Here is a 101,011-nt window from a genome sequence, read left to right as displayed (position 1 = left end):
GGGTTCTTTCGCGCCCCCCTCTGCCCTGCCGGGCATCTCCCCCACGAGGGGGGAGATTGGCTGTCATCGGCGCTCGCTCATCACCACTCCGCCGTCACAGGCGCATGGCCTTCGCACCTGCTCTTTCACAACGCTGCCGGGCTCTAACTTTTATCCTTTTACCCGGCAGCACCTCGCGGTATAATTAGACTTCGCTAAAATAAAGGAAGGGCCGTGAAAACGGAAAACCCTCCGTCTTTGGGCGGGGCAACCTATGGGAGGCTTGCATGCTTAGCGGTTTTGGCAAGGCCTGTGCGGTAATCCTTTTTTCAGGGAACTGCGCTTTCGCCCAATCGGATTTGATAGAACCAGAGGCTGGAACGTGGAAGACGTGGGTAATCACGTCTGGCGAGGACTTCCGAGTCCCGCCGCCGCCTGACGCCTCCGCCGCAGCAGCCGAATTGGCACAGATGCGAGATCTCTTGGCGCAAAAGGATCCGGCTGCCGCCGACAAAATCACCTTCTGGGACGCCGGCTCGCCTGGATACCGATGGATCGATCTGGTCAACAATCGCCTTCTCGAGAACCAGCAGATTCCAAATGCGCACCGCGTCTACACCTATTTGACGATGGCGATGTACGACGCCACCATCGCTGCCTGGGACGCGAAGTACTTCTACAATCGGCCGCGCCCGAGCGAGGCGGATGCGACACTGGCGACTGCGCTGCCGCCGCCGCGGAGTCCCTCCTATCCATCCGAGCATGCCGCAGCCGCCGGAGCTGCCGCGACCGTTCTTTCTCATTTCTTTCCCGAAGAGACATCGTCGTTCAAGGCAATGGCCGAAGAAGCGGCACAGTCGCGTGTCCTTGCCGGTGTCCAGTTCCCAAGCGATTCTTCCGCCGGCCTGGAGTTGGGGCGGAGGGTCGCAGAGCAGGTGATTGCGCGGGCAAAGGCCGATGGCTCCGATGCAAAGTGGAGCGGCGCAGTTCCGACCGGGCCGTGCATGTGGGTCGGGAACAAACCCGCCAATGTAACCATGCCAAACTGGAAGCCGATCGTGCTGGCCGCACCCGATGAATTCAGGCCGCCGGCGCCGCCCGACTGCCAGTCCCCGGCCGTAAAGGCCGAGATGGATGCAATCCGACAGTTTGAACGAAAATTCCCTAACAGCTACAAAGCGTTCTACTGGCAAAGCCCATCCGGGCTGTTCACCGACTGGTATGACTATGCCAGCAAGTGGATGTTCGAGGACAAGACGGATACGAACCCGCCGCGTGCCGCGCGGGCTTACGCGATGCTCGCAACGGTCTATTACGACGCCTTCATTGCAAGCAACGACGGGAAGTACGCCTATTGGTATCTGCGGCCCAACATGCTTGACGCGAGCATCACTCCCCTGTTCGCGGTGCCGGCCCATCCCAGTTATCCGTCGAACCACTCCACGCTCTCGACTGCCCGATGCGAGGTCCTGGCGTACCTGTTTCCCGGCCATGAGGAGTTCATCCGCGCGGTTGGTAAAGAGGCGGGTGATTCCCGCGTCTGGGCAGGCATCCACTATGAAATGGACAACCGGGCCGGCGCCGCGCTCGGTAAAGCGGTCGCGGGGAAATTTATCGAGCGGGCAAAAACAGATGGGGCGGACTAGCGGAAGGAAGGAGGCCCTCTTTTGATGCCATCTCGACCATTTGCGAATAGCACCCATGGCAGTTGGCCGAGCAATTCCTTCAGATCGACGAGATCGCTAGCATCGAGACCCTCGGTGAATGAGACATAAACATTGTGAACGCGAGCCGCTCCGTCGTTCCCGTGCTCGTGATGTAGCCGCGCGAGGCTGAGAGCGGCTCACACCGAAAGTCCGGAAATGGCGCAAGCGGTCGTAGATCACGGCACCTAGCAAAAAATCTTAGACACGCCCAAAACCAAATCTTGCCATCCCCGCATCCTTCCCCTAATCTCCTCTGAGAAAACCTTTTCCCAAATTGCCCCGCATCCGCTGACCGCACCAGTCAGCACCTGCGGGACGCTAAGGGAAAACCTTTTCCCAACCAAGGAATCCGCTGCACAAAATGGCCTCCGACGCCCAGCCTGTCTCCGCCAAGACCCCGGTCACTCTCCGCGAGGTGGCAGCGCTTGCCGGTGTCAGTGTCGCCACCGCCTCGAAAGCGCTGAACGGGCAGGGGCGGATGACCGCCGAGACGCGCGAGCGTATTCGCGAGACGGCGCAGCGGCTCGGCTTTCGCCCGAACAGCCTGGCGCAGAGCCTGTTGCGCCGGCGCTCCTTTACCGTCGGGCTGTTGACCAACGACACCTATGGCCGCTTTTCGCTGCCGGTCATGTCGGGCATTTCTGATGCGCTGGTCGACAAGGGCGTCTCGGTGTTTTTGTGCAATGTCGAGGACGACCAGCGCCTCGGGCAGCTCCATGTCGATGCGATGCTCGACAAGCGCGTTGACGGCATCATCGCCACCGGCAAGCGCATCGATCGCCATCTGCCGGTTGACCTGTCCAATCTCGGCGTTCCCGTGATCTACGCCTTCACCCAGCCCGATCCCGGCGCCATCGCTTTTGTCTCTGACGACGCCGGCGGCGCGCGCCTGGCGGTCGAGCATTTTTGCCGGCTTGGCCGGCGGCGCATCGCCCATGTCAGCGGGCCGGCGAGTTTCGCGGTGGTGCATGCGCGGGCACAGGCCTATCGTGACGTGCTGACCGAGAAAGGCTTGCCGGTCATGGAACCATTGCTCGGATCGTGGTCGGAAGCATGGGGTCACGAGGCGGTGAAGCAGCTCTTCGACGGTAAGCTGTCGAAGAGTCGCGGCGAAAAACCCGATGCCGTGTTTTGCGGCAACGACCAGATCGCGCGCGGCGTCATCGACGCGCTGCGCGAGCGCGGGCTTGATGTGCCGGACGATGTCGGCGTCATCGGGTTCGACAATTGGCAGATCGTCGCCGAGGCAACCCGCCCGCCGCTGACCTCCGTCGACATGAACCTGGCGGCACTCGGGCGCGAGGCCGGTCTTACGCTTCTTTCGCTCGTCGGCGGCGAACCCGCCGAGCCGGGCATAAGAAAACTGCCGTGCCGGCTGGTGGTGCGTCAGTCATGCGGCCGTCCGCCGGACGGTTGAACCAATGCATGTCGCCCAAAAGTGCGCAGCGGTTTTGGGACAACGACATGCATGAAACAGAAAATGCATGTCGCCCAAAAGTGCGCAGCGGTTTTGGGATAACGACATGCATCAAAGCAAAAGCCGCTGCGCGGGGAGCGCGGCCGCAGGAAAGAAACCATGAGGAGGAGAACCATGAAAACTACGATTACCGGGCTCGCCTTTGCCGCGAGCATCTTTTCCACGCTCGCAACAATCGGGCCGGCCGCCGCCGCCGAGACCGCCAACATCTGGGTCCGCGCCGACGGCTCGAACTTCATGCCGCGCATCGTCGATGCCTTCAACAAGGGGCATGAGAACCAGATCAAGCTGGACATCATCCCCAATGCCGAGATCATCCCGAAATATGGCGCTGCCGCTGCCGGCGGCACAGCGCCTGACGCGCTGTCGCTCGACCTGATCTACACGCCGTCCTTCGCTGCCGCCGGCCAGCTGGAAGACATCACCGACTGGGCGAAATCGCTGCCTTATTTCGACAGCCTGTCGCCGGCGCACGTCAAGACCGGCACCTACAAGGACCGCATCTACGGGCTGCCGTTCTCCGCCGATAGCTCGGTGCTGATCTGGAACAAAAAACTGTTCAAGCAGGCCGGCCTCGACCCTGAAAAAGGCCCGACCAACTGGGCCGAGATCGAAGCCTATGCCGAAAAGGTCAATGCGCTCGGCGGCGATATAAAAGGCTTCTATTTCTCCGGCAATTGTGGCGGCTGCAACATCTTCACCTTCACGCCGCTGATCTGGGCCTCGGGTGGCGACATCCTCACAGAGGACGGCTCGAAGGCGACGCTGGACAGCCCGCAGTTGCGCGGCGCCATCGATCTCTACCGCTCGATGGTCAAGAAGGATCTGGTGCCGGCCGGCGCGCAGACCGACACCGGCTCCAACTTCTTTGCCGCGTTTGCCGCCGGCAATATCGGCATCTCGCCGTCCGGCGCCTTCGCCATCGGCGCGCTGAACACGCAGTACCCCGATATCGACTACGGCGTCACATTCCTGCCCGGCAAGGATGGCGGCTGGTCGTCCTTTGCCGGCGGCGACAATTTCGTCGTCACCAAGGGCACCACCAAAATCGCGGTGGTGAAGGAGTTCCTCGATTTCGCCTATTCGCTGGAGGGCCAGACCATCCTGGCGAAATACGGCAGCCTGCCGGTGCGCGGCGACATCGCCAATGAGGCGCTGAAAGACCTCGACCCGCGCTACAAGATCGCCGCCGAGGCCATGGCCAAGGGCCGCACGCCCTATTCGGTGGTGTTCAACGACCTGATCAACTCCGCCAACGGCCCCTGGAACCAGATGATCAACGAGGTCTTCTTCGGCGAGGACGTCAATGGCGCCATCGCCAATGCGCAGGAAACCATGCAGTCGATCATCGACTCGGCGCCGCAGCAGTAAGGCGCCGGCTTACCTCCCCCTTGAGGGGAGGTCGGACCGCAGGTCCGGGTGGGGTCGTTGCGCAGTGCTCGACGTTCTTTTGATGTCGGCGCGCGTCAGACGCGACCCCACCCCGCAGCACCCTTACCTCCCGCTTGAGGGGAGGTCGGACCGTAGGTCCGGGGGGTCGTCGCGGCAGTGCTCGACGTTCTCTTTGCGTCGGCGCGCGTCAGAGGCGACCCCACCCCCGGCCATTCGGCCGGACCCTCCCCTCAAGGGGGAGGGGGACGTAGCGCTAACGGAAGAACAGCCATGACTTCGATCGCGGCCATCTCCTCCCCAGCCCGCCGACGCAAACTGGTCGGCGCCGGCCGCCGGCAGTGGATAGGCCTGCTTTATGTCGCGCCGGCCGTCGCCCTGGTCGTCGTCTTCTTCATCATCCCGCTTTGCATGACGGCGTGGATGTCGCTGCACAACTGGCCGCTGATGGGCGCGCATTCGTTCATTGGCCTCGACAATTACTGGGCGATCCTGCGCGATACCAGGTTCTGGAACGCGCTTAAATTCACCGGCTATTACACGGTGGTGGTGACGATCGCGATTTTCGTCGTCGCCTTTCCGCTGGCGCTGTTCATCGAAAGGCCGCGGCCGCTGACCGGCTTCTACCGGACGTCGTTCTTCATGCCGGCCGTCATCGGTTTTGCCTCGGCCAGCCTGCTGTGGTCGTGGCTCCTCAATGTCGATTCCGGCCTGTTCAGCCCGGCCGCCTTCGAGCTCGGCCTGACCGAGAAGAAGGTCAATCTGCTGGCGACGTTCCAGCCGGCGTTCTGGTCGATCATCGCCATGGTCGTCTGGAAGGTGGCGGGTTTTACCATGATCATCCTGATGACCGGCCTGCAGTCGATCCCGCCGGATCTGCAGGAGGCGGCGATGATCGACGGGGCAGGGCCGCTGGCGCGGTTTCGCGCCATCACCCTGCCGCTGATGCGCCGCACGCTGGCGCTGGCGCTGATCCTGTCGGTTGCCGGCTCGGTGCTCGCCTTCGACCAGTTCTACATCATCCTGCGCGGCGGACCGCGCAACCAGACGCTGACTGCCGTCTACTGGATTTTCAACCAGTCGTTCGTGTCGTTCAAGCTCGGCTACGGCGCCGCCCTGTCGATGGTCCTGCTGGTCATCCTGGTCGCGCTCAGCCTGATCCAGCTGCGGCTGCTGCGCCAACCGGAGGGCGTCGACTGATGGCGCAGGCAAGGAGCCGCAAACGCCGCATCGGCATGCAGATCGCCGAGCACGCGACAGGCATCGTCGCCTCGCTGCTGTTCCTGGCGCCGATCGTCTGGACCGTGCTTTCGGCGTTCAAGCCGGCGCAGGAATCGCGCCAGCCGCCGCTGCCGCCCTGGCCGACGACCGGTTTTTCGGTCGAGAATTACGCCACGCTCAACACCTTCGGCGACGGTCTCTGGCTGCCGGCGCAAAACAGCATCTATGTCTCGGTCATGACGGTGGTGCTGTCGGTGATCGTCAGCGTGCTGGCCGGCTACGGCTTCTCGCGCTTCCGCTTTCCGCTGAAGAACCTGCTCTTCGTCCTCATCCTGTCGACGATCATGATCCCGTTCCAGTCGATCCTGACGCCGATCTTCCTGGTGCTGACCAAGATCGGCCTGCACAACACGCTGACCGGGCTGGTTTGCGTGTATGTCACGCTGCAACTGCCGTTCTCGATCTTCATGATGCGCAACGCCTTCGACGCGGTGCCGCGCGAGATCGAGGAAGCCGCCCGCATGGACGGCGCCAACAATGTCACCATGCTGCTGCGGGTGATGCTGCCGCTGGTCTGGCCGGGCATTGTGACCATCGCGCTGTTCGCATTCCTCGGCGCCTGGAACGAATTTCTGGCGGCGCTGGTGCTGATGACCGACCAGTCCAAATTCACGCTGCCGATCATGATGACGGCGCTGCAGTCGGGCCGCTTCGGCGCCATCGACTGGGGCGCGGTGCAGGCCGGCGTCACCGTGATGATGGTGCCATGCCTGGTGCTGTTCCTGCTGCTGCAGCGCTTCTACATCCGCGGCCTCATGGCAGGGGCCGTGAAGTGACCAATCGAACCGAACCGGAGTAAGTTGATGACCGCATCGCAATCCGCCAAGCCGGCTGCTGAGCTGGACAAGCCAAAACGCGCCTTCCGTCCGCTGCCGGTGCCGCAGGTCGATGTGCGCGGCTTCTGGGGCGACCGTGTCGATGCCGTCGCCACCAGGACCGCTGGCATCCTCTACGACCGCTGCGTCGAGGCGCGCATGCTCGAGCAGATCGATCCGGACCGGCCATCGCCGGGCGTCGTCATTCCGTTCCACTCACCCTCGCCCGACGAGGCCGCCACCGCCGGCAACGAATTCACCGGCTCGACCGTCACCACCCAGATGTTCTGGGACTCTGACTGGGGCAAGACCATCGAGACCGCCGCCTATTCGCTGTACCGCCGCCGCAACGACGCGCTGGAGAAGAAGATCGACGCCGTCATCGACATGTACGGCAGACTGCAGCAGCCGGACGGTTATCTCTCCAGCTGGTACCAGCGCATCCAGCCCGGCCTGCGCTGGACCAATCTGCGCGATTGCCACGAGCTCTACTGCGCCGGCCATCTGATCGAGGGCGCGGTCGCCTACTACCAGGCGACGGGAAAACGCAAGCTGCTCGATATCATGTGCTGCTATGCCGACCATATCGCCGAGACCTTCGGCCCCGAGCCCGGCAAGAAGAAAGGCTATTGCGGCCATGAGGAGATCGAGCTGGCGCTGGTCAAGCTCGCGCGTGTCACCGGCGAGCAGAAGTATATGGACCTGGCAAAATACTTCATCGACCAGCGCGGCCAACAGCCGCATTATTTCGACGAGGAGGCGCGCGCCCGCGGCGCCGACCCAAAAGCCTATCATTTCAAGACCTACGAATACAGCCAGTCGCACCAGCCGGTGCGCGAGCAGGACAAGGTGGTCGGCCATGCGGTGAGGGCGATGTATCTCTATTCCGGCATGGCCGATATCGCCACCGAATATGGCGACGACACGCTGCGCGTGGCGCTCGACCGGCTGTGGGAGGATCTCACCACCAAGAACCTCTACATCACCGGCGGCCTCGGACCGTCGTCGCACAATGAGGGCTTTACATCAGACTACGATCTGCCCAACGAAACCGCCTATGCCGAGACCTGCGCTTCGGTCGGACTGGTGTTCTGGGCGAGCCGCATGCTCGGCATGGGCCCAAATGCGCGTTACGCCGACATGATGGAGCGGGCGCTCTACAACGGCTCGATTTCGGGCCTGTCGCTCGATGGCTCGCTGTTCTTCTATGAAAATCCGCTGGAAAGCCGGGGTAAGCACAACCGCTGGAAATGGCATCGCTGCCCGTGCTGCCCGCCCAATATCGGCCGCATGGTCGCCTCGATCGGCAGTTACTTTTATGGCCTGTCGGACGATGCATTGGCGGTCCATCTCTATGGAAACAGCACGGCTCGTTTCGATATCGCAGGAACGCAAATAGAGCTGCGCCAGACCAGCAACTATCCATGGGACGGCGCGGTCTCGATCACGATCGAGCCCGAGGCGCCGACGACATTCACCTTGCACCTGCGCCTGCCGGCCTGGTGCCGCAAGGCGGCGCTCAAGGTGAACGGGGAGGCGGTCGATCTGGATGCGGTAACCAGCGACGGCTATGCCGCGATCCGGCGCGAATGGCGCAAGGACGACCAGGTCGAGCTCGCACTCGAAATGGCCATCGACCGGCTCTATGCCAATCCGCAGGTGCGGCAGGATATCGGCCGCGTCGCGCTTGCCCGTGGCCCGCTGATCTATTGTGTCGAGGAGACCGACAATGCCGGCCAGCTGCACCGCATCGCCTTGCCACGGACGGCAATCATCGAGGCGCGTGAGGAGCCGAACCTGTTGGGCGGCGTCGTGACGCTTTCGGCTCTTGCCAGGAAAGAGGTGGTTGAGAGCTGGGACGACGGCCTCTACCGCACCGAACCGCCGGCGGTTGAGGAAGCAAAAGTCACCGCCGTTCCCTATTTCGCCTGGGACAACCGCGATCCTGGCGAGATGCTGGTCTGGCTGAGAGACTCGTGATCCGGAGACGGAGTTGATGCCGCCGACGAGAGGGATGTCTTGAATTTGCCCCGGCGGCGCTAATTTAGAGGGGAGAGTGGCGCCAGTCACTCGAATGGGTGGAGGCAGAGTTGGCGCTCGAAGATATCGCGCGTCCGAGCGCTGGCGCTCGCGCCATGGTCCTGACCGTCGCGGCGGTGCCGTTGCTGTTCGTGATCGGCGGATTGGCCATTCGCTATGCGGCTTTTGCTTCGGTGTCGGAGGAACCAGGTTTCGCGGCCTATGCCCGCGCGCTCTGCCGGTGGGATTGCGCCTGGTACATTGGCATCAGCGAACAGGGTTATGAGCGCTTTCCCATTCCAGACCACAGCAATGTCGGTCGCTGGGGCTTCTTCCCGCTCTATCCGATGCTGGTGGCGGCGATCCGGTCTGTTTTTCCTTTTCCTACGATACTGATCGCGACGATCACCTCGATTGCGTGCAGCTACGCCGCCTGTCTGGTGGCGTGGCCGCTGCTCGAGAAGAACATGCGCGCCTATGTGCTGTATTGCGCGTTTCTGCTCAGTGGCCCGTTCTCCTTTCACTTCACGACCTTCCTGAGCGAACCGCTTTTCGTGCTCCTGACTTCGTGCGTCTTTCTGGCGCTCAAACGCTCCAGCTATCTTGCCGCGGGCGTTTCATCCGCGCTGCTGTCTGCGACGAGGCTGGTCGGGGTCCTCGTCGTATTTGCGATCATCTTTCAAATGTTCAGGGAGCACCGCCAGCAGGGCGGATCGGCTCTGTCTTTCCCACGCTGGCTGCTTGGCCGACCGGATCTGCTGGTCTCTGTCCTCATCTCGCCGGCCGGCTTGTTCGCTTACATCCTGTTTCTTTATCTTACGGTCGGAGACGGCTTTGCATTCCTGCACATCCAGCGCGCGTTCGGACGGGTGGCCGGCAATCCACTGGTCTTCCTATGGGACGGGCTCTCCGTTGTTCCGAAGACGGGCTGGCTGCCTACGGCGCCGCAATGGAGCGCGCTCGCCGCGATCGCCGGACTGGCGCTGTCGGCCGTCCTGGCGGTACGCAGGCAATATGGCGCGGCACTGTTCTGCGCGCTCTGCATCATCCTGCCGCTGATCACCAACCTGGCCTCGATGGTCAGATATGTCATTGGGCTTGCGCCCCTGACAATGTTGCTTGCCATCCTGTTGTCGGCGTCGAAGCTGATTTGGCTCGCAGCTTTGGTTCTCTTCCTTGGCGCCTGCTATTTCATGACTGTGGCGTGGATCGGAGGCTACCTTGCCCTGGTCTGACGTTCCGGACCCGTATCGGCGCGCTGCCTGGCTCGGTGGCTACGCGCTCGCGGCGGTTCTGGCCGGGTCGGAGATCGTCATCCTTGCGCTTGCTCTCAATCCGGACGTCAACACCGACTATCGCGCCTATTACATCGATCGGACGACGACCTGTCTCAATCGCGATGCCGTCGGCAGCTACACGCTTGGCCAGGCGGTATCGTTCCGGAACGACGGCGCCAAGCAGGCAGCCAGCATAAAGGTCTGCGGCTGGTCGGGACCCGTCGCCGACGGCACCCATTCCGTGGGCGAGACCTCGCGGCTTCGCCTGAAGATACCGCCGCTCCGCGACAGCCTGACGGCCACGCTGCAAATGGCCGCCGTCATTCGTCCGCCGCAGATCACGCAGAGGGTTGTGATCTCGGTGAACGGTGTTCGGGCGCATGCGGTGACGCTGTCCGGCAAAGAACCACGAACGGTCTCGTTCGTCATTCCACCGGCGGCGCTCGGCAAGGCCGATACACTCGAGATCGCCTTCGACTATCTCGACGGCATCCCGCCAACGCCGGCCGCCAGCAGCATCTACAAGCGCTCCATCAAGCTGGTGTCGTTCCGGCTGGATGTCATTTGAGATCACGCTCAACGTCCTGCAGTCCATGCGTTTCATCACGCGCGAGCATTGCCGTCCGCTGGCGACCAGTACAGGACCGCACGGTATCAACCGCGCCTGAGCGCGCTTTAGCGAAAGGTCTCCGGCCCGGGGCGCGCCATGGCCTGCTCGCGAGGCGTTTTGTCTCCGGTCGCCATGATCAAGCTGGCGAAGCGCGTTAGATCCACATTGCCGCCACTGACGATGACACCGATGCGCTGGCCGCGCAGGCTTCGCGATTCACTGCGAACCGCCGCCGCTGCAAGGCAACCGGTGGGTTCGACCACGATTTTCATACGCTCGGCGAAAAAATGCATCATTTCGACGAGCGCGTCGTCGCTGACCGTGGTGATAGCGGCAACCTTGTCGCGGATGATCGGAAAATTATGCGCGCCCAGATGGGTGACGACCGCGCCATCGGCGATGGATTTCGGCACCTCGATGGTGACGACCTCACCCCGGGCGAGGGATTGCTGACCATCATTGCCGGCCTCGGGTTCAACCCCGACGACCCTGCAGGCGGGCGCGCATTCCGCTGCCGCCAGTGCGGCGCCGGCGAGCAGGCCGCCACCGCCAAGGCAGACATAAAGGGCATCGAGCGGGCCGGCCTCCTCGATAAGTTCAAGTGTCGCCGTGCCTTGCCCGGCAATCACATCGGGGTGGTCGTAGGGTGGAATGAGGGCGGCTCCCCGCTCGGCGGCGATCCTGCCGCCAATCTTTTCGCGGTTCTCCGTGTAGCGGTCGTAGAATATCACTTCGGCGCCATAGCCGCGGGTGGCACGCACCTTCAGCTCGGGCGCATCCCTGGGCATTATGATGACTGCCTTCACGCCCTTGATCGCCGCCGCATAGGCCAGCGCCTGCGCATGATTGCCCGAAGAATAGGCCACCACTCCGCGCGCCCGTACCGAAATATCCAAGGCCAGAAGCGCGTTCATGGCGCCGCGGAACTTGAACGCGCCGCCACGCTGGAAGTTCTCGCACTTGAAGAACACCTCGGCGCCGGTCAGCTCGTTGAAGCTGCGCGAGGTCAGCACCGGCGTCCGGTGGGCCAATCCGGCGAGGCGCGCCGCGGCGGTCAGAACATCGTCGAATGTCGGGATATTGAGGGGCATTGCGGGTCGCCTCCTACACTTGCCGATGGCGGGCTGGCCGATGGCGGGCTGGCTTGTCTGCGAGGATATGTGTTTGCGCGAACCGGCGATCGCATTCGATGGGAAGGTCGGCGCAACATTCGCCCGAATGACGGGCGACAAACCGTAGGAAATGCCGCTCGTTAGCCAACACCGCTGTCTTCCCCTGAGAACCGCTGGCTAGAATGAGGGAAAGCCGGGGAGATGTCATGTCCGTCACCGCAGACGAGTCGCAGCTGGTGCTGCTTGCGGGCGATCAGGTCGCGCCGCTGTTGGAGCCGGATGCCGTCCTCGATGCCGTGCGGTGGGCCTTCGAGCTTCACAGTGCGCGCGAAGGCAGGGTCTTTCCGCTTGTGCGCGAGAAGCTCCATACCGGCGGCATTTTCGGTATCAAGTCGGGCGACGTGCCGAAAGCCGATCTTCTGGGCTTCAAGGCAGCGGGCTTCTGGCCAGCCAACCGCGAGGTCGGCAAGGAGCCGCATCAGGCGACCATCGTGCTTTTCGACCCGCATACCGGGCGTCCCTTGTGCATCATCGACGGGAACGCCATCACCACCTTGCGCACAGGGGCGGCTGGCGCCATTGGCCTGACCCTGCTGGCCCGCCCCGAAAGCCGGTCGATCTGCGTTTTCGGCACCGGCACCCAGGGCCGGATCCAGCTGCGACTGGCACTGCGTGCGATTCCAGGTCTGGACACCATCCATTACCTGACGGCGGACGGCCGGCCCGACGCGGCGTTCGAGGCGGCCTTCGAGGATTTCGCGCCGGCCCATACGAACCAAGCCGCCAAAGCTGTCGGCTCGAGCGATATCATTATCACCGCGACCCCTGGCAGCGGGCCGCTGTTTCCGGCAGAAGCGGTGCGGCCCGGCACGCACATCAACGCCGTGGGCGCCGATACGCAAGGCAAGCGGGAACTACCCGACGGCCTGCTGCGCCGGGTACGGCTCTTTGCCGACGACTGCGAGCAATCGGCCGCTGTCGGCGAAGGCCAGTGGGACACCGGCTGCCGGGCAACCGAAATCGGCGATCTTCTGACCGGAAAAATGCCGTTCACGCGCGATGCCGCCGACATCACGGTCTTCGATATGACCGGGCTCGCGCTGCAGGATCTGACGGTCGCGGAAATGCTCTGGCGACAGGCCAGGAGCCGGGGCACGGGAACGCGTGTGCCATGGCGCTGGTAACGCGGGACAAACAGCCAATGACGACCAGGACCGTCCATTTGTTCAATGGGCGGAGCGGTCATCGACCTGTGAGAGCGGTCGAGCGCCATGGCGCAGGCACGGTTTCCGGGTCGTCGGGCCGGAGCAAGCACGCCCGGGGCAGGTGCGACCAGAGCGCATAGAACCAATGCGACCGCATCGGCCAGAGCGGTCACCAAACGGTCCAGATCGCCCCTGAGCCCGTAGGTAACGATCGCTCAGCGCCCTTTGCTGTCGCCAGCGGCCAATTGCATCAGAAGGCGCCGACTTCAATTTTGGATCTGTCGGTGAAGCGCGACAGGCGGAATGGCGTCGGATCGACGCTTGCCGCGTCACCTGCGACCAGATCCGCAGCCAGATGGCCAATGCCAGGGCCGGCGCCGAAGCCGTGGCCGGAACAGCCTGCGGCGACGAACGCTCCGCCGATGCTGTCCACCGCCGAAATCACCGGTACTGCGTCCGGTGTGAAGTCGATATACCCGCCCCAGGAAGACACGATGCCGGCATCGGCAACGGCGGGGAACAGGGCCTTTACCTGCGTCATGATGGTTGCCACCATCCGCTTGTCCGGAGCGGGATCGAGGACGCGGATGCGCTCAAAGGGGGTCGGCCTGTCGAGATGCCAGCGACCGAGTGTTTCCGGGCCTGCGAAGAACGAGCGACTTATGCCGATCTCGACCGCCTTCAGCCGTTTGATGAACATCGGCAGAAACGGGCGGGCATAGCGGATCCCCTGCGGCGTGATCTCGAGCGTCGCCCTGCCGCTGGCGGCTATCGTGTAGCTGCCATCGATCCGGCGTGTCAGGGCACCGTCAGAGGTAAAGATCGCCCCGCCAAGATCCGGTGCAGGACCGGTCCGCAAGGTGGTCTGACGGACGCTGGCCTGCGGCAGCGAAACTGCATGCATGCGCAGGAAGGCAGATGCCCAGGCGCCGGCGGCGCATAGCACCGCGCTGGTGTGGATAAACCCTTTCTCGGTGACGACGCCGCTCACTTGGCCATTGGTGATATCCAGGCCGCGTGCCGCGCAGTTCTGATGAATGGTCGCGCCATGCTTGCGGGCGCCCTCGGCGATCCGCGGGGCGGCCAGCCAGGGCTCGGCCTTGCCATCGTCTGCCGCGTGGACACCGCCCAGCCATTTGCGGCCGCCAGCCGCAGGAACGGCGGCAGTGGCCTCGTCGGCCGTAAGCATCCGCGTCTTGACGTCGAACCGCCGCGCAACCGCGCGCCACTTGTCCCATTCTGCGAGCTGCCTTGGATCGTCCGTCGCATAGATGAGCCCGCAACGGCGGAAGCCAAGGTCGTGCCCGATCTCTTCGGTCAGCTCTTGCCACAGCCGCAGCGCCAGATTGGCAAGCGGCAATTCACGTGCATCGCGGTTCTGCCGGCGGCACCAGCCCCAGTTCCGGCTCGACTGTTCGCAGCCGACATAGCCCTTTTCGATCAGCGCCACCGACAGGCCGCGCCGCGCCAGGGACTAGGCCGCGCTGGCGCCGACAATCCCACCGCCGATCACCACGACGTCCGCTGACTTGGGCAGCGTTTCATCGCTGCTGATGTGGTGGATTAAGGGGGACATGGCGGCCTCGGCAATCAATGATAGCTCGCAGTATCGGCGACCGGCGCCGCAGAACTGCAGCGGCACTTCGGTATTTTGCACCGAATCTCGCCGGCATTCGGCGAGTGGCGCGGAAGAGGCGGTTCTATCGTCCTGTCAGCTTTCCCCCTCCAACAGTCCTGGTGCCCCATGAACACCCAGTCCGTCACATTCGCACCTTTTGAAGCGCACCATCTTGAGGAAGCGACGGCCCTGTCGCGAGCGGCCGGCTGGCCGCACCGGAAGGAAGACTGGGCCATGATCTGGTCCCTGAGCGAAGGTCAGGTCGCGTTGGAAGGCGGCAGGGTGGTGGGAACCGCCTTCATGACGCAAGCAATATCCCGGGTTCCACGAACGCACGCATCTTTGCCCTGGCCAGCCAGGCCCTCGGCTGAGGCCGACTAGTCAGAAGGCCATGGATCAGGTGGGGGGTCGCCTTGCTGGCCGGATCCTCGCTGCGCAAACACCCATCGGTCGAGCATGAGAAGATTGACCGCCGGAACAAGCAGGCATGTAACCAGAATGGCAATGATCGGCGGCAGGCCGAGTTTCGCCGTCAAAAGCGCCGGCGCCGCGTAAGCCACCGCAAAGCCTGTCGCCGTCAGCAGGAGAAAACGCGCAGCTTCCGATCGATGCGATCCGCTCGACATGAAGGTTACCGATTTATGGGCGAGATATGAAAACACGGCAGCCGCCGCGTAAGCCGCGAGCGACGCCTGGACCGGCGAAAGGTCGATCCATTTCGATTCGACCAACCCGATAGCCAAGGCAGCATACAGGACCGTCGCGGCGATGCCGACCAACCCGAAGCGCGCCAGTAGCTTCAGCGCGGCGCCGGCGGTCGAACGGTCCTCAGACATGCGCGCTGCACGCATACTGGGCCCCGAGCGGCAGAGGCGCGAGCCGGCGCTCGAGTCGTCTGGCGAAGGACCTGGCCGACGGCAGCAGCAGGAAGTGCTCGGATCGGATATCCTGAAAACCCGTCTCCTGAAAAAGCAACCTTGCCTTGGCGGCGTTGAGTAGGACCGCGTCCTGGTCGAAAGGACACCGGAACACCGCAAGACGCGTCAGCGGATTATAGGGGTTATGCTCGATGATGCAGGCGACGCCGCCCGCCCGCACGACGCGCCGCATTTCCCGGAAGAAGTCGAGCCAGGAGGCGGGCGGAACGTGATGGACGACGCAACTGGCGAAAGCCAGATCGAACGCGCCGTCGCCATAAGGCAGGCGCGGCGTCGTGCAGGCCCGGTAGCTCACACGCGGATTGTCCTGGCTGGCGCGCAGGATCGATTGTTCCGAGACGTCGCAGCCATCCAGGCTCTCGAACGCGCCTTCGAGATAAGGGTGGAGCGACCCGACGCCGCAGCCGATATCCAGCGCCCGCACCACGCCCTGTCGAAGCCCTCGCTCGACAACGAGACGCCGCAGCAGGTCGGCCTTGGCAATCAGAAAAAAGTCGTGCCCGAGTCCGGAAAACCGGATGGATCCTGCGACCGCCTCGCCATAATTCGATTTATAGCTGTCGAAGAGTTCGGCCATCAGCCGAGGCTCCGTTCCTGGGTTTTCGAAACGGTCGACGGCTGTCACTGGCGGCACGCATCGCCTTGTCGAAGCCGGCGACCCGATCGATCACGTAAAGCGGACGGCGTTTCACCTCGGCGTGGATACCGCCGACATAGAGCCCGACCACGCCGGTCATGAACAGATTGATGCCGCAAAGGAGCGACACGATCACCACGATGGATGTCCAGCCGGCAATGACGCCGGTTTCAAATATCCAGGCGAAGATGGCGTAAGTACCGAACACCACCGCAAGCGCGGAGATCGCCAATCCGCCCCACAGCGCCACGCGCAATGGCTTCTCGGAGAAGCTGACGATGCCGTGAACGGCAAGGTGCATCATCTTCCAGAATGGGTATTTGGTCTGGCCAAGGTTCCGCGCCGGGCGTTCGAAAGGCACCGCCGTCTGCTTGAACCCCATCCAGGCGAACATGCCCCTGACAAAACGGTCGTGTTCGGGCATTTGCTTGAAGGTTTCCAGAGCCTTGCGCCCGACCAGGCGAAAATCGCCGACGTCGCGGGGGATGTCGACCGACGTCATCTTCTCCAGCAGGCGGTAGAAGAGACTCGCCGTAATGCGCTTGAACCAGGATTCGCCCTCACGCTTGACACGGCGGGCATAGACGATCTCGAAGCCTTCCTTCCACTTCGCCACCAGATCGAGGACCACCTCCGGCGGGTCTTGCAGGTCGGCATCCATGACGATGACGGCATCACCCGCAGCCGCATCCATGCCGGCCGTGATCGCGACCTGATGGCCGAAATTGCGGGAAAGCTCGATCAGCCGGAAGCGCGGCTCGACGGCGACGACGTTGCGAAGGTATTCGACGCTCCCATCGAGGCTTCCGTCATCGACGAAGATCGCCTCGGTCTCGCCGTCCAGCCGGCCGATCAGCGAACTGATCCGCTCGATCAGTCGCGGCAGCACCTGTTCTTCATTGTATATGGGAAGGACCAGCGAGTACCGCGGCGGCGACACGTTCACCGCAGTCCTGATGCTTTGGATCACAGGGTCTCGCATGCGATTGAAAATGGAACGCAAGCTACAAAGTTCCAAGGACACACAAGAAATCGCTAAATTTAGCGGTTTCGGGCAGGTGCTGATCATGCGTGGAAAGGAACCTAGGCGTTACCGCAATCGAAGTCCCAAACCGCCGCGAAGCAACTTTTGAGGATCCGCTTCGATCATGCCGCCCAAAACCGGGTGCCTGCTGGCCGATCTACCCCGCTTGCCACTTCTGCCATTGCACAAGACACATCAGAACAATAGATGGTGCGGAGCGGCCGCCCCTTATGTCAGGCGGAAAAACAGGACTATGCACATGACCGATACGCTGGACTCAGCGAAATTGACCGACCGGGTCGCGGCCCTGGTCGAGGCTGCCAAACGGGCCGGCGCCGACGCCGCCGACGCGGTTGCGGTGCGCGGCCGTTCGACCGGGGTGTCGGTGCGGCTTGGCAAGGTCGAGGGCACCGAGGCGTCCGAGAGCGAGGATGTCTCGCTACGCGTCTTCGTCGGCAAGCGGGTGGCGAGCGTTTCGGCAACCGCTGCCTCCGACCCGAAAGCGCTAGCCGAGCGCGCCGTGGCGATGGCGAAAGTCTCGCCGGAAGATCCCTACCAGGGCCTCGCCGATCCGGCCTTGCTGGTCAAGAAGCCGCGCGACCTCGATCTGTTCGATCCGACGGAAGTCTCGGCCGACCAGTTGAAGGAAGCGGCGCTGGCCGCGGAAGCGGCGGCCCTTGCCGTCAAGGGCGTTACCAATTCGGCCGGCAGCGGCGCCAGCGCCGGGCTTGGCGGGCTGGTGCTCGCCACTTCGCACGGCTTTGTCGGCCACTATGTCGCCTCGCGCTTTTCGCGCTCGACCAGCGTCATCGCCGGCGAGGGCACCGGCATGGAGCGCGATTATGAATTCTCCTCGCGCCAACATTTCTCCGATCTCGACGCAGCCGAAGACATCGGCCGCAAGGCCGGCGAACGCGCCGCGCGGCGCGTCGGCGCGCGCAAGGCGGCGACCGGGCCGGTCGATGTGGTGTTCGACCCGCGCGTCGCCCGCGGCATCGCCGGCCATCTCGCTGGCGCCATCAATGGCGCCTCCGTCGCGCGCAAGACCAGCTTTCTGCGCGACATGATGGGCAAGCAGGTGGCGGCGGCCGCGATCACCGTCACCGACGAGCCGCTCCGGCTCCGTGGCCAGGCGTCGCGTCCGTTCGACGGCGAAGGCATCGAGGGCGAAAAGCTGCTCATGGTGGAGAAGGGCGTTTTGAACCACTGGTTCCTGTCGACCTCGGCGGCGCGGGAATTGGGGCTGACCACCAACGGGCGCGGCTCGCGCAACGGCTCCTCGGTCTCGCCGTCATCGACCAATCTTGCCATCGAGCCGGGCGAGCGGACGCCCGAGGACCTCATCAAGTCGCTCAAATCAGGCTTTTACGTCACCGAGGTGTTCGGCCAGGGCGTCGACATGGTGACTGGCGAGTACAGCCGCGGCGCTTCCGGCTTCTGGATCGAGAATGGCGAGCTCGCCTATCCAGTTGCGGAAGTGACCATTGCCTCGAACCTGAGGACCATGTTCCTCAACATGGTTCCGGCGAGCGATCTCGATCGCAATTTCGGCACCGCCGCACCAACGCTGCTGATCGAAGGCATGACCCTTGCCGGAGCTTGACCAGGTCGCCTCCGCCGCCGGGGCTCGCGAGGATCTGCCGCTGCTGCGCGACGCTGCCCGCGAGGCGGGCGCCATCGCCATGCGCTATTTCGGCAACAATCCGCAAGTGTGGATGAAGGGCGGCACCTCGCCGGTAAGCGAGGCCGATCATGCCGCCGACGCCTATCTGCGCCAAACCTTGCTTGCAGCGCGGCCGGACTATGGCTGGCTGTCGGAGGAGACGGCCGACAATCCGGCAAGGCTTGCCGCCCGCCGCACCTTCGTCGTCGATCCGATCGACGGCACGCGCGGCTTCCTCGAGGGCCTGCGCTCCTGGTGTGTCAGCATCGCGGTGGTCGAGGACGGCCGCACGCTTGCCGGCGTGCTCGAATGTCCCGCCACAGAGGAGACCTATTGGGCGCTGCCCGGTGAGGGGGCGTTCCTGAATGGCCGTCGCATTGCCGTGCGCCGCCCGGCAGCGATGGTCGAAATTGGCGGGCCGAAGCCATTGATCGCCCTGATGCCGGCGGAATGGCAGGGCCGGCTGAGCCGCGTGCCCTATATTCCCTCGCTCGCCTACCGGCTGGCGATGGTCGCCAATGGCAGGCTCGACGCGACCTTCGTCAAACCCAATGCACATGACTGGGACATCGCCGCGGCGGATCTCATCCTGCGCGAGGCCGGCGGCGCATTGCTCGACCAGAAGGGCCGCGCACCGCGCTATGCCGGTGAAGTGATCCACCACGGCGCGCTGGTCGCCGGCAGCGGCGAACTGCTCGCCGTGCTCTCCGGCATCATCGCAGGGCTGGACGGTTGAACATAGCATCAATGGTTCCAAAGTCGGCGGCTTTGGTCTAGACCTGTCACAAACTCACGATATGTGAAGGACCGACATGACCGCGGAAGACGGCAAGAAGCAGCTTTTGCACCTGGTGTTCGGCGGCGAACTGAAGACGCTGGGCGGGACAGAATTCCGTGATCTCGACGCGCTCGACATCGTCGGCATCTATCCGGATTATCAATCCGCGCAAACGGCGTGGAAAGCCAAGGCCCAAGCCAGCGTGGACAACGCCCACATGCGTTATTTCGTCGTTCACCTGCACCGGTTGCTCGACCCCGACAACAAGCCTGCCGGTTGACATGGATGGATCATGAAGGCGTGAAAGGGCCGGCCACGAGGTCCGCGGCAAGTCGGCGCCGCGGTGGCACCTCGAAGACATTCTGGCGCAAGATACGCGAACCGCTGGCGCAATCGCGATTCGTCAAGAACGCTATCGCCAGCCTGTTTGCGCAGTTCGTTCGCCTTGTCCGCCTGACCAACCGTGCTGTCGACGGATCAGCGCAGATGTCGGGCGGCGACTATTCGCAGTTCGAACCCGTCATCATCGCGCTGTGGCATGGCCAGCATCTTCTGACACCGGCCTACTATCCCGGCGGACGGCCGCTGGTCGCCATGGTGTCGCGTAGCGCCGACGCCGAGCTCAACGCACTGATGATCGAGAAATTCGGGATCGAGGCGGTGCGCGGCTCGGGCGGACGCGAAAGCTCGAAGCGCCGCGACAAGGGCGGCGCCAAAGCGCTGATTGCCCTGAAAAAGTCACTCGCCACCGGCAAGAACGTCGCCATGATCGCTGACATTCCGCATGGCACGCCGCGCGACGCGGGGCTTGGCATCGTTCTCTTGGCGCGGCTTTCGGGCCGCGCGATTCTGCCCCTCGCCATCGCTACCAGCCGCCGCAAGGTGCTGGAGCGCAGCTGGGACAAGACCACGATCAATCTGCCGTTCGGCCGCTCCTCGATCGTGCTTGGAGCGCCGGTGTTCGTTCCGGCCAATGCGGACGAGGCTGAAATGGAACGCAAGCGCCAGGAGGTCACGGCCGCGCTCGACGCCGCGACCGCCGAGGCCTACCGCCTCGTGGATGGCTCAAAATGAGCGAGCGCTGGGCGCGCACTTTCCTGACGGCGTATCGTTTCGCAGGCGCAGCCGCCTATCCCCTGGTCGGACCCTATGTCGCCTGGCGCACCTCCAGAGGCAAGGAGGACCGAATTCGCCGGCGCGAGCGCTATGGCATCGCCGGGCGCGAGCGCCCCGAAGGGCCGGTGATCTGGATCCATGCGGCGAGCGTCGGCGAGACGATCGCCGTCGTGCCGCTGGTCGAGAGCATCCTCGACTACGGCGTCAACATCGTGCTGACGACGGGGACCGTCACCTCCGCTCAGGTTGCCGAGGAACGGCTCGGCGACCGCATCATCCACCAATATGTGCCGCTCGACCTCAAGCCGGCGGTCAGCCGCTTCCTCGACCATTGGCGGCCGGATCTGGCGATCATCGCCGAATCGGAGATCTGGCCGATGACCATCCTCGAGCTCGGCGCACGCCGTGTGCCGCAGGTGCTGGTCAATGGCAGGCTGTCGGACCGTTCGTACAAATCCTGGAAGAAGCGCGCCAACATCGCCGAAGCGCTGTTCGAGAATCTCGCCCATGTTGTCGCCCAGTCGGATGTCGACGGCAAGCGCTTCCTTTCGCTCGGCGCCCGGCCGGTCACCGTATCCGGCAATCTCAAGGTCGACACCACGCCGCCGCCGGCCGATGAAAGGGCGCTGTACACGCTGAAGCGCCAGATTGGCGCCCGCCCGACCTGGGCGGCGATCTCGACCCATGACGGCGAGGAGGCGGTCGCCGCCGAGGTTCACGCGATGCTGCACAAGCGTCACCACGGTCTTTTGACGATCGTCGTGCCGCGCCATCCCGATCGCGCCGAAGCGCTTGCCGCGCAGATTTCCGGCATGGGCCTGAAAGTCGTTCGGCGCAGCAAGGGCGACCGGATCATCGCCGATACGGACATTCTGCTCGGCGACACGATGGGCGAGATGGGGCTTTATCTCCGGCTGACAGAGATCGCCTTCGTTGGCCGTTCGCTCACCTCGGAGGGTGGCCAGAACCCGCTGGAGCCGGCCATGCTCGACACGGCGGTGCTGGCCGGCCGCAATGTCCAGAATTTTCGCGAGACCTATCAGCGCTTGCTCGACAGCGGCGGCGCCAAGCTGGTGCGGGACCGCGACATGCTGGCCGGCGCCGTCAATTTCCTCTTGACCAACGAGGTGGCCCGCCACGAGATGATGGCGGCGGGTGCGGCGACAGTCGAAGAGATGCGCGGCGCGCTGGCGCTCACCTTGAAGTCGCTCGAACCCTACATTCAACCTTTGGTCGTCAAATCGCGCCTCAAGGGCGCCAACGGCCGTTAAGATGGCCAGCGAAGCGCCCCCGTTCTGGTGGGAAGAACCGGACTGGCGGGCGCTGGCGCTGGCGCCGCTGTCGGCGGTCTATGCGCTCGTCGCCGGCCGCCGCATGCGCTCAGCGGCGCGCGAAAAGGTCGCGGCGCCGGTGCTTTGCGTCGGCAACTTCACCGTCGGCGGCACCGGCAAGACGCCGGTGGCGATCGCACTGGCCCGGCAAGCCAGGCGCATGCAGCTCAATCCAGGTTTCCTGTCGCGCGGCCATGGCGGTTCCTTTGCGCGGCCGCATGTCGTCGATCCGCACCATGACGCAGCCAAGCATGTCGGCGATGAGCCGCTGCTTATGGCTGCGCACGCGCCGGTCGCAGTGACGCCGAACCGTGCCGCCGGCGCCCGCCTCCTGCTGGAAAAGCATGGCTGTGATTTCCTGATCATGGACGACGGTTTCCAGAGCGCGCGCATCCACATCGACTATGCGCTGGTCGTCGTCGACGCACGCTACGGCGTCGGCAACGGCCGCGTCATTCCTGGCGGTCCGCTTAGGGCTGGCATCGTCGACCAACTGGTTTTCACCAGCGCGCTGCTGAAGATGGGCGGGGGCCTTGCTGCCGATGCCGTCGTTCGCCAGGCGGCGCGTGCCGGCCGGCCGATCTTCGAGGCGCATACGCGGCCAAGCAGCAAGGTGGGGCTGGCCGGCAAGCGATATCTGGCCTTTGCCGGGATCGGCCATCCCGAGAAATTCTTCGACACGGTCCGTGAGGCCGGCGGCGAGGTTGCGCTGACCCGGTCGTTTCCGGACCATCATTTCTATGGCAAGGACGAGCTTGCCGAACTGGCGACGACAGCGCGAGGTGCCGGACTTGGCCTCATCACCACCGCCAAGGACGCCGCCCGGCTGCGCCATGATGCCGCGTCGGCCGATTTCCTCGGACAGCTCGATGTGCTGGAGATCGACACCGTGTTCGATCCCGACCACGTGCCCGAACGCATCATCGACGAGACGCTGGATGCCTGGCGGCAGCGCAAGCTGCAGGGTTGATCCAGGGACTTTCGAGAGTCGCGACGGCACAACCTTTTTGCGGAATGCTGGCGCGAAGGATCGCTATAAAACGGCTTTCATCTGCGTCAGACTAACGCCGACTGCGCAGTTCGGGACGGGCCTCGATCTCGCGGCGCAGCGAGGCCGCAGCGCTCACATAGGGCTCCTGCCTGGCGACGCTCCAGTATTTGAGCTCATCGAGCGGGATGCTTTCGCCGGTGACCGCACAGCGCACGAAGGCGCCGGGGCTGGTCACCTGGAAGTCGCCGTCCAGATAGCGGATACGGGCTTCCTTGCCGCCCGGGCCTTCAAAGCGGTTCATCATGACGTGGAGCCAAGGTTCATGACGATGTCATCGCCACAAAATTCCGGCAAGGTCAAGCTCGGAGCGAGGCAAGATCGGCTTCAGTCGGCTTCGTTTCGGGCGGCAACCAGCCGAGCAGGCCGGCAAAGTGGATGCCCCGCATACTACTGCTCGGCTGCGATGAAATCCTCGATCTTTTCCGCCGCCAGTCCGGCTTGGGCCGCGATGCGCCGGGCAAGCTCGGCTGCGGCGGCGCGCGGGCGCCCGATAGGCCGGTCGAGCCAGTAGGATATCGGGCTGAGGACGACGCGCTCGTCGGCGGCGATGATACGGCCAGACTTCAGTTGATCCTCGGTCATCGGCGGCCGCGCCAGCGCGATGCCGAGACCATGGGTTGCGGCGCCGAGCACCAGATTGTAGTCCTCGAAACGGCGGTCCTGCGGACGCGGGCGATAGTCGATGTCCTGTGCGGCAAACCAGGCACGCCAGGCCGAGGCGTCGGAATCGTTGATCAGCGGGAATTTGAGCAGCCGGGCAGGGTCGCCTCGGCCGATCTCGCGGGCGAGGTCCGGCGAGGCGACCGGAAACACATGTTCCTCGAACAGCTGCACCGAGACGCGGCCGGGGATGCGGCCGCGGCCGCAGCGGATCGACAGATCGATGCCCTCGTCGGCAAGGTCTGCCTGGCGGATATCGACGTCGAGCACGATGCGCAGCCTGGACGGATTGTTTTCCAGCGCCGCCATGCGCGGCATCAGCCACAGCCCGCTGACCGAAGGGATCGAGGTCAGCCGCACCACGGCGGTGCCGCGCGGCTCGATCCAGCGGTCCGAATTGCTCGATATCAGCGCGAAGGCCTCAGTGGTGCGCAGATGCAGGCGGTTGCCTTCGATCGTCAGCGAGACACCTCGCGCGCCGCGATCGAACACTTTCAGCCCGAGCCAGTCCTCTAGCTTGGCGATCTGCCGGCTGACGGCGCCATGGGTGAGGTTGAGTTTTTCGGCAGCGGCCGAAAAGCTGCCCGTCCGTGCCGCGGCGTCGAAGGCGCGCAGGGTTTCGAGCGGCAGCATCGCGTCTGAGCTGTGATTCATAGTCACAGCTGACCCTCGATTTGGTCGTTTGTCAACCGATCGGGAAAGGCGCTTTGTATGTTTGAGGACATGAAACGCGGGAATAATGAAATGAACGCCTGTACCGGCACGTTGAACACGACACAGCGGATCGACACCACGGCGGCCATTGCGGTGGCGTTGACAGTGGTCGGCTGGGCCTCCGCCTTTCCGGCGATCCGTGCCGGCCTCGTCGCTTTCGGGCCGCTGGAACTTGGGGCGCTGCGCTTCGCCATCGCGGCGGTGCCGGCGGCGATCTTCCTCGCCGTCAAGCGGCCGGCGCTGCCCCGGCTCGATGAATTATGGCGCTTTGCCTTCGGCGGCGCCGTCTTCGTTGCGCTGTACACGGTAATGCTCAATTTCGGCGAGCTGACCGTCTCGGCGGGTGCCGCCGGCTTCATCATTAATGTCAGCCCGATCTTCACCGCGATCATGGCGATGGCGCTGCTTGGCGAACGCTTCTCGGGCCTGGCCTGGGCCGGCACATTCCTGTCCTTCGCCGGCATCGGCATCATCGCCATGGGCGAGGGGCAAGGGTTGCATTTCAACAATGGCGCGCTGCTGGTCCTCGGCTCGGCGCTGTGCTCGGCGGTCAACACCATCGTGCAAAAGCCGCTGTTTGCCCGCCATCATCCACTGACCATTTCGGCCTCGAACATGCTGCTCGGCGCGCTCTGTCTGCTGCCCTTCCTGCCGAACGGCCTGGCGCAGGCGGCAGTTGCCGATGCCGCCGGTCTCGGCGCCGTCGTCTTTCTCGGCATCGTGCCAAGCCTCATCGCCTACGCCGCCTGGGCGACAGCACTTTCCCGGCTGCCGGCGGCGCGCGCCTCGAACTTCCTTTATCTGGTTTCCCCGGTGGCGACGCTGATCGGCTTCTTCTGGCTGGGCGAGGTGCCGACGCTGCTCGGCATTCTCGGTGGCGCGCTGGCGCTCGGCGGCGTGGTCGTGGTGAATTTGAAGCGGTGAATCAGAGGGTTGGAGGTTTGCTTGAATCATAGACAGCTGTTTCGAACGGCTCTTTATGATTTCCCCTCTCCGGTTTGCTTCGCAAACCACCTCTCCCCACTTCGTGGGGCGAGGAACCCAAGTTTTCTGGGGTCGCGGCCTTGGCGATTGGTGTTTCCTCGCCCCCATTTTAATGGGGGAGGTGGCCGCGAAGCGGCCGGAGAGGGGGCTGCGCCGTCAGAACTGAAAAGCTCAGTCCCTTCACCGCCGCCCGAACAGTCTCTCAATGTCGGCGAGCCTGAGCTCGATATAGGTCGGGCGGCCGTGGTTGCAGGTGCCGGCCCCGGGCGTCGCCTCCATCTGGCGCAGCAGTGCGTTCATCTCTTCCGGCTTGAGCAGGCGGCCGGAACGCACCGAGCCGTGGCAGGCCATGGTCGCGGCTATTTTGTCCAGCCGCTCTTTCAGCGTGTCGACGGTGTCGTTGTCGGCGATCTCGTCGGCAAGGTCGCGCACCAGCTGCTGGACATTGGTTTCGCCGAGCATCGACGGCGTCTCGCGCACCGCGACCGCACCCGGGCCGAAGCGTTCGACGGCGAGGCCGAAGCGGGCCAGTGTTTCGGAATGCAAGGCGAGCCGCTCTGCATCCTCTTCCGGCAGATCGACGATCTCGGGCAAAAGCAGCATCTGCGACGGCACGGCGCGCGAATGCAATGCGTTCTTCAGTGCCTCGTAGACCAGCCGCTCATGCGCCGCATGCTGGTCGACGATAACGAGCGAATCCCTGGTCTGCGCGACGATGTAGTTCTCGTGTACTTGCGCGCGTGCGGCACCCAGCGCCATGCCGAGCAGCGTCTCCGCCGCTTCGTCTTGTCCGGCGCGCGCGTCGGCGCTGTGAGGCGAACCGGCAGCGAACGCCGCCTGATCGTTTTCGCCGAAGCCGCCATTTGCAGATCCTGCATCCAGCGGCCGTTGCGGCGAGCGGGCCGGATCGAAACCGGCGAAGCCGGAGGCCCGGTAGGCCGCTTCGTAGCTGCGATGGCCGTTGGCCAGTCCTGGATACGCATAGGATGCTGCGCCTGGCCGGAATGCCGCCATCATGCCGGCCGCTCCTGATGTGGCGGCACGGATGCCGGCATTGGCCAGCGCCTCGCGAATGGCGCCGACGATCAGCCCGCGCACCAGCCCCGGATCGCGGAAGCGGACGTCGGCCTTGGCCGGGTGGACATTGACGTCGACGATGGCCGGATCGAGCGTCAGGAACAGCACCGTCACCGCATGGCGGTCGCGCGGCAGCACGTCGGCGAAGGCGCCGCGGATGGCGCCGGCAATCAGCTTGTCGCGCACCGGCCGGCCGTTGACATAGGCATATTGCTGCAGCGCATTGGCGCGGCTGAAGGATGGTATCGACACGTGGCCGGCAAGATGCACACCGTCGCGCATGGCGTCGATGGCGATCGCGTTGGCCGGAAAGTCGGCGCCCATCACTTGCGCGACGCGGCGCAGCCGGCCTTCCGGGCTGTCGTCGGTCGCCGGCAGCTCCAGCGTCGAGCGGTCGGAACCGGCCAGCGTGAAGCGCACGGTCGGGAAAGCGATGGCGATACGCTTGATCACGTCGCTGGTCGCCGAGCTTTCGGCGCGCTCGCCCTTCATGAATTTGAGCCGCGCCGGCGTGGCGAAGAACAGGTCGCGCACCTCGACCGTGGTGCCGCGATTGGCGGCCGCCGGCTTGACGGCAGATACGCGGCCGCCTTCGATGCCGATCTCGGCGGCGCTGTCGCCGTTGGCGGTGCGCGAGCGGATCGACAGCCGTGCCACCGAGCCGATCGACGGCAGCGCTTCGCCGCGAAAGCCGAGCGAGCGGATGTCGTGAATGTCATCGGCGAGCTTCGAGGTGCAATGGCGTGCGATCGCCAGCGGCAGTTCCTTTTCCGGGATGCCCGAGCCGTCGTCGGTGACGCGGATCAGGTTCAGCCCACCACCGGCGGTGACGATCTCTATTCTGGCTGCGCCGGCATCGAGTGCGTTCTCGACCAGTTCCTTGACCACGCTTGCCGGACGCTCGATGACTTCGCCGGCGGCGATCTGGTTGATCATCGTTTCGGAAAGCTGGCGGATGGGCATGGGGGTACTATACGCGGATTCGTCGCCCAAGCGGGAGGGGCGAATTCAGGAATCCGCGCCGCTCACCGTGCTCCTGCATTTCACGTCATCAGCCTGGGCAGTGCCGCTGCCAGCGCGTCGACGGCAAGGCGGACCTTCAGCGGCAAGTGAGGTGTCTGCAGCCAGAGCGCATAGGCGTCGTAAAGAAATCCCGGCTGGTCCGATAACAGCGGGACAAGTGCGCCGGCCTGAATGCGCTCACGGGCCAGCCAGTATGGCAGCCAGGCAAGCCCCATGCCGGCTGCCGCAGCATCGGCGATTGCAGCGAGGTCGTCGAACCGCAGCCGGCCGACCGGCATGACCTCCAGCGCAGGCTGGCCATTACGCGGAAACAGCCACGGTTGGACGACACGGCCCGAACGGCGGTAGATGATGGCCTGGTGGCTACCGAGATCCTCTACCCGCCGTGGCTGCCCGTGCATCTCGAGATAGGATGGCGACGCGCAGACGACCATGCGCTGGCGCGCAACGCGCCGCGCCATCACGCCGGCCTGGTCCTCCAGATTGCCGGTCCGGATGGCAAGATCGCAGCCATCCTCTGCAAGGTCGGCGATGGGATCGCTGAAAGACAGGTCGAGTTCCAGAGCGGGATATCGCTGCGCAAGCTCCAGCAGGATCGGGGCAACGCAGCGCCGGCCGAAGTGCACGGGCATGATGACGCGCAGCTTTCCGCGTGGTTCGGAAAGTTGATCGGCCGCGAGTGCATCCGCAGCTTCGGCTTCAGCGAGTACCATCCGGCAGCGCTCATAGTAGGCGCGCCCGAAGTCGGTCAGGCTCTGGCGGCGTGTGGTCCGGTTGATGAGGCGCACGCCCAGACGCTCCTCGAGAAACCGGACATGCTTGCCGACCATCGGTCCGGACAGATCGAGAGCGGCAGCAGTCGCCGCGAACGAGCCGAGATCGACGGTTTTGACGAACACGGCCATGCTCGTAAGGCGATCCATATTAAAAACTCCGAGTTTCTACTGTCTTGCCCAAGCAACCGTTTATCTGCCGGATGGCCGCTGGCATAGCGTATTCAGTTCAAATATTTTGGAGTTATGACCGCATGGCACGTGTTGTTCGCTTTCATGAGCATGGTGGTCCCGAGGTTCTGCGCATCGAGAATCTCGATATTCCCGCGCTCGGTCGGGGCGAGATTCAGATCCGGGTCAAGGCATTGGGTCTCAACCGGGCCGAGGCGCTGCTGCGTTCGGGCACTTATATCCAGACGCCGCCGTTGCCTTCCGGTCTTGGTCTTGAGGCAGCGGGTGTCGTCGAAGCGGTCGGCGAAGCCGTGCACGGTTTTGCGCCAGGTGACGCCGTCAGCGTCGTGCCACCATTATCGATGGCCCGCTGGCCCGCCTATGGTGAGACTGCCACATATCCCGCCCATCTCGTGGCCAAGCACCCGCCATCGCTTACCTGGGAAGAGGCTGCAGCCGTCTGGATGCAATATCTCACCGCCTATGGCGCGCTGATCGACATTGCCAAGCTCGGCAGAGACGACTTTGTCGTCATTACCGCGGCATCGAGCAGTGTCGGACTTGCCGCGATCCAGATTGCCAACATCGTTGGTGCGACCGCGATCGCGGTCACGCGGACATCTGCCAAGAGAGAGGCCCTGCTCAAATTCGGCGCGGCCCATGTTGTCGCTTCAGCGGACGAAGATCTGGAAGCCCGGCTGAAGGAAATCGCCAGTCCGGACAACATCCGAGTGGTGTTCGACGCGGTCGGCGGCCCGATTTTCGCGCCTCTGACGGCGGCGATGGCACGGGGTGGCATTCTCATCGAATATGGCGGTTTGAGTCCCGAGCCGACGCCGTTCCCGCTGTTCGCTGTGCTGGCCAAGACGCTGACGCTGCGCGGCTATCTCGTCCACGAGATCATTGGCGATCCGGTGAAGTTGGAAGCTGCCAAGGCGTTCATCCTCGACGGATTGATGTCAGGTTCGCTAAAGCCGGCAATCGCCAAAACCTTTTCATTCGAGCAGATCGTCGAAGCGCATCGCTTTCTCGAGTCGAACGAGCAATTCGGCAAGATCGTCGTGACGGTTGATTGAGCATTAATGGGAGCCTCACGCCTGCGCAGCCAGCCAGTCCCGCACCTTGCGGGCATTGTCGCTGAGGTCGCGGGTTCTCGACCAGATGACATGAAAGCCCTTGCCGGTCGTCATCGTGTGGCCGGTCGCACGCACCAGCAGTCCTGACGCCAGCAGGCGCTCCGCGAGGTGGCCCCAGCCGAGCGCAATGCCTTGCCCTTCCATGACCGCCTGGATCACCAGCGCATAATCGTTGATGCGCAAGCCGCGCCCGGCATCGGTGATGGTGACCCCGGCCGAGGCGAACCACTCGTCCCAACTCGCGGCCTCGCGAAACGGCTCTTCGAGATGGATGAGCCGGTGCGATGGCAGATCCTCGACGGTTTTCGGCAGCCCGAACCGTGCCACATAGCTCACGCCGGCAACCGGGAATATCTCCTCATCGGCCAGTGGCAGTGAATGATAGTCCGGCCATTCCCGGGGCTCGCCACCGCGCACAGCGAGCGGGATGCCCTCGGCGATGATGTCGAGATCGCGGTCGGCGGTCTGGATGCGCAGGTCGATGCCCGGCAGTTCGTCGCGGAACTGTTGCAGGCGCGGCATCATCCAGAACGAGCCGAAAGCGGTCGAGGCAGCGAGCGTCACATGGCCGCCGGTCGCCTGTAGGCGCAAATCCTCCGCCGACTTGCGGATGTGCGACAGGCCGAGCGAGACGTCGGCGTGGAAACGCTCGCCGGCTTCGGTAAGGCTGACCTGACGATGGCGGCGCTGGAAGAGTTTCGCGCCGAGCTGCTCTTCAAGCCCGCGGATCGCATAGGACACGGCAGCCTGCGTCATGCCGAGCTCCCGCCCGGCGGCGGTAAAGCTCGACAGCCGGCCGGCGGCCTCGAAAACGATCAGGCTGCCGGCCGAGGGCAGCAGATGGCGCAAGCTTCGCATAAGCTGAGCTTATACAAGTGATCAGGATTTTCCAGCGTCACAGCCGTATTTCCTCTCGCTAGGCTGGTCGTCATTGGGAGGATAGAGTTGCCATGAATGCACCGGCCGCCGAAGTCACCGAACACGCCAGCCGCCGAGGTGGCGGCCGCCTGGGCCGCAAGGCGCTGCGGGGAACTCCCATGGCGTCGTTTCCGACGCTGGTTCGCAACATACCCGCATACCAAATGGTCCCGGACGAGGCTGTCGAGCTGATCCACCAGGAGTCGCTCTCGATCCTCGAAGAGGTTGGCTGCGAGTTCCGCGACGACGAGGCCATAGCACTGTGGAAGGCGGCGGGAGCCGATGTCTCCGAGACGCGCGTCCGCATTGACCGCGCGCTCTTGATGGAGCTGGTCTCGAAAGTCCCGCCGGAGTTCATGCTCAATGCGCGCAACCCTGAGCGCTCGGTCCGTGTCGGCGGCAAGAATTCCATCTTCGTGCCGATGTATGGCGCGCCTTACGTGCGCGACCTCGACAACGTCAGGCGCTATGGCACGCTTGCCGACCTTCAGAATTTCCATAAGCTCGCTTACATGGCGCCGGCGCTGCACTCGTCGAGCTCGATCATCTGCGAGCCGATGGAAATTGCGGTGCCGAAGCGCCACCTCCACATCATCCATTCGGCGCTGAAGCACTCCGACAAGCCGTTCATGGGCATTGTAACGTCCAAGGATCGAGCGGAAGATACGATGGCGATGGCGGGCATCGTGTTCGGCGAGGATTTTGTCCGCGACAACCCTGTGTTGGTCGCGATCACCAATTGCAACTCGCCACTGGTATGGGACGCCACCATGCTGGACGCGATGAAGGTCTATGCGCGTCACAACCAGCCGTTGATCCTGGCGCCGTTCGCGCTGTGCGGCGCCTCGACTTCGGCCTCGGCGGTGGGAGCGGTGGCGCAGGTCAATGCCGAAGCGCTGGCGGGCGTCGCCTTCACGCAGCTGCTGCGTCCGGGTTCACCGCAGATCTACGGACAATTCATGGTCACGGTCGACATGAAGACCGGCGCGCCGATGGGTGGCACGCCCGAGGCCGCCCAGATGATGTATTTGATGGGAGCACTGGCGCGGAAATACCGGCTGCCATGGCGCACGTCGGGCTTCCATGTCGGGTCGAAACTGAACGACGCCCAGGCGGGCTACGAGGCGAACATGCTGATGCATGCCGCCATCCTTGCCGGCGCCAACTACATCTGGCACTCCGCCGGATGGCTCGAGGCCGGCCTGACCTGCGGTTATTCAAAATTCGCGACGGACTGCGAACAGCTTGTTGGCTGGTACAAATATGCCGGCGGGCTGCCGTTCGACGATTTCAAGGAAGCGATGGCGGCGATCCGCGAGGTCGGGCCGCAGGGCCATTTCCTCGGCACCCAGCACACGCTCGAGCATTTCCAGTCCGCCTTCTTCATGCCCAGCATCATGGACTTCAATTCGTACGAACAGTGGAAGGCTGAAGGGGCAAAGGACCACGACACGCGCGGCCGCGAGAAAGCGCGCAACATGCTCGCAGATTATGAGGAGCCGAAGCTCGATGAGGGCATCGCCGATGGTCTCAAAGATTTGATCGCGCTGCGCGAGGAGAAGCTGCCGGACAGCGTTAGTTAATCCAACGGGCGAAGACCCAAAGGGAACCATAAGGGAGGAAATAATGGCACTCTTCAGAAACAACGGTGATCGTGTCCCCAGCGTTATCGAGGCGATGGCTGAAGAAGCCCGCTCAGGCCGGATGGACCGGCGCGAATTCCTGGCATTGGCAAGCGCCTTCGGCGCCTCGACGGCTTTCGCTTATGGCATGATCGGCCTCGCCGCACCGACAAGAGCCCTGGCCGATGAACCGAAAAAGGGCGGAACGCTGCACGTCGCGATGTCGGTCAAGGCGCAGAAGGATCCACGCACCTATGACTGGACCGAGATGGCAAACGTCACCCGGACTTGGCTGGAGCCGCTCGTCCGCTATACGCACCAGTTCACGTTCGAGCCGGTCCTGCTCGAAAGCTGGGACGTCAATGACGACGCCACCGAATACACACTGCATCTGCGCAAAGGCATCACCTGGAACAATGGCGATGCCTTCAACGCCGACGACGTGGTCTACAATCTGACGCGCTGGTGCGAGAAGGATGCCGCCGGCAATTCAATGGCCGCGCGTGTCGGTGCGCTGATCGACGCAAAAACCGGCAAGGCCAGGGATGGCGCCATCACCAAGGTCGACGACCACACGGTCAAGCTGAAGCTGTCCGAACCCGACATCGCGATCATACCGGGCTTCACCGACTATCCGGCTCTGGTCGTGCATCGCGACTTCGACAAGGATGGCGCCGACCCGATCAAGAAGCCAATCGGTACCGGGCCCTTCGAACTGGTGTCCTATGAAGTAGGTACGAAGGCGGTCGTCAAGCGGCGCGAGAACGGCAAGTGGTGGGGCGGTGAAGCGCCTCTCGATAGCGTCGAATTCATCGACTACGGAACTGACTTCAATGCCACGCTGAATGCCTTCGAATCCGGCGAGATCGACCTCGATTTCGAGACGCCGGCCGACTTCATCGATGCCCTTGATAAGATGGACCTGGTGAAGTCGGAGGTTGCGACGGCGACCACGCTCGTTGCCCGCACCAACATCACCCACAAGCCCTATGACGACCAGCGAGTGCGCAATGCGCTGCAGATGGCTGTCGACAACAATGCCGTCATGCAGCTCGGCTACGCCGGGCTCGGCACCGTCGGCGAGAACCACCACGTCGCCCCGATCCATCCCGAATACTATCCGCTGCCCAAGAAGACACGCGATGCCGCCGCCGCCAAGAAGCTGATGGCGGATGCCGGGCAGGCCGACTTCGAGCACGAGCTGATCACCGTCGAGGACGAATGGCAGAAGAACACCGGCGATGCGATCGCCGGCCAATTGCGCGATGCCGGCATCAAGGTGAAGCGTACGGTGCTGCCGGGCTCGACCTTCTGGAATGACTGGACGAAGTATCCGTACTCGATGACCATCTGGTACATGCGGCCGCTGGGCGTCCAGGTGCTGGCGCTCGGCTATCGCTCGGGCGAGGCCTGGAACGAAACGGCCTATGCCAACCCGGATTTCGACGCCAAGCTGAAACAGGCGCTCTCGCTGGCTGATCCTGCCAAGCGCAAGGAGGTGATGAAAGACGTGGAGCAGATCCTGCAGGATTCCGGCGTCATCATCCAGCCGTTCTGGCAGAAGCTCTACTGCCACATGAGCAAGACGGTGAAGAACTACGGAATGCACCAGACCTACCAAATGGACTTCCAGAACGTCTGGCTGGACGCCTGAGTTAGCTCCCAAGGCTGGCAATGACCCGCCGGCACCTGTTGCAGAAACAGGTGCCGGCGGACCGCAAACCTTTGAAATCGGCGAGTGCGTCAAACATGGCCGACGACGAGATCATCCTTTCCGAGCTTTCCGACGAAGAACTCGTGCAACAGATGCACGACGATCTTTATGACGGGCTGAAAGAAGAGATCGAGGAAGGCACCAACATCCTTCTCGAGCGCGGCTGGGCGCCTTACAAGGTGCTGACCGAGGCACTGGTCGAAGGCATGCGCATCGTCGGCGAGGATTTTCGCGACGGCATCCTGTTCGTGCCGGAAGTGCTGTTGTCGGCCAACGCGATGAAGGCGGGCATGTTCATCCTGCGTCCGCTGCTTGTAGCCACCGGCGCGCCGAAGCAGGGCAAGATGGTGATCGGCACCGTCAAGGGCGACATCCACGATATCGGCAAGAACCTTGTCGGCATGATGATGGAGGGCGCCGGCTTCGACGTCATCGACCTCGGCATCAACAATGCGGTGGAAAAATATCTCGACGCCATCGAACAGCACCAGCCTGACATCATCGGCATGTCGGCGCTGTTGACGACGACCATGCCCTACATGAAGGTCGTCATCGACACGATGAAGGAAAAGGGCATCCGCGACGACTACGTCGTGCTGGTCGGCGGCGCGCCGCTCAACCAGGAATTCGGCAAGGCCGTCGGCGCCGACGCCTATTGCCGCGACGCAGCCGTGGCAGTCGAGACCGCCAAGGACTTCATGAAGCGCAAGCACAACGTCCGCGTATCATAGCCGCAAGGCAACTTTCCGTCCTTCGTGGAAGGCGTAGGGCGCCTGACGCGGAGCGACGGCGTCGCCGACCTCCATGAAAGGCTGGGACGTGCTTTCCAACTCTTTCGCCAGCCAATTCGCTGCTACATTGGTGGTTGCGAGAACAAGGCAATCGCCCGGCACAAAGCTCTCTTGAAGGGTGTTGTGGTCAACGATGGTCACGCCGTCCCCGTGCCATTCCAGCACGCTGACATCCAACAACCATGTGACGCCAAGCTGGCGCAATGTCCGCCGCAGCGGGAAATCGGCAGCCGTCCGCTGCAGTTCCTTGCCGACCAGCGGGTCGGGTGTGAGAATGGTCACTTTATGGCCATCCTCGGCAAGTTTCCAGGCAGTGCCACCGCCTCGCCAACCGCCGCCCTCGTCGAGCAAAAGCACGTGCTTACCCGGCCGCACAACGCGGGCCATGACGGATTCGATCGAGAAGACATTGCCCCTTTCGATGCCGGGCAGGCTCGGCACTGCCGGCAAAGCCTTCTGAAAGCCGGTTTCGGGAGACACCGACCCCGTGGCCAGGATGACGGTGTCAGCTTGGAAAGAGGCGATGTCCGACGCCTCGACGTAGGTGTTCAGTCGTACGTCGACATTCAGTTTGCTGAGCTGGCGCTCATACCACCCAAGAAGGTCGAGGATTTGCCCGCGGCGCGGCTGCAGCCCGGCGAGCAGAAAGTTCCCGCCCAGCCTACTGGAGGCTTCAGCCAGCACCACGTCGTGCCCTCGCTCGGCGGCAACCCGGGCCGTCTCGAGGCCGGCGGGACCGCCGCCGACGACAAGCACCCGTTTCTTGATGGCAGCGGCCGTGAACCGGTCACCACCCCATTCAAACTCGCGCCCCGCAGAGGGATTGATAAGGCAGCTGATCCAGTAGTCGCGCGAACGACGGCCCCAGCACATCTGGTTGCAGGATATGCATCCGCGCACATCCTCGGGCCGGTCTGCCGCGGCTTTGCGTGCCAGATGCGGATCGGCGATCTGGCCCCGGACGATCGAGACCAGATCTGCAGCTTTCTCGCCGAGCACCGTTTCGGCGTTTTCAGGCGTCCTGATATGGCTTTCGGCGACCACGAGGGCCGTCTTGACCACGGCCTTGAGGGTCATTGCGAGATCAGTGCCAAGCTTCTCCGGATAGAGAAAGGTCGGCATTATTTTGTAGAAATCGAGGTAGCTGCCAGTGCCGCAGGTCACGTAATCGATCAGCCCCTGCTCATCATGCAGCCGAATGATTTCCGCCAGCTCCTGGCGACCGAGCGCGACTATGTAGTCAGGTTCGTCGCTGACCGAGAGGCCAACTATAAAATCTCGGCCGCATGTTTCGCGGATGCGGGTCAGGATCTCGCTGGAGATCCGCGTGCGGTTGTCGAGCGACCCTCCCCATTGGTCCTCGCGTCGGTTTGTCCAGGGCGTCCAGAACTGATCGACCAGTCCGAGATAAGCAGCCCAGACTTCGACGCCGTCGAAACCGGCTTCCTGGCAGCGGCGCGCCGCCTGAACGAAGCTGTCGATGGTTTCCCAAATCTCACCCTCGGACATGGCGTGGGAACCGTCGCTGTCATGATAGCTTGGCAGGCCCGAGGGCGACCAATGCGCGTGAAATGAGTTGTCCGAATCCCCGTGCGCTCCGACGTGATAGAGCTGCTGGATGGCGATCGCCCCGTGGTCCTTGATCGCGCGCGTGACCTGTTGGAAATGAGGAATGACGCTATCGTCGCCAGGTCGAAAATTGCCGCGTGTCAGGACGGCGGCCTGATGGACGGGCATGGGTTCGACAACAATCATGCCGGCCCCACCGAGCGCTCGCTCGGCATAGTAGGCAACGTGTCGTTCAGTCGGCACGCCATTTTCGGCCATGTTGGCGGTATGAGCCCCGAACACGATCCGGTTTCGGAGCGTGCGGCTGCCTAGCTTTGCAGGTGAAAACAGATGCGGAAAGAGTTTTGACATAATATCACACCAGCGGTCGGAGGAAGGCCTCGTGCGGCAGTCAGGTGGCTTGTCCCATAGTCACGGATTTCTGGAGCGCTGCGGCAAGGCCGTCTGCCACGGCAGATTCAAACCCGGCTGCGCGCATGGCCTCGATCGCTGCCGCGGTGGTGCCGCGGTAGTCGAGGAAGGTCTGGACGATATCTTTGGGACAGTCTGCGCGAGCCGCGAGGAGCTTTCCGGTTCCAATAAGCACTGCGCTGACGCTCCTTCGGGCGATATCCGGGCTCAATCCTCGGCTGACGGCATCGTCCATCATCGCTGCCGCCAGGAGCGCCGGAAACGCCGGGCCGGATCCAGTCAGGCCCGTCAGATAATCGATATCTGCTTCGCTTTTGACTTCATCGGCCGCGCCACAGGCCTCCAGAATCCGGCGAACGACATTGCGGTCATCCGCAGTGACGCTCTGAGAGCCTATCCAGGGAGTATAGGAGTTCCGCACCTCTGCCGCTGCATTCGGAAGCGTGCGGATGACGCGGTCGGTTTTAAGACGTCCCGCCAGTTGGTCGAGAGTGATCCCGGCCATAACCGACATGGCGAGCTTGCCGGACGCAGTAATGTCGATGGCAGGCCAATCCTGGGGCCGGACGGAGACGATGATGACATCAGATCGATCCACCAGTTCCTGGTTGTCCCTGGTCCAGGTAGCGTTTGGCAGAAAGGTGGGCTGCCCGCTTCTAAAAGAGAGTGTGAGGCGCCCAGCGGCGACTATTTTCGCATCGACGATGGCCTCGGCGAAGGCGCGTCCTAGCCACCCGGCTCCACCAATTATCCCGATGCTCATAGATCCGTCCATTGTCGAAACTCTCCTCAGCCCGCCGAATAGCCGTGTCTGGCGAAGAACCGGTCGAGCTCGCGCTGCTGCGGGGCCTCGCCTGTAAAAATCTCCACGTAGCCGGGAATGCGCTTCATGCGGGCCGCGAGATCTTCCCTGGTCTGCATTGAGATGTAGCCGATCTGCACGAGGTAGATGGTGCGCGCTCGAACGTCGGCCGAGCTTTCCTTGTAACCGAAGCGGACGAACATCTGGCTCATTGCATCGAGGCGCGTCTGGTCGGCTTTCTGGACCTCCGCCAGAATGTCAGGGGACTGAAGCGCCCAGCTTCTAACCGCGAACTCAAACTGGGAATCGAACAAGGACGTGTCGAGCCAGCAGTCGAAAACGTTCAGCATCGCTTCGGCGACCGTCTCGGCATAGGCCTCGGCCTGCTTGATGAGGTTGCCGGTGTTCTTGTCGCGCCAACGGGTCACGAGGGCAGCCAACAGTTCTTCTCTGTCCTTGAAGAACCAATAGAAGCTGGTGCGCGACAGGCCCAGCTTCTTGGCCAGTGGCGAGATTCTCACCGTGTCGACGCCGGATTCCAGAAGCAGGTCGTAGGCCGCTTCAAGCCATCCCTCCGGCGATCCGCGCCACCCGCTATCGTTCGAAATTTGCTCCATGAGCGACCAGCCTAACAAAAGGTGAGCATGAAAACCAGTAAAATGTACACGCATGTCGACTCTGTCGACCCATCCGACGCTAAACTTGACATGCATGTACATTTTCGGGTACGCTTCGGACTTGCCATCCCAGCCTGGAGTCCGTCAGATGTCGAGCGATCCCCTTCTGCAGCCGTACAAACTCAAGCATTTGACCCTGCGCAATCGCATCATCGTGACGTCCCATGAGCCGGCTTATCCGGAGGACGGGATGCCGAAGGAGCGCTATCTTGCCTACACGGTGGAAAGGGCAAAGGGCGGTGTGGCGATGACGATGACAGCCGGGTCTGCTGCGGTCTCCAAGGACAGCCCCCCGGTTTTCAACAACCTGCTCGCCTACAAGGACGAGATCGTGCCGTGGATCCGGCAAATGACAGATGCAGTGCACGAGGAGGGCGCCGCCATCATGATCCAGCTGACCCACCTTGGACGGCGTACACGCTGGGACAAAGGCGACTGGCTTCCCGTTGTGGCTCCGTCCCATCATCGTGAAGCCTCACACCGTGCATTTCCCAAGAAAATTGAAGACTGGGATATCGAACGCATCATCAAGGATTTCGCGGACGCCGCGGAGCGAATGAAGGCAGGCGGGATGGATGGCGTCGAGCTCGAGGCCTATGGCCACTTGATCGACCAGTTCGTGTCTCCTCTCACGAACGAACTTGATGGTCCTTATGGCGGTTCGCTTGATAATCGCATGCGCTTCTGCATGGATGTCCTGACGGCGATCCGGTCGCAGGTCGGCGAGGACTTCATCCTGGGCGTGCGCTATACCGCGGATGAATCTCTGCCCGGCGGCACTGGCAAGTCGGAGGGCATCGAAATCTCCAAACGCCTCAAGGAAAGCGGACTTGTCGATTACCTCAACGTGATCCGCGGCCACATCGACACCGATGCGGGCCTGACGGACGTCATTCCGATTCAGGGAATGGCGAACGCGCCGCACCTTGATTTTGCCGGCGAGATTCGTGCCGCAACCAGCTTCCCAACCTTCCATGCAGCGAAAATTCCGGATGTGGCGACTGCCCGCCACGCGATTGCATCGGGTAAGGTCGACATGATCGGCATGACGCGTGCCCACATGACCGACCCACACATCGTGCGGAAGATCATCGAAAAGCGCGAAGACGAAATCAGGCCCTGCGTGGGCGCCAACTATTGCCTTGACCGCATCTATCAGGGCGGGGCGGCATACTGCATTCACAACGCCGCGACCGGCCGTGAGCTGACCATGCCGCACATTGTCGCCAAGGCCGAGACCCGCAAGAAGATTGTCGTGGTCGGCGCAGGTCCAGCTGGCCTCGAGGCCGCCCGCGTGGCGGGTGAGCGGGGACACGAGGTCGTGGTCTTTGAGGCCGCCAGCGGGCCGGGAGGCCAGATCCGCCTGACAGCGCAGAGCCCGCGCCGCAAGGAGATGATGAGCATCATCGATTGGCGCATGGCCCAGTGCGAAAAATACGGAGTGATCATCCGGTTCAGTAGCTGGGCGGAAGCCGAAACCATCGAGGCTGAAAATCCGGACGTCGTCATCATCGCGACGGGCGGGGTGGCGCACACCGACGTCCTTTCCAAGGGCAACGAGTTCGTGGTGTCTTCATGGGACATCATCTCGGGAGACGTAAAGCCGGGAAGCAATGTCCTCATCTTCGACGACGCGGGTGACCACGCGGCACTCCAGGCCGCGGAATTCCTCGCGGGCGCGGGAGCGAAGGTTGAGATCATGACGCCGGACCGGTCCTTCTCCCCCGAGGTCATGGCGATGAACCTCGTGCCCTACATGAGGTCTCTTCAAAAACTCGACGTGACCTTCACCGTTACCTATCGAGTTGAGTCTGTTGAAAAGAATGGCAATCAGCTCGTTGCACATGTCGGCAGCGACTACGGCGGCATATCCAAACAGCGCGTCGTGGATCAGGTTGTCGTCAACCACGGCACCATTCCGCTGGACGACATCTATTTCGAACTGAAACCGAGATCGACCAATCACGGCGAGATTTCGCAAGATGAGCTCATCGCCGGACAACCGCAGTCGGTGGTGCGGAATCCGCAGGGCCAATTCCAACTCTTCCGTATCGGCGACGCCGTTTCAGCTCGCAACACCCACGCCGCGATCTACGACGCACTTCGACTGGCGAAAGATATCTAACGTCCGGCAACGGACGATAGCGTCCGCTCACAACAAGGGCTCCGAGATGAACAGAAGTGAGGCCCTGCAATATTTTCTAGACACCGCTTTCGTGGCCTTTGACCAGTTCTCACACGATCTGCGATCGCGCAGATCGATCATCCAGCTCTTCGCCCAATCGGAAGTTCCCGGGCTGGAAAGGACCAAGGCCGGGAGCCGTTTGCCGGTCTGTTCTTATCTTGGCTCGGCGTTGGCAGAAGAGGCGATCCCGTCTACGCTCCGCAACTTGATTGAGCACTTCAAGGCGATCGAGCCGCTGCTCGAATGGCGGCTGAAATCAAATCCCGCCCCGTCTGCCAGCAGCAATTTCCCTGACGGTCACGCCAACGCGATGATCCTTGGCCCGGGCGGCCTCGAGGACAGAAACGATCTGTGGCTCGGCGTCACTTTGATGGCTCCTCACGTCCGGTATCCCGATCACGATCATCTGCCGGAAGAAACCTACCTCGTGCTCTCGCATGGCGAGTTCAAGCAGGCTGACACGGACTGGTTTTCGCCGGGCATCGGTGGATCATTCTACAATCCGCCAGGCATCAAACACGCAATGAGATCGCTGGATCGGCCGCTGTTCGCTTTCTGGGCGCTGTTGGTGGATCAAACTCATTACTGAGCTTGCCCGAAACCCGGCTACCGGTCGAGGGAAGGGCCAAGACCGCCTTGCGGGTGAAGCGCGTGACTCATCAATAGCTTCATCATCGACTTCGGTTGACCGCGGACCGTCAAGGCGCTGCCGATTTCGAAGAAGCGCCTTGATCAAAGATCGCGAAATGGTTGCTATATCTCGACTTTCACACGGCCAACCGGATTAGAACAGCAAGCAAGGATATAGCCGTCGGCAATCTCTTCGTCGGTGATGCCGCCATTGTGGACCATATGCACATCGCCGTCGATTTTGCGAACCTTGCACGTCCCGCATATCCCCATACTGCAACCCGATCGGATCACCAGACCGGCAGCCCGTGCCGCAGCCAGGATCGTATCCGTCTCGACGCATTTCGCCGAGACGCCGGATAGGACAAATTCGATCTCGGCCTCGTTCTTCTCGGTGGGAACGAAGTCATCCGGGACCTTCTCGGCCTCAGGAAGCGGCGCGCGGAAGCTTTCCTGATGATAATGCGCCATGTCGAAACCTAGACCGGCCAGCGCCTCGCGCACGGCTTGCATGAAGGGCTCGGGCCCGCAGCAGAACACCTCGCGATCAAGATAATCCTGCGCCATCAGTCCGAGCATCAACTGGTTGAACATGCCTCTGTAACCGGTCCACGGCCTGTATGGATCGGTTTGTTCAACCACCCATTTCAGGTCGATGCCGGTTACGCGCGATGCCATATGCTCCAGTCGTTCACGGAATATGATCTCAGAAGGGCGGCGCGCGCAGTGGACAAAGACGATGTCCGGATCAACTCCGGAATCATACAGATGTGTAGTCATGGACATCATCGGTGTGATGCCCGAGCCGGCCGAGATGAAAAGATACTTTTTGGCTGGCTGATGTGCCATCGAGAAGGTGCCTGCCGGACCGATTGCCCGCAGGCGCATGCCCGGACGGAGGCTGTCAAACATCCACTGGGTTCCGACAGAGTCGGCCTGCGCCTTTGCGGTAATGGTCAGTGAGGTCGGTCGCGACGGAGATGATGATATCGTGTAGGTCCGGTAGATTGGCCCGCTGGGAGTGGGCAGTTCCAAAGTGAGGAACTGCCCTGGATCAAAATTGAACAGCGATCCGGACGGCGACCGGAAACAAAAGGTCAGGACGTTCGGCGCCTCCGGAAGAAAGGAGGCACATTCGAGTTCTTCCGCGTCGGTCCAGAAAACCAGCCTGGGTTTTGCGACCACGTTCATGGGTTCACTCCGCCGCCAATCGCATCGAGGTCTGAGAGCGCTCAAGCCAGTTCGCATACCAATCGACGAATTGGGTCACACCGCTTTCCTGAACCGGCGAATATGGTCCGGGAACATAGGCAGGAGAGAAGATCCCTTGCTGGTTGGTCTCGACGATCTCACGGTCTTCATCATTGGTAGAAATCCAGACCTCGGTCAGGCGCTTGAGGTCGTAGTCGAGCCCTTCGACGGCGTCTTTGTTCACCAGCCAGGTGGTGGCGACCTCGGTTTCCGTGGCGCTGATTGGCGTGACTCGGAAGGTCAAGGAGTGATCCGGCAGGAAGTGGCTCCAGGTCGTTGGATAATGGAACATCAACAGCGAGCCTGCTTCGGGCAGAGCCACCCGGCCAAGATTCTTGTGAACGGCAGCCTTGCCGTCGAGCGTGTAGCTCACCGCCTTTTGCTGCAGCGGCATCCGCGCCAGGCGAAATTGGCCGCTGCCGCCAAGACGGAACTGCGCAGGCGCGCCTGAGGCTTCGCAACGGTCAAAATGCGCCTGAAGGGTCGCCGAGACCGACCCGTCGGCAGACACTCCGGCCACTTCTGGGTCGAGCGAGAAGGAGCGGCAAAGCGACGGGTGGTTGCTGCTGCAGTGGTAGCATTCGCGGTTGTTTTCCCACACAAGCTTCCAGTTGGCCTTCTCGACGATGGTCGACGTATGCGCGACCTTCGCATTGTTGAGGTCATGGACCTCTAGGTAGGGAAGGGCCAGGTCGGCAAACGGTTCGAAGTCTGGGGGCGTAGCGGACAGACAGACGTAGATCAGGCCGGCAAGATTGCGCAGATGGACCGGCTTCAGCCCGTGTTTGGACATGTCGAAGTCGGGCCCCATGTCATTTGCCCAGATGAGCTTGCCGTCAAGCTCATAGGTCCACTGGTGATAGGGGCATACCAGTTTGGCCACTTGGCCTTCGCGCGCCTTGCAAATCATCGAGCCGCGATGGCGGCAGGAATTGTGGAAGGCGCGGATTTCACCATCGCGGGCGCGCACGATGACCACCTCATACGCACCCACGCGCATCGTCACGTAGCTACCAGCTTTCGCAAGCTGGCATGCCGGGGCCGCGTAGAGCCATTCCTGGTAGAAGATGTGCTCGAGATCGAGCTGGTAAATCGTCGGTGACGTGTAAAAGGGCTGCTCAAGGGCATAGCCCGAGATGCGGCGCGCTAGCAACTCTTGGATCGAGGGCGAAGGGGCGTTCATGCGGAATTCCATAGTGGCGTGCACATTTGGGATGAAATTTTCTTGCCTGAACGCCTTTTGCGCAATAGCACTAATTTTCAGCACGGTTTAGTTCAGCTAATGTCTTGCACGCCGAAGAGCCATCCATGAGCCAAAAAGCGGGTCCGAAGAGGCGTTGATGCCAAGACCGTACGATCTCTCCTCGGTGACGGCTCTCATCTGCTTCGAGGCAGCCGCCCGAAATGCGAGTTTCAAAAACGCCGCCCAGGAATTGAATGTGACGCCCGCGGCGATCAGCCACCAGATCAAGGCGCTTGAGGGTGACTTGGGATGCAACCTGTTCCTGCGCATGAGCCGCGGCGTCGAATTGACCGAGAAAGGGGCGTTCTTGTTCGTTGCCGTGCAGCGCGGGCTTGAGACGATTTCCGACGCCGTCACTCACATGCGCGATCGCCCGGAAACCGCTGACGTGACCATCCGGACAACGACGGCCGTCAGTTCGCTGTGGCTTACACCGAAGATCTCAGCCTTCTGGAAAAGCCATCCCACCGTCACCGTGTCGCAGATCGTCAGCGACGTGCCCGCAACAGCGATCCGCTGTGATCTAAGCATTCAATACGGAGATGCGCAGGAAAGTCCTGAGGAGCGTCACAAACTTTTTCAAGATCGCATTGTCGCGCTTGGAACTCCAAAATTCGCCGCCGAGCACGGCATTGGCCGAGTTGAGGATCTGCTCAGGGCGCCTTTGATTCATATGAACAACGAGGAAACCGACTGGACGAACTGGCCGGAGTGGTTTCAAGCGCTTGGACACACCATCCCAAAAGGCCGCAGGTTTAGCGTGAACAACTACATGATTGCCCTCCAAGCCGCTCAGGATGATATCGGGGCGGTCTTGGGGTGGGATGGATTGGTCAAAAGCCTGATGGAACAGGGCCGGCTGGTCACACTTGTACCCGACAACATTCCCTCACCCAGGGGATTTTATCTGAAAATCCATCCCAGGGCAGGTTCGAAAGCGCGGCTTTTTGCGAGCTGGCTCGCCAAAAGCTCTTGAGCAGCTTCACTCTTGCTCGCTGACTTTTTCGGGCGGCTTCACATCACTGCGCTCGCTTGTGCCTTGGCCAAGTGGGCGTAGCTTGCTGCGAAACGCCCGAATTTGTGCTCGCCACAAGTCACTGGCTTATAGCGACGCGGATTGCTGTCCGTAACGCAGGACGCCAGCGGTTCGATGATTGCATCGAAATCAGCATCGATAAAGAACGGGATCGAATAGCGCTCCCGCCCAGTGGTGTTGACCACGCGATGCATGTTCGCCAGATAGACATCGTTGGTGAGCCGCTGGATCAGGTCGCCAATGTTGATGACGAAGGTGCCGTGGATGGGTGTGCCCTCTACCCAGTCGCCGTCTCGGTTCATGACCTGCAGACCGCCGACGTCGTCCTGCGCCAGGATGGTCAGATTGCCATAGTCCGTGTGCGCACCGATACCGATGATGTTTTCCCCGACATAGCCACCCTGCGGAGGGTAGTGGAGAAGGCGCTGGATGCTGATCGGGTCGCGCATCAGATTCTCGAAATGATTTTCCTGCAACTCCAGACTGAGAGCGATGCCCTTCAACAGTGTTTTCGCGAGGACGACCATTTTCTGATGGTATGCGTATGTCAGCTCGGAAAACTCGGGCAGAGTTGAGGGCCACTGGTTGGAGCCAAAAAATGGACCCTCCAGGGTCGAGCGTTCAGGGCCGATGTCAAAGCATTCTTTGAGGTCTTTCGTCTTGCTTGGATCGGTGTTTTCCCCGAATGGCTCGATGTATCCGCGCAGCGCTACATCCGATTTGCTTACATGCAGTTCCATCTTCTGCGGCATGGGCAAATCAAAAAACCGGCGACTCACATCGAACACCGAATTGACGAATTCATGGGGAATGCCGTGGTTCTTGACGTACATGAAACCAGTGTTCGACAGCGCCCAACGTATCTGCTTGGCCACTGCCTGCTTATTGCTGCCATCGAGAAGGGGCGCGATATCGACCACCGGAATCTTGTCGAAGCTTTCGCGCTTCGCACGCAGCTTGTCGTCCAGTCTGGCAACGAGATCTATAGACATTGAACACCTTGGTTGATGGAGGGAGACGGGCCGACCTTGGCCCATTCGTTCCAATCCCCTCAACTGCAATAATATTGCTGTCGGATTACTTCTAATAACCTGGCGTCACCGGTGCGGACGGCACGGACAATCCGATCCTGATGGATTCCGGCATCTCAAACTGATCGTGCCTAAGACAGGTTGGCGACGAAGACGCCAAGTTCGCCGAGCAATACGGCGGCACGAGGAGCGCTTAGGGGCGGAAAAGCTCTAGCTGTCTCGTTCTCGCGCAGCGATTTCTCGTATCCAGCTTCGCAGGATTTCGGCAGCGGGCGAAAGCATGCGGTTATCGTTCCAGGTGAGATAGTAGCTGCCTGGCGCCAGGAGTTCGAGTTCGGTCAGCCTGACCAGTTTGCCTTCCTCGATCTGTGACGTCACGAGGCGATGCCAGCCCACGGCAACGCCCTGGTCGGCCTGAGCCGCTTGCATGGCTACAAAGAATTTGCCGAACCGGCGGCCGCGGGTCGGACCGTGGGGCACGGCCGCGCGACGCAATACCTCGTCCCAGCCCGCCCAGTTTGGGTCAACCCAGTCAACATGCAGCAAGGGAAGATCCGGCAAGGATGCTGCCGTCGCGTCTCGATGCACTTTGGCAAACTCCGCCCCGCAGACCGGATAGATGGTTTCGCTGAAAAGGAGCTCGGCATTCTCGTCAGGCCAGGAGCCGAACCCGTATCGGATGCGCAACTCCACCTCGGCCCTTCGATAGTCACGCGGATTGTCGGAAATCAGATGATCGACTGCAATCTCGCCGTGGCGAGTCCAGAAATCGGGCATACGCGGTATCAGCCACATTGTCGCAAAGGCGTCAGAACAGGCGAGCGTGACGTTCTTGGAGCGATCGCCGCGCTTGACGGTGCGGACAATTTCGGCTGCGCGCGAAAAGCCGCTCGCCAGAACGCCGTAAAGCTCCTCGCCGGCGCTCGTCAGCATCACCCCTGAGCCCAGCCTCACAAACAGCTGGACGCCAAGTTCGTCCTCGACCGCCTTGACCTGCCTGCTGACCGCCCCGGGAGTCACATTCAGCTCTGCGGCCGCCAGTTTGAACGACAAGTGCCTGGCGGAAGCTTCGAAGACGGCGAGAGCTGTCAGGGATGGCAGGTCGTAATATCGGCGGACCATCTTGAGCTCCAAACACTCCTAAACCGCGCGGCGCAGCGATTTCGGCGAGACGCGAAACGTCGGCAGGTCGTTGTGATCTTTGCGATGCATACACCAGATCGCATCTGGCGAAAGCTGGTGCTGTCGGGACTGCAGGCATTTTCATGCGAAATATGCCGACCGTCGCAACTCAGCAAGGTTGGACTTCTGCAGGGGCGGGAATGATTTACGGGCCAGCTTTCAGTCATTGAGCTGCGTTTCCCATAACGACGCTGATTGGATCAATCGTGACCGAGGAGGCGAGCCACGGACTTCCGCACATAAGTCAACACGCGCGTGAGACTTTTGCAGTAGGTCAAATCGGCGGGTTGCAGCAATAGTCGCGCGCGGCCCGGCTGCGGCCCGCATGTTCCTTTTTGGAGGCCCGCATGACCATTGAAGCGCAAGTCTCTCGAAGGGGAGGACGCGATGCGCGCCGGATCATTCGGACAGCGCCCAAAGTGGAGATGCTGCCGACGCTCAAGCGTGGGCTACCCGTAATCGAGCCCATGGATGCAGAGCAGGTAGAACGTATTCACGAAGCGTCGCTGGCGATCCTGGAAGAGGTCGGGGTGGTGTTCCGCGACCCGATCGCTCTTGAGGACTGGAAGAGAGCAGGCGCCGACGTTCGCGGTGAGCGAGTCCATCTGGATCGCGCGCTGGTGATGGATTTGATCAAAACAATTCCGCCCGACATTGAGTATTTCGCTCGCAACCCTGCGAAAAACGTACAGCTGGGCGGCCCGAATTCGATCTTCGTTCCGATGACCGGTGCGCCTTACATGCGCGACCTTGACGACGTGCGTCGTGGCCCGACCATTGCCGACTTGGGGACCTTCCACAAGCTGGCGCACATGATGCCGGCGCTGCACTCATCGGCACACCACATCGTCGAGCCGATGGATATCGTCGTAGCGCATCGACATCTGCACATAACCTACTCGTCGATGAAGCATTCCGACAAGATCTTCATGGGAATGACCACCTCGCCCAAGAACGCCGAGGACGTGCTCGATATGTGCGAGATTCTTTTCGGCGAAGGCTTCATGGAAACGCATGCGGTCACGACCGGAAACTGCAACGGCAATTCTCCGCTCGTGTGGGACCAGGTGATGCTCGGCGCCATGCGGGCATTCTGCCGGCGCAACCAGCCGGTGCTGTGCTCGCCATTCGTGCTTGGCGGCGCGAACACGCCCGCGTCGACGGCCGCGGCGGTGGCGCAGCTGAATGCCGAGGCGCTTTCTGCACTCGCCTATACGCAAGTGATCCGCAAAGGCTGCCCGGCCATCTACGGGCATTACCTGTCGACGGTCTCCATGCAGTCCGGCGCTCCCATGGCTGGAACGCCCGAGATATCATTGATGAACTTTATGATCGGCCAGATGGCGCGACGCTACAACGTCCCGTGGCGCACATCGAACTTGCTTGGCGGCGCCAAGATTTTCGATGCTCAAGCTGGCTACGAAAGCGCCATGACAATGATGGCGGTGCTGATGTCAGGCGCCAACTACATCTGGCACTCGGCGGGCTGGAACGAAGCCGGGATGCATTGTTCCATCGCCAAGTTCGTCGTCGATGCCGAGGTTTGTGCCATGGGCTATCGCATGACCCAAGGTATCCAGTGGGGTGATTTTGACGAGGCTTTGGCCGCAGTCCGTGACGTCGGACCAGGTGGCCACTATCTCGGACATCCGCATACCCAGGCCAACTTCGAACGCGCATTTTTCATACCAAAGCTCTTCGATAACAATTCGATCGAGCAATGGAAGGTCGACGGGGCAAAGGACATAAAGCAAAGGGCGCTCGACCACGCGAAGCACCTTTTGGGAGAGTACCAGGAGCCCACGCTGGACCAGGCCAAAGATGAAGAACTGCGCGTCTATATCGATCGACGCTCTCGCGAGATCCCGGCGGTTGACGCGCTCAACGAAGACCATTGAGGCACGTCATGCGCATCAACAGAATCAATGTCTACACGGTCCAGCTTCCCACCAAGGGTGGCGCCTATAAGATGGCGAGCACCGAAGTCCACTCATTGGACAGCACACTTGTCGAGGTTGTGACGGATGACGGCATCACTGGATGGGGCGAAACCTGCCCCGTCGGACCAGTCTATCAACCCCATCACGCGCTGGGGGCTCGGGCCGCGATAGCCGAGATCGCGCCAGGCCTGATTGGAGAGTCGACCCAGTCACCGCGTCTTCTGGCCAAGCGGATGGATGAGAGACTGAATGGGCACAACTACGCCAAGGCCGCGTTCGACATAGCGTGCCTCGACCTCATCGGCCAGCGTCTTGGCGTGCCAGTGTCGACGTTGCTGGGCGGAGCCCTTACAGACCGCGTGCCGTCTTACTACTCCCTGATTGTGGGCTCTCCGGATGAAACCGCTCGTATCGCGGCCGACAAGGTCAAGGCGGGCTACCCGCGACTCCAGATCAAGATCGGTGGTCGCAACCTGGAAAAGGACGCAGCGACCGTGCATAAGGTCTGGGAGGCCGTGGGCCTCAAGGCAAGCATAGCTGTGGACGGCAATCGAGGTCTATCCGTACCGTCTGCCCTTCACTTAGATCGGCTTTGCCAAAACATCCCGTTCGTGTTCGAGCAGCCCTGCAACAGCATGGAAGAGAACGCCACTCTCCGGGGCAGGCTTACCCATCCCATCTATCTGGACGAGAGTACCGAAGACCTGAATGCAGTATTGCGGGCCATCTCATCGGGGATTGCGGATGGGTTTGGCTTCAAAGTCACGCGTCTAGGCGGACTGACCAAAATGATGACGGCTCGCGACATGTGCTCCATCCGGTCGCTGCCGCACACCTGCGACGACGCATGGGGCGGAGATGTGATCGCGGCCGCCTGCGTGCATCTCGCCGCGACGGTCGACCCGCGGCGCTTTGATGGAGCGTGGATCGCACAGGAATATATCGAAGGTCACTACGACAATACGAACCCCGTGGTCATAGAAAACGGTCATATCGCCGTGCCGCAGCGACCGGGCCTTGGGGTGAAGCCCGAAGCCGGCGTCTTTGGCGTCCCGGTAGCGAGCTATAGTTGCTGATGAACGCTCCGGCCCGCATTCACGAAACCAGCAGCCCCGTCTACCCTGACGCGGCGCTTCAGGTGTCGGGGAAGCCGCATGACATTGCCGTGCTCGTATTGCCGGGATTTTCGCATCTGGCGCTTCACGCCTATCTCGAACCTTTCCGCATAGCCAACACGGTTTCGCGGCTTCCTCTTTTCCGCTGGCGGATTGCGGGGATCGACGGCCAGGCAATCGTAGGCGTCAACGGGCTCTCGATACCGGTGGATGTGACTGTCGAGGAATTGGCGGCAGGCCCGTCCTATGATTGCAGGTTGAACCAGCTCGCCGTCGTGGCGGGTGAACCGGTCGAGAGGCAGCTGACGCCTCAATTGAACGCTTTCCTGCGGCTGATGGCGCGGCGCGGAGTATCGATGTCGGCGATCGGCACAGCGACGTGGCTGCTCGCCCAGACGGGCCTGCTCACGGATACCCGTTGCACCATTCATTGGTCACGGCTCGCGGCTTTTTCTGAGGTTTTTCACAAGCCCCGCATCCGTGATTCCCTGTTCGTCAAGGATGGCCAATATTCAACCTGCGCCGGTGAATTGGCGGCGTTCGACCTCGCGGTGCATCTCATCGCAAGTCACGCCGGCGCCTACATCGCCCAGGAAGTCTGCCGTCATGCGACGGTAGAGGGCCAGCGCTCCGGTTCGAACCGCCAGACGGGTCCTTCAGGTCTTGCGTTTGCAGGCGTCAGCGACAAGCTGGCGATGGCGATGTGCATTATGGAAGAGAATGTGGAAATTCCGCTGTCGATGGGCGACGTTGCGGATCGGGTTGGGATTTCCCGCCGGCAGCTTGAACGTCTGTTCGCAGTTCACATAGGTCAACCACCGGCTCGTCACTACCTCCGGATCAGGGTCGACCACGCCAAGCGCCTGATCGAAGGCACGCGAATGCCCATCATAGACATTGCTGTTGCCTGCGGGTTTATGTCAGCGTCGCATTTTGCCAAATGCTTCCGCATCATCAATGGCTTTTCGCCACAGCAGTGCCGGATAATGGTGCCGGCCTGGGTCGGGCCGGGGCTAGGTTGAGAAGCTCAGCTGCAGCGTGACCGTCCTAGACGCGAAATGTCAGGAACACGGTTGTTTGCGCAGCCACGCGAGGCCAAGCGCCCAGGCGATGCTGTAGAGCTTGGCCAGAGGCCTCAATATTGTGGTTGCACGGCGCCGATGCTGGTCATGCACGTGTTTGCAACCGGCACGACCTACACCGCTCAATCAAGAATAAGTTGCAACTGGAGCGCCCAGGACGTCCAGGCGCGGAGTAATGCCTAGTCCAGGCGCGTCAGGCGCGACGACACGCCCTTCAGTTACCTCGAAGTCGCCGTCTGCCACCTTTGTAGTCACCATATCTCGACATTCCAGAATGCATCGAAGATTCTTTTCGGGAACGGTCTGCCCAAGATGCACTATGCCCGCGAACGCGATATCCGATCCTACAGTGTCTTGAACGCTGACCGTATAGCCCGCTGCGAGGCAGATGTCTCTGTGGCGACGACCTTTGGTGAGACCGCCATTCTTGGAAATCTTGAGGCCAATACCGTCTGCCGCATCGTCGGCAATTATCTGGACGATAGACGCGTCGTTCGTCGCGAGCTCATCGAAAATTATCGGAACGTCAGTCCTTCGACGCAGCGAGACACACTCGCGCCACGTCGCGCAGGGGGCCTCCAAGACAAAGTCGAGACCTTGCGGTAGCAATCGCAACATTCTCAGGGCGGTCTCCACCGTCATGCCGCCATTGGCATCCACGAGAAAGAACTCGCCTGGTTTCTTGTCAGCCATCGAAGCCGCGATGCGTTCGGCGTCGATGGCCGGATCGTCGCCGACCTTGACGGAGTGCCCGATATAACCCTTCGCTCGGTGTTCCGCGACGCGCCTCCGCATCTCATCGGGATCACCCACATAGATCGATGAGATGATCGGCATGCGGACGCTCGTCCGGCCGCCTAGCAACTCGCAAACTGGCATTTCGACGGACTTTCCGAAGATGTCCCAGCACGCGATGTCGAGCGCTGTCTTCGCATGTTCGTGGCCGACCAGCGCAAAGTCCATCGCCTCGTTGATGCGGTCGACTCGCCGCGGATCGAGACCTATCAGACTGGGCGCAATCTCGGCGATTCCTGAGCGGACACCCAGCGCGTGGGCCGCGACATAGGTCGAACCCCACGGCGTGCTTTCGCCCCATCCCTCTATGCCGGTGTTCGTGGTCACCCGGACGATCGTCGCATCGAAGCTGCGGTATTCTCGCCCACCCGAAAGGAGGTAAACGCCGCCAGAATAGGGAAGGTTGACTTGGAAGACGTCGATTTTCTGAATCTTGAGGTTTTGCATTTTGGCGCTTTCACCTGGGTATGACGAGGACCAGCTTGCCGCTGATTTTCTTGGACAGGAAATCCTCCTGCGCCTGGACAATGTCTTCCAATCGATAGGTCTTGCCGACGTGCGGCTGTATTTCGCCGCTCTCGATGTAAGACACGAGGTTTTCGAAGACGATGTCCTCCTGGAATGTGCAGCCAAAGAAGCTCAGATCCTTGAGATAGAGCGTGCGGACATCAAGCTCGACAATCGGTCCGGCGATCGCACCGGCGACGGCATAGCGTCCGCCGCGTCGCAATGCGTCCAACAGCTGCGGAAATTGCGGGCCTGCCGCGACGTCGATGACAACATCGATCGAGTCCTTTCCTATGACGTCGACGAGGCTCTCGTCACGCGCCAAGACGCGATCAGCACCCAATTGGCGTACCGTGGCGGCCTTGCTTTGACCTGCAACCGCGATGACGATGGCCCCACGCCGTTTTGCCAACTGGACCGCAGCAGACCCGACGCCACCGGAGGCGCCCGTGATAAGCACAGTCTGGCCAGCCCTCACGTCTGCCCGATGCAACATGCCTTCGGCGGTCGAATAGGCACAAGGCACCGCAGCCAATTCCACGTCGCTCCAGTCGCAGTCGACCTTGAACGTCTCACGCGATGGCGCTTTCGCGTATTGCGCGAAGGCGCCATCGCATTCCGACCCAAATGTCCAGCATTCCCAAGGTCGATAGTCCACATAGGTACGAAGCAAATTCCGCACGATAACCCGTTCGCCGATCCGCCCATCATCGACACCTTCTCCAACGGACACGATGTAGCCACAGCAATCAGCGCCTTGGATGCGAGGGAAGGACAACGCCATGCCTGTCCAACTCGCGTCGTCATCCTCCGACGATTCAAATCCGGAGGAGCCGCCCTCCGAAGTTCCGCTCCTCACTCCTTTGGAATACCATCCGATCCGGGTATTGATGTCGGTGTTGTTAATCGCAGCCGCAGCCACCTTTATGAGAACCTCGCCCGGGCCCGGCTGTGGAACCGAGAGGTTGCTTTTGAATTGCAGCTTGTCGAAGCCGCCATGTCCGGTCAGCACTACGCCCGACATGGTCGTTGGAATGCGGATTGATGGCGACAATTTCGCGGCCTTTCTGTTCATGCTCGTTGTCGTAAAGGGGTAAGATCCGGCAGACGGCGGCTGGCGCGAGATCGGCCGGGTGACTGTTCATTGTGGTAGACTAAGCTTCGCCATTCGGCCGCCGTCGATGGTCCAAACCTGACCTGTCACAAACGACGATTCGTCCGAGGCCAGCCAAGCCACCAGACTTGCGACCTCTTCGGGCTTGCCGGTGCGTCCCACCGGATGAATTTTGCCGATATCCCGGCGGAACCCTGCCGGATCGGGCATGCTTTCTATGAATTCAACGTTGAGATCAGTGTCGATCCAGCCTGGCGCAACGGCATTGCATCGGACACCTTCGGCACTGTGGTCGACCGCTACCGCGCGGGTCAGACCGTTAATTCCAGCCTTGGAAGCGCAATAGGCAGCGTGTCTCGGGTTGGAGCCGAGCCCCTCTATCGAGCCAATATTGACGATCGTCCCGCCAACCGCTCGCAGATGCGGCAGTGCTGCCTTGATCATGGCAAATGGTGTTGTCAGATTGACCGTTATCGTCCGCTGCCAGTCCTCGAGGCTCGTGTCCTCCACGAGTGCTTCTTGCATCATGCCGGCGTTGTTTACCAGAACATCGAGCCGTCCGGCACGGCCGGCAACTGACTGCACAGCGCCAGACGCCGCGAACGGGTCGGTGAAATCAACGGCTATCCCTTCGCACTCGTGGTCCTCGCCGCGTTGTGCCGTGAATACCCGCGCGCCCTCGTCTCGCAACCGGCGTGCAATGGCCAGACCGATGCCGCTGCGACCACCTGTGACAAGTGCGACCTTTCCTGCGAACCTGTTCATCCCACGGGCTTTCCGCCGTTGACCTCAACCAGCGAGCCGCACATATAGCGGGCGGCGTCGGAGGCAAGAAACAGGACCACCGCAGCAATATCCTCCGGCTCCGCAATCCGGCCAATCGGAACGGTCTTTCCCAGTTCGGCAACCGCCGTGTCCGGGTCGAAGCCGCGTTTGATAAAGCCTGTTCGAAGCATCGGCGTGTTGACCTCGTTGGGGCACACGGCATTGACCCGAATGTTCTGATGGGCGTGGTCCATGCCCATGCACTGGGTCAACGAGGCCACGGCTGCCTTCGTCATGCAGTATACGGCGTGGTTCGGACCCGGCCGAACGCCCCAGCATGACGACACGTTGACGATCGCGCCGCCACCTCGATCCGCCATGATAGGAATGGCGCCCCGGCACACACGAAAAGGCGCTTCTACATTCACGCCGAGCGACAAGGCCCAGTCGGCGTCCGTTGTGTTGGCTACCGAGCCCCGCGTGATCACGCCGGCGTTGTTGACCAAGATGTCCAGGCCGCCCAGTGCCGCAAATGCGGCTGCGGACAAACTGTCCGCATAGCTTGCATCAAGCAGGTCGCCGGGCAAATGCGCCTCGGCGTCCACGCCCGCCACGTCGCGATCTGCGACGGCGACCCTGACGCCTTCAGCTCGCAGCTGTTTGACGATCGCCGCTCCGATGCCGCCGGCGGCACCTGTCACCAGGGCCGTCTTTCCCCTGAAATAACTCATCAGTTCTTCCTGCTCAATTTCAATTAGGGTCAATCCTGGCTACCCGGAGCGAATGGCGATGTAGGCCTGTATCGCTCTAGACATGCCAAGCCGGTGAACGAGCTCCGAATCGCTGGTCCGCGCTCGATGCCCATGATGTCGCCCCGCCAAGACGGCTATTTCGCTGCTGCGGTGAGATCGCGCCTATGGCGGCGGGCGAGGGGCAAAATAAGTTGCGGGGCGCTGCCTGGAGCGCCCCGCTGTCGACAATTATTTCACCGTTTCGCGAGCCGCTTTGAGCCAGCCGTCGTATGCATCGCGGTGGGCCGCGATCCAGGTCTCGACATGCTTGTCGATGTCGACGGAGTTCTTTTCACCGTCGGCGATCAATTTGTTCTCAGCCGAGATGTCTTTGATGTCGATCTTCGCGAGCTCAAACAGCTTGGCCGCCGCCGGATTGGCCTTAAGGAAATCGTTGCGAGCAACAATCCGCAGGCTGTCCACCGCGAAGCCCAGATTCTTGCCATCAAACTCGGTGTTCGCTTTGGCACCATCGGGCAGGGAAGTGTAAGGCACGCTCAGCCATTCCACGTCCTTGCCAGGAACCAGCGCGCCCGAGACCCAATAGGGCGTCCATGTGTAGTAGAGGACGGACTTAGCGTTCTTGGCGCGTGCGATCGTATCGGCGATGATCGCGTTGTATTCGCCCTGATTGTGGGTGACCGTGTCACGAAGCTTATACTCGGTCAATTGATGCTCGATCACGCGTTCGCATCCCCAGCCGGGCACGCAGCCGGCGAGGTCGGCCTTGCCATCGCCTTCCTCGTCGAACATAGCAGCGATCTTGGGGTCTTTGAGGTCGCCCAGATTCTTGACCCCGGCGTCGTAGCTCTTCTTGTCGACCAGATAGCCCTGGAGGGCGCCTTCGACCAAGGTGCCTACTTTGTTTATCTTCTCCGGTCCACCCGCTTCTTTGAAGAATGCTTCATGCAGCTGATCCCAGCTGTCGGTGAAAAAATCGGCGTCACCCGTGCCAACGGCGAGATGCGCGGTCTGGGCGATGACCTCCTGCGGTTCGGCAACGGCATAGCCAAGGTCCTGGAGCGCGCGGAAGATGATCCGCGCCTGGAACATTTCCTCGATCGCTGGTTGTATCACCGGCCGGACGGTAACGCCTTCGCCTGGCTTGTCCTTGGCAAAGAGTGGACTTGCGGTAAGCGATAGGACGATCGCTGTAGTCACAGAAAAGAGTTTCATGCGCTTTCTCCCTTGTTGCATGTGAAATTGGTTCGCGTCAGGCGTGCTTGTGAAACAGGTTGGTGATCAGCCCGATAGGCCCGCTCTGCCACCAGTGGCGATGGCCTCTTTCGCGCCTCGACTGATTCAAGCCCTGGGTGATGCGATCGAGGACTATCGCCAGAATCACGATGCCAAGCCCGCCGACGATGGCCTTGCCGGCATCCAGTCGTCCCATGGCGCGCAGCACTTCGTTGCCAAGGCCGCGGACCGAGATCATCGACGCGATGACCACCATCGACAGCGACAGCATGATGGTCTGATTGAGGCCCGCGAAAATGGTCGGCGTGGCCATCGGCAGCTCGACCTTGAACATGATCTGTGACGGTGAGGCACCGAAGGCGCGGGCCGCTTCGACGACGCTTGGATTTACAGTGCGGATGCCTAGCGAGGTGAGCCTGATCAACGGGGCGAGCGCGAATATGACCGTAACCAGGACGCCCGAGACATTGCCAATTCCAATAAGCATGACGACGGGAACCAGGTAGACGAACGCTGGAATGGTCTGCATCGTGTCCAGGAGAGGCCGAAGTACAGCTTCGAAACGATCGCTCTTGCCTGCGAAGATTCCCACAGGAAGCCCGATGATCACGCAGAGGATCACCGCAGCCATCACGATAGCCAGCGTCGTCATCGCCAGTGACCACGCTTCTGGCGAGAGAAACCCGAGGACAGTCAGAGCGACTGCGACGTAGATGGCGGTCCGGCGTCCCGCGGCCTGCCAGGCGATCAACACGATGATAGCGAGCATGACGAGCGGCGGAGTCGCCAGAAAAGCCCGTTCGATGCCTTGAATTACGCCATCGAGGAAGATTTTGAAGGGCTGGATTGCTTCGCGGTTTTCGATCGCCCATTGCTTTATGCCGTCGGAATGATCGGCGATTTTTAGATCGACGCTCTCGAACGGGTTCAGCCAGTTGGAGGTCTTTTCGTCGGCCATCAATTGATCTCCCGTTTAGCCGGGCCGGCGTGGTCCCGGCCTTGAATGCCCCGCAGCAAAGCGTCCTTGGTCACGACACCGGCAACGACGTCGCCGTCTCGCACCAGGATGGGATGGGCGGTTCCGATAGACAGGTTTACCAATGTGTTGAGCTTGTCGTCGGGCCGGGCGACTGGCCAATTTGCGGTATCGGTCGAGCCGTTCGTCTGTCGGTATTGCTCAAGTGGCAACATCACCTTGGCGGCGGTGACAAGATCGAGTTTGGAGATGCCGCCGACGAACTGCGCGACATAATCGTCCACGGGGTTTGTGACGATCTCCTCCGGCGTCCCGATCTGCACCAGAACGCCGTCCTTCATGATGGCGATGCGGTCGCCGATGCGGATCGCCTCGGATAGATCATGCGTGATGAATACGGTGGTCTTATGGAGTTCGGCGGAGAGCTCCATGAAGGTGCCCTGCAACTGGTGGCGGATAAGCGGATCGAGCGCGGAGAACGGTTCGTCCATCAGCAGGATCGACGGATTGGCTGCTATGGCGCGCGCCAGGCCTACGCGCTGTTGCATGCCGCCGGAAAGCTCATCTGGATACTTGAGGTCCCACCCGGTGAGCTCCACCGCCTCGATAGCCTGCCGGGCAACCGCACGGCGCTTGTCTTCAGCGATGCCTCTCACCTCCAGGGCGAACGCTACGTTGTCCCGAACGTTGCGGTGGGGCATCAAGGCCATGTTTTGGAAAACCATGCCGATGGTTTCGGCGCGGATCCGACGCAATTCCGTCGCGCTCATGGCGTTGACGTTTCGGCCTTCAATGTAAATCGCACCGTCAGTAGGCTCGATCAATCGGTTGATGTGTCGGATCAGGGTCGACTTCCCCGATCCCGACAGCCCCATGATGCAGAATATCTCACCGCGGCCGACGCTGAAGGTGGCGTCACTGACCCCAACGACGCAGTCGAGCTTGTCGCGGATTTGAGCTTTGTTCAGCTCTCCAGCCTTGACAGCGCGGATTGCCTCCTTGGCCTTGGCGCCGAATACCTTCCAGACGCCATCGCATCGAATGACGGGCTCTTCACCCTGGATATCCATTCGCTGTCCCCTTATGTCGTTTTTTTCTTACAACATAAATTTTCTGAATAGACAATATGTATTATGAAGCGCTACAAAGATTGTGATGCTAGATCGCAGGACGAAACCCTTGTGAGGATCATCCATGCCCGGTGACGCTAAACGAAACAAAAGCAATTGCTTGGAGGATCTGCGTCGCCGCATTCTGACAGAGAAGCTGGAGCCAGGGAGCTATCTCGACGAGACCGAGATCGCCGAGTCGTATGGCATGTCCCGCCCTCCGGTGCGCGAAATGCTCCGGCAACTTGCAGGAGAAGGCTACGTGGTTCTCCACGAGAATCGCGGCGCTCAGGTCGTCCCGATGAACCACAAGACGCTAAGGAATTTTTTCATCGCGGCGCCGATGGTCTACGCAGCAGTCGGCCGGCTGGCTGCCCAAAATGCGACCCCGCCACAGATCATGCGGCTGAAGGACACGCAGCTTCTGTTTCGCGCCGCTATCCGGGATGGTGACACCGAGCAACGCGCGCTGACCAATGAGCGCTTCCACTCGATCATGGGCGAGATGGCAGACAACGAATTTCTGATGCCCAGCCTGAAGCGATTGCTAATTGATCACACGCGCATCGGGATGACGTTCTACAGCCCGCGAAATGCCGACCTGGCCGCCCAACGGGCGACAGCCGTTCAACAGCACGATCAGTTCATCGAGCTTATTGACGCGGGGGATGCAGAAGGCTGCGCCGAGCTATCGATAGCGCACTGGGAACTGTCCCGCGCTCAGATCGAGAGCTTCGTCGCGCCGGCAACCTTTTTCGTTCCACTGGGACGGGTGCCTGACAGTATAGGTTGAGGAGAATTTGATGAAATTCGAGGGGATATACACTCCCGTCATCACGCCACATCGTGACGACGGTTCAATCGATCGCGATGCGTTCGCCAAAATCGTTGAGCACCTGATAGCTTCAGGTGTGCACGGCATCATCAGCGGCGGTTCGACGGGCGAATACTATGCGCAGTCGATGGACGAACGCGTCGAAATGGCGAAGTTCGCCAAGGAAGTCATTGGCGATCGCGTGTCTCTTACCATAGGCACAGTCGCTATCCGGCTGCAGGACTCGATCCTGATGGCCGAGACGGCGGCCAAGATCGGCGCTTCGGCCATTCTCGCCGGATCGCCGCCCTATTCGGTGCCGACGGAGCGCGAAAACGCCCTCAACGCCTTGGCGATCGACCGGGCGGCGGACCTCCCGATCATGCTCTATAACTACCCGGGCCGCATGGGGATCAACATGGGCGAGGATTTCCTCGACCGCGTCGCCCGCAGCCGCAATTTCTGCGCCATCAAGGAAAGCTCCGGCGACATCAACCGGGTACATCTGCTCGCCCGCGACTACCCGCACATCCAGATGTCCTGCGGAATGGACGACCAGGCCTTGGAGTTCTTTGCATGGGGTGCGCGCAGTTGGGTCTGCGGGGGCTCGAACTTCCTGCCGAAGGAACATGGCGCGCTTTACCGCGCATGCGCGGTCGAGGGTGATTTCGCCAAAGGGCGCCGGATCATGTCCGCGCTAATGCCTCTGATGCGCGTGCTGGAGCAGGGGGGAAAATTCATTCAATGCATCAAGTACGGCTGTGAAATGGCTGGATTCCATGCCGGCCCCCCACGACCCCCACTAAAGGGATTGAACAAGGACGATATGCGCCAGCTGGAACAGGTCGTCCGGGTCCTGAAGCGCACGATTGCGGAAATTGAAGCGGAGGCATGAGCATGGGCAATCTTCTGACACACGAGGAATATGTGGCGATTGCTGCCAAGTTGGAGTTTCCGACACAGGCATTCATCGGCGGCAGCTTCAGACCGGCAATCTCTGGGAAAACATTCGAAACGATCAATCCGGCGACGGGCAAGGTGCTTGCGAAGGTTGCCTCCTGCGGTCCTGAGGACGCAGCCTTTGCCGTACAAAAGGCGCGCGACGCGTTCGAGGACGGTCGCTGGTCGCGCCTTCATCCATCGGCGCGTAAGGAAGCCCTCATCCGTCTCACCAAGCTCATGAAGCGCAACGCCCATGAACTGGCCGTTCTGGAAAGCCTCGACAGCGGCAAGACGATCTACGATTGCGAGAACGTCGATGTGCCTGAAACCATCCACTGCCTTGCCTGGCATGCAGAATTGATCGACAAGATCTACGATCAGGTGGCGCCGGCCTCCGACAACCACATTGCGATGGTCGTCCGCGAACCCGTCGGCGTCGTGGGCCTGGTCCTGCCCTGGAATTTCCCGCTGCTGATGCTGGCCTGGAAGATCGGACCGGCACTCGCCGCGGGCAATTCGATCATCGTCAAGCCGGCCAAGGAAACGACCTTGACCGCGCTGCGTGTCGCCGAGCTTGCGATGGAGGCGGGTATCCCCTCCGGCGTCTTCAACGTGCTGCCGGGCGGTGGCTCCGAAGTCGGGGAGCCGCTTGGGCGACACATGGATGTGGATATGGTGTCGTTCACGGGCTCGACGGAGACCGGAAGACGCTTTCCGCGCTATTCGGCCGAGTCGAACCTCAAGGAAGTGACATTGGAAATGGGCGGCAAGAACCCGGCCATCGTGCTGGACGACGCGGAGAATATCGATCGCGTCGCCGCCCACGTCGTGAACGGCGCGTTCTGGAATATGGGACAAAACTGCTCTGCCTCCTCGCGGCTCATCGTTCAACGCGGCATCAAGGACGAACTCCTCAAGCGGGTTATCGCGCATGCCAGGGAGTGGCCGATGGGCGACCCGCTGAATCCCGAGAATCGGGTGGGTGCGCTGGTTTCCAAGGCGCACTTCGAAAAAGTCTGCTCCTATCTCGAGAAGGGCCAGAAGGTGCTGCTCGGCGGAAAGGCCAAGGGTGGGTTCGTGGAACCCACGATCCTGGACGTCAGCGACCGCGACGCGAAGGTCGTGCGGGAAGAGATTTTCGGACCGATCCTCACGGTGCTGACTGTCGAGAGTTTCGATGAAGCCATTACGCTTGCCAACGACACAGAGTACGGACTGTGTGCGTCGATCTACACATCGAACGCGAAACGAGCCATAAGGGGAGCACGTGCGATCCGGGCGGGCACCGTGACCGTCAACAGCTTCGGCGAGGGAGACATCACCACGCCCTTCGGAGGGTTCAAGTCTTCCGGCTTCGGCGGCCGCGACAATGGCATCCACGCCCACGACCAGTACACCAGAATCAAGACCATCTGGCTTGATCTCACCGATGACGCAGATGAGGCGGTTGCGTGAACGTCCACAAGGCTGAAAGGCTGCCGGTCCAACAGGGGCCGGCAGCCTGGAACGCCATCCTCCCAGCCCAACCCTGTTCTGAGCCCCTTGAAGGCGACATCCGTGTCGATGTCGCCATAGTTGGCGGCGGCTTCGCTGGTCTTTCAGCCGCCAAACGTCTGCGCCAACAAGACGCGAATCTTCGTATCGCGGTTCTTGAGGCCAGCGGTCTCGCCGAAGGCGCTTCCGGCCGCAACTCAGGCTTCATGATCGACCTGCCTCACGATGTGCAGTCCGATGACTATGCCGGAAAGGGTGTCGAGGACGACAAGCAAATGATCGCGCTGAATCGCGCGGCCATTTCCTTCGCGAAGGAGTGCGTCGAAGAGTATGGAATCGACGCCGCCTATTTCGATCCAGCGGGCAAGATCAACGGCGCAGCCAGCGAGACAGCGCGCAACCTCAACGCAAGTTATGCGAAACACCTCACTGAATTGGGCGAAGCCAGCGAGATGCTCGATGGCAAGGCGATGCAAGACGTAACGGGAAGTCGCCACTACACATCTGGCCTTTACACGCCCGGAACAGTGATGATCCAGCCGGCGGGGTATATCCGGTCGCTTGGTATAGGCCTTCGACGCGACGGCGTGTTCGTGTTTGAGAGATCCCCTGTCTCAAAGCTTGCAAGAGTGAACCAAGATTGGATACTTACAACGCCCAATGGCCGTGTCGCCGCGGCGAAGGTCATTCTTGCCAACAACGGGCACCTGGAGAGCTTCGGCTTCGCACGCAAGCGCCTCATGCACGTTTTCCTGTACGCCTCGATGACTGTCGAGCTCGACGCTGGAGCCCTTTCCAGGCTGGGAGGGCAGCCTCGTTGGGGCATTACCCCGTCCGACCCGATGGGGACAACGATGAGACGCATCGATACGGCACAGGGCGGAAACCGCATCATCACCCGGACCTGCGCCAGCTATCTGCCTGGGATGGTGCCGTCGAAGTCAGCGGTCGCCCGTGCGGCAAAGGTTCATCGGCGAAAATTCGCCGACCGCTTTCCCGCGATCGCCGATGTTCCGATGGAATACAGTTGGGCTGGACACCTCTGCCTGACCTGGAACGGCGTTTCGGTGATGCGCGAACTTGAGCCGGGCCTTTTCGCGGCTTGCTGCTGCAACGGCCTGGGAACTGTGCGCAGTACGCTAACCGGCATCGCCGCGGCCGACACGTTGTTGAACCGGCCTTCGAAAATTTCCGCGCATTTCTTGGCTGAACCACAACCATCGAAGCTCGTACCATCGCCTTTCGCCGAGATTGGCGCGAACCTCTATTTCCGTTGGAAAGAGTGGAAAGCGCGTGAGGAATAGCCGTACCGAAATCACTAACCTTGCCGGGCCGACTGTCTAACCGACGTTCGCACGTTTTGCCCCGCAAAAAATTATTACCTTCAGATTGGAACGACATGAAAATCAAGGAAGTTCACGTCTTCGCGCATGATCTGCCGGTCAAGAACGGCCCCTACACGATGGGCGGCGTCAAGGTGTATGCGCTCGATACCACGATCGTTAAGGTCGTGATCGACAATGGTCTCATCGGTTGGGGCGAAACCTGCCCCTTGGGCACGACCTACCAGCCGCAGCATGCTAAAGGTGCCCGTGCTGCACTGGACGAGATGGCTCAGGGACTGATCGGAGCCGACCCGCTTCAGCCAGTAGCCCTTCGACGCCGGATGGATGGCCTCCTGAATGGCCACCGATATGCCAAGGCAGCCGTGGATATGGCGGCATACGACATCATGGGCAAGCAGTTTGGCATGCGCGTCGCCGATCTTCTTGGCGGCGCCGTGACCGAACGGGTTCCGTCATATTATGCGTTGGGCATAGGCGAGCCCGATGAGGTTGCGCGTATTGCGGCGGAGCGTGTTGCGGAAGGCTATCCGCGCCTCCAGATCAAGATCGGCGGGCGACCGGTTGAGATCGACATTGCCGTGGTGCGCAAGGTCTGGGAGCGTGTCGGGGATCGCGTCCGGCTCGCAGCCGATGCCAACCGATCCCTGACTGCCCGCGACACGCTCCGGCTCAGTCGCGAGTGCCTCGATGTTCCGCTCATTTTGGAACAGCCTTGCAATACGTTCGAAGAGATCAAGGCCATCCGCAATCAACTGCACCACGCTGTATATCTCGACGAAAATACAGAGGACCTTTCCGCTGTGATCCGTGCGATTGGAGAGGGAGTATGCGACGGCTTCGGGATGAAGGTGACCCGCATTGGTGGTCTCCATGCAATGGCAACGGTGCGTGATCTTTGCGAGGCACGTTCAATGCCCCACACTTGCGACGATGGGTGGGGCGGCGACATCCTCGCCGCCGCTTGTGTTCAAATCGGTGCGACTGTCAGTCCGCGCCTGAACGAGGGCGTCTGGATCGCGGCTCCGTATATCGAAGGCCACTATGACGAGAAGAACGGAGTGTCCATTGAAGAAGGACACATCAGGCTTCCGAGCGGGCCTGGTCTGGGAGTTGTTCCGCAGGAATCCTGCTTTGGCTCTCCAGTGGCATCTTATGGTTGATCGATAGAGAACGCGGCGTTTCCCGGTCCAACGTCGGACAGGAGTTACGCGAATGCCAGCCGACCCAGAGCAATCGTCCGGCCGCCACTACCACCAGCATCGAAACCATACCCGCCTCAGCTGGCATTCAAAGACATTCGCATTCCCCAAGCTGGAAGCATTGGAGACCTGAGAAAAAAGATGTCTGACTTTCCATTTCCCGGCTTGAACCTGGCGATCACAACACCGTTTGACGCCTCTGGTCATATCGATTGGACCCGTTTGCGGGGACTTGTCGAACGCTACCTTGCTGCCGGGATAAAGGGCTTCGTGCTTAGCTCCGGCACTGGGATGCATGTGTACCTTTCCAAGGAAGAATCCAAGGAGCTTGCGCAGCGGGGCAGCAGGATCATCAATGGCCGCGCAAAAATCATAGTCCAGACGTCCGCGCTTCTCGTCGAGGAGGTCATAGAGCGTACCAAGCATGCCGCCGACTGTGGCGCGGATGGTGTAATGGTCCTACCGCCGTTTTTCGAAGGGCCGACCGACCACGACGACATCGTGGCCTTCTATTCCGAAGTCGCTAAAGGCGGTCTTCCGATCATCGGCTATAACGTGCCTCAGGCCGTAGGCGTTGAGATCACTCCAAGCCTTATTCAACGTCTCTGCGAGATCCCCAATTTCCACACAGTCAAAGACAGCAGCGGCGATCTCGCCAAGCAGGCGTCCCTAATCCGCACGGGTCTTCCCGTCATAAATGGCGCAGACCCGTTGGTCCCTTACGCTCTTTTCGCAGGTGCTCGCGGCTTGATATGGGGAGGCGCAAACATTGCGCCCAAGTCCTGCCTCGGCATCGTCGAAGCCGCGGAGGCCCAGAACTGGCAGCTCGTCCGCGAGCGATGGAAGCCCCTTGAGCCCATCATGTCGCTCATTTGGCAGGGCGACTATGTGCAATCGGTTTATGCCGCAGCGAAGATCACCGGGTACGACGCTGGAAAACCGCGCCGGCCCCTGCGCGCTCTACCAGCAAAAAATATGCTTGCGCTTCGGATGGCGCTCGGCGATCTGGCAACGAGAGAGGCCGCCTAACGGTGAATCTCGCGGCGAGTAAGTATTCTGCTGCCACGACTACCGGCTGCCCTCGGTTTCCAAGCCGGATAAGAACGAGCAGGATCGAAGCGATGGCGCTGTTAGCCAATGATAGATAGGCAGCCGGTCATGAAATCAGCAGAAGAAGCGCCCGGGCTCGGCCGATTGAAGATCGGCTTTGTACTGGCTCGTTCCTTCACCCTTTCTGCGTTCGCGCTGTTCGTCGACACGCTCAGATTGGCAAGCGACGAGACCGACAGGTCCGGCAGGATTCTGGCCGACTGGCACGTGCTGGCAAGCAGCCGAAACCTGATCACCTCCAGTTGCGGCGTCCAGGTCGCGCCGACTTCGGATTTCGTGGACCCGGGCGAGTTCAACTATATCGTGGTCGTGGGCGGGCTGCTGAACAATGAATTTCCGGTCGATAGCGAGACAGTCAGCTACCTGAAGCGAGCCGCCGCTGCGAAGGTTCCTTTGATCGGGGTCTGCACGGGAACGTTCATCCTGGCCGAGGCTGGCCTGATGAAATATCATCGCACTTGCGTCAGCTGGCTGCACTATCAGGCGTTCCGCGAGCGCTTCCCGGATCATGACGTCAGGTCGGATCGTCTGTTCAATCTTGATCGCACCAGGGGATCATGTGCCGGAGGCAGCAGCGCGGCGGACATGGCCGCGTCGATCGTCAGGCGCCATATCAGCCGGGAAGCCGAGAGAAACGCCCTCGAAGTGTTGCAGATCGAAAGGGCGCGCTCGGCTTCGGACATCCAGCCGCACAGCCCGCCCTTTATCGAGTGCCAGGATCCGCGGCTCAAGGCGGCGCTCATCATCATGGAGAACCATATCGAAAATACGATCTCCATTCCCAAGGTGGCGGCCCTGGTCGGACTGTCCCGAAGGCAACTCGAGCGCCTCTTCATGGAGAAGACAAAGAGCTCTCCGGCGGTAGTTTACACAAGGGTGCGTCTGGAGCGGGCGAAGCACCTCCTGATGCAGACCCGTGCTCCGATGATCGAGATCGCCGTCGAGGTCGGGTTTGAGAACGCCTCGCATTTCTCGAGGCTCTTCCGCCAGACCTATGGCCAACCGCCTACAAAATTCAGGTCGGCGGTTTCAGGCTAGGCCACCAACCGTGTGTGGTTGCGCCTGGGACTCCAAATCCGAGCCTAAAGAGCCGTATTAACCGCGTTGGGCCTCTCTGGCTCGAGGCAGCGGCTCAACTCATTAACGCAGCGTCGAAAGGACAACTCGTAAGCTTCTCATAGCCGTCCTCTGTTATCAGGACCTGCTCTTCGAGTTTCACGCCTTCACGGCCCCCGACGGCGCCAATGTAAGCCTCGATGCACAATGTCATGCCTGGCTCGAGGATGTAGTCGAACGCCCCCGGGATAAAATCTTCAGGGTAGTAGATCGCAGGATATTCGTCACACAGCCCGATACCATGCATCATTACCCCGTATCGTTGATCAACGAATTCTTGAGGTAGTTTGTGGCCGCGCTGGGTGAGTTCAGTGAAGGAGACTCCTGGCCGCAAAAGTTCCATGTTGGTCGTAATGTGCTCGAGAGCTATGGCGTGAAGTCTGCGTTGTTCATCGCTCGCGCGCCGATCGCCGCTAAACCAAGTTCGCGAAAAGTCTGCGCACATACCGTATGGTCCCACCATATCGGTATCGAATGCAACCAGATCTCCTGACGCTATCCTTCGCGGCCCTGCTTCCTGCATCCAAGGATTTGTCCTCGGGCCAGAAGTCAGGATTCGCGTCTCGATCCACTCGCCTCCGCGCGCGATGTTTTCGGCATGGAGAACCGACCACAATTCGGTTTCTGCAATACCCGGTCGCAAAAGCTGGCGCATCTTCGCGGCCGCAATTTCGCAGGTTGCCAGCGAGCAGCGCATGGCATTGATCTCGTCGATGCCCTTTATTGCCCTTGCGTGCTCCATGAGTTGCATGCCGTTGCAGATTTTGATGCCTGCCGCGTCTAGGGCGCGTAAGCCGGGGATTTCAATCTTGTCGACCGCAAGGCGGCGGTTCTTGCCTGCATGCGTTCGCAACAGCTCCTCAATTTGTCCTGCGAAACCCTTCGCAACGGCTTTCTCCTGGTCGCCAGCCACGAAATAGTAAAAGCCCGCACCGTCCGTGCGGATCTCGTTCACCAATGGCAGATGCTCCGAAAGGTGCCCGCAGCGGTGGAAGTCCCAAAGGACAACGTATCCATCGGCTGAAACGAAAACAGCACGCGATGGATTGTGCGTGATCCAAATATGCATGTTCGAGGAGTCAGTTGCGTATCGGATGTTGAGTGGATCGAAGCACAGCACGCCGGCGTAGTCCCGCTTGCGTAGCTGGCTCACGATCCGTTGGAGGCGCGTGCTTCTCATCCGCTCGAGGTTGGGAGGGGACAGACCCAATGCAGCCCACTCGGCAAACGCGATGTCCGTCGGTCCTATTTCGACACGATCATTGTCGTCGATGCTCCCATCGGGCTTTCGCGCGATCTGGTCCCTGGTAGGATCAATTCTGTGACTGATGATCGAAAACGAGGACATTTTGGCGAAGTCTCATGGGTTCGGCAAAAGAGTGCCTGTGCCTTTGTTCTGCGGACTCGGCATCATTAGAGTGCACTCAGTTGCGAACGTTGTGCTTGCGCTTCATGAAGTCCTTGGCGGTCTCGACCGCCACCGCCGCGTCGCGGCAGTAGGCGTCGGCGCCGACAGCCTTGCCGAATTCCTCGTTGAGCGGCGCGCCGCCGACCAGCACGACATAGTCGTCGCGGATGCCTTTTTCCTTCATCGTGTCGATGACGACCTTCATGTAGGGCATGGTCGTGGTTAAAAGCGCCGACATGCCGATGATGTCGGGCTGATGCTCTTCAATCGCTGCCATGTATTTTTCGACGGCATTGTTGATGCCGAGATCGATGACGTCGAAGCCGGCGCCTTCCATCATCATGCCGACGAGATTCTTGCCGATGTCGTGGATGTCGCCTTTGACGGTGCCGATGACCATCTTGCCCTGCTTGGGCGCGCCGGTGGCGGCGAGCAGCGGGCGCAGGATGAACATGCCGGCCTTCATCGCGTTGGCGGACAAAAGCACTTCCGGCACGAACAGGATGCCGTCGCGGAAATCCTCGCCGACGATGCGCATGCCTTCGACCAGCGCCTCGGTCAGCACCTTGTAGGGCGCCCAACCCCGCTCGAGGAGGATCTGTGTGCCTTCCTCGATCTCGTCCTTCAGCCCGTCATAAAGATCGTCGTGCATCTGCTGCACCAACTCGTCGTCGGAAAGGTCGGAAAGGATGATCTCGTCGTCGGACATGTCGGGTCGCCTCACGCATAGTTCAAAGGAGGTCGGTACCCCATGCTCGATGCGGCACCGACCAGGCTTCCGGTTGGAGCCTTGGGAGTCTGCTAGGCTGCCAGCCAGACTTTCTGCAAATCCATCTGGAAAGTCTGGTGGATTGCATAGTCCTGAACTTTCTTGTTCATGTGACCAAAGAGGCTTTGCCAGAACGGCTGGATGATGACCCCAGAATCCTGCAGCACATCTTCGATGTCCTGCATCAGTTCCTTCCGCTTGGCGGCATCGCTGACCGAGAACGCCTTCTTGAGCTTGGCGTCGAAGTCGGGATTTGCGTAAGCAGTCTCATTCCAAGCCTCGCCAGTGCGATAAGCCAGCGCTAGGACCTGAACCCCGAGCGGTCGCATGTACCAAACGGTCAGCGAATAGGGATACTTCGCCCAGTCGTTCCAGAAAGTCGAACCCGGAAGCACCGTGCGCTTGACCTTGATGCCGGCCTCTCGAAGCTGCGCCGCAATGGCGTCACCGGTGTTTTTCTGCCAGTCTTCGTCGATCGAAATCAGCTCATGCTCGAAGTCGGCATTTCCGGATTCAGCAATGAGTTTCTTCGCGCCCTCGACGTCCCGGCTTTTCTTAGGCAGGGCAAAATATTCCGGGTGGATCGGGCTGACGTGATGGTTTTCGCCGACCGTTCCCCGTCCTGCATAGCCGAGTTGAAGGACAGTGTTGTTGTCGACCGCCATCTGCAGCGCGTTACGGACCTTCTTGTTGTCATATGGTTTGTTGGTCGTGTTGGTGCGGCACACCAGCGTCGTTGCGGTGGCGACTTCCGATTTGACCACGTCCATCTTGTCCAGGATGTCGATGAAGTCAGCCGGCGTCTCCATATTGACGTCGATCTCTCCGGAGTCGAAGGCAGCCACCGTTGCCTGGAAGTCGGTTCCATAGTCGACGAATTGCACGCCATCCAGCAGAGCTTCGCCGCCCCACCATTTGCCATTCTCGCGGCGTTTGACTTCAGCCTTGCTGCCGACCGCGTAGGATACCAGTTCGAATGCCCCCGTTCCGATCGGCTTTGCGACCGGGTCGGCGCCGCCGGCATCGAAACTGCGATGGACGATCAGTCCGGGGTAGTCGGTGAAATTCGCGATGATGGCGATGTCCGGGTCGCTAAGCTTGAGCTTGACGGTATGGTCATCGACCTTGACGATAGCTCCATCTCTCGCCTTGCCGGTCTTGGCGTCAATCAGTCCCCCGACGCGCGCGGCCATCGAATTGCCGGAGACGCCCTTCTCGCACCAGCGGGTGATGTTGAGGACTACGTCATCGGCGTCGAAAGCGTCGCCATTGTTCCAGGTAACACCCTTTCGGACATGGAAGACATATTCGGTGGCATCGTCATTGACCTCCCAGCTTTCCAGCAGGACAGGTTCAAATGTGAATTCGTGTGTGTAGCGAACCAGCGGCTCAAGCCAGCAGCGAGAAATGTTGGCAAGCTCAACCCAATCATAGGTACGTGGGTCTTTTTGCGCCTTGACGGGCATGGACACACGCAGGGTTCCGCCCTTCTTTGGCTCGGCGGCGCGTGCGGGCTGGGGCAATGCTACGCCAATCAAGCCGTAGGCCATTGCCGCCGAGGCGCCGAACGTGCTCGCAAGCGCGAGAAACTCGCGCCGGTCCATTTGTCCTGCTTTGACGTCGCTTGCCATCTTTTCGATGGCAGCCGGAACGCGATTCCCATTGCTTCTGAAAAGTCCCATTTTCTTCTCCTTGTTAGTGTTCCCGGATATTGATCTCTTGGGTGGACGCTCAGGCGATGCTTGGCGAAATCTCCTCCTGGCGTTGCGCCACGAATGCATCGAGTTCCTCGCGCACGGCTGGATCCATTGGCGGCTGCTCGTAACTCGCGATGATCGATTTCGCCTTCTCACGGCAGCGCTGCGCCATGTCCTTGGAGCCTTTGACCTTCCACTGCTCATAGCTGAGGTAATCGAGGATCTCCGGCGCGAAGAATGCGTCCTTGAAGCGCTTGAGCGTGAAGGAATCTCCGAGATAGTGGCCGCCGGGGCCGATGCGCCGCACTGCTTCGAGAGCGTCGTCGAAATGCTCGAACGAAATCCCCTGCGCGTATTTTTCGATCAGCAGGTTCTGTTCGGCATCGGCGACAAACTTCGCCATGCAGCATACGAGGCCGGCCTCATCCCAGCCGCCCGCATGCATCATCAGGTTCGCGCCTGCACTCGCTCCCGACATGTAGGCGATCGCCGATTCGTATCCGGACTGAGCATCGAAGGTCTTTGCGGACGACTGGGATGCCGTCGTTCGCCACGGCAAACCATACCGCCTTGCCAGTTGGCCGATGACGGCGTTGATTAGAGTGACTTCGGGCATGCCGGACATCGGAGCGCCGCTGCGCATCGACACCGAGACTGAATATTGCCCATAGATCATTTTGGCGCCGGGCCTGACCAACTGGGTGTAGGCGAGCGCTGCGAGTGCCTCGGCATTCAACTGGGCGATTGTGGCCGGGATGTCGGCGGGAGTGTTTGCGGCGCCGAGAACAAAAGGCGACAGCAGGACGACCTGGTTCGCCTCGACGAAAGCGCGAAGTCCTTCCAGCATGGTCGAATCCCAGACCAACGGCGAGTTTCCCGACACGTGTCCGAGCATCACCGCGTTCTGATCCATAAAGTCCTTGCCGTGGACGATCTGCCCCATGGCGATCGAGTCCTCGGCTCGCTGCTTCCCGGTCGTCAGACCGAAGAAGGGCATGTTCGTTTCCACCAGGCTCGAATGGTTGATGTGCAGATGGCGCCATGGAACAGCGATGTCGGTCGGCTCGCAGGTGAACCCGCCGGCGATATGGAACCCGGGCAGCATCTGGGTCAGCCGGTTCATGTTCCGCAGATCCTCGATCGTGGATGCGCGTCGCACCCCCTGAAGGTCCCGGACGTTTGGCGCGCCTTGCATGGCGCCGAAGGTCATTGTGTCTGGCGCGATCTCGAAACGCTGTGACGGATCGCGCGATGTCATCTCAAAACGGGATGGGGCCTTCGAGATCAGATGCATCAGCATCTCGCCATCGAGGCGCACACGTTGGCCTTGGACGTCGGCGCCAGCCTCCTTCCATTGCCGGATCGCTGTTTCATCCCGGAATTCGATTCCGATCTCGCGCAAGATCGCCAACGAAGCTTGGTGAATGCGCTCAAGCTGCTCAGCAGTGACGGCTTCCACAGGTCGAATGCCGTACTTGATGGTCGAGACGCGAGGCCTCTTCTCTGCTTCCCGGGCAGCTACGACCGACGCGCGTCCTCCGCGGCGGCGGATTGCGGGAGTATCAGGATCCATCATCGCGTTTTCCCAAGGGGCGCAAATAGGTCCCCGCCAACAGAACTTTTGCTCGGTTCGCGTACGGAACGCGGCCCTGTTCATTGACGTTGATGATATGGTCCTGTGAGCGCCCTGAGGACTCGTAAAAGGTTTCGCTTGCGTTAAACTCAGTTTATACCTGGGTCGACTGCGCAGGCACTCGTTACCTAGTTAGAACACTCCCGAAAGACGACGCGGAGGTGGTATGAGACCGAGGGGGCGTTGGGCGGTAGCCGTCTAGTCTAAGGGCGTAATTCCTTCGACTGAGCGAGGAACCAGTCCACCAGAACCTTGCACCTCTTGTTTTTGCCAGGATCTTCATTGGACAAGAGGAAGAAGGCGCGGTCGGTCTTGATCTCAGTCGCGATGGGCCGAACCAGCAGGCGGTTGTTAAGCAGGTGTTGGGCGGTCAGGGACCATCCCAGCGAGATTCCTTCGCCTGCAAGAGCTGCCTGGAGCGCCAGCTGATAGTCGTTGAATACAATGTTCGGTTTGGTCTCGCTGGCATCTCCGCCTGCAAGCTCGACCCATTCGGGCCAGCTCATTCGCTTGCGAAAGGCATCGGACGAATGAATGAGCTGGTGTCGAACCAGCTCATCGACGCTCTTTGGAGCGGGGTGCGCCAGAAGATATGCGGGGGAGCAGACGGGGAAAATGATCTCGTCGCATACGAACCAGCTGTTGGCCCTATCAAAATCCCGTGGCCGCACCCACACGGTGACGTCTACTTCGTGATCGGGCTCGATGTCCCGATCGGTGCCGACCACCTTGATCTTAACGTCCGGATGCTCTTCCTGGAAATGATAGAGCTGAGGCGCAAGCCAATGTGCCGCGAGGGATGTCGACGCCGCAAAAGTGACGTACTTCGTTCCGCGATCGGAAATGGTCTCAAGCCGCTGTTCCAGACGGCGGAAGCTAGTGCGCACCTCATCGTAGAGCTGCCTGCCAGCCTCCGTCAGCTGCACTCCTCGATTGTCACGGGCAAAGAGCGCGGTCCCGCAATGCTTCTCGAACATCTTGATCGAGTGCGAGACGCTCGGTTGCGTCACGCTGAGCTCGCTGGCTGCGCTTTTGAAACTTTGGGTTCGGGCAGCCGCTTCGAAGACAAAAAGCGAATGTGTCGAGGGCACCAGGCTGCGAAGCTTTGACATGAAGCAGATCTATATCAGACGCTATCTTTTCCGTCTACGAGACGCCCGCCAACTGGTCTATTCGAACAGGAAGCAACGCGACCGCAGATCGTTGCCAAGCCTTCGTCATCGGTCGCCTTAACTCAGCGAGTTGGCAGTGAATTCGTTCAACCAAATAATGACGAAAGAGCGCAAAGTCGTTCAGCCACCCCATCCCGAACCGACTATGTCCGGCTGGTACACTACGGCCGGACCGGAGTTGGCGCTGCTGCCGCAAGAAGGCGACGTTGCGTGTGATTGCCTCGTGATTGGCGGCGGCTGGATGGGGCTACACGCGGCCCGTCGATTTGCCGAACTCAACCCGCAGTCTTCGGTTGTCCTGGTAGACGCCGGCCGCATTGGGAACAATGCATCCGGACGGTGCATGGGTTTCGTCATCGATCTCGCGCACAATCCTCGGAAGCGCGATTTCGTCGAAGACATCAAGGGGAACAAGGAAGAGCTGTTCGTTAACCTGGACGGGATCGCCTACATCCGAAGCGCTGTCGAAGAGCATGGGGTCGATTGCGACTGGGACGCGCAGGGAAAATACCACAGCGCGGCCACCGCTCACGGTGTGGAGGATCTGCACCGCTTTTCGAAGGCGCTGGATAAGCTTGGGCAGAACTACAGCTGGGTCGAGACCCCCGAAATCCAGGCGATCACCGGCAGCAAGCACTACATCAAAGCCTTGCATCATCCTGGCACCGTCTTGGTCCAGCCTGCGAAATATCTCAAGAATGCGACAAGAAGCCTGCCCGACAACGTCACCGTTCACGAAAACACGCCTATCGTAGCGGTGCAGTTCGGTGCGCCGAAGCACATCTGCGAGACGCCCACCGGAACAATCAGGGCTTCGAAGGTCATCATCTGCGCGTCAGGCTATCTGACGAAGTTTGGCTTCTTCGACAACCGCGCCATACCGCTATACACATTTGCGAGCATGACACGACAGCTCACGGAGCGTGAGCTTTCGCGGGTGGGGAACAAGAACGCCTACGGACTTATTCCAGCCAACAGCTTCGGCACGACGGTTCGTCGCACGATCGACAACCGGCTTTTCCTTCGCAACGTCTATTCCTATGCGACGGACTTCAAGACCACCACGCAGGACGTGATGAGGGCTCGGGTGCAGCAGCAGATCGCCTTCGATCGGCGGTGGCCGGAGCTCTCCTCGATCGGCTTCGAGGCCAGCTGGGGCGGCCTTCTTACCCTCGCGCAAAATGGCGGAATGGTCTTCGGCGAGTTGGCGGAGAAGGTTTACGGCGCCGCATTCTGCAACGGAACAGGCGTCGCGCGCGGAGCTGCCTTCGGCAAGGCCGTAGCCGATCTGGCGTCAGGGAGATCATCGCCGGTGGTCGATATCCTGAAGACGCGAGCAAGTCCCAGCAAGCCCTATCCCAGGCCTGTCACAGCGATGGGCGTTCGCATCGTAACCGCGGTCCGTTTCCGACAGGCCGGCGCTGAAGTCTAGATACAACGAGAGAGATCATGGCGGACCTGAAGGGCATAAATCTGGCAATGCAAACACCGTTCGATGAGAATGGTGCGATCAACTATTCGATTTTCGAGGATCTGATCGAGAAGTACGTCGCCGCCGGTGTTCACGGGCTGGTGCTTGGCGCAGGGACCGGGCAACATCCCTATCTTACCGAGGCCGAGTGCAACCGCCTCTACGAAGTAGGCGCAAAGCGAATAGCTGGTCGCTGCAACGTCATTTGCCAGACCTCCGCTTTGAATATGGACGAAGTCATCAGAAGGTCGCGTCACGCGGAGTCCGTCGGCGCCGACGCATTGATGGTACTGCCACCCTACCTGGAGGGTCCGAGTGATGAGCAGGGAATCTTCGACTTCTACAAAGCAATCGATGCTGAATTAGGTATCGACCTGGTCGGCTACAACATCCCGCAGGCCACCGGCATTTCGGTTTCACCACAGCTGTTTGAGCGCCTGAGCCAGTTGAAGAACTTTAACTACATCAAGGACAGCGCAGGGGACTTTACTGTCCATCAGGAGTACCTGCAGACAAGCGGAACAGTGCTCAATGGCTGCGACACCACCACGCTCTACGCCTTGATGGCCGGGGCCCGCGGCGTCATATGGGGTGGTGCGAATTACATGCCTTCTGAAGCGGTCGAGCTATATAGATTGGTGGACCGCAAGGAATACGAACAGGCGCTAACCCTCTGGCAGCGCATGTTGCCCTCGTTGCTCTTTATCTGGAGGTCTCCCTATACGCCGTCGGTACTTCGAGCGGCGCAACTGCGCGGCTACGGAACAGGTAATGTTCGCAGCCCATTGAGAAAGCTCTCCGCAGATCAGGAAGCGCAGCTTCGCCGATCGCTTGAACCGTTGGGCGTCTAAGGCGCAGAGGCGAGGGCTTCGTGAGAATCGTTCATGTTGGTGGGAGTGGCGAAATCGGCAAGGCCGTGTCGGCCGAACTCGGCAGGCGCCACGATGTCATCGCTGTCGGCCGAAGCACCGGCGATTTCCAGGTCGATATCGACAATCCCTCGTCCATAAGTCGAATGTTCAGCCAGATCGGCGAGTTCGATGCCCTGATATGCACAGCGGGCACGGTTCATTTCGCCCCGCTCGCCGAGTTCACCATCGAGCAATATGCAATCGGCTTGCAAAGCAAACTCATGGGGCAGGTGAACCTTGTCAGACTTGGACTTGGATTCCTTCGTGAGGAAGGATCGTTCACGTTGACCTCCGGTCCAACGAACGACGATCCGATATCGCTCGGAACAGACGAGAAGAACGGTGTGTCCGTCGAAGAGGGACACATCAGGCTTCCGAGCGGGCCTGGCCTGGGAGTTGTTCCTCAGGAATCCTGCTTTGGCTCTCCAGTGGCATCTTATGGTTGATAGATAGCGAACGCAGCATTTTCAGTCCAACGTCGGACAGGAATTGCGCGAATGCCAGCCGACCGAGGGCAATCCTCCGGTCGCCACTGCCACCAGCATCGAAACCATACCCTCATCGGCTGGAAATTCGCATTCCCTAGTCTGGAAGCATTGGAGACTTGAGAAGAGATGCCTGACTTCCATTTCCCGCTTGAACCTCGCGATCACAACACCGTTCGACGCCTCTGGGTCATATCGATTGGACCCGTTTGCAGGGACTTGTCGAGCGCTACCTTGCTGCCGGGATGGGCTTCGTGCTTAGCTCCGGCACCGGGATGCACGTTTACCTCTCCAAGGAAGAATCCAAGGAGCTTGCGCAGCGGGCAGTAGGATCATCAATGGCCGCGCAAAAATCATAGTCCAGACGTCCGCGCTTCTACCACATGAGCAAGAAGGTGAAGAATTACGCTGCCCACCAGACTTTCGAGATGGATCTCCAGAACGTCTGGCTGGACGCCTGAGTTAACGCCCAAGGGCGCCTGAGTTAACGCCCAAAGGGATTTCATGGGCCGCAAAAAAGCCGGGATGCAGGATTCGTGGTATTGAACGGTTCCCGCCACGAAAGCCTGGAGATTATCGGATGAGACTGACTGTGCTTGCCGCCGCTCTCTCGATCGCAGCGCCTGCGGCCGCCCTGGCCGGGCCGGCCTCCAATGCGGTGAAGTTCTTCTACATGCCCGAGGTCAAGTTCGAGGCCGACGCGAAATACCGCGACCGTTTCACCGAGCCGGTGACAAAGCTGTTCGACCTCAACGACCAGGCGCAGAAGAACAAGCCGGACGAGGTGCCTTGCATCGACTTCGCCCCCGGTCTCGACGCGCAGGACTTTGACGAGAAGACGGTCGCCAAGACGCTGAAGCTGTCCGAAGCAGTGGATGGCGACAGCGCCAACGTGACAGTGACCTTCAACCTTTTCCCGGAAGGCGATGAATCCAAACGCGAAATGGTCTGGTCGCTGAAGAAGGTCGACGGCCAGTGGAAGGTTGCCGACATCACCTCGAAGACCAGCGGCTGGACGCTGAGTGCGCTCGAATGCCTGGCTGGCCAGACTCCGGAGTGATGCCATGGCCCGCGCCCTGGCCCTGGCGACTGTGTGCCTGCTGGCCGCGGGTTTGAGCAGCACCGCTGGCCAGGGCCTGTTCGGCGCGCCGCCCGCAAATGCTCCGGCCGACAATGCGGCACCTGCAACTCCGGCGGCCGCTTCGCCGCCAGCAGAAAATGCACGGGCAGCTCCGCTGCGGCCAGGTTCGCCGACGGCGATGGTGAAACCGTTTTACGAGCATGTCGGGCTCGAGCTCGATCCGGCTCAGCGCAACCATTTCGTCGATCCCGCGAAGTCGGTGCTCGACAAAAGCGATGCGCTGCGGAAATCGGGGCAGGGCGAATGCCTCGATCCCAACATGGCGCTCGACAATGCGGCGTACGACAGGGCCGAGATCGACAACAGCCTGAAGACTGTTGAAGCGGTCAAAGGCGATGAGGCCAAGGTCATCGTCGCCTTTATCGTTGCCGGCAATCCGCACCGGCTGGAATGGAAGTTCAAAAAGGTCGACGGCGACTGGAAGATATCGGACCTTCTGTCGGTGACCGGCGAATGGGCGCTCAGCCAATATCAGTGTGAGTGAGAACGGACCGATGAAGGATGGGCCATACAGCGTCGATCGCCTGATGGCGATTGAAAACCAGAGTTGGCGATCCTTGGCGCCCCCCTCTGCCCTGCCATCTTTGCCAAAACTTGGCATCTCCCCCACAGGTGGCGAGATCGGCAGCTCCAGCGTGCCGTCCGTCTTCGAACGTTGGAGATTGGCGAAGGCCGATGCGAAGGCCAATCTCCCCACGTGTGGGGGAGATGTCCGGCAGGACAGAGGGGGGCGCTGTCCAGGGCGCTGTCCCGCCGGACATCTCGCAGCAGAATTCAGCCGCGTCCGCGATAGGGCGCAACACCGGTGTCGGGCAGCCATGCGCCTTGCGGCGGCGCGCCGGTCTGCCAGAACACGTCGATCGGAATGCCGCCGCGCGGATACCAATAGCCGCCAATCCGCAACCACAGTGGTTTGGTCGCGGCGATGATGCGGCGGCCGATCATGACGGTGCACTCTTCATGGAAAGCGCCATGGTTGCGAAACGAGGTCATGAACAGCTTCAGCGACTTCGATTCCACCAGCAGCGTGTCGGGTGCATAGTCGATGACGATGTGGGCGAAGTCCGGCTGGCCGGTGACCGGGCAGAGCGAGGTGAATTCCGGGCAGGTGAAGCGAACGATGGCTGGCGGCCCATCGCCGCGCGAAAACGGCACGGTCTCCAGGACTGCTGCTTCAGGGTTCTGTGGCGCCTCGACGTTGGAGCCGAGCTGGGTAAGGTTTTTCGTATCGGTCATTGGCGGGTTCCTCACTGCATGTCGCCCAAAAGCCAGCCCACGCCCCTGACCCTAGGGTGCGCAGCGGTTCTGTCATAACGACATGCGCAAAATAAAAATTTGCCGCTCATTAGCACAATTTGAAACAGGAAGACGATGACCACCAGCGATCCGCCTCTCCAGCCCTATCAGCTCAAACATTAGACGCTGAAGAACCGGGTCATGTCGACCAGCCATGAGCCGGTCTATTCCGAGGACGGTATGGATCTGAAGATCACTTCGGATTTGATTTGGTGGTGCGAAGCCGAACCTCCGCACGGAGAGCCACCAGGCACGTCGGTCCGATCTGCGCGCCGCGCACGCCGCCGGCTTGCCGCCAGACACCGTACGATCTCTTGAACCGTGAGTGCGGCAGGCCCCACTCAGAACATCCTGGCGGTGGCCATGCAGAGCACGGTGATAACCAGCAGCCCGCCGGCGATGCGTTCGCCTCGTGTCATCTTCGCGCGCAGCTGGGTTTCCGTCGCTGCGTCAGTGCCGGCAAGCTGCCTGCTGGCAGAGCCGACGAGCGCGCCCTGGACGCCGGTGGCAATCAAGGCTGTCGCGATACCGAGGGCCAGAACCATTTCCATCGAACCAAAATAGCCGCTGTGGAAGAAGTACCAGAGCAGGGCGCCGGTCAGGAAAACCATGCCGGCCGCGTTCATTTGCGGCCGGAAAAACCGTTCGATCCGAATCTCTGGATCGCGGGCGACAGCGATGGTCGTTCCAGCCCAGAACACACCGGCCAATACGTGAAGGCCGAGGACGATGATGTAGACATACTGCATGACCGCATTCCTCCATTCCCACCGCCAACCAAAAAGTTAGATGTCAAATGATTAGATTTCAATGTAATGTCAAGGGCCAGTTCCATCGGCCTTTCCCTTACTCTAGTGTCGGATCATGACGCTTTTTGACCGCCCGCCAATCGGGATGAACCTCGCCCGCACCGCAAAGCTTGTCGCACGGGCCTTCGACGCCACGTTGGTCGAGGCGGGCGGCACGCTGCCGGTCTGGGTCACCCTGTTGTCGATCAAGTCGCGCGAGCTGGCCAACCAGCGTGAGCTCGCCGGCATGATCGGAATCCAAGGCGCGACGTTGACCCACCATCTGAACGCGATGGAGACGCAAGGTTTGCTGACCCGGCGCCGCGATCCGGAAAACCGCCGCGTCCATCAGGTCGAACTGACCGAAGCGGGAGAGGCGCTGTTCCTGAAATTGCGCACGGCAGCCCTTGCCTTCGACAAGCGGCTGCGGACCGGGTTGTCCGACGACAGGCTGGCGGAGTTCGCGGAAGTCTTGGCGACGCTGCGGGCGAATGTCGATTGATCCCAACTGCCGAACGCATTGTTTCAGCGAGCCCAAGATGTTATATATGACCACTATGGTCATATACTAGGGCAGCAGCATGCGCGAAATTCAGTTGAAGGATGCCAAGGCTACACTTTCGGCGGTGGTCGATCGGGCCGTCGCAGGAGAACCTGCCGTGATCACTCGTCACGGGCGCAAGCAGGCAGTGATCCTGTCGTTCGAAGACTACGAACGGCTGTCGCTTGTACCTAGCTTCGGACAATTGCTGGCGGCATTTCCCGGTGACAAAGGCGATATTCCTCCCCGTTCCCGCAAACAGGCTCGCAAGGTTGCGTTGTAACGCGGTCGATTGGTCCTGATGTTTCTGCTGGACACCAACATCATCTCGGCAGTCGCTCCGGCCAAGAAGGCGGATCGGGCAGCGCTGGCAACATGGCTCGACAAGTCAAGCGAACACCTGTTCCTGTCGGTTGTCACTGTATCCGAAATCGCTGCAGGGATAGCCAAGGCTGAGCGCGAGGGTGCGACGACAAAGGCGGCTTTGCTACGCAACTGGTGGCAAGCGGTCGAGCACCTTTACGGACAAAGGGTTCTTCCCTTCGATTTGCGCACAGCACATGCCGCCGGGTCCATCCTTGATCGGGCGAGGGCGCATCGGCCAGGGTTCGAAGACATAGCGATCGCCGCTACGGCCGAGGTCCACGGTTTGACGATACTGACGGACAACGAGCGTCATTTTGCGCCGCTCGGCGTGCCGATGCTCAATCCGCTGAAGAATTTGCCACCATTGCGGCAGCCAGCGGCAGACTGGCCTTAACCCATCAGACCGCCATTTCCGAAGAGGCGTGTCAAGGTTGGCGCCTTACGCCAGCCTTCCCTGCAGCACCGTCAGCCTGGCTCTCTTCGGCGTCCGCGCGACCAGCCATTCGCGTGCCTGGTCCTGCGGCATCGGGAAGGCGATGGAGTAGCCCTGCACCTGGTCGCAGCCGATCGCCATCAGCGAATCGAGCTCGGCCTCGGTTTCGGCGCCCTCGGCGACGATCGAGATGCCAAGGCCGCGGGCGAGTTCGGTGATGGCACGCACGATCTTGGAGTTGTCGCCGTTGTCATCGATGTTCTGGACGAAGCGGCGATCGATCTTCAGCCTGTCGATCTCGTTCGGGTTGACGTGGCTGAGCGACGCGTAGCCGGTGCCGAAATCATCGAGTTCAAGATGGACACCGGCGCCGCGGATGTGCCGCAGCTTTGCCGCGATGCCGGTTTTCTCGTCGTCGAGGATGACGGATTCGACGATCTCGAGCGACAGTTTTTGTGGCGGCAGCCCAGCCTTTTCCAGCGCACCGAAGAGGAAGGCGTCGAAATCGGCCTCACGCAATTCGGAGCCGGAAACGTTGACGGCGAGCCGTCCGAAGGCAATGCCGGCGCGGTTCCACTCCGCCGCCTCGCCGATTGCCTTGGCGATGACGATGCGGCCGATCGCAGGCATGAGCCCGCATTTCTCGGCGATGGGAATGAACTCACCCGGTGCAATCATGCCGCGCTCGGCATGTTTCCAGCGAACCAGCGCCTCGATGCCGCCGATCGTGCCGTTCGACAACGAAACCTGTGGCTGGAAATAGACCTGGAACGTCTTCTCCGCGATAGCGATCCTGATGTCATGCTCGAGCCGCTTGCGGTAATCGAGTTCATGCCGCAACTCCTCGGAGAAGAATGAGAGACTGCCGCCACCCTGCTTCTTGGCGGCGTGGAGCGCGAGGTCGGCATGGACGAGCAGATCTTGCGCGTTGTCGGCGTCGATCGGATAGACGGCGACGCCGGCGCTGGCGCCCGGAAGGATGGTCGCGCCCCGATAGACGATCGGTTCGTTGATCTGCGTCAGGACGCGCCCGGCAACCATGTTGATGTCCTCGGTGCCGCCGGCACCGTTGAGGATCATCACGAACTCGTCGCTGCCGAGACGCACGCAGAGATCCGACGCCCGGCAAGAATCACGCATGCGCTGCGCCGTCACCACCAGCACATAGTCGCCGGCGGCGTGGCCAAGCGTGTCGTTGATCTGCTTGAACCGGCCGAGGTCGAGGTGGACCGCAGCAAGCCGCTCCCGCCGGCGCTGCGCGCCCTTGATCAGCGTATCGAAATGGTCGGTCAGGAAGGTGCGGTTGTGCAGGCCGGTAAGGCCGTCATGCACGGCGATGAAGGCCATGGAATTGCGGGTATCGATCAGTTCACGCGTCTTGCGCAGGATGGCGTTCGACATCGGCCTGAAGATGAAAAGTGCCACCAGCACGATGACGCTGAGGGTGGTGTAAAACAGCGTTCGATGGAGATCGAGAAGGCTCTCCGATCGCGCGTCGGCTTGGGCGCTGATGCGCTGGCCGAGCGCCGCATAGCCCGACAGGGTCGCATTGGCGACGGAAGCGTCGAGGTTGACGCGTTCGCCGCCACCCTTGTAGCCGCCATTGTCGGCCATGCCGAGTTGCGATTCAAACGCCGAAACCAGTCGTTCGCCGTTGGCGATAAGCCCGACCGAGAAGTAATCGAGATGAAACGGCTTGGCGAAAAGGACGCTCTCGACTGATTTTGGATCGAGCCTTGCCGGTGACGCCGGGTCGGCGACCACTCGCTCGAGCAGAAGGTCGTAGTTCCTCTCGAAGTCGGCCGTGGCCCGTTTGAATGCGGTGACCAGAGCCGGTTGTTGGTTGCGCGTAGCTGCACCTGCCGCGTTGGCAAGGAAGACAATGCGTTGCGACAGCACCTTTTGCATGCCGACAATATCGAGCAGCGTCTCGTCGTGCCGCTGGCCAGCCATCATCTGCTGGAGAAGGATGAAGGAGGCCATCACCATGGCTGCAATGATCAGCAGCGCCAGCCAATAGCCTGCCTTGATCAGCAGTATGAGCTTGCCCGAAATGGTTTGCATCGGTTGCTGCGACATTTTCTGGGGCGGTCCCTCTCGCCGACAGATTGTTGGGTATGAGAACCATTGGCTTGAAAGGTTAACAGCTCCGGAAACCGACAGAGCAGCAGCGGTGGAAAGCTCGCGAAATGGTTATCGCCTTCTTTCGCGCCGCAGCTGCATTTGAACATCTGCCATTTGGCGGCATTCTGGCCACTGACCGTCGGGTCACCGAAGTCGTCGCTTTTGCGGTGGATTTTTCGCCCGCGCGGGGCGACAGTCCATTCAATCTCAACAGGGCCAGATCATGAGCGCGGCATTCCTCTCCCATATCGACAGCGAGCTCCAAGGGCTGAAATCGGCCGGCCTCTACAAATCCGAGCGGGTGATCACCTCGACGCAATCGGCTCAGATCGAGGTGGGCGGCGAGAGGGTGCTGAATTTCTGCGCCAACAATTATCTTGGCCTCGCCGATAGCGCCGAGTTGCGCGATGCGGCCAAGCAGGCACTCGACCGCTATGGTTATGGCATGGCGTCGGTGCGTTTCATCTGCGGCACGCAGGAGGAGCACAAGCAGCTCGAGGCGACGATTTCTGGCTTTCTCGGCATGGAGGACACGATCCTCTACGGCTCCTGCTTCGACGCTAATGGCGGCCTGTTCGAGACGCTGCTCGGCGAGGAGGATGCGGTCATTTCCGACGCGCTGAACCATGCCTCGATCATCGACGGCGTGCGGCTGTCGAAGGCGAAGCGTTTCCGTTACGCCAACAACGACATGGCCGATCTGGAAGCGCGGCTGAAGCAGGCGATGGATTGCCGTTTTCGGCTGATCGCCACCGATGGTGTATTTTCCATGGACGGCATCATCGCCAATCTGAAGGGCGTCTGCGATCTCGCCGACAAGTACGATGCAATGGTGATGGTCGACGACAGCCATGCAGTCGGCTTCGTCGGCAGGAACGGGCGCGGCTCGGCCGAGCATTGCGGCGTCGAGGGCAGGGTGGATATCATCACCGGCACGCTCGGCAAGGCATTGGGCGGCGCGTCGGGCGGCTATACATCGGGCAAGAGCCAGGTGGTCGACTGGCTGCGCCAGCGCTCACGTCCCTATCTGTTTTCCAACACGCTGATGCCGGCTATCGCCGGCGCCTCGATCCGGGTTTTCGAACTGATCAAAAATGGCGATGCGCTGCGTCAGCGCCTCTATGCCAATGCGGCGCGCTTCCGGTCTGAAATGGGTAAGCTCGGCTTTACGCTGGCCGGCGCCGATCATCCGATCGTTCCGGTCATGCTCGGCGATGCGACGCTGGCGCAGGAAATGGCAGCGCGCATGCTGCAGCGCGGCATCTATGTCATCGGCTTCTCGTTTCCGGTGGTGCCGAAGGGCCAGGCGCGCATCCGCACGCAAATGTCGGCCGCCCATTCCAGCGCCGACATCGACCGTGCGGTCGAGGCGTTCGGCGCGGTCGGGCGCGAACTTGGTGTGATTCCCTGAACGGCCGGAACCGAAAAGCGATTCCGGATCAAGAAATTCGAGCCGACTAAGATTTTGGCGACTAAGATTCTGGGGACAAAAGAATGTCGAACATGATGAAGGCGCTGGTCAAGGCCAAGGCCGAGCCGGGTATCTGGATGAAACAAGTGCCGGTACCGGAAATCGGCCCGAACGACGTTCTGATCAAGATCAAGAAGACCGCGATCTGCGGTACCGACGTCCACATCTACAATTGGGACCAGTGGGCGCAGAAGACGGTGCCGGTGCCGATGGTGACCGGCCACGAATTCGTCGGCACGGTCGCCGACTTCGGCGCGGCGGTCACCGAATACAGGATCGGCCAGCGTGTTTCGGGCGAAGGCCACATCGTCTGCGGCCATTGCCGCAACTGCCGGGCGGGCAGGGGGCATCTGTGCCGCAACACGCTCGGCGTCGGCGTCAACCGGCCGGGCGCCTTCGGTGAATATCTGGCGATACCGCAGCACAACGTTGTGCCGATCCCCGACGACGTGCCCGACGAGATTGCCGCAATCTTCGATCCCCTGGGCAATGCGGTTCACACCGCACTGTCCTTTGATTTGGTCGGCGAGGACGTGCTGGTCACCGGCGCTGGCCCGATCGGCATCATGGGTGCGCTGGTGGCGCAGTGCGTCGGCGCGCGAAAGGTGGTTGTCACCGACATCAACCCGGTGCGGCTAGCACTGGCGAAAAAGCTCGGCGTCCAGCATGTGGTCGATGCATCGAAGGAAAAGCTGCGCGATATCATGCCGGCGCTCGGCATGACCGAAGGTTTTGACGTCGGCCTCGAAATGTCGGGTGCGGCACCCGCCTTCCGCGACATGATCGACGCCATGAACAATGGCGGCAAGATCGCCATTTTGGGCATCGCGCCGACCGGCTTCGAGATCGACTGGAACAAGGTCATCTTCAAGATGCTGCATCTCAAGGGCATTTATGGCCGCGAAATGTTCGAGACCTGGTACAAGATGATCGCGCTGGTGCAGGGTCCGCTCGATGTCAGCGGCCTGATCACCCACCGCATCGGCATTGACGACTACATCTCCGGCTTCGAGGCGATGAAGAGCGGCAACTCCGGCAAGGTGGTGATGGACTGGTGAGTGTGGCCGGGTGCCGTTCCGGAAACGTTGGAGGGACAGCACCCTCTGGCCTGGCCGGCAGGCCAGAGGGGGTGTGAAGGATCGCTGCGTAGCAGTTTCATAGCTGCGTCGTTGATCTATCCAATGCCCCCTTGAGTGCCGCCATCCCTTCCGTGACCGCCGCGCGCTCGCTCGCGTTCAGCCTTCCCAGCAAGTCCCGCTCGAATGCCTTCGCCAACGGCACCATCTCGCGATAGGCGGTTAGGCCTGCCCGGGTCAGCGTCAGATGCTCGACACGGCGGTCTTTTTCATCAGGTTTTCGCGTCAGCCAGCGGCGCCGTTCGAGCTCGGCGACGGCGCGCGAAACCTTGGTCTTGTGCATGGCCGACTGTTCGCCGAGCGCTGTTGCCGTCATCGTGCCGTGCTGGCCGAGACCGGCCAGCGTGCGCCATTCGGGCCGCGTCAGGCCGTGGCGGTCCTTGTAAACCCTGGAAAATTCGCGGCTGACAGCATCGGCAAGGCGATAGAGCCGGTAGGGCAGGAAGCTTTCAAGTTCGAGGGTGTCAGCCTCCATGGTCTGCTCCATCACGATTGATAGTTACATTTTCGATGGTTACAAACGAAACCAATTTGGTCAATCCAGGGAGGATGCCATGGCCTTTTCCTACATGCCGGGGTTCGGCAACGACTTCGAAACCGAGACTTTGCCTGGTTCGCTGCCGCAAGGGCGGAATTCGCCGCAGCGGCCGGCCTACGGCCTCTATGCCGAGCAGCTTTCGGGCTCGCCCTTCACCGCGCCACGCGGCACCAATGAGCGTTCCTGGCTTTATCGCATCAGGCCGAGCGTCAGGCACACCGGCCGCTTCAAGGCGGCGAATTATCCGCTGTGGAAAAGCGCGCCGAATGTCGGCGATCACGAACTGGCGCTTGGCCAGTACCGCTGGAACCCGGTGCCGATGCCGAAGGAACCGACCGACTTCATTGCAGGCATGCGCTCGATCACCACCGCAGGCGACGTGCTCGGCCAGACCGGCATGGCCGCCCATGTCTATGTCGCCAACCGCTCGATGGCCGACGATCATTTCTTCAACGCCGACGGCGAGTTGCTGGTAGTGCCGCAGGTCGGCAGTCTGCGCTTCATCACCGAGATGGGCGTCATCGAATTGCGACCGGGCGAGATCGCCGTGCTGCCGCGCGGCCTCGTGTTCAAGGTCGAACTGGTCGATGAAACAGTGCGCGGCTATGTCTGCGAGAACTACGGCGCCAAGCTGACGCTGCCGGATCGTGGCCCGATCGGCGCCAATTGCCTGGCCAATCCGCGCGATTTCAAGACGCCTTGCGCCTGGTTCGAGGACAAGGAGACGCCGTGCCGGCTGATCGTGAAATGGTGCGGCCAGTTCCATGTCACCGAACTCGATCATTCGCCGCTGGATGTGGTCGCGTGGCACGGCAACTACTCGCCCTACAAATATGATCTTGCAACGTTTTCTCCGGTCGGCGCGATCCTGTTCGACCATCCCGATCCGTCGATCTTCACGGTGCTGACCGCGCCGAGCGGCGAGGAGGGCACCGCCAATATCGACTTCGTCATCTTCCCGCCGCGCTGGCTGGTGGCCGAAAACACGTTCCGCCCGCCCTGGTATCACCGCAACATCATGAGCGAGTTCATGGGCTTGATCCACGGCCAGTACGACGCCAAGGAAGAGGGTTTCGTCCCCGGCGGCATCAGCCTGCACAATCTGATGCTGGCCCACGGGCCTGACGCGACAGGTTTTGAAAAAGCCTTCCACGCGGATCTGAAACCGGTCAAGCTCGACAACACCATGGCCTTCATGTTCGAGACGCGATTCCCGCAGATGCTGACCCGCTACGCCGCCGAGGTTGAAACCCGGCAGGACAATTACATCGACTGCTGGGCCGATCTGAAGAAGCGCTTCAACGGCACGCCCGAGGGCGACTGGTCTTGAACGCTGATCCAGCCCGGGATCGGCTGGTGCTGCTGGGCTCGAAGGGCGGCCCGGCGCTCCGGCCGGGCGGTCCGTGGCCGAGTTCGTCGCTGCTGAAATTCGGCGGGCGCACCATCGTCGTGGATTGCGGGCTTGGCGTGACGCGCGGGCTGGCCGAGACCGGCATCAGCCTGAAGGCGCTCGACCTTGTCTTCATCACGCATCTGCATTCCGACCATTTGCTGGAACTCGGTCCGCTGATCCACACCGCCTGGACGGCGGGTCTGGCGACACCGGTCACTGTGTTCGGCCCGCCCGGCACCGGCCATTATTGGCAGCGCTTTTGCCAGGCGATGGAATTCGACATCGAAATTCGCATCGTCGACGAAGGCCGGCCTGATATCGAAGATATGGTTTCGATCATCGAGTTCGGCGAAGGCCGTGTGATGGAGGAGCGCGGCCTGAAGGTTTTGGCGCTGCGCGTCGACCATCCGCCGGTGGTCGACTGCTTTGCGCTGCGTTTCGAGCATGCCGGACAAAGCGTGGTGTTTTCCGCCGATACGGCGTTCTTTCCGCCATTGGCCGATTTCGCCAAAGGCGCCGACATCCTCGTCCATGAAGCCATGCTGGAACAAGGCATCGAGCGGCTCGTCGCGAAAACCGGCAATGGCGCGCGGCTGAAAGAGCATCTGCTCGCCAGCCATACTTTTGCTGAGGAGGCGGGGCGCATCGCCAGTGACGCAGGAGCCAAAAGACTGGTGCTCAACCACCTCATTCCGGCCGACGATCCCGAGATCGGCGAGGCCGACTGGATCGCTGCCGTCAGGAAAACATGGGCCGGTGACTTGACGATCGCTCGAGACGGCCTTGTTGTGGGGCTGGAGCATGATCCCGAACCGAAGGACCGCGTTAGCGAAAAGTGAGAACCGCTTTCGGAAGAGATCATGCACAAAATTCAAATCGGCACCAAAGCCGCATCAGGAGAGGAAACCGTATGAAGCTTGCCACATTGAAGGACGGGACGCGCGACGGAAAGCTGGTCGTCGTCTCGTGCGACCTGACGCGGTTCACCGATGCCTCGTTTCTGGTGCCGACGCTGCAGGCGGCGCTCGACGACTGGAGCCGGATCGCGCCGCATCTCGCCGCCATGGCGGAATCGCTGGAGAACAATGCGGTGCCGTCAGCGCGCTTTCACGAGCATGACGCCCATTCGCCGTTGCCGCGCGCATATCAATGGGCCGACGGCTCGGCCTATGTGAACCATGTCGAGCTGGTGCGGAAGGCGCGCGGCGCCGAAATGCCGGCAAGCTTCTGGACCGATCCGCTGATTTATCAGGGTGGTTCGGACAGTTTCATCGCGCCACGTGATCCGATCCGGGCGGCCGACGAGGCTTTTGGCGTCGACATGGAAGCGGAGGTCGCCGTCATTGTCGATGATGTGCCTATGGGAGCAAGCCTAGATGAGACGCGGGCCGCGATCCGGCTGGTCATGCTGGTCAATGACGTCACGCTGCGTTCCCTTACCGCGCCAGAGCTGGCCAAGGGCTTCGGCTTCTTCCAATCAAAGCCGTCCTCAGCGTTTTCGCCCGTCGCGGTGACGCCGGACGAACTGGGCGACGCCTGGGATGGCGGCAAGATCAGCCTGCCGCTGCTGGTCGATCTCAATGGCAAGCCGTTTGGCCGGGCGAACGCAGGCATGGACATGACCTTCGATTTTCCGGCGCTGATCGCGCATGCCGCGAAAACCCGGCCGCTCGCCGCCGGCACCATCATCGGTTCGGGCACGGTCTCCAACAAGCTCGACGGCGGCCCGGGCAGGCCTGTTGCGGCGGGCGGCTCCGGCTATTCGTGCATTGCCGAGTTGCGCATGATCGAGACGATCGAGGCTGGTGAACCGACAACCCCGTTCCTGCGCTTTGGCGATACGGTGCGCATCGAGATGAAGGACAGGACCGGACATTCGATTTTTGGTGCGATCGAGCAGAAGGTCGAGAAATCCGAGGGGTAAGACATGACAGGCACGTCTTTCTATATGCTGTGCGGTGCCTGGGCCCTTGTCATGCTGGCGATCTTCATCCATGCGATCCGGCTGAGCTATCGCATCGAGGCGCGCTCTCCCGACCTGACCAACCGCAGCGGCTTTCCGCGCAACGCGATGATGTTCCACACCGTCACCAACATGAACGTCGCGCGGGATCAGGAGACGCAAGCCATGCGGCGGCGCATGAATCGGCTTCTGCTGATCGTTCTCGCCGGATTTGCGCTTCTGTGGGCGGGTGTGTCTTTGGTCGAGTCAGCGGAGTGAAGAGTTGTCATGACATCGACCACGCCCTTTTGGTTTGATGTGGTCTTTTTGGCAGCAGTGGTTTTATTTGCTGGTGTCTTCGTTTTGGGGGGCTTGCAGGAGAGGAAATTTGCACGGCGTGCCGAGCACTGGCCTGTCATTGAGTCAACAGTTGTAGAAAGACTCTTTCTTTCTGCAGATCCAACTACCTATAGGATAAGAGTGAAATATGTTTTTCAGGGCGCTGAGTACACGAGTGTAGCTGAGAATTTCTTCCAAAAGCAGAGCACGAATAAGTATGTGGGCGACGTGGTTATGATAAAGGTCGATCCGGATAATCCGGCTATCAGCGTGCTGTATTCCTGAAGGAGATTGGCTCATTTTGCCAGACGGGATGAACTTGCTGGACCATAATCGCTGCATGGCACGCAACAATCTCTGGTCGAACGACCGGCTCTACCGCGCCGTCCTGCAGCTTACGCCCGGTGAATTCGAAGCCGAGCGAACCAGCTTCTTCCCGTCGATCAAGGCAACGCTCAATCACATCCTGGCTGTCGATCATCTCTATCTCGATTTTCTCGAAGAGGGCGGCGTTGGCGCCGCGGCTCATGACGATTTCGTGCCGTTCGATGAACCACAGGCGCTGTTTGCCGCCCAGGCTGCATCCGACCGGCGATTGATCGCCTTTTGCGATCACCTGTCGACCGACGATCTGGACCGCCGCGTCATCACCGACCGGCGCGAGGACGGAAAAATACCGGAGCGCATCGGCGACCTGCTCGCCCACCTCTTCATCCACGACATCCATCATCGCGGCCAGGTGCACGCCATGCTGTCCGGCACATCGGTGAAACCGCCGCAGCTCGACGAGTTCTTCCTCGACTATGATATGAAACTCAGGAAAGCGGAGGTCGAGAGGTTGGCTTTGGGTAATCAGGCCAACGCGACGTCTTAACGGCTGGGAGCTAACCCGCCTTCATTTGACATACTCGTCCCACTCGGGACCGAGTTCGTCAAAATCGTCTGCGATCCGGATTCTACCCTTCAAGGCGCCGATGCGAGGCAGGTGTTCGGCGGTTGCCGGCGGCACGAGGCGAGCCGCGACTTTGCCGTAGCGCGTGAGCACGATCTCCTCACCGGCTTCCGCACGCCTGACGAGTTCCGACAATTTGGCCTTGGCCTCGGCGACAGGAATATTCATGGCTAGAATCTGAGCCACAACTGATCCAACCGCAAGAGGTTAGGCCGCTGCCTCACTCCGCCGCCTGCACCTTCAGCACGCCACGCTTGATCTGGTCCTGCTCGATCGATTCGAACAAAGCGCGGAAATTGCCCTCGCCAAAACCTTCGTCGCCCTTCCTCTGGATGAATTCGAAGAAGATCGGCCCGATCACGGTTTTGGAAAAGATCTGCAGCAGGATCTTGGTCGTGCCGCCGTCGACCACGCCTTCGCCGTCGATCAGGATGCCGTGCTTTTTCATGCGCTCGATCGGCTCGTCATGGCCGTTCACCCTGTCGTGGGACATGTCGTAATAGGTCTCAGGCGGGCCTGGCATGAACTTCAACCCATTGGCGGCCAGTCTGTCGGTGGCGCCGTAGATCTCGTCCGTTCCGACGGCGATGTGCTGGATGCCTTCGCCATTGTACTTCTTCAGATATTCGGCGATCTGGCTAGTGTCATCCTTGGACTCGTTCAGCGGGATGCGGATCTTGCCGCAGGGCGAGGTGATGGCGCGGCTGACCAAGCCGGTGATCTTGCCATCGATATCGAAGAAATGGATCTGCTTGAAGCCGAACAGGTCGCGATAGAAATCCCACCATTTGTCCATCTGGCCGCGATAGACATTGTGGGTGAGGTGGTCGAGATAATAGAAGCCGACGCCTTCCGGCTTCGGGTCGCGTGCGCCCAGCCAGTCGAACTCGGCATCATAGGCCGAGCCCTTTTCCCCATAAGTCTCGATGAAATAGAGCAGTGAACCGCCGATGCCGACGATTGCCGGCACGTCGAGCGCCTTGTCGACGCCTTCATAGGGTGTGGCGCCTTTGGCGACGGCGTGGTCGAAGGCATGCTTGGCATCGACGACCCGCCAGGCCATCGAGGCCGCGCAGGGGCCATGCTTGTCGACGAACTTCATCGCATGCGAGCCGGGTTCGGCATTGACGACATAGTTGATGTCGCCCTGCCGCCAGACGGTGATGTTCTTGGTGCGGTGCTTGGCTACCGGTACATAGCCCATGCGGGTGAAAAGCTCGGCGAGCTTTTCCGGTTCGGGATGCGCGAACTCGATGAATTCGAAGCCGTCGGTGCCGGCGGGGTTGGCTTTGCTGATCTTTGCGGGCGGTGCATCGTGCGGGAAGGGACCCATGGCATTGTCCTCCAAAAGCTGCGTGGCCGGAAAAGGCCATTTTGACGCTATTATAGCGCGGAGCAGGTGCATGGTGCTTGCATTCAAACGCTTTAAACGATTAGATCATGCGAGAATTGTGCACAGTGGAAGAAAAATTCATGGATGACGCGCGCGTTGATCAGTTTGACCGCAAGATAATGGCTCTGTTGCAGGGCGACGCACGACTGACCAACAATGATCTCTCGGAACGGGTGAACCTGTCGGCGTCGCAATGTTCGCGCCGCCGCCAGAGGCTGGAGGAGGACGGCTACATCAGGGGTTATCGCGCGGTGCTCGACCGCGACAAGCTCGGCTTCTCGCTGGTCAACGTCATCTCGGTGACGCTGGCCACCCACAACCGCGACAATGCGCAGCGCTTCGGCGAACTGGTGGCGCGGCTGCCGGAAGTGCAGGAGGCGCACGCGCTAACCGGCGAGATGGACTATATCCTGAAGGTGGTTACGCCGGACCTGAAGTCGCTGTCGGAATTCGTCAACGGCGTGCTTCTGCCGCACGAGTCCGTGCAGCATGTGAAGACGGCGATCGTGCTCGAAACGCTGAAGGAAACCGGGGCGCTGCCGATCTGACGGCGCTGCCGTAGTCAGCCCTTCGACTGCTGGATCAGCCCGTAGAGGTTGGTGCAGCGCGCGCCGGAGCGGCAGTAGGCGAAGATCGGGCCTTCGAGTTCATCGAGCGCCTCAGCCTGGTCCTCGACATTCTCGGCCGTGATCTGGCCGCTGATGACCGGGATGTAGCGAAAGGTAAGCCCGGCGGCTTCGACCGCCGCCTTGACGCTATCCGCTGAAGGCTGGCCGGGCTGCTCGTCGTCCGGCCGGTTGCAGATGACGCTCTTGAAGCCGGCGGCCTTGATGGCAGCGATCTCTTCGGGCTGAATCTGGCCCGAGACCGAATAGTCCTCGCTGATCTGACGGTATTCCATGGTGGTCCTCGCAATCTGGTTTGGCGGAAGTCTTGCCACTCCCCGGTGCAGCCGGCAACTGCCGCCGCTGCTGATTTCCTACGCGGTTGCCGGATGGGCGAGCCGTGTTCTGGCGAACCGCGCCACGACAATGCCGGCGATCACCGCCGCGACGAAGATTGGCGTCGTCGAATAGCCAAGGCCAAGCGCCGGAATGGCGCCGCCCGGGCAGAAACCGGCAATGCCCCAGCCGACGCCGAAGAGGGCGGCGCCACCAACCAGCTCTCTATTGATGGCGCGCCTGGCAGGCAGGGCGAATGAGTTTTCGAACACCGGCGCCTTGCGGTGGCCGAACACCAGGCGATAGCCGGTGAATGCGACGAGCAGGCCGCCGCCCATCACGAAGATCAGGCTCGGATCCCAGGTGCCGGCGACGTCGAAGAAGTTCAGCACCTTGGCCGGATTGATCATGCCGGAAACGGCAATGCCGAGGCCGAAAATCCCGCCGATGAGGGATGCCGATACGAGCTTGTTCATGGCGTCAGCCCCCGACTACGTGGCGGATTACAAAAACGGTAGCGAAGGCGGTGACCATGAAGGTCGCGACGGCGACGATCGAGCGCGGTGACAAGCGCGCCATGCCGCAAATGCCATGCCCGCTCGGACATCCTGCGCCGAAATGCACGCCGATGCCGACCAGGAAGCCGCCGACGACGAGGGCCAGCGTCGGGACGGGCACGCTGAAGGCAATCTGCCCGCCAGCGGCGACGTACAGAAGTGGCGCCAGGACGGCACCGGCGAGAAATGCGGCCCGCCATCGCCAATCGAGTGAAAGCGGCGGAATGACCCCGGTCAGGATGCCGGTCATGCCGGCAATGCGGCCGTGAAAGGCCATCAGCAGCACGGCCGACAGGCCGATGAGAGCGCCGCCAAGCAGCGACTGGAAAGGCGTGAAGTCTGTCATGGCAACGCCGGCTTTCGAACAGCAGTCGATCAAGCCTGTCTCAACGGATCGACATTCACCACTGCAGATAAGCATTTCCGGCGGAAAATCCAGCCGGGCTACAGTAGCCCGGCTGGGTGGACGGCGCAGACCGCTCAGCTTCCGAGGATCGCGCCTTTGATCTGGGCGATGTTGTTGTGCATCAGGTCGATATAGGTCGAGGCCGGGCCGTCGGGTTGCGACAGCGCATCCGAATAAAGCGTGCCGCCAACCTTGGTGCCGGTCTCGCTGGCGATCTGCTCGATCAGCCGCGCGTTGGTGATGTTCTCGATGAAGACCGCCGCCGCCTTGTCCTGCTTCACTTGGCCGACCAGCTTGGCGACGTCGGCAGCGGACGGCTCCGACTCGGTCGACACCCCTTCGGGCGCCAGGAAGATGAGGCCATAGGCCTTCTCGAAATAGCCGAAGGCGTCATGCGAGGTGATGACGACGCGCTTCTCTTCCGGGATCGACTGGATCGCCGTCTGCACTTCGCCCTCAAGCGCGTCGAGTTTCTCGGTATAGGCGGCGGCATTGGCCTTGTAGCTGTCGCAACCCCCAGCGTCGGCGGTGCAGAAGGCGTCGGCGATGTTCTTCACATAGATCTTGGCATTGGCGATCGACTGGAAGGCATGCGGATCGGTCTCGCCATCAGTATGGGCGCCTTCAGCGGCATCGGCATCGGCGAATTCGGGTTTGAAGTTGATTGGCGTGACGCCCTTGGTCAAAACGGCGATCGTCGCCTTGGTGGCGCTGGCGTCGACCAGACGCTGCAAAAAGCCTTCGAAATGCAGGCCGTTGACCAGCACCACATCCGCACCCGCCATCGCCACCGCGTCAGCCGGGCTCGGCTCGTAGACGTGGGCATCGCCATCCGGCCCGACGATGGTGGTCAGATTGATCCGGTCGCCGCCGACATTTTTGGCGAAATCGGCAATGATCGTGAAGCTGGCGACCACTTTCAACGGCTCCGCGAGGGCCGATGACGCGCCAAAGGCTGACAATGTTACAACGCCCACTGCCAGGGCGGCGCGGATCGATTTCAGCATGGACAGCACTCCTCTGGGGTCAGGCGGTTCTGTGGCGATGATGGATAATACGGGCGCGCAGGATGCCGCGCGTGCCGAACAGGATCGAGGCAAAATAGACAACGCCGGCCGACAGGATGATGGCCGGACCGGAAGGCAGCGACACGTGGTAGGACAAAAGCAGCCCGGCCACGCAAGAGGCAAAGCCGATCAGCACCGCCAGCACGCACATCGGTTCGACGCGCATGGTCCAGAAGCGGGCGGCGGCCGCAGGCAGCATCATCAGCCCGACGGATAGCAGCGTGCCGAGCGCCTGGAAGCCGCCGACCAGGTTGAGCACGACGAGGCCGAGGAAGATGAAATGCACCGGGCTGCCCAGCCGGCTGACCGAACGCAGGAACAGCGGGTCGAGACATTCGGCGACGAGCCCCCGCCAGAAGATGGCGAGGCTGACCAGCGTGACCAGCACGATGCCGCCGATCAGCGTCAGCGCTTCATTGTTGAGTGCGAGCACGGTGCCGAACAGCACATGCATGAGATCGACGCTGGAGCCGCGGATCGACACCATCAGCACGCCGATCGCCAGCGAAATCAGGTAGAAGGCCGCCATCGAAGCGTCCTCGCGCTGGATGGTGAAGCGCGAGACGGCGCCGGCGCCGAGCGCGACGATGATGCCGGCAATCAGCCCGCCGATGGTCATCGGCAGGATTTCCAGCCCATAGAACAGGAAACCGGCGGCAGCACCCGGCAGGATGGCGTGGGCCATGGCGTCGCCGGAAAGGCTCATGCGCCGCAGCATCAGGAACACGCCGACCGGGCAGGCGCCGAGCGACAGCATCAGCGAGCCGGCAAGCGCCCGCTGCATGAAGGCGAATTCGGCGAACGGAGCGATGAGAAGACCGTAGAGCGTGTCCATCATGCTGCCCGCGGCCCGGAGCCGTGATGATGGTCGTGCGCATGGTCGTGCCCATGGTCACCGTGCTTGTCGGGCTCGCACCAGGGCGCGTTCTCCTCCCAGGCTTCGTGGAAGCGGCGCGCGCGCAACAGGTTTTCCGGCCGCAGCGTTTCCCTGGTTTCGCCCCAGGCGATTGGCTGGCGCGCCAGCAGCAGCGTCTCGGGGAAGTTCTGGCGCACCAGTTCCAGATCGTGGACGACAACCAATATCGTGCGTTCCTCCCCATGCCAGCGCTTGATCAGTGCGATCAGGTCGCCGACGGTCTTGGTATCGACGGCGTTGAACGGCTCATCGAGCAGGATGAGATCGGCGTCCTGCAGCAGCACGCGGGCGAACAGCGTGCGCTGCAGCTGGCCGCCCGACAGGGTGTCGATCGGGCGCTTCTCGAAGCCGCCGAGGCCGACAGCCATCAGCGCCTGGCTGACCGAATCGCGATCTTCCCTGGTGTAGCGGCCAAGCAGCCCGCGCCGTGGCCATAGGCCGAGCGAAACCAGATCAACGACCCGGGCGGGAAAGGAGCGGTCGAGTTCCGACTGTTGCGGCAGATAAGCAGCGCGCACGCCGGGCGCCCGGACAACCGTGCCGGCCATCGGCTTCAACACGCCGACGATACCCTTCATCAGGGTCGACTTGCCCGAGCCATTGGCGCCGACGACGGCAGTCAGCGACCCTCGGCGGATCGTGCCATCGAGATGATGGATAGCCGGATGGCTGTTGTAGCCCAACGTCAGGTCGCGGAATGTCAGGCAGGTTTTGGTCATGTGACGATCCGTGGGACACGACTAATACGGCAGCGGCGCTGGATATGTGATGTTATTACATTAGTCAACAAGTCAATCCGGCGGAATTGCGGCGACCGGAGCAATTTGGCGTGTGCCTATTTTCGGCCCGCGCCTGCTGGCTCAAGAGGATTCGCTCATGCAACCTTGCCCCCGGCGAACCGCGACTCTAAAGAGGCGCGACCCACCAAGGAAGGAAACGTCCAATGAGCATTCGTCGCATCGATGTTGGCCCACGCATGAGCCAGATCGTCATCCACGGCAACACCGTCTATCTGGCTGGTCAGGTCGGCGAACCGGGCGGAAACGTCGGCGCCCAGACCAAGGACATCCTGGCGGCCATCGACGAATTGCTGGCCAAGGCTGGCACCGACAAGACCAAGATCCTGCAGGCGATCATCTGGCTGGCCGACATGAGCACCTTTGCCGAGATGAACGCGGAATGGGACAAGTGGGTGCCACAGGGCCATACCCCGGCCCGCGCCACCGGCGAGGCCAAGCTTGCCGGGCCGGAATATCTGGTCGAGATTATTATTACTGCAGCGATTTGAGATGCGGCTCTTTACCCTCCCCCCGAGGGGAGGGTCGCGGAGCAAATGCCGCATGGCGGCACTTTGCGAAGCGGGGTGGGGTCGGTGCGACCTCGCCGACCCCACCCCGTCTCGCAATCTCCGCTGCGCTCCGACTGCTCGCCGACCCTCCCCTCAGGGGAGGGTTACCCCTGCGACGGCGTGAACCGCGCGACCAGCGTGTGGCTCTCGGCCGCATAGGTGAAACGGACATGGGTGACCGGGTGCTCGGCGCTCCATGTCCGCCGCTCGACCACCAGGCAGGGGGCGCCGGCCTCGATATCGAGTGCAGCCGCAATGTGTCTGTCGGCGGCGACGGCGCGGATGCGGTGCTCGGCGGCACTCCATGGCACGCGGGCAATCAGCCACGGCCCAGGCGCGACGGCAAAAAATTCCTCGTTGGCGGCCTCGGCCACAGCGGCCAGGTTGATCAGCCGCTGTTCGTGGGCGAACGGCCGCTTGCCGGCGAAATGCCGGCATTCCAGCGCCAGCACCGGCCCGTTGGAGTCGAGTTCCAGCAAGGTGCGGTCCTCGGCGCTGCTGCGCCTTTTGTGTCGCGCCACACGCTCGTAGCGATAGGGCAGGCCGAGCGCCTCGACCTCGATCCTGATGTCGTGGATTTCCAACACCGCGGCTTGCGACTGCGGCCGCCGGACAAAGCTGCCAGAGCGGCGGCGGCGCTCTATCAGCCCGGCCTTGGCAAGCTGCGACAGCGCCTTGTTCACCGTCATGCGCGAACATTTGTACTCGGCCGTCAGTTCGTGCTCGAACGGGATGCGGTGGCCGGGCGCCCAGGCGCCGGACAGGATCCGTTCGCTGATGTCGGACAGGATGCGTTGATGCAGCGAGAGAGGCTCGCCGCCGTCCGCATCCATTGTCTGGATCATGCTCATGCCGAAAGCGCCGTCATCACCTTGCGAAAACGCTCGCCAATAGAATCGCGCCTTGCATGCCTGCCGCTGCTGACCAGTTTCTTGCCATGCACCCAGGCACAATCGACCTTGGAACCGTTGGCGAAGATCCAGGTGTCGAGCACTGCATCGCCCGTCTTGCCGGCAAGCGACGGGTGCTTGCCATCGAGCGAGATGAAATCGGCTGGGGCGCCAGCGGCGATCCGCGAGGGGCTTGCGCCAAGCGCTGCGCTGCCGCCGTCGAGCGCGGCATCGAACAGTGCGCGCCCGGTCGAACCGCCGGCGACCGCCAGCAGGTTGCGGGCACGGTGGGCGAGGCGCTGCGAATATTCGAGCTGCCGCAATTCGTCCGGCAGGCCGATCAGCACGTTGGAATCGGAGCCGACGCCGAAGCGGCCGCCATGCTGTTTGAACAAAGGTGCTGCAAAGGTGCCGTCGCCGAGATTTGCCTCGGTGATCGGGCAGAGGCCGGCGATTGCTCCGCTTTTCGCCATGGCCGCCGTCTCGGTCTCGGTCATGTGGGTGGCGTGGATCAGGCACCAGCGACTATCGACCCTGGTATTGGCGAGCAGCCATTCGACCGGCCGCGCCCCGGACCAGGCAAGGCAGTCCTCGACCTCCTTCACTTGCTCGGCGATGTGGATGTGGATCGGTCCGCCTGGTGCCATTGTCGCGATGTTTTCCAACTGCTCCGGTGTTACGGCGCGCAGACTGTGCGGGGCGATGCCGACGACAGCGTGGTTCAAGGTGCGAACGGTTTCGTGACATTTCTCAACAAGCCGCGAGAACCGATTCACATCGTTGATGAATCGCCGCTGGCCCTCATTCGGCGCTGCGCCGCCGAAAGAGGAATGTGCATAGAAGACCGGCAGCAGAGTCAGCCCAATGCCGGTGTCGGCAGCCGCGGCGGTGATGCGGTCGGCCATTTCGGCGACGTTGGCGTAGGGCTGGCCGTCGCGGTCGTGATGCAGATAGTGAAACTCGCCGACGCGTGAGAACCCAGCCTCCAGCATCTCGACATAGAGCTGCGCGGCGACCGCCTCGACCTGATCCGGCGTCATCGACAGCGCGAAGCGATACATCACCTCGCGCCAGCTCCAGAAACTGTCGGCTGAAGGGCCGCGCAGCTCGGCTAGACCGGCCATGCCGCGCTGGAAGGCGTGGCTGTGCAGGTTCGGCATGCCTGGCAGCAGAATGGCATGGCGTTCGTCGCCGGGCTGGGATGCGGTGTTCGCCTCGACCGTGGCGATGTGGCCATCACTGACGACGATCCGGGTGTTGGAATGCCAGCCGTCGGGCAGAAGCGCCTGTTCCGCTAAGATCGCCGTCACGTTTTTCTCTCCGATCCCCTGTGTCCCGTGCAATGATACCACTTGCAGTGCGTTTCAATATGTATATACATAACCTCGGCCGATTGAAACGGAAAAGATGATGGCTGGAGAGAGCAAAGGCCGGGCAGGGCAGATCCGCCTCTGGCGCCATGCGCGTCTGGCGACCATGGCTGACAGCGCCGCCGGACTGGGTATCGTCGAAGACGGCGCGATCGCCGCGCGCGATGGCCTGATCGTCTATGCCGGCCCGGAAGGCGACATGCCGGCAGCCTTCAGCCAGAACGCCGAAATTGTCGATTGCGAAGGCCGCTGGATCACACCCGGTCTGATCGACTGCCATACTCATCTGGTCCATGCCGGCAATCGCGCCAACGAATTCGAGATGCGGCTGGCCGGCGCCACCTATGAAGAGGTCACCAGGGCCGGCGGCGGCATCGTCTCGTCGGTCAAGGCGCTGCGCGCTGCCAGCCAGCAGGAATTGGTTGCGCAGTCGCTGCCGCGCCTCGACGCGTTGATCGCTGAAGGCCTCACCACCATCGAGGTCAAGTCGGGCTACGGGCTCGATCTCGAAAACGAGAAGAAATCGCTGCGCGCCGCGCGGCTCCTGGGCGAAAACCGTCCAGTAACGGTAACAACGAGCTTCCTCGGCGCGCATGCCCTGCCGCCTGAAGCGAAAGGCGACAAGGACGCTTTTGTCGATCTGGTCGCAAACGAGATTTTGCCGTCCGTCACCGCCGACGGCCTGGCCGACGCGGTCGATGGTTTTTGCGAAGGCATCGCCTTTTCGCCCGAGCAGATTTCTCGCGTGTTCGACGCGGCGAAAGCAGCAGGCCTGCCGGTAAAACTCCACGCTGACCAATTGTCCAATCTGCACGGCGCAGAACTTGCGGCACGCTATGGCGCCCTGTCGGCCGATCATCTCGAATACACTGACGAGGCGGGTGCGGCGGCGATGGCGAGGGCCGGAACCGTGGCGACGATCCTGCCCGGCGCCTACTATTTCATCCGTGAGACCAAGAAGCCGCCGATCGGCCTGTTTCGCCAGCACGGCGTCAAAATGGCGGTCGCCACCGACTGCAATCCCGGCACCTCGCCGCTGACCTCCCTGCTGCTGACCATGAACATGGCGGCGACTTTGTTTGGTCTGACTGTTGACGAATGCCTTGCCGGTGTCACCCGCGAGGCCGCCCGCGCGCTCGGACTGCTCGGAAGAACCGGCACGCTGGAGGCTGGAAAATCAGCCGACCTGGCGGTCTGGGACATCGAGCGCCCGGCCGAACTCGTCTACCGCATGGGTTTCAACCCGCTGCATGCCCGCATCTGGAGGGGACAATGAGTGAACTCAAACTCAAGCCGGGCAACACGACGTTGGCCGACTGGCGCGAAATCTATCGTGGCGCGATGCCGAAGCTGAACGCGGCCTGCTGGCCAAAGATCAAGGCCAGCGCCGAGGCCGTTGCACGCATCGTCGCCAAGGGTGAGCCGGTCTATGGCATCAACACCGGTTTCGGCAAATTGGCCAGCGTCCGTATCCCCGCCGCCGATCTCGAGACGCTTCAACGCAACATCGTGCTGTCGCATGCCGCCGGCGTCGGCGAACCGATGCCGGTCGCTGTTTGCCGACTCATGATGGCACTGAAGCTGGCCAGCTTGGCGCAGGGCGCCTCCGGCGTGCGGCCGCAGACCATTGAACTGCTCGAAGCGATGCTCGCCAGCGACGTCATCCCGGTGGTGCCGACGCAAGGCTCGGTCGGCGCATCCGGCGACCTTGCGCCACTGTCGCACATGACGGCGGTGATGATCGGCGTCGGCGAGTGTTTTACCCCGCATGGCCGTTTCCCGGCCAAGGTCGCCTTTGTCTCGCACGGGCTGGAGCCGGTCAGGCTTGGCGCCAAGGAAGGGTTGGCGCTGCTCAATGGCACGCAGTTTTCGACCGCCTATGCGTTGGCCGCCTTGTTCGACGCCGAAGTGCTCTACCAGTCGGCGCTGGTCGCCGGTGCGCTTTCGACCGATGCCGCCAAGGGTTCCGACGCCCCATTCGATCCGCGCATTCATCTGCTCAGGAGGCATCCTGGCCAGATCGAGACGGCAGAGGCGCTGCGCAACCTGATGGCCGGCAGCGCCATCCGTGAATCGCAC

Annotated in this window: 98 protein-coding genes and 2 pseudogenes (1 of these 100 running past the window's edge); 55 read left to right on the top strand and 45 right to left on the bottom strand. The window is 61.4% G+C overall.

Annotated elements, in window-relative coordinates:
* Positions 1 to 266: 266 nt before the first annotated feature.
* The 8 genes from BQ8794_RS02010 (at position 267) to BQ8794_RS01975 (ending at position 10,511) form a co-directional block, all read left to right on the top strand.
* Positions 267 to 1,625, top strand: coding sequence for a phosphatase PAP2 family protein (locus BQ8794_RS02010; RefSeq protein WP_244554824.1), 1,359 nt, complete (start codon positions 267 to 269; stop codon positions 1,623 to 1,625).
* 421 nt (positions 1,626 to 2,046) lie between these two features.
* Positions 2,047 to 3,102, top strand: a complete 1,056-nt coding sequence (locus BQ8794_RS02005; RefSeq protein ID WP_077372300.1) for a LacI family DNA-binding transcriptional regulator — start codon at positions 2,047 to 2,049, stop codon at positions 3,100 to 3,102.
* A 174-nt stretch (positions 3,103 to 3,276) separates the two neighbouring features.
* Positions 3,277 to 4,533 (top strand): ABC transporter substrate-binding protein, encoded by a 1,257-nt coding sequence (locus tag BQ8794_RS02000; RefSeq protein ID WP_077372297.1) that lies wholly within the window; start codon positions 3,277 to 3,279, stop codon positions 4,531 to 4,533.
* A 291-nt stretch (positions 4,534 to 4,824) separates the two neighbouring features.
* Positions 4,825 to 5,751 (top strand): carbohydrate ABC transporter permease, encoded by a 927-nt coding sequence (locus tag BQ8794_RS01995; protein ID WP_077372293.1) that lies wholly within the window; start codon positions 4,825 to 4,827, stop codon positions 5,749 to 5,751.
* On the top strand, positions 5,751 to 6,608 hold the full coding sequence (locus BQ8794_RS01990) for a carbohydrate ABC transporter permease (protein WP_027153854.1): 858 nt from the start codon (positions 5,751 to 5,753) through the stop codon (positions 6,606 to 6,608). Before BQ8794_RS01995 ends, BQ8794_RS01990 begins: the two co-directional genes overlap by 1 nt.
* Positions 6,609 to 6,635: 27 nt before the next feature.
* On the top strand, positions 6,636 to 8,627 hold the full coding sequence (locus BQ8794_RS01985) for a glycoside hydrolase family 127 protein (protein ID WP_077372289.1): 1,992 nt from the start codon (positions 6,636 to 6,638) through the stop codon (positions 8,625 to 8,627).
* 110 nt (positions 8,628 to 8,737) lie between these two features.
* Complete coding sequence (locus BQ8794_RS01980; protein WP_077372500.1) at positions 8,738 to 9,901, top strand: hypothetical protein; 1,164 nt, start codon at positions 8,738 to 8,740, stop codon at positions 9,899 to 9,901.
* Positions 9,888 to 10,511 (top strand): hypothetical protein, encoded by a 624-nt coding sequence (locus BQ8794_RS01975; protein WP_077372287.1) that lies wholly within the window; start codon positions 9,888 to 9,890, stop codon positions 10,509 to 10,511. Before BQ8794_RS01980 ends, BQ8794_RS01975 begins: the two co-directional genes overlap by 14 nt.
* 107 nt (positions 10,512 to 10,618) lie before the next feature.
* Here BQ8794_RS01975 and BQ8794_RS01970 read toward each other — a convergent pair whose 3' ends face one another.
* A complete protein-coding gene (locus BQ8794_RS01970) occupies positions 10,619 to 11,644 on the bottom strand; it encodes a threo-3-hydroxy-L-aspartate ammonia-lyase (protein ID WP_077372284.1) in 1,026 nt (341 codons plus the stop codon).
* 227 nt (positions 11,645 to 11,871) lie between these two features.
* On the opposite strand from BQ8794_RS01970, the gene BQ8794_RS01965 reads away from it, so the two are divergent.
* Positions 11,872 to 12,849 carry an ornithine cyclodeaminase family protein gene (locus tag BQ8794_RS01965; RefSeq protein WP_077372281.1) on the top strand — a complete coding sequence of 326 codons (978 nt, stop codon included), beginning with the start codon at positions 11,872 to 11,874 and terminating at the stop codon, positions 12,847 to 12,849.
* Positions 12,850 to 13,120: 271 nt separating this feature from the next.
* Here the strand turns inward: BQ8794_RS01965 and BQ8794_RS01960 are convergent, their stop codons facing one another.
* On the bottom strand, positions 13,121 to 14,341 hold the full coding sequence (locus tag BQ8794_RS01960) for an NAD(P)/FAD-dependent oxidoreductase (protein ID WP_244554827.1): 1,221 nt from the start codon (positions 14,339 to 14,341) through the stop codon (positions 13,121 to 13,123).
* Between the two features lie 3 nt (positions 14,342 to 14,344).
* Positions 14,345 to 14,527: a hypothetical protein gene (locus BQ8794_RS36185; protein WP_244554823.1), complete on the bottom strand. Its 183-nt coding sequence runs from the start codon at positions 14,525 to 14,527 to the stop codon at positions 14,345 to 14,347.
* An 87-nt stretch (positions 14,528 to 14,614) separates the two neighbouring features.
* Between BQ8794_RS36185 and BQ8794_RS36180 the strand changes: the two are divergent.
* Positions 14,615 to 14,794, top strand: a pseudogene (locus BQ8794_RS36180) (GNAT family N-acetyltransferase); the annotation flags it as partial.
* A gap of 71 nt (positions 14,795 to 14,865) precedes the next feature.
* Here the strand turns inward: BQ8794_RS36180 and BQ8794_RS01950 are convergent.
* Genes BQ8794_RS01950 through BQ8794_RS01940 form a run of 3 tightly spaced genes read right to left on the bottom strand, consistent with a single transcriptional unit; the run spans position 14,866 to position 16,952 of the window.
* Positions 14,866 to 15,324, bottom strand: a complete 459-nt coding sequence (locus tag BQ8794_RS01950; protein ID WP_244554822.1) for a GtrA family protein — start codon at positions 15,322 to 15,324, stop codon at positions 14,866 to 14,868.
* A complete protein-coding gene (locus tag BQ8794_RS01945; protein ID WP_077372275.1) occupies positions 15,317 to 16,003 on the bottom strand; it encodes a class I SAM-dependent methyltransferase in 687 nt (228 codons plus the stop codon). Before BQ8794_RS01945 ends, BQ8794_RS01950 begins: the two co-directional genes overlap by 8 nt.
* A complete protein-coding gene (locus BQ8794_RS01940; protein WP_425293515.1) occupies positions 15,978 to 16,952 on the bottom strand; it encodes a glycosyltransferase family 2 protein in 975 nt (324 codons plus the stop codon). Before BQ8794_RS01940 ends, BQ8794_RS01945 begins: the two co-directional genes overlap by 26 nt.
* Before the next feature lie 394 nt (positions 16,953 to 17,346).
* On the opposite strand from BQ8794_RS01940, the gene BQ8794_RS01935 reads away from it, so the two are divergent.
* The 6 genes from BQ8794_RS01935 (at position 17,347) to lpxK (ending at position 22,945) form a co-directional block, all read left to right on the top strand.
* Positions 17,347 to 18,690, top strand: coding sequence for a TldD/PmbA family protein (locus BQ8794_RS01935; protein ID WP_077372496.1), 1,344 nt, complete (start codon positions 17,347 to 17,349; stop codon positions 18,688 to 18,690).
* The gene (locus BQ8794_RS01930; RefSeq protein ID WP_077372269.1) at positions 18,677 to 19,486 is read left to right on the top strand and encodes a 3'(2'),5'-bisphosphate nucleotidase CysQ; all 810 of its coding nucleotides are present in this window, start codon (positions 18,677 to 18,679) and stop codon (positions 19,484 to 19,486) included. Before BQ8794_RS01935 ends, BQ8794_RS01930 begins: the two co-directional genes overlap by 14 nt.
* Positions 19,487 to 19,562: 76 nt before the next feature.
* The gene (locus tag BQ8794_RS01925) at positions 19,563 to 19,808 is read left to right on the top strand and encodes a DUF4170 domain-containing protein (protein ID WP_027153864.1); all 246 of its coding nucleotides are present in this window, start codon (positions 19,563 to 19,565) and stop codon (positions 19,806 to 19,808) included.
* A gap of 5 nt (positions 19,809 to 19,813) precedes the next feature.
* Positions 19,814 to 20,602, top strand: coding sequence for a lysophospholipid acyltransferase family protein (locus BQ8794_RS01920; protein WP_077372266.1), 789 nt, complete (start codon positions 19,814 to 19,816; stop codon positions 20,600 to 20,602).
* On the top strand, positions 20,599 to 21,915 hold the full coding sequence (gene waaA, locus BQ8794_RS01915) for a lipid IV(A) 3-deoxy-D-manno-octulosonic acid transferase (protein ID WP_077372264.1): 1,317 nt from the start codon (positions 20,599 to 20,601) through the stop codon (positions 21,913 to 21,915). The genes BQ8794_RS01920 and waaA overlap by 4 nt, the downstream gene beginning before the upstream one ends.
* A gap of 1 nt (position 21,916) precedes the next feature.
* Positions 21,917 to 22,945 carry a tetraacyldisaccharide 4'-kinase gene (gene lpxK, locus BQ8794_RS01910; protein ID WP_077372261.1) on the top strand — a complete coding sequence of 343 codons (1,029 nt, stop codon included), beginning with the start codon at positions 21,917 to 21,919 and terminating at the stop codon, positions 22,943 to 22,945.
* Between the two features lie 91 nt (positions 22,946 to 23,036).
* Here lpxK and BQ8794_RS01905 read toward each other — a convergent pair whose 3' ends face one another.
* Positions 23,037 to 23,270 (bottom strand): DUF2093 domain-containing protein, encoded by a 234-nt coding sequence (locus BQ8794_RS01905; RefSeq protein ID WP_077372258.1) that lies wholly within the window; start codon positions 23,268 to 23,270, stop codon positions 23,037 to 23,039.
* Between the two features lie 143 nt (positions 23,271 to 23,413).
* The gene (locus tag BQ8794_RS01900) at positions 23,414 to 24,340 is read right to left on the bottom strand and encodes a LysR substrate-binding domain-containing protein (protein ID WP_077372255.1); all 927 of its coding nucleotides are present in this window, start codon (positions 24,338 to 24,340) and stop codon (positions 23,414 to 23,416) included.
* A gap of 90 nt (positions 24,341 to 24,430) precedes the next feature.
* On the opposite strand from BQ8794_RS01900, the gene BQ8794_RS01895 reads away from it, so the two are divergent.
* A complete protein-coding gene (locus BQ8794_RS01895) occupies positions 24,431 to 25,324 on the top strand; it encodes a DMT family transporter (RefSeq protein WP_077372493.1) in 894 nt (297 codons plus the stop codon).
* Positions 25,325 to 25,564: 240 nt separating this feature from the next.
* On the opposite strand, the gene mutL is transcribed toward BQ8794_RS01895, so the two are convergent.
* Together mutL and BQ8794_RS01885 are read right to left on the bottom strand one after the other, a co-directional pair.
* The gene (mutL, locus tag BQ8794_RS01890; protein WP_077372252.1) at positions 25,565 to 27,424 is read right to left on the bottom strand and encodes a DNA mismatch repair endonuclease MutL; all 1,860 of its coding nucleotides are present in this window, start codon (positions 27,422 to 27,424) and stop codon (positions 25,565 to 25,567) included.
* An 80-nt stretch (positions 27,425 to 27,504) separates the two neighbouring features.
* Positions 27,505 to 28,407 (bottom strand): LysR family transcriptional regulator, encoded by a 903-nt coding sequence (locus BQ8794_RS01885; protein ID WP_077372248.1) that lies wholly within the window; start codon positions 28,405 to 28,407, stop codon positions 27,505 to 27,507.
* A 104-nt stretch (positions 28,408 to 28,511) separates the two neighbouring features.
* On the opposite strand from BQ8794_RS01885, the gene BQ8794_RS01880 reads away from it, so the two are divergent.
* Positions 28,512 to 29,504, top strand: a complete 993-nt coding sequence (locus tag BQ8794_RS01880) for a zinc-dependent alcohol dehydrogenase family protein (RefSeq protein WP_077372245.1) — start codon at positions 28,512 to 28,514, stop codon at positions 29,502 to 29,504.
* 15 nt (positions 29,505 to 29,519) lie between these two features.
* Here the strand turns inward: BQ8794_RS01880 and BQ8794_RS01875 are convergent, their stop codons facing one another.
* On the bottom strand, positions 29,520 to 30,422 hold the full coding sequence (locus BQ8794_RS01875) for a LysR substrate-binding domain-containing protein (RefSeq protein WP_077372242.1): 903 nt from the start codon (positions 30,420 to 30,422) through the stop codon (positions 29,520 to 29,522).
* A 92-nt stretch (positions 30,423 to 30,514) separates the two neighbouring features.
* Here BQ8794_RS01875 and BQ8794_RS01870 point away from each other — a divergent pair, with 92 nt between their 5' ends.
* From BQ8794_RS01870 to BQ8794_RS01860, 3 genes are all read left to right on the top strand, one after another.
* The gene (locus BQ8794_RS01870) at positions 30,515 to 32,065 is read left to right on the top strand and encodes a trimethylamine methyltransferase family protein (RefSeq protein ID WP_077372239.1); all 1,551 of its coding nucleotides are present in this window, start codon (positions 30,515 to 30,517) and stop codon (positions 32,063 to 32,065) included.
* 43 nt (positions 32,066 to 32,108) lie between these two features.
* Entirely contained in the window at positions 32,109 to 33,758 is a 1,650-nt protein-coding gene (locus BQ8794_RS01865; protein ID WP_077372236.1) for an ABC transporter substrate-binding protein, read from the top strand.
* Between the two features lie 95 nt (positions 33,759 to 33,853).
* Positions 33,854 to 34,549, top strand: a complete 696-nt coding sequence (locus BQ8794_RS01860; RefSeq protein WP_077372490.1) for a corrinoid protein — start codon at positions 33,854 to 33,856, stop codon at positions 34,547 to 34,549.
* Here BQ8794_RS01860 and BQ8794_RS01855 read toward each other — a convergent pair.
* From BQ8794_RS01855 to BQ8794_RS01845, 3 genes are read right to left on the bottom strand one after another with little or no spacing between them, the layout of a single operon-like run.
* Positions 34,544 to 36,529 carry an oxidoreductase gene (locus BQ8794_RS01855; protein WP_077372233.1) on the bottom strand — a complete coding sequence of 662 codons (1,986 nt, stop codon included), beginning with the start codon at positions 36,527 to 36,529 and terminating at the stop codon, positions 34,544 to 34,546. The genes BQ8794_RS01860 and BQ8794_RS01855 overlap by 6 nt on opposite strands.
* A 40-nt stretch (positions 36,530 to 36,569) precedes the next feature.
* Positions 36,570 to 37,364: a pyrroline-5-carboxylate reductase family protein gene (locus tag BQ8794_RS01850; protein WP_077372230.1), complete on the bottom strand. Its 795-nt coding sequence runs from the start codon at positions 37,362 to 37,364 to the stop codon at positions 36,570 to 36,572.
* A 14-nt stretch (positions 37,365 to 37,378) separates the two neighbouring features.
* Positions 37,379 to 38,008: a TetR/AcrR family transcriptional regulator gene (locus tag BQ8794_RS01845; RefSeq protein WP_077372227.1), complete on the bottom strand. Its 630-nt coding sequence runs from the start codon at positions 38,006 to 38,008 to the stop codon at positions 37,379 to 37,381.
* A 148-nt stretch (positions 38,009 to 38,156) separates the two neighbouring features.
* Between BQ8794_RS01845 and BQ8794_RS01840 the strand changes: the two genes are divergently transcribed.
* Together BQ8794_RS01840 and BQ8794_RS01835 are read left to right on the top strand one after the other, a co-directional pair.
* Positions 38,157 to 40,193, top strand: coding sequence for an NADH:flavin oxidoreductase (locus BQ8794_RS01840; protein WP_077372224.1), 2,037 nt, complete (start codon positions 38,157 to 38,159; stop codon positions 40,191 to 40,193).
* A gap of 46 nt (positions 40,194 to 40,239) precedes the next feature.
* On the top strand, positions 40,240 to 40,842 hold the full coding sequence (locus BQ8794_RS01835) for a dimethylsulfoniopropionate lyase (protein WP_077372221.1): 603 nt from the start codon (positions 40,240 to 40,242) through the stop codon (positions 40,840 to 40,842).
* A gap of 164 nt (positions 40,843 to 41,006) precedes the next feature.
* On the opposite strand, the gene BQ8794_RS01830 is transcribed toward BQ8794_RS01835, so the two are convergent.
* On the bottom strand, positions 41,007 to 42,074 hold the full coding sequence (locus BQ8794_RS01830) for an FAD-binding oxidoreductase (protein WP_077372218.1): 1,068 nt from the start codon (positions 42,072 to 42,074) through the stop codon (positions 41,007 to 41,009).
* Between the two features lie 4 nt (positions 42,075 to 42,078).
* On the bottom strand, positions 42,079 to 43,317 hold the full coding sequence (locus BQ8794_RS01825; RefSeq protein WP_077372487.1) for an aromatic ring-hydroxylating oxygenase subunit alpha: 1,239 nt from the start codon (positions 43,315 to 43,317) through the stop codon (positions 42,079 to 42,081).
* Between the two features lie 157 nt (positions 43,318 to 43,474).
* Between BQ8794_RS01825 and BQ8794_RS01820 the strand changes: the two genes are divergently transcribed.
* Entirely contained in the window at positions 43,475 to 44,353 is an 879-nt protein-coding gene (locus tag BQ8794_RS01820) for a LysR family transcriptional regulator (protein ID WP_077372216.1), read from the top strand.
* Positions 44,354 to 44,391: 38 nt separating this feature from the next.
* Here BQ8794_RS01820 and BQ8794_RS01815 read toward each other — a convergent pair whose 3' ends face one another.
* Both BQ8794_RS01815 and BQ8794_RS01810 read right to left on the bottom strand, forming a co-directional pair.
* Positions 44,392 to 45,405 carry an isopenicillin N synthase family dioxygenase gene (locus BQ8794_RS01815; RefSeq protein WP_077372214.1) on the bottom strand — a complete coding sequence of 338 codons (1,014 nt, stop codon included), beginning with the start codon at positions 45,403 to 45,405 and terminating at the stop codon, positions 44,392 to 44,394.
* A gap of 249 nt (positions 45,406 to 45,654) precedes the next feature.
* Positions 45,655 to 46,566, bottom strand: a complete 912-nt coding sequence (locus BQ8794_RS01810; protein WP_077372484.1) for a LysR substrate-binding domain-containing protein — start codon at positions 46,564 to 46,566, stop codon at positions 45,655 to 45,657.
* Between the two features lie 407 nt (positions 46,567 to 46,973).
* Here BQ8794_RS01810 and BQ8794_RS01805 point away from each other — a divergent pair, with 407 nt between their 5' ends.
* From BQ8794_RS01805 to BQ8794_RS01795, 3 genes are read left to right on the top strand one after another with little or no spacing between them, the layout of a single operon-like run.
* Positions 46,974 to 48,524 (top strand): trimethylamine methyltransferase family protein, encoded by a 1,551-nt coding sequence (locus BQ8794_RS01805; protein WP_077372211.1) that lies wholly within the window; start codon positions 46,974 to 46,976, stop codon positions 48,522 to 48,524.
* A gap of 8 nt (positions 48,525 to 48,532) precedes the next feature.
* The gene (locus tag BQ8794_RS01800; protein WP_077372208.1) at positions 48,533 to 49,642 is read left to right on the top strand and encodes a mandelate racemase/muconate lactonizing enzyme family protein; all 1,110 of its coding nucleotides are present in this window, start codon (positions 48,533 to 48,535) and stop codon (positions 49,640 to 49,642) included.
* Positions 49,642 to 50,703, top strand: a complete 1,062-nt coding sequence (locus tag BQ8794_RS01795; RefSeq protein ID WP_077372206.1) for a GlxA family transcriptional regulator — start codon at positions 49,642 to 49,644, stop codon at positions 50,701 to 50,703. The genes BQ8794_RS01800 and BQ8794_RS01795 overlap by 1 nt, the downstream gene beginning before the upstream one ends.
* A gap of 186 nt (positions 50,704 to 50,889) precedes the next feature.
* Here the strand turns inward: BQ8794_RS01795 and BQ8794_RS01790 are convergent, their stop codons facing one another.
* From BQ8794_RS01790 to BQ8794_RS01760, 7 genes are all read right to left on the bottom strand, one after another.
* Positions 50,890 to 52,005 (bottom strand): mandelate racemase/muconate lactonizing enzyme family protein, encoded by a 1,116-nt coding sequence (locus BQ8794_RS01790; protein WP_077372203.1) that lies wholly within the window; start codon positions 52,003 to 52,005, stop codon positions 50,890 to 50,892.
* A gap of 10 nt (positions 52,006 to 52,015) precedes the next feature.
* Positions 52,016 to 53,140, bottom strand: coding sequence for an alcohol dehydrogenase family protein (locus BQ8794_RS01785; protein ID WP_077372201.1), 1,125 nt, complete (start codon positions 53,138 to 53,140; stop codon positions 52,016 to 52,018).
* Positions 53,141 to 53,206: 66 nt separating this feature from the next.
* Positions 53,207 to 53,944, bottom strand: coding sequence for an SDR family NAD(P)-dependent oxidoreductase (locus BQ8794_RS01780; RefSeq protein WP_077372198.1), 738 nt, complete (start codon positions 53,942 to 53,944; stop codon positions 53,207 to 53,209).
* Positions 53,941 to 54,708, bottom strand: a complete 768-nt coding sequence (locus BQ8794_RS01775; RefSeq protein ID WP_244554821.1) for an SDR family NAD(P)-dependent oxidoreductase — start codon at positions 54,706 to 54,708, stop codon at positions 53,941 to 53,943. The genes BQ8794_RS01780 and BQ8794_RS01775 overlap by 4 nt, the downstream gene beginning before the upstream one ends.
* A gap of 216 nt (positions 54,709 to 54,924) precedes the next feature.
* Positions 54,925 to 55,911: a glycine betaine/L-proline ABC transporter substrate-binding protein ProX gene (gene proX, locus BQ8794_RS01770; RefSeq protein WP_143744424.1), complete on the bottom strand. Its 987-nt coding sequence runs from the start codon at positions 55,909 to 55,911 to the stop codon at positions 54,925 to 54,927.
* A 37-nt stretch (positions 55,912 to 55,948) separates the two neighbouring features.
* Positions 55,949 to 56,890 (bottom strand): ABC transporter permease, encoded by a 942-nt coding sequence (locus tag BQ8794_RS01765; protein ID WP_077372189.1) that lies wholly within the window; start codon positions 56,888 to 56,890, stop codon positions 55,949 to 55,951.
* Positions 56,890 to 57,783, bottom strand: a complete 894-nt coding sequence (locus BQ8794_RS01760) for an ATP-binding cassette domain-containing protein (RefSeq protein WP_342187071.1) — start codon at positions 57,781 to 57,783, stop codon at positions 56,890 to 56,892. The genes BQ8794_RS01765 and BQ8794_RS01760 overlap by 1 nt, the downstream gene beginning before the upstream one ends.
* A 319-nt stretch (positions 57,784 to 58,102) precedes the next feature.
* Here BQ8794_RS01760 and BQ8794_RS01755 point away from each other — a divergent pair, with 319 nt between their 5' ends.
* The 7 genes from BQ8794_RS01755 to BQ8794_RS01725 all read left to right on the top strand — a co-directional run bounded on the left by BQ8794_RS01755 (position 58,103) and on the right by BQ8794_RS01725 (position 65,960).
* The gene (locus tag BQ8794_RS01755; RefSeq protein WP_077372183.1) at positions 58,103 to 58,810 is read left to right on the top strand and encodes a GntR family transcriptional regulator; all 708 of its coding nucleotides are present in this window, start codon (positions 58,103 to 58,105) and stop codon (positions 58,808 to 58,810) included.
* A 10-nt stretch (positions 58,811 to 58,820) separates the two neighbouring features.
* Positions 58,821 to 59,726 carry a dihydrodipicolinate synthase family protein gene (locus BQ8794_RS01750; RefSeq protein WP_077372180.1) on the top strand — a complete coding sequence of 302 codons (906 nt, stop codon included), beginning with the start codon at positions 58,821 to 58,823 and terminating at the stop codon, positions 59,724 to 59,726.
* Positions 59,727 to 59,728: 2 nt separating this feature from the next.
* Entirely contained in the window at positions 59,729 to 61,228 is a 1,500-nt protein-coding gene (locus tag BQ8794_RS01745) for an aldehyde dehydrogenase (protein WP_077372177.1), read from the top strand.
* Positions 61,225 to 62,571 carry an NAD(P)/FAD-dependent oxidoreductase gene (locus BQ8794_RS01740; protein WP_077372174.1) on the top strand — a complete coding sequence of 449 codons (1,347 nt, stop codon included), beginning with the start codon at positions 61,225 to 61,227 and terminating at the stop codon, positions 62,569 to 62,571. The genes BQ8794_RS01745 and BQ8794_RS01740 overlap by 4 nt, the downstream gene beginning before the upstream one ends.
* Positions 62,572 to 62,666: 95 nt before the next feature.
* Positions 62,667 to 63,773: a mandelate racemase/muconate lactonizing enzyme family protein gene (locus BQ8794_RS01735; protein ID WP_077372171.1), complete on the top strand. Its 1,107-nt coding sequence runs from the start codon at positions 62,667 to 62,669 to the stop codon at positions 63,771 to 63,773.
* A 180-nt stretch (positions 63,774 to 63,953) separates the two neighbouring features.
* Positions 63,954 to 64,841 carry a dihydrodipicolinate synthase family protein gene (locus tag BQ8794_RS01730; RefSeq protein WP_077372168.1) on the top strand — a complete coding sequence of 296 codons (888 nt, stop codon included), beginning with the start codon at positions 63,954 to 63,956 and terminating at the stop codon, positions 64,839 to 64,841.
* 129 nt (positions 64,842 to 64,970) lie between these two features.
* Complete coding sequence (locus BQ8794_RS01725) at positions 64,971 to 65,960, top strand: GlxA family transcriptional regulator (RefSeq protein ID WP_077372165.1); 990 nt, start codon at positions 64,971 to 64,973, stop codon at positions 65,958 to 65,960.
* Between the two features lie 94 nt (positions 65,961 to 66,054).
* Here BQ8794_RS01725 and dddP read toward each other — a convergent pair whose 3' ends face one another.
* From dddP to BQ8794_RS01700, 5 genes are all read right to left on the bottom strand, one after another.
* Positions 66,055 to 67,386 carry a dimethylsulfonioproprionate lyase DddP gene (gene dddP / locus BQ8794_RS01720; protein WP_077372162.1) on the bottom strand — a complete coding sequence of 444 codons (1,332 nt, stop codon included), beginning with the start codon at positions 67,384 to 67,386 and terminating at the stop codon, positions 66,055 to 66,057.
* 76 nt (positions 67,387 to 67,462) lie between these two features.
* Complete coding sequence (locus BQ8794_RS01715; protein ID WP_077372159.1) at positions 67,463 to 68,155, bottom strand: corrinoid protein; 693 nt, start codon at positions 68,153 to 68,155, stop codon at positions 67,463 to 67,465.
* Positions 68,156 to 68,247: 92 nt separating this feature from the next.
* Complete coding sequence (locus BQ8794_RS01710) at positions 68,248 to 69,897, bottom strand: ABC transporter substrate-binding protein (protein WP_077372156.1); 1,650 nt, start codon at positions 69,895 to 69,897, stop codon at positions 68,248 to 68,250.
* A 49-nt stretch (positions 69,898 to 69,946) separates the two neighbouring features.
* Positions 69,947 to 71,488 carry a trimethylamine methyltransferase family protein gene (locus tag BQ8794_RS01705; RefSeq protein ID WP_167378586.1) on the bottom strand — a complete coding sequence of 514 codons (1,542 nt, stop codon included), beginning with the start codon at positions 71,486 to 71,488 and terminating at the stop codon, positions 69,947 to 69,949.
* Between the two features lie 260 nt (positions 71,489 to 71,748).
* Positions 71,749 to 72,657 carry a LysR substrate-binding domain-containing protein gene (locus BQ8794_RS01700; protein WP_077372154.1) on the bottom strand — a complete coding sequence of 303 codons (909 nt, stop codon included), beginning with the start codon at positions 72,655 to 72,657 and terminating at the stop codon, positions 71,749 to 71,751.
* A 157-nt stretch (positions 72,658 to 72,814) separates the two neighbouring features.
* Between BQ8794_RS01700 and BQ8794_RS01695 the strand changes: the two genes are divergently transcribed.
* Positions 72,815 to 74,149, top strand: coding sequence for an NAD(P)/FAD-dependent oxidoreductase (locus BQ8794_RS01695; protein WP_077372151.1), 1,335 nt, complete (start codon positions 72,815 to 72,817; stop codon positions 74,147 to 74,149).
* Between the two features lie 17 nt (positions 74,150 to 74,166).
* Positions 74,167 to 75,039 carry a dihydrodipicolinate synthase family protein gene (locus tag BQ8794_RS01690; RefSeq protein ID WP_077372148.1) on the top strand — a complete coding sequence of 291 codons (873 nt, stop codon included), beginning with the start codon at positions 74,167 to 74,169 and terminating at the stop codon, positions 75,037 to 75,039.
* On the opposite strand, the gene BQ8794_RS34330 is transcribed toward BQ8794_RS01690, so the two are convergent.
* Positions 75,036 to 75,464 carry a hypothetical protein gene (locus BQ8794_RS34330; RefSeq protein WP_143744423.1) on the bottom strand — a complete coding sequence of 143 codons (429 nt, stop codon included), beginning with the start codon at positions 75,462 to 75,464 and terminating at the stop codon, positions 75,036 to 75,038. The genes BQ8794_RS01690 and BQ8794_RS34330 overlap by 4 nt on opposite strands.
* Before the next feature lie 249 nt (positions 75,465 to 75,713).
* On the opposite strand from BQ8794_RS34330, the pseudogene BQ8794_RS36170 reads away from it, so the two are divergent.
* The 3 genes and pseudogenes from BQ8794_RS36170 to BQ8794_RS01675 all read left to right on the top strand — a co-directional run.
* Positions 75,714 to 75,993, top strand: a pseudogene (locus BQ8794_RS36170) (dihydrodipicolinate synthase family protein); the annotation flags it as partial.
* 171 nt (positions 75,994 to 76,164) lie between these two features.
* A complete protein-coding gene (locus tag BQ8794_RS01680; protein WP_077372142.1) occupies positions 76,165 to 76,644 on the top strand; it encodes a DUF3828 domain-containing protein in 480 nt (159 codons plus the stop codon).
* A 4-nt stretch (positions 76,645 to 76,648) separates the two neighbouring features.
* Entirely contained in the window at positions 76,649 to 77,209 is a 561-nt protein-coding gene (locus BQ8794_RS01675) for a hypothetical protein (protein WP_077372140.1), read from the top strand.
* Between the two features lie 290 nt (positions 77,210 to 77,499).
* Here the strand turns inward: BQ8794_RS01675 and queF are convergent, their stop codons facing one another.
* Positions 77,500 to 77,961 carry a preQ(1) synthase gene (queF, locus tag BQ8794_RS01665; protein WP_077372137.1) on the bottom strand — a complete coding sequence of 154 codons (462 nt, stop codon included), beginning with the start codon at positions 77,959 to 77,961 and terminating at the stop codon, positions 77,500 to 77,502.
* A gap of 401 nt (positions 77,962 to 78,362) precedes the next feature.
* Positions 78,363 to 78,770, bottom strand: a complete 408-nt coding sequence (locus BQ8794_RS01655; protein WP_077372134.1) for a hypothetical protein — start codon at positions 78,768 to 78,770, stop codon at positions 78,363 to 78,365.
* A gap of 115 nt (positions 78,771 to 78,885) precedes the next feature.
* Between BQ8794_RS01655 and BQ8794_RS01650 the strand changes: the two genes are divergently transcribed.
* The 3 genes from BQ8794_RS01650 (at position 78,886) to BQ8794_RS01640 (ending at position 80,110) form a co-directional block, all read left to right on the top strand.
* Entirely contained in the window at positions 78,886 to 79,311 is a 426-nt protein-coding gene (locus BQ8794_RS01650; protein WP_077372132.1) for a MarR family winged helix-turn-helix transcriptional regulator, read from the top strand.
* 79 nt (positions 79,312 to 79,390) lie between these two features.
* Complete coding sequence (locus BQ8794_RS01645) at positions 79,391 to 79,633, top strand: type II toxin-antitoxin system Phd/YefM family antitoxin (protein ID WP_077372130.1); 243 nt, start codon at positions 79,391 to 79,393, stop codon at positions 79,631 to 79,633.
* Positions 79,634 to 79,651: 18 nt separating this feature from the next.
* Positions 79,652 to 80,110 carry a type II toxin-antitoxin system VapC family toxin gene (locus BQ8794_RS01640; RefSeq protein WP_077372127.1) on the top strand — a complete coding sequence of 153 codons (459 nt, stop codon included), beginning with the start codon at positions 79,652 to 79,654 and terminating at the stop codon, positions 80,108 to 80,110.
* 45 nt (positions 80,111 to 80,155) lie between these two features.
* Here the strand turns inward: BQ8794_RS01640 and BQ8794_RS01635 are convergent, their stop codons facing one another.
* On the bottom strand, positions 80,156 to 82,228 hold the full coding sequence (locus BQ8794_RS01635; protein ID WP_077372124.1) for a putative bifunctional diguanylate cyclase/phosphodiesterase: 2,073 nt from the start codon (positions 82,226 to 82,228) through the stop codon (positions 80,156 to 80,158).
* A 110-nt stretch (positions 82,229 to 82,338) separates the two neighbouring features.
* On the opposite strand from BQ8794_RS01635, the gene BQ8794_RS35405 reads away from it, so the two are divergent.
* The 3 genes from BQ8794_RS35405 (at position 82,339) to tdh (ending at position 84,802) form a co-directional block, all read left to right on the top strand.
* Positions 82,339 to 82,500 carry a hypothetical protein gene (locus tag BQ8794_RS35405; protein WP_167378585.1) on the top strand — a complete coding sequence of 54 codons (162 nt, stop codon included), beginning with the start codon at positions 82,339 to 82,341 and terminating at the stop codon, positions 82,498 to 82,500.
* Positions 82,497 to 83,684: a glycine C-acetyltransferase gene (locus BQ8794_RS01630; RefSeq protein WP_077372121.1), complete on the top strand. Its 1,188-nt coding sequence runs from the start codon at positions 82,497 to 82,499 to the stop codon at positions 83,682 to 83,684. The genes BQ8794_RS35405 and BQ8794_RS01630 overlap by 4 nt, the downstream gene beginning before the upstream one ends.
* A gap of 83 nt (positions 83,685 to 83,767) precedes the next feature.
* Complete coding sequence (gene tdh / locus BQ8794_RS01625; protein ID WP_077372118.1) at positions 83,768 to 84,802, top strand: L-threonine 3-dehydrogenase; 1,035 nt, start codon at positions 83,768 to 83,770, stop codon at positions 84,800 to 84,802.
* 97 nt (positions 84,803 to 84,899) lie between these two features.
* On the opposite strand, the gene BQ8794_RS01620 is transcribed toward tdh, so the two are convergent.
* Positions 84,900 to 85,355 (bottom strand): MarR family winged helix-turn-helix transcriptional regulator, encoded by a 456-nt coding sequence (locus BQ8794_RS01620; protein ID WP_077372478.1) that lies wholly within the window; start codon positions 85,353 to 85,355, stop codon positions 84,900 to 84,902.
* Between the two features lie 79 nt (positions 85,356 to 85,434).
* On the opposite strand from BQ8794_RS01620, the gene hmgA reads away from it, so the two are divergent.
* The 6 genes from hmgA (at position 85,435) to BQ8794_RS01590 (ending at position 89,966) form a co-directional block, all read left to right on the top strand.
* Positions 85,435 to 86,748: a homogentisate 1,2-dioxygenase gene (gene hmgA, locus BQ8794_RS01615; protein WP_077372114.1), complete on the top strand. Its 1,314-nt coding sequence runs from the start codon at positions 85,435 to 85,437 to the stop codon at positions 86,746 to 86,748.
* Positions 86,745 to 87,650 carry an MBL fold metallo-hydrolase gene (locus tag BQ8794_RS01610; protein WP_077372111.1) on the top strand — a complete coding sequence of 302 codons (906 nt, stop codon included), beginning with the start codon at positions 86,745 to 86,747 and terminating at the stop codon, positions 87,648 to 87,650. The genes hmgA and BQ8794_RS01610 overlap by 4 nt, the downstream gene beginning before the upstream one ends.
* 71 nt (positions 87,651 to 87,721) lie before the next feature.
* Complete coding sequence (locus BQ8794_RS01605; protein ID WP_077372108.1) at positions 87,722 to 88,735, top strand: fumarylacetoacetate hydrolase family protein; 1,014 nt, start codon at positions 87,722 to 87,724, stop codon at positions 88,733 to 88,735.
* Between the two features lie 3 nt (positions 88,736 to 88,738).
* Positions 88,739 to 89,032: a hypothetical protein gene (locus BQ8794_RS01600; protein ID WP_077372105.1), complete on the top strand. Its 294-nt coding sequence runs from the start codon at positions 88,739 to 88,741 to the stop codon at positions 89,030 to 89,032.
* Positions 89,033 to 89,041: 9 nt separating this feature from the next.
* Complete coding sequence (locus BQ8794_RS01595; protein ID WP_077372102.1) at positions 89,042 to 89,377, top strand: DUF3592 domain-containing protein; 336 nt, start codon at positions 89,042 to 89,044, stop codon at positions 89,375 to 89,377.
* A 28-nt stretch (positions 89,378 to 89,405) separates the two neighbouring features.
* Positions 89,406 to 89,966: a DinB family protein gene (locus BQ8794_RS01590; RefSeq protein ID WP_077372099.1), complete on the top strand. Its 561-nt coding sequence runs from the start codon at positions 89,406 to 89,408 to the stop codon at positions 89,964 to 89,966.
* Between the two features lie 21 nt (positions 89,967 to 89,987).
* On the opposite strand, the gene BQ8794_RS01585 is transcribed toward BQ8794_RS01590, so the two are convergent.
* A complete protein-coding gene (locus BQ8794_RS01585; protein ID WP_077372096.1) occupies positions 89,988 to 90,212 on the bottom strand; it encodes a type II toxin-antitoxin system Phd/YefM family antitoxin in 225 nt (74 codons plus the stop codon).
* Between the two features lie 52 nt (positions 90,213 to 90,264).
* Positions 90,265 to 91,377, bottom strand: a complete 1,113-nt coding sequence (hppD, locus tag BQ8794_RS01580) for a 4-hydroxyphenylpyruvate dioxygenase (protein ID WP_077372475.1) — start codon at positions 91,375 to 91,377, stop codon at positions 90,265 to 90,267.
* Positions 91,378 to 91,517: 140 nt separating this feature from the next.
* Between hppD and BQ8794_RS01575 the strand changes: the two genes are divergently transcribed.
* Positions 91,518 to 91,985 (top strand): Lrp/AsnC family transcriptional regulator, encoded by a 468-nt coding sequence (locus BQ8794_RS01575; protein WP_077372472.1) that lies wholly within the window; start codon positions 91,518 to 91,520, stop codon positions 91,983 to 91,985.
* A gap of 14 nt (positions 91,986 to 91,999) precedes the next feature.
* Here BQ8794_RS01575 and BQ8794_RS01570 read toward each other — a convergent pair whose 3' ends face one another.
* The 6 genes from BQ8794_RS01570 to aztA form a co-directional block, all read right to left on the bottom strand.
* Entirely contained in the window at positions 92,000 to 92,338 is a 339-nt protein-coding gene (locus BQ8794_RS01570) for a protein tyrosine phosphatase family protein (protein WP_077372093.1), read from the bottom strand.
* A gap of 78 nt (positions 92,339 to 92,416) precedes the next feature.
* The gene (locus BQ8794_RS01565; protein ID WP_077372090.1) at positions 92,417 to 92,854 is read right to left on the bottom strand and encodes a DUF6691 family protein; all 438 of its coding nucleotides are present in this window, start codon (positions 92,852 to 92,854) and stop codon (positions 92,417 to 92,419) included.
* Positions 92,855 to 92,858: 4 nt separating this feature from the next.
* The gene (locus tag BQ8794_RS01560; protein WP_077372470.1) at positions 92,859 to 93,281 is read right to left on the bottom strand and encodes a YeeE/YedE family protein; all 423 of its coding nucleotides are present in this window, start codon (positions 93,279 to 93,281) and stop codon (positions 92,859 to 92,861) included.
* A gap of 134 nt (positions 93,282 to 93,415) precedes the next feature.
* Positions 93,416 to 94,348 (bottom strand): zinc ABC transporter substrate-binding protein AztC, encoded by a 933-nt coding sequence (gene aztC / locus BQ8794_RS01555; protein WP_077372087.1) that lies wholly within the window; start codon positions 94,346 to 94,348, stop codon positions 93,416 to 93,418.
* A gap of 19 nt (positions 94,349 to 94,367) precedes the next feature.
* Positions 94,368 to 95,243, bottom strand: coding sequence for a zinc ABC transporter permease AztB (aztB, locus tag BQ8794_RS01550; protein ID WP_077372084.1), 876 nt, complete (start codon positions 95,241 to 95,243; stop codon positions 94,368 to 94,370).
* The gene (gene aztA, locus BQ8794_RS01545) at positions 95,243 to 96,043 is read right to left on the bottom strand and encodes a zinc ABC transporter ATP-binding protein AztA (protein WP_077372082.1); all 801 of its coding nucleotides are present in this window, start codon (positions 96,041 to 96,043) and stop codon (positions 95,243 to 95,245) included. The genes aztB and aztA overlap by 1 nt, the downstream gene beginning before the upstream one ends.
* Positions 96,044 to 96,267: 224 nt before the next feature.
* On the opposite strand from aztA, the gene BQ8794_RS01540 reads away from it, so the two are divergent.
* Entirely contained in the window at positions 96,268 to 96,612 is a 345-nt protein-coding gene (locus BQ8794_RS01540) for a RidA family protein (protein WP_077372078.1), read from the top strand.
* A 164-nt stretch (positions 96,613 to 96,776) separates the two neighbouring features.
* Here BQ8794_RS01540 and hutC read toward each other — a convergent pair whose 3' ends face one another.
* Together hutC and BQ8794_RS01530 are read right to left on the bottom strand one after the other, a co-directional pair.
* Positions 96,777 to 97,523, bottom strand: coding sequence for a histidine utilization transcriptional repressor HutC (gene hutC, locus BQ8794_RS01535; protein WP_077372075.1), 747 nt, complete (start codon positions 97,521 to 97,523; stop codon positions 96,777 to 96,779).
* Positions 97,520 to 98,872: a formimidoylglutamate deiminase gene (locus BQ8794_RS01530; protein ID WP_077372071.1), complete on the bottom strand. Its 1,353-nt coding sequence runs from the start codon at positions 98,870 to 98,872 to the stop codon at positions 97,520 to 97,522. The genes hutC and BQ8794_RS01530 overlap by 4 nt, the downstream gene beginning before the upstream one ends.
* 100 nt (positions 98,873 to 98,972) lie before the next feature.
* Here BQ8794_RS01530 and hutI point away from each other — a divergent pair, with 100 nt between their 5' ends.
* Positions 98,973 to 100,208 carry an imidazolonepropionase gene (gene hutI / locus BQ8794_RS01525; RefSeq protein ID WP_077372467.1) on the top strand — a complete coding sequence of 412 codons (1,236 nt, stop codon included), beginning with the start codon at positions 98,973 to 98,975 and terminating at the stop codon, positions 100,206 to 100,208.
* Positions 100,205 to 101,011: the 5' portion of a histidine ammonia-lyase gene (hutH, locus tag BQ8794_RS01520; RefSeq protein ID WP_077372068.1), read on the top strand. It continues 729 nt past the right edge of the window; the window shows 807 of its 1,536 coding nt (coding positions 1-807); the start codon lies at positions 100,205 to 100,207; its stop codon lies beyond the right edge, outside the window. Before hutI ends, hutH begins: the two co-directional genes overlap by 4 nt.

This window comes from Mesorhizobium prunaredense (assembly GCF_900156895.1).
In the GTDB taxonomy this organism is placed as follows: Bacteria; Pseudomonadota; Alphaproteobacteria; order Rhizobiales; family Rhizobiaceae; genus Mesorhizobium; species Mesorhizobium prunaredense.
Note: the sequence above shows the minus strand (reverse complement) of the source record. Positions and strands in the feature narration are given on the sequence as shown.

Excerpts from the sequence above, each read along its gene's own strand:
- BQ8794_RS01655 (WP_077372134.1), bottom strand. The coding sequence starts at position 78,770 with ATGCAGTATGTCTACATCATCGTCCTCGGCCTTCACGTATTGGCCGGT.
- BQ8794_RS01730 (WP_077372168.1), top strand. The coding sequence starts at position 63,954 with ATGTCTGACTTTCCATTTCCCGGCTTGAACCTGGCGATCACAACACCG.
- BQ8794_RS01630 (WP_077372121.1), top strand. The coding sequence starts at position 82,497 with ATGAGCGCGGCATTCCTCTCCCATATCGACAGCGAGCTCCAAGGGCTG.
- BQ8794_RS01640 (WP_077372127.1), top strand. The coding sequence starts at position 79,652 with ATGTTTCTGCTGGACACCAACATCATCTCGGCAGTCGCTCCGGCCAAG.
- BQ8794_RS02010 (WP_244554824.1), top strand. The coding sequence starts at position 267 with ATGCTTAGCGGTTTTGGCAAGGCCTGTGCGGTAATCCTTTTTTCAGGG.
- BQ8794_RS01675 (WP_077372140.1), top strand. The coding sequence starts at position 76,649 with ATGGCCCGCGCCCTGGCCCTGGCGACTGTGTGCCTGCTGGCCGCGGGT.
- aztB (WP_077372084.1), bottom strand. The coding sequence starts at position 95,243 with ATGGACACGCTCTACGGTCTTCTCATCGCTCCGTTCGCCGAATTCGCC.
- BQ8794_RS01990 (WP_027153854.1), top strand. The coding sequence starts at position 5,751 with ATGGCGCAGGCAAGGAGCCGCAAACGCCGCATCGGCATGCAGATCGCC.
- BQ8794_RS01620 (WP_077372478.1), bottom strand. The coding sequence starts at position 85,355 with ATGGAGGCTGACACCCTCGAACTTGAAAGCTTCCTGCCCTACCGGCTC.
- aztA (WP_077372082.1), bottom strand. The coding sequence starts at position 96,043 with ATGACCAAAACCTGCCTGACATTCCGCGACCTGACGTTGGGCTACAAC.
- waaA (WP_077372264.1), top strand. The coding sequence starts at position 20,599 with ATGAGCGAGCGCTGGGCGCGCACTTTCCTGACGGCGTATCGTTTCGCA.
- BQ8794_RS01845 (WP_077372227.1), bottom strand. The coding sequence starts at position 38,008 with ATGGAGCAAATTTCGAACGATAGCGGGTGGCGCGGATCGCCGGAGGGA.
- mutL (WP_077372252.1), bottom strand. The coding sequence starts at position 27,424 with ATGCCCATCCGCCAGCTTTCCGAAACGATGATCAACCAGATCGCCGCC.
- BQ8794_RS01780 (WP_077372198.1), bottom strand. The coding sequence starts at position 53,944 with ATGAACAGGTTCGCAGGAAAGGTCGCACTTGTCACAGGTGGTCGCAGC.
- BQ8794_RS01735 (WP_077372171.1), top strand. The coding sequence starts at position 62,667 with ATGAAAATCAAGGAAGTTCACGTCTTCGCGCATGATCTGCCGGTCAAG.
- BQ8794_RS01820 (WP_077372216.1), top strand. The coding sequence starts at position 43,475 with ATGCCAAGACCGTACGATCTCTCCTCGGTGACGGCTCTCATCTGCTTC.
- BQ8794_RS01815 (WP_077372214.1), bottom strand. The coding sequence starts at position 45,405 with ATGTCTATAGATCTCGTTGCCAGACTGGACGACAAGCTGCGTGCGAAG.
- BQ8794_RS01790 (WP_077372203.1), bottom strand. The coding sequence starts at position 52,005 with ATGCAAAACCTCAAGATTCAGAAAATCGACGTCTTCCAAGTCAACCTT.
- hutI (WP_077372467.1), top strand. The coding sequence starts at position 98,973 with ATGGCTGGAGAGAGCAAAGGCCGGGCAGGGCAGATCCGCCTCTGGCGC.
- hmgA (WP_077372114.1), top strand. The coding sequence starts at position 85,435 with ATGGCCTTTTCCTACATGCCGGGGTTCGGCAACGACTTCGAAACCGAG.
- BQ8794_RS01710 (WP_077372156.1), bottom strand. The coding sequence starts at position 69,897 with ATGGGACTTTTCAGAAGCAATGGGAATCGCGTTCCGGCTGCCATCGAA.
- BQ8794_RS02005 (WP_077372300.1), top strand. The coding sequence starts at position 2,047 with ATGGCCTCCGACGCCCAGCCTGTCTCCGCCAAGACCCCGGTCACTCTC.
- BQ8794_RS01805 (WP_077372211.1), top strand. The coding sequence starts at position 46,974 with ATGACCATTGAAGCGCAAGTCTCTCGAAGGGGAGGACGCGATGCGCGC.
- lpxK (WP_077372261.1), top strand. The coding sequence starts at position 21,917 with ATGGCCAGCGAAGCGCCCCCGTTCTGGTGGGAAGAACCGGACTGGCGG.
- queF (WP_077372137.1), bottom strand. The coding sequence starts at position 77,961 with ATGACCGATACGAAAAACCTTACCCAGCTCGGCTCCAACGTCGAGGCG.
- BQ8794_RS01715 (WP_077372159.1), bottom strand. The coding sequence starts at position 68,155 with ATGTCCGACGACGAGATCATCCTTTCCGACCTTTCCGACGACGAGTTG.
- BQ8794_RS01695 (WP_077372151.1), top strand. The coding sequence starts at position 72,815 with ATGACGAAAGAGCGCAAAGTCGTTCAGCCACCCCATCCCGAACCGACT.
- BQ8794_RS01645 (WP_077372130.1), top strand. The coding sequence starts at position 79,391 with ATGCGCGAAATTCAGTTGAAGGATGCCAAGGCTACACTTTCGGCGGTG.
- BQ8794_RS01560 (WP_077372470.1), bottom strand. The coding sequence starts at position 93,281 with ATGACAGACTTCACGCCTTTCCAGTCGCTGCTTGGCGGCGCTCTCATC.
- BQ8794_RS01925 (WP_027153864.1), top strand. The coding sequence starts at position 19,563 with ATGACCGCGGAAGACGGCAAGAAGCAGCTTTTGCACCTGGTGTTCGGC.
- BQ8794_RS01635 (WP_077372124.1), bottom strand. The coding sequence starts at position 82,228 with ATGTCGCAGCAACCGATGCAAACCATTTCGGGCAAGCTCATACTGCTG.
- BQ8794_RS01585 (WP_077372096.1), bottom strand. The coding sequence starts at position 90,212 with ATGAATATTCCTGTCGCCGAGGCCAAGGCCAAATTGTCGGAACTCGTC.
- BQ8794_RS01605 (WP_077372108.1), top strand. The coding sequence starts at position 87,722 with ATGAAGCTTGCCACATTGAAGGACGGGACGCGCGACGGAAAGCTGGTC.
- BQ8794_RS01850 (WP_077372230.1), bottom strand. The coding sequence starts at position 37,364 with ATGGACGGATCTATGAGCATCGGGATAATTGGTGGAGCCGGGTGGCTA.
- BQ8794_RS01885 (WP_077372248.1), bottom strand. The coding sequence starts at position 28,407 with ATGGATCGCCTTACGAGCATGGCCGTGTTCGTCAAAACCGTCGATCTC.
- BQ8794_RS01690 (WP_077372148.1), top strand. The coding sequence starts at position 74,167 with ATGGCGGACCTGAAGGGCATAAATCTGGCAATGCAAACACCGTTCGAT.
- BQ8794_RS01840 (WP_077372224.1), top strand. The coding sequence starts at position 38,157 with ATGTCGAGCGATCCCCTTCTGCAGCCGTACAAACTCAAGCATTTGACC.
- BQ8794_RS01680 (WP_077372142.1), top strand. The coding sequence starts at position 76,165 with ATGAGACTGACTGTGCTTGCCGCCGCTCTCTCGATCGCAGCGCCTGCG.
- BQ8794_RS01880 (WP_077372245.1), top strand. The coding sequence starts at position 28,512 with ATGGCACGTGTTGTTCGCTTTCATGAGCATGGTGGTCCCGAGGTTCTG.
- BQ8794_RS01785 (WP_077372201.1), bottom strand. The coding sequence starts at position 53,140 with ATGAACAGAAAGGCCGCGAAATTGTCGCCATCAATCCGCATTCCAACG.
- BQ8794_RS01920 (WP_077372266.1), top strand. The coding sequence starts at position 19,814 with ATGGATCATGAAGGCGTGAAAGGGCCGGCCACGAGGTCCGCGGCAAGT.
- BQ8794_RS01875 (WP_077372242.1), bottom strand. The coding sequence starts at position 30,422 with ATGCGAAGCTTGCGCCATCTGCTGCCCTCGGCCGGCAGCCTGATCGTT.
- BQ8794_RS01590 (WP_077372099.1), top strand. The coding sequence starts at position 89,406 with ATGAACTTGCTGGACCATAATCGCTGCATGGCACGCAACAATCTCTGG.
- BQ8794_RS01935 (WP_077372496.1), top strand. The coding sequence starts at position 17,347 with ATGACCGATACGCTGGACTCAGCGAAATTGACCGACCGGGTCGCGGCC.
- BQ8794_RS01985 (WP_077372289.1), top strand. The coding sequence starts at position 6,636 with ATGACCGCATCGCAATCCGCCAAGCCGGCTGCTGAGCTGGACAAGCCA.
- BQ8794_RS01565 (WP_077372090.1), bottom strand. The coding sequence starts at position 92,854 with ATGAACAAGCTCGTATCGGCATCCCTCATCGGCGGGATTTTCGGCCTC.
- BQ8794_RS01995 (WP_077372293.1), top strand. The coding sequence starts at position 4,825 with ATGACTTCGATCGCGGCCATCTCCTCCCCAGCCCGCCGACGCAAACTG.
- BQ8794_RS01945 (WP_077372275.1), bottom strand. The coding sequence starts at position 16,003 with ATGGCCGAACTCTTCGACAGCTATAAATCGAATTATGGCGAGGCGGTC.
- BQ8794_RS01905 (WP_077372258.1), bottom strand. The coding sequence starts at position 23,270 with ATGATGAACCGCTTTGAAGGCCCGGGCGGCAAGGAAGCCCGTATCCGC.
- hppD (WP_077372475.1), bottom strand. The coding sequence starts at position 91,377 with ATGGGTCCCTTCCCGCACGATGCACCGCCCGCAAAGATCAGCAAAGCC.
- BQ8794_RS01745 (WP_077372177.1), top strand. The coding sequence starts at position 59,729 with ATGGGCAATCTTCTGACACACGAGGAATATGTGGCGATTGCTGCCAAG.
- proX (WP_143744424.1), bottom strand. The coding sequence starts at position 55,911 with ATGAAACTCTTTTCTGTGACTACAGCGATCGTCCTATCGCTTACCGCA.
- BQ8794_RS01855 (WP_077372233.1), bottom strand. The coding sequence starts at position 36,529 with ATGTCAAAACTCTTTCCGCATCTGTTTTCACCTGCAAAGCTAGGCAGC.
- BQ8794_RS01870 (WP_077372239.1), top strand. The coding sequence starts at position 30,515 with ATGAATGCACCGGCCGCCGAAGTCACCGAACACGCCAGCCGCCGAGGT.
- BQ8794_RS01830 (WP_077372218.1), bottom strand. The coding sequence starts at position 42,074 with ATGAACGTGGTCGCAAAACCCAGGCTGGTTTTCTGGACCGACGCGGAA.
- BQ8794_RS01595 (WP_077372102.1), top strand. The coding sequence starts at position 89,042 with ATGACATCGACCACGCCCTTTTGGTTTGATGTGGTCTTTTTGGCAGCA.
- BQ8794_RS01825 (WP_077372487.1), bottom strand. The coding sequence starts at position 43,317 with ATGAACGCCCCTTCGCCCTCGATCCAAGAGTTGCTAGCGCGCCGCATC.
- BQ8794_RS01965 (WP_077372281.1), top strand. The coding sequence starts at position 11,872 with ATGTCCGTCACCGCAGACGAGTCGCAGCTGGTGCTGCTTGCGGGCGAT.
- BQ8794_RS01575 (WP_077372472.1), top strand. The coding sequence starts at position 91,518 with ATGGATGACGCGCGCGTTGATCAGTTTGACCGCAAGATAATGGCTCTG.
- BQ8794_RS01970 (WP_077372284.1), bottom strand. The coding sequence starts at position 11,644 with ATGCCCCTCAATATCCCGACATTCGACGATGTTCTGACCGCCGCGGCG.
- dddP (WP_077372162.1), bottom strand. The coding sequence starts at position 67,386 with ATGTCCTCGTTTTCGATCATCAGTCACAGAATTGATCCTACCAGGGAC.
- BQ8794_RS02000 (WP_077372297.1), top strand. The coding sequence starts at position 3,277 with ATGAAAACTACGATTACCGGGCTCGCCTTTGCCGCGAGCATCTTTTCC.
- BQ8794_RS01570 (WP_077372093.1), bottom strand. The coding sequence starts at position 92,338 with ATGGAATACCGTCAGATCAGCGAGGACTATTCGGTCTCGGGCCAGATT.
- BQ8794_RS01795 (WP_077372206.1), top strand. The coding sequence starts at position 49,642 with ATGAACGCTCCGGCCCGCATTCACGAAACCAGCAGCCCCGTCTACCCT.
- BQ8794_RS01800 (WP_077372208.1), top strand. The coding sequence starts at position 48,533 with ATGCGCATCAACAGAATCAATGTCTACACGGTCCAGCTTCCCACCAAG.
- BQ8794_RS01725 (WP_077372165.1), top strand. The coding sequence starts at position 64,971 with ATGAAATCAGCAGAAGAAGCGCCCGGGCTCGGCCGATTGAAGATCGGC.
- BQ8794_RS01810 (WP_077372484.1), bottom strand. The coding sequence starts at position 46,566 with ATGGTCCGCCGATATTACGACCTGCCATCCCTGACAGCTCTCGCCGTC.
- tdh (WP_077372118.1), top strand. The coding sequence starts at position 83,768 with ATGTCGAACATGATGAAGGCGCTGGTCAAGGCCAAGGCCGAGCCGGGT.
- BQ8794_RS01860 (WP_077372490.1), top strand. The coding sequence starts at position 33,854 with ATGGCCGACGACGAGATCATCCTTTCCGAGCTTTCCGACGAAGAACTC.
- BQ8794_RS35405 (WP_167378585.1), top strand. The coding sequence starts at position 82,339 with ATGGTTATCGCCTTCTTTCGCGCCGCAGCTGCATTTGAACATCTGCCA.
- aztC (WP_077372087.1), bottom strand. The coding sequence starts at position 94,348 with ATGCTGAAATCGATCCGCGCCGCCCTGGCAGTGGGCGTTGTAACATTG.
- BQ8794_RS01765 (WP_077372189.1), bottom strand. The coding sequence starts at position 56,890 with ATGGCCGACGAAAAGACCTCCAACTGGCTGAACCCGTTCGAGAGCGTC.
- BQ8794_RS01865 (WP_077372236.1), top strand. The coding sequence starts at position 32,109 with ATGGCACTCTTCAGAAACAACGGTGATCGTGTCCCCAGCGTTATCGAG.
- BQ8794_RS01895 (WP_077372493.1), top strand. The coding sequence starts at position 24,431 with ATGAACGCCTGTACCGGCACGTTGAACACGACACAGCGGATCGACACC.
- BQ8794_RS01650 (WP_077372132.1), top strand. The coding sequence starts at position 78,886 with ATGACGCTTTTTGACCGCCCGCCAATCGGGATGAACCTCGCCCGCACC.
- hutC (WP_077372075.1), bottom strand. The coding sequence starts at position 97,523 with ATGAGCATGATCCAGACAATGGATGCGGACGGCGGCGAGCCTCTCTCG.
- BQ8794_RS01540 (WP_077372078.1), top strand. The coding sequence starts at position 96,268 with ATGAGCATTCGTCGCATCGATGTTGGCCCACGCATGAGCCAGATCGTC.
- BQ8794_RS01950 (WP_244554822.1), bottom strand. The coding sequence starts at position 15,324 with ATGTCTGAGGACCGTTCGACCGCCGGCGCCGCGCTGAAGCTACTGGCG.
- BQ8794_RS01900 (WP_077372255.1), bottom strand. The coding sequence starts at position 24,340 with ATGAATCACAGCTCAGACGCGATGCTGCCGCTCGAAACCCTGCGCGCC.
- BQ8794_RS01705 (WP_167378586.1), bottom strand. The coding sequence starts at position 71,488 with ATGATGGATCCTGATACTCCCGCAATCCGCCGCCGCGGAGGACGCGCG.
- BQ8794_RS01600 (WP_077372105.1), top strand. The coding sequence starts at position 88,739 with ATGACAGGCACGTCTTTCTATATGCTGTGCGGTGCCTGGGCCCTTGTC.
- BQ8794_RS01760 (WP_342187071.1), bottom strand. The coding sequence starts at position 57,783 with ATGGGGCTGTCGGGATCGGGGAAGTCGACCCTGATCCGACACATCAAC.
- BQ8794_RS01835 (WP_077372221.1), top strand. The coding sequence starts at position 40,240 with ATGAACAGAAGTGAGGCCCTGCAATATTTTCTAGACACCGCTTTCGTG.
- BQ8794_RS01750 (WP_077372180.1), top strand. The coding sequence starts at position 58,821 with ATGAAATTCGAGGGGATATACACTCCCGTCATCACGCCACATCGTGAC.
- BQ8794_RS01700 (WP_077372154.1), bottom strand. The coding sequence starts at position 72,657 with ATGTCAAAGCTTCGCAGCCTGGTGCCCTCGACACATTCGCTTTTTGTC.
- BQ8794_RS01755 (WP_077372183.1), top strand. The coding sequence starts at position 58,103 with ATGCCCGGTGACGCTAAACGAAACAAAAGCAATTGCTTGGAGGATCTG.